Source organism: Bacteroides oleiciplenus YIT 12058, assembly GCF_000315485.1.
GTDB classification, from domain to species: domain Bacteria; phylum Bacteroidota; class Bacteroidia; order Bacteroidales; family Bacteroidaceae; genus Bacteroides; species Bacteroides oleiciplenus.
Genome location: NZ_JH992940.1, coordinates 1 through 115,343, shown reverse-complemented (window position 1 = coordinate 115,343; position 115,343 = coordinate 1). Strand labels below are relative to the sequence as shown.

At 45.1% G+C, this 115,343-nt stretch carries 97 protein-coding genes and 1 pseudogene (1 of these 98 running past the window's edge); 73 read left to right on the top strand and 25 right to left on the bottom strand.

Annotated elements, in window-relative coordinates; translation table 11 throughout:
• Nucleotides 1-464 carry the end of a S28 family serine protease gene (locus tag HMPREF9447_RS00485; protein ID WP_009127236.1) on the top strand. Its footprint begins 832 nt before the window's first position, so 464 of the gene's 1,296 nt are visible here — the last part of the coding sequence; its start codon lies beyond the left edge, outside the window; it ends in the stop codon at nucleotides 462-464.
• Between the two features lie 153 nt (nucleotides 465-617).
• Here the strand turns inward: HMPREF9447_RS00485 and HMPREF9447_RS00480 are convergent, their stop codons facing one another.
• Nucleotides 618-1,193, bottom strand: coding sequence for an HdeD family acid-resistance protein (locus HMPREF9447_RS00480; RefSeq protein WP_009127235.1), 576 nt, complete (start codon nucleotides 1,191-1,193; stop codon nucleotides 618-620).
• A gap of 516 nt (nucleotides 1,194-1,709) precedes the next feature.
• Between HMPREF9447_RS00480 and trpB the strand changes: the two genes are divergently transcribed.
• From trpB to HMPREF9447_RS00385, 19 genes are all read left to right on the top strand, one after another.
• Nucleotides 1,710-2,891 (top strand): tryptophan synthase subunit beta, encoded by a 1,182-nt coding sequence (trpB, locus tag HMPREF9447_RS00475; RefSeq protein WP_044137264.1) that lies wholly within the window; start codon nucleotides 1,710-1,712, stop codon nucleotides 2,889-2,891.
• Nucleotides 2,892-2,977: 86 nt separating this feature from the next.
• Nucleotides 2,978-4,378, top strand: coding sequence for an anthranilate synthase component I family protein (locus tag HMPREF9447_RS00470; RefSeq protein WP_009127232.1), 1,401 nt, complete (start codon nucleotides 2,978-2,980; stop codon nucleotides 4,376-4,378).
• A 15-nt stretch (nucleotides 4,379-4,393) separates the two neighbouring features.
• Nucleotides 4,394-5,014, top strand: a complete 621-nt coding sequence (locus HMPREF9447_RS00465) for an anthranilate synthase component II (protein ID WP_009127231.1) — start codon at nucleotides 4,394-4,396, stop codon at nucleotides 5,012-5,014.
• 14 nt (nucleotides 5,015-5,028) lie between these two features.
• Nucleotides 5,029-6,021, top strand: coding sequence for an anthranilate phosphoribosyltransferase (gene trpD, locus HMPREF9447_RS00460; protein ID WP_009127230.1), 993 nt, complete (start codon nucleotides 5,029-5,031; stop codon nucleotides 6,019-6,021).
• 105 nt (nucleotides 6,022-6,126) lie between these two features.
• Nucleotides 6,127-6,969, top strand: a complete 843-nt coding sequence (trpC, locus tag HMPREF9447_RS00455) for an indole-3-glycerol phosphate synthase TrpC (protein WP_009127229.1) — start codon at nucleotides 6,127-6,129, stop codon at nucleotides 6,967-6,969.
• A gap of 88 nt (nucleotides 6,970-7,057) precedes the next feature.
• On the top strand, nucleotides 7,058-7,678 hold the full coding sequence (locus tag HMPREF9447_RS00450; protein WP_044137262.1) for a phosphoribosylanthranilate isomerase: 621 nt from the start codon (nucleotides 7,058-7,060) through the stop codon (nucleotides 7,676-7,678).
• A gap of 14 nt (nucleotides 7,679-7,692) precedes the next feature.
• The gene (gene trpA / locus HMPREF9447_RS00445) at nucleotides 7,693-8,466 is read left to right on the top strand and encodes a tryptophan synthase subunit alpha (RefSeq protein ID WP_009127227.1); all 774 of its coding nucleotides are present in this window, start codon (nucleotides 7,693-7,695) and stop codon (nucleotides 8,464-8,466) included.
• A 135-nt stretch (nucleotides 8,467-8,601) separates the two neighbouring features.
• A complete protein-coding gene (locus tag HMPREF9447_RS00440; protein ID WP_044137607.1) occupies nucleotides 8,602-9,639 on the top strand; it encodes an asparaginase in 1,038 nt (345 codons plus the stop codon).
• A 171-nt stretch (nucleotides 9,640-9,810) separates the two neighbouring features.
• A complete protein-coding gene (locus HMPREF9447_RS00435) occupies nucleotides 9,811-12,567 on the top strand; it encodes an LruC domain-containing protein (RefSeq protein WP_009127225.1) in 2,757 nt (918 codons plus the stop codon).
• A 185-nt stretch (nucleotides 12,568-12,752) separates the two neighbouring features.
• Complete coding sequence (locus HMPREF9447_RS00430; protein ID WP_009127224.1) at nucleotides 12,753-15,338, top strand: LruC domain-containing protein; 2,586 nt, start codon at nucleotides 12,753-12,755, stop codon at nucleotides 15,336-15,338.
• 398 nt (nucleotides 15,339-15,736) lie between these two features.
• Entirely contained in the window at nucleotides 15,737-16,096 is a 360-nt protein-coding gene (locus HMPREF9447_RS00425; RefSeq protein WP_009127223.1) for a response regulator, read from the top strand.
• 25 nt (nucleotides 16,097-16,121) lie between these two features.
• Nucleotides 16,122-17,294: a sugar transferase gene (locus HMPREF9447_RS00420; protein ID WP_009127222.1), complete on the top strand. Its 1,173-nt coding sequence runs from the start codon at nucleotides 16,122-16,124 to the stop codon at nucleotides 17,292-17,294.
• Nucleotides 17,295-17,332: 38 nt separating this feature from the next.
• Nucleotides 17,333-18,172: a TolC family protein gene (locus HMPREF9447_RS00415; protein WP_009127221.1), complete on the top strand. Its 840-nt coding sequence runs from the start codon at nucleotides 17,333-17,335 to the stop codon at nucleotides 18,170-18,172.
• An 11-nt stretch (nucleotides 18,173-18,183) separates the two neighbouring features.
• Complete coding sequence (locus HMPREF9447_RS00410) at nucleotides 18,184-20,349, top strand: GumC family protein (protein ID WP_009127220.1); 2,166 nt, start codon at nucleotides 18,184-18,186, stop codon at nucleotides 20,347-20,349.
• A gap of 15 nt (nucleotides 20,350-20,364) precedes the next feature.
• Complete coding sequence (locus HMPREF9447_RS00405; RefSeq protein ID WP_009127219.1) at nucleotides 20,365-21,843, top strand: O-antigen ligase family protein; 1,479 nt, start codon at nucleotides 20,365-20,367, stop codon at nucleotides 21,841-21,843.
• Nucleotides 21,844-21,852: 9 nt separating this feature from the next.
• Nucleotides 21,853-23,073 (top strand): glycosyltransferase family 2 protein, encoded by a 1,221-nt coding sequence (locus HMPREF9447_RS00400; RefSeq protein WP_009127218.1) that lies wholly within the window; start codon nucleotides 21,853-21,855, stop codon nucleotides 23,071-23,073.
• Nucleotides 23,070-24,185 (top strand): glycosyltransferase family 4 protein, encoded by a 1,116-nt coding sequence (locus tag HMPREF9447_RS00395; protein WP_009127217.1) that lies wholly within the window; start codon nucleotides 23,070-23,072, stop codon nucleotides 24,183-24,185. The genes HMPREF9447_RS00400 and HMPREF9447_RS00395 overlap by 4 nt, the downstream gene beginning before the upstream one ends.
• Before the next feature lie 12 nt (nucleotides 24,186-24,197).
• Nucleotides 24,198-25,304 carry a glycosyltransferase family protein gene (locus tag HMPREF9447_RS00390; protein WP_009127216.1) on the top strand — a complete coding sequence of 369 codons (1,107 nt, stop codon included), beginning with the start codon at nucleotides 24,198-24,200 and terminating at the stop codon, nucleotides 25,302-25,304.
• 26 nt (nucleotides 25,305-25,330) lie between these two features.
• Nucleotides 25,331-26,779, top strand: a complete 1,449-nt coding sequence (locus HMPREF9447_RS00385; RefSeq protein WP_009127215.1) for a lipopolysaccharide biosynthesis protein — start codon at nucleotides 25,331-25,333, stop codon at nucleotides 26,777-26,779.
• A gap of 7 nt (nucleotides 26,780-26,786) precedes the next feature.
• On the opposite strand, the gene HMPREF9447_RS00380 is transcribed toward HMPREF9447_RS00385, so the two are convergent.
• Entirely contained in the window at nucleotides 26,787-27,671 is an 885-nt protein-coding gene (locus HMPREF9447_RS00380; RefSeq protein ID WP_009127214.1) for an alpha-1,2-fucosyltransferase, read from the bottom strand.
• A 166-nt stretch (nucleotides 27,672-27,837) separates the two neighbouring features.
• Here HMPREF9447_RS00380 and HMPREF9447_RS00375 point away from each other — a divergent pair, with 166 nt between their 5' ends.
• Nucleotides 27,838-28,785, top strand: a complete 948-nt coding sequence (locus tag HMPREF9447_RS00375) for a glycosyltransferase (protein WP_009127213.1) — start codon at nucleotides 27,838-27,840, stop codon at nucleotides 28,783-28,785.
• 5 nt (nucleotides 28,786-28,790) lie between these two features.
• Entirely contained in the window at nucleotides 28,791-29,930 is a 1,140-nt protein-coding gene (locus HMPREF9447_RS00370; protein ID WP_009127212.1) for a glycosyltransferase family 4 protein, read from the top strand.
• Between the two features lie 17 nt (nucleotides 29,931-29,947).
• Here HMPREF9447_RS00370 and HMPREF9447_RS00365 read toward each other — a convergent pair whose 3' ends face one another.
• The 3 genes from HMPREF9447_RS00365 to HMPREF9447_RS00355 all read right to left on the bottom strand — a co-directional run bounded on the left by HMPREF9447_RS00365 (nucleotide 29,948) and on the right by HMPREF9447_RS00355 (nucleotide 33,112).
• Nucleotides 29,948-31,006, bottom strand: coding sequence for an acyltransferase family protein (locus HMPREF9447_RS00365; RefSeq protein WP_009127211.1), 1,059 nt, complete (start codon nucleotides 31,004-31,006; stop codon nucleotides 29,948-29,950).
• A gap of 66 nt (nucleotides 31,007-31,072) precedes the next feature.
• Nucleotides 31,073-31,927 (bottom strand): glycosyltransferase family 2 protein, encoded by an 855-nt coding sequence (locus HMPREF9447_RS00360; protein ID WP_009127210.1) that lies wholly within the window; start codon nucleotides 31,925-31,927, stop codon nucleotides 31,073-31,075.
• Nucleotides 31,928-31,954: 27 nt separating this feature from the next.
• Complete coding sequence (locus HMPREF9447_RS00355) at nucleotides 31,955-33,112, bottom strand: glycosyltransferase family 4 protein (RefSeq protein WP_009127209.1); 1,158 nt, start codon at nucleotides 33,110-33,112, stop codon at nucleotides 31,955-31,957.
• Nucleotides 33,113-33,236: 124 nt separating this feature from the next.
• Between HMPREF9447_RS00355 and HMPREF9447_RS00350 the strand changes: the two genes are divergently transcribed.
• From HMPREF9447_RS00350 to HMPREF9447_RS00320, 7 genes are all read left to right on the top strand, one after another.
• Nucleotides 33,237-34,130, top strand: a complete 894-nt coding sequence (locus tag HMPREF9447_RS00350) for a glycosyltransferase family 2 protein (RefSeq protein ID WP_009127208.1) — start codon at nucleotides 33,237-33,239, stop codon at nucleotides 34,128-34,130.
• 616 nt (nucleotides 34,131-34,746) lie between these two features.
• Nucleotides 34,747-35,742 (top strand): DUF4373 domain-containing protein, encoded by a 996-nt coding sequence (locus HMPREF9447_RS00340; protein WP_244267569.1) that lies wholly within the window; start codon nucleotides 34,747-34,749, stop codon nucleotides 35,740-35,742.
• Nucleotides 35,743-35,917: 175 nt separating this feature from the next.
• A complete protein-coding gene (locus HMPREF9447_RS00335) occupies nucleotides 35,918-37,732 on the top strand; it encodes a bifunctional DNA primase/helicase (RefSeq protein WP_009127205.1) in 1,815 nt (604 codons plus the stop codon).
• Nucleotides 37,733-37,786: 54 nt separating this feature from the next.
• Nucleotides 37,787-38,032, top strand: a complete 246-nt coding sequence (locus HMPREF9447_RS00330) for a DUF4248 domain-containing protein (protein ID WP_009127204.1) — start codon at nucleotides 37,787-37,789, stop codon at nucleotides 38,030-38,032.
• A 140-nt stretch (nucleotides 38,033-38,172) separates the two neighbouring features.
• Complete coding sequence (locus HMPREF9447_RS00325; protein WP_009127203.1) at nucleotides 38,173-38,682, top strand: HU family DNA-binding protein; 510 nt, start codon at nucleotides 38,173-38,175, stop codon at nucleotides 38,680-38,682.
• A gap of 102 nt (nucleotides 38,683-38,784) precedes the next feature.
• Complete coding sequence (locus HMPREF9447_RS28275) at nucleotides 38,785-38,880, top strand: smalltalk protein (RefSeq protein ID WP_009127202.1); 96 nt, start codon at nucleotides 38,785-38,787, stop codon at nucleotides 38,878-38,880.
• A 2-nt stretch (nucleotides 38,881-38,882) separates the two neighbouring features.
• Entirely contained in the window at nucleotides 38,883-39,326 is a 444-nt protein-coding gene (locus HMPREF9447_RS00320) for an N-acetylmuramoyl-L-alanine amidase (RefSeq protein WP_009127201.1), read from the top strand.
• A gap of 686 nt (nucleotides 39,327-40,012) precedes the next feature.
• Here the strand turns inward: HMPREF9447_RS00320 and HMPREF9447_RS27330 are convergent.
• Nucleotides 40,013-40,507, bottom strand: coding sequence for a hypothetical protein (locus HMPREF9447_RS27330; protein WP_009127200.1), 495 nt, complete (start codon nucleotides 40,505-40,507; stop codon nucleotides 40,013-40,015).
• A 254-nt stretch (nucleotides 40,508-40,761) separates the two neighbouring features.
• Here HMPREF9447_RS27330 and HMPREF9447_RS00310 point away from each other — a divergent pair, with 254 nt between their 5' ends.
• Nucleotides 40,762-41,025, top strand: coding sequence for a hypothetical protein (locus tag HMPREF9447_RS00310; protein ID WP_009127199.1), 264 nt, complete (start codon nucleotides 40,762-40,764; stop codon nucleotides 41,023-41,025).
• Between the two features lies 1 nt (nucleotide 41,026).
• Entirely contained in the window at nucleotides 41,027-41,233 is a 207-nt protein-coding gene (locus HMPREF9447_RS00305) for a hypothetical protein (RefSeq protein WP_009127198.1), read from the top strand.
• 249 nt (nucleotides 41,234-41,482) lie between these two features.
• On the opposite strand, the gene HMPREF9447_RS28990 is transcribed toward HMPREF9447_RS00305, so the two are convergent.
• Complete coding sequence (locus HMPREF9447_RS28990) at nucleotides 41,483-42,463, bottom strand: hypothetical protein (RefSeq protein ID WP_244267568.1); 981 nt, start codon at nucleotides 42,461-42,463, stop codon at nucleotides 41,483-41,485.
• Between HMPREF9447_RS28990 and HMPREF9447_RS28985 the strand changes: the two genes are divergently transcribed.
• From HMPREF9447_RS28985 to HMPREF9447_RS00285, 4 genes are read left to right on the top strand one after another with little or no spacing between them, the layout of a single operon-like run.
• Nucleotides 42,455-43,366: a hypothetical protein gene (locus HMPREF9447_RS28985; protein WP_244267567.1), complete on the top strand. Its 912-nt coding sequence runs from the start codon at nucleotides 42,455-42,457 to the stop codon at nucleotides 43,364-43,366. The genes HMPREF9447_RS28990 and HMPREF9447_RS28985 overlap by 9 nt on opposite strands.
• 36 nt (nucleotides 43,367-43,402) lie before the next feature.
• On the top strand, nucleotides 43,403-44,296 hold the full coding sequence (locus HMPREF9447_RS00295; protein ID WP_009127196.1) for an AAA family ATPase: 894 nt from the start codon (nucleotides 43,403-43,405) through the stop codon (nucleotides 44,294-44,296).
• The gene (locus HMPREF9447_RS00290) at nucleotides 44,293-44,952 is read left to right on the top strand and encodes a P-loop NTPase family protein (RefSeq protein WP_009127195.1); all 660 of its coding nucleotides are present in this window, start codon (nucleotides 44,293-44,295) and stop codon (nucleotides 44,950-44,952) included. Before HMPREF9447_RS00295 ends, HMPREF9447_RS00290 begins: the two co-directional genes overlap by 4 nt.
• Before the next feature lie 24 nt (nucleotides 44,953-44,976).
• On the top strand, nucleotides 44,977-45,273 hold the full coding sequence (locus tag HMPREF9447_RS00285; RefSeq protein WP_009127194.1) for a hypothetical protein: 297 nt from the start codon (nucleotides 44,977-44,979) through the stop codon (nucleotides 45,271-45,273).
• Here HMPREF9447_RS00285 and HMPREF9447_RS00280 read toward each other — a convergent pair.
• Complete coding sequence (locus tag HMPREF9447_RS00280; protein ID WP_009127193.1) at nucleotides 45,270-45,518, bottom strand: DUF4248 domain-containing protein; 249 nt, start codon at nucleotides 45,516-45,518, stop codon at nucleotides 45,270-45,272. The genes HMPREF9447_RS00285 and HMPREF9447_RS00280 overlap by 4 nt on opposite strands.
• A gap of 490 nt (nucleotides 45,519-46,008) precedes the next feature.
• Complete coding sequence (locus HMPREF9447_RS00275) at nucleotides 46,009-46,488, bottom strand: HU family DNA-binding protein (protein ID WP_009127192.1); 480 nt, start codon at nucleotides 46,486-46,488, stop codon at nucleotides 46,009-46,011.
• Between the two features lie 407 nt (nucleotides 46,489-46,895).
• Here HMPREF9447_RS00275 and HMPREF9447_RS00270 point away from each other — a divergent pair, with 407 nt between their 5' ends.
• A complete protein-coding gene (locus HMPREF9447_RS00270) occupies nucleotides 46,896-47,132 on the top strand; it encodes a hypothetical protein (protein ID WP_044137257.1) in 237 nt (78 codons plus the stop codon).
• Here HMPREF9447_RS00270 and HMPREF9447_RS00265 read toward each other — a convergent pair.
• Nucleotides 47,119-47,577, bottom strand: coding sequence for a hypothetical protein (locus HMPREF9447_RS00265; RefSeq protein ID WP_009127190.1), 459 nt, complete (start codon nucleotides 47,575-47,577; stop codon nucleotides 47,119-47,121). The two genes, HMPREF9447_RS00270 and HMPREF9447_RS00265, sit on opposite strands and share 14 nt — an antisense overlap.
• Nucleotides 47,578-47,817: 240 nt before the next feature.
• Here HMPREF9447_RS00265 and HMPREF9447_RS00260 point away from each other — a divergent pair.
• From HMPREF9447_RS00260 to HMPREF9447_RS28270, 12 genes and pseudogenes are all read left to right on the top strand, one after another.
• Nucleotides 47,818-48,212: pseudogene (locus tag HMPREF9447_RS00260) on the top strand (structural protein P5).
• A 20-nt stretch (nucleotides 48,213-48,232) separates the two neighbouring features.
• Nucleotides 48,233-48,715, top strand: coding sequence for a hypothetical protein (locus tag HMPREF9447_RS00255; RefSeq protein ID WP_009127188.1), 483 nt, complete (start codon nucleotides 48,233-48,235; stop codon nucleotides 48,713-48,715).
• A gap of 293 nt (nucleotides 48,716-49,008) precedes the next feature.
• Nucleotides 49,009-49,509, top strand: a complete 501-nt coding sequence (locus HMPREF9447_RS00250) for a hypothetical protein (RefSeq protein ID WP_009127187.1) — start codon at nucleotides 49,009-49,011, stop codon at nucleotides 49,507-49,509.
• The gene (locus HMPREF9447_RS00245; RefSeq protein ID WP_009127186.1) at nucleotides 49,509-49,994 is read left to right on the top strand and encodes a hypothetical protein; all 486 of its coding nucleotides are present in this window, start codon (nucleotides 49,509-49,511) and stop codon (nucleotides 49,992-49,994) included. Before HMPREF9447_RS00250 ends, HMPREF9447_RS00245 begins: the two co-directional genes overlap by 1 nt.
• A 256-nt stretch (nucleotides 49,995-50,250) precedes the next feature.
• A complete protein-coding gene (locus HMPREF9447_RS27325; RefSeq protein ID WP_009127185.1) occupies nucleotides 50,251-53,418 on the top strand; it encodes a hypothetical protein in 3,168 nt (1,055 codons plus the stop codon).
• A gap of 2 nt (nucleotides 53,419-53,420) precedes the next feature.
• Complete coding sequence (locus HMPREF9447_RS00230) at nucleotides 53,421-53,888, top strand: hypothetical protein (protein ID WP_009127184.1); 468 nt, start codon at nucleotides 53,421-53,423, stop codon at nucleotides 53,886-53,888.
• Between the two features lie 17 nt (nucleotides 53,889-53,905).
• A complete protein-coding gene (locus tag HMPREF9447_RS00225) occupies nucleotides 53,906-56,140 on the top strand; it encodes a hypothetical protein (protein ID WP_009127183.1) in 2,235 nt (744 codons plus the stop codon).
• A gap of 5 nt (nucleotides 56,141-56,145) precedes the next feature.
• Complete coding sequence (locus tag HMPREF9447_RS00220) at nucleotides 56,146-58,785, top strand: hypothetical protein (protein WP_009127182.1); 2,640 nt, start codon at nucleotides 56,146-56,148, stop codon at nucleotides 58,783-58,785.
• A gap of 27 nt (nucleotides 58,786-58,812) precedes the next feature.
• Nucleotides 58,813-59,088 (top strand): hypothetical protein, encoded by a 276-nt coding sequence (locus HMPREF9447_RS00215; protein ID WP_009127181.1) that lies wholly within the window; start codon nucleotides 58,813-58,815, stop codon nucleotides 59,086-59,088.
• 1 nt (nucleotide 59,089) lies between these two features.
• A complete protein-coding gene (locus tag HMPREF9447_RS00210) occupies nucleotides 59,090-59,308 on the top strand; it encodes a hypothetical protein (protein WP_009127180.1) in 219 nt (72 codons plus the stop codon).
• Between the two features lie 5 nt (nucleotides 59,309-59,313).
• Nucleotides 59,314-64,599 carry a hypothetical protein gene (locus HMPREF9447_RS00205; protein WP_009127179.1) on the top strand — a complete coding sequence of 1,762 codons (5,286 nt, stop codon included), beginning with the start codon at nucleotides 59,314-59,316 and terminating at the stop codon, nucleotides 64,597-64,599.
• A 59-nt stretch (nucleotides 64,600-64,658) separates the two neighbouring features.
• Nucleotides 64,659-65,126: a hypothetical protein gene (locus HMPREF9447_RS28270; protein ID WP_148374776.1), complete on the top strand. Its 468-nt coding sequence runs from the start codon at nucleotides 64,659-64,661 to the stop codon at nucleotides 65,124-65,126.
• A gap of 56 nt (nucleotides 65,127-65,182) precedes the next feature.
• Here the strand turns inward: HMPREF9447_RS28270 and HMPREF9447_RS00200 are convergent, their stop codons facing one another.
• The 8 genes from HMPREF9447_RS00200 to HMPREF9447_RS00165 form a co-directional block, all read right to left on the bottom strand.
• The gene (locus HMPREF9447_RS00200; protein WP_148374775.1) at nucleotides 65,183-65,452 is read right to left on the bottom strand and encodes a hypothetical protein; all 270 of its coding nucleotides are present in this window, start codon (nucleotides 65,450-65,452) and stop codon (nucleotides 65,183-65,185) included.
• Nucleotides 65,453-65,550: 98 nt separating this feature from the next.
• Entirely contained in the window at nucleotides 65,551-66,294 is a 744-nt protein-coding gene (locus HMPREF9447_RS00195; RefSeq protein WP_148374774.1) for a leucine-rich repeat protein, read from the bottom strand.
• A gap of 481 nt (nucleotides 66,295-66,775) precedes the next feature.
• On the bottom strand, nucleotides 66,776-67,948 hold the full coding sequence (locus HMPREF9447_RS00190; RefSeq protein WP_009127175.1) for a glycosyltransferase: 1,173 nt from the start codon (nucleotides 67,946-67,948) through the stop codon (nucleotides 66,776-66,778).
• Nucleotides 67,949-68,454: 506 nt separating this feature from the next.
• Complete coding sequence (locus tag HMPREF9447_RS00185) at nucleotides 68,455-69,564, bottom strand: cytochrome-c peroxidase (RefSeq protein WP_009127174.1); 1,110 nt, start codon at nucleotides 69,562-69,564, stop codon at nucleotides 68,455-68,457.
• Nucleotides 69,565-69,675: 111 nt separating this feature from the next.
• Nucleotides 69,676-71,610: an LruC domain-containing protein gene (locus HMPREF9447_RS00180; RefSeq protein WP_009127173.1), complete on the bottom strand. Its 1,935-nt coding sequence runs from the start codon at nucleotides 71,608-71,610 to the stop codon at nucleotides 69,676-69,678.
• A 122-nt stretch (nucleotides 71,611-71,732) separates the two neighbouring features.
• A complete protein-coding gene (locus HMPREF9447_RS00175) occupies nucleotides 71,733-73,658 on the bottom strand; it encodes an LruC domain-containing protein (RefSeq protein ID WP_009127172.1) in 1,926 nt (641 codons plus the stop codon).
• 384 nt (nucleotides 73,659-74,042) lie between these two features.
• Entirely contained in the window at nucleotides 74,043-74,711 is a 669-nt protein-coding gene (locus HMPREF9447_RS00170) for a bifunctional 4-hydroxy-2-oxoglutarate aldolase/2-dehydro-3-deoxy-phosphogluconate aldolase (RefSeq protein WP_009127171.1), read from the bottom strand.
• A gap of 40 nt (nucleotides 74,712-74,751) precedes the next feature.
• The gene (locus HMPREF9447_RS00165) at nucleotides 74,752-75,777 is read right to left on the bottom strand and encodes a sugar kinase (protein ID WP_009127170.1); all 1,026 of its coding nucleotides are present in this window, start codon (nucleotides 75,775-75,777) and stop codon (nucleotides 74,752-74,754) included.
• Between the two features lie 246 nt (nucleotides 75,778-76,023).
• Between HMPREF9447_RS00165 and HMPREF9447_RS00160 the strand changes: the two genes are divergently transcribed.
• From HMPREF9447_RS00160 to HMPREF9447_RS00145, 4 genes are all read left to right on the top strand, one after another.
• Nucleotides 76,024-77,082: a LacI family DNA-binding transcriptional regulator gene (locus HMPREF9447_RS00160; RefSeq protein ID WP_009127169.1), complete on the top strand. Its 1,059-nt coding sequence runs from the start codon at nucleotides 76,024-76,026 to the stop codon at nucleotides 77,080-77,082.
• Nucleotides 77,083-77,124: 42 nt separating this feature from the next.
• Complete coding sequence (locus HMPREF9447_RS00155; RefSeq protein WP_009127168.1) at nucleotides 77,125-78,615, top strand: UxaA family hydrolase; 1,491 nt, start codon at nucleotides 77,125-77,127, stop codon at nucleotides 78,613-78,615.
• Nucleotides 78,616-78,808: 193 nt separating this feature from the next.
• Nucleotides 78,809-80,179, top strand: coding sequence for a Na+/H+ antiporter NhaC family protein (locus HMPREF9447_RS00150; RefSeq protein WP_009127167.1), 1,371 nt, complete (start codon nucleotides 78,809-78,811; stop codon nucleotides 80,177-80,179).
• 230 nt (nucleotides 80,180-80,409) lie between these two features.
• The gene (locus tag HMPREF9447_RS00145) at nucleotides 80,410-80,655 is read left to right on the top strand and encodes an RNA recognition motif domain-containing protein (RefSeq protein WP_007213447.1); all 246 of its coding nucleotides are present in this window, start codon (nucleotides 80,410-80,412) and stop codon (nucleotides 80,653-80,655) included.
• Between the two features lie 76 nt (nucleotides 80,656-80,731).
• Here HMPREF9447_RS00145 and HMPREF9447_RS00140 read toward each other — a convergent pair whose 3' ends face one another.
• From HMPREF9447_RS00140 to HMPREF9447_RS00130, 3 genes are all read right to left on the bottom strand, one after another.
• Nucleotides 80,732-81,613 (bottom strand): DUF6845 domain-containing protein, encoded by an 882-nt coding sequence (locus HMPREF9447_RS00140; RefSeq protein ID WP_009127166.1) that lies wholly within the window; start codon nucleotides 81,611-81,613, stop codon nucleotides 80,732-80,734.
• 36 nt (nucleotides 81,614-81,649) lie between these two features.
• The gene (locus tag HMPREF9447_RS00135; RefSeq protein WP_244267566.1) at nucleotides 81,650-82,756 is read right to left on the bottom strand and encodes a toxin-antitoxin system YwqK family antitoxin; all 1,107 of its coding nucleotides are present in this window, start codon (nucleotides 82,754-82,756) and stop codon (nucleotides 81,650-81,652) included.
• Between the two features lie 171 nt (nucleotides 82,757-82,927).
• A complete protein-coding gene (locus HMPREF9447_RS00130) occupies nucleotides 82,928-84,598 on the bottom strand; it encodes a hypothetical protein (protein WP_009127164.1) in 1,671 nt (556 codons plus the stop codon).
• Nucleotides 84,599-84,770: 172 nt separating this feature from the next.
• Here HMPREF9447_RS00130 and HMPREF9447_RS00125 point away from each other — a divergent pair, with 172 nt between their 5' ends.
• The 7 genes from HMPREF9447_RS00125 (at nucleotide 84,771) to HMPREF9447_RS00095 (ending at nucleotide 91,782) form a co-directional block, all read left to right on the top strand.
• On the top strand, nucleotides 84,771-85,325 hold the full coding sequence (locus tag HMPREF9447_RS00125; protein ID WP_009127162.1) for a 30S ribosomal protein S16: 555 nt from the start codon (nucleotides 84,771-84,773) through the stop codon (nucleotides 85,323-85,325).
• Nucleotides 85,326-85,445: 120 nt separating this feature from the next.
• The gene (locus tag HMPREF9447_RS00120; protein WP_009127161.1) at nucleotides 85,446-86,540 is read left to right on the top strand and encodes a TlpA disulfide reductase family protein; all 1,095 of its coding nucleotides are present in this window, start codon (nucleotides 85,446-85,448) and stop codon (nucleotides 86,538-86,540) included.
• Nucleotides 86,541-86,846: 306 nt separating this feature from the next.
• The gene (locus HMPREF9447_RS00115) at nucleotides 86,847-89,054 is read left to right on the top strand and encodes an anaerobic ribonucleoside triphosphate reductase (RefSeq protein WP_009127160.1); all 2,208 of its coding nucleotides are present in this window, start codon (nucleotides 86,847-86,849) and stop codon (nucleotides 89,052-89,054) included.
• A 103-nt stretch (nucleotides 89,055-89,157) separates the two neighbouring features.
• A complete protein-coding gene (gene nrdG, locus HMPREF9447_RS00110; protein WP_009127159.1) occupies nucleotides 89,158-89,667 on the top strand; it encodes an anaerobic ribonucleoside-triphosphate reductase activating protein in 510 nt (169 codons plus the stop codon).
• Nucleotides 89,668-89,769: 102 nt separating this feature from the next.
• The gene (locus HMPREF9447_RS00105) at nucleotides 89,770-90,537 is read left to right on the top strand and encodes a threonine/serine exporter family protein (RefSeq protein ID WP_009127158.1); all 768 of its coding nucleotides are present in this window, start codon (nucleotides 89,770-89,772) and stop codon (nucleotides 90,535-90,537) included.
• A complete protein-coding gene (locus HMPREF9447_RS00100; RefSeq protein ID WP_009127157.1) occupies nucleotides 90,534-91,028 on the top strand; it encodes a threonine/serine exporter family protein in 495 nt (164 codons plus the stop codon). Before HMPREF9447_RS00105 ends, HMPREF9447_RS00100 begins: the two co-directional genes overlap by 4 nt.
• 31 nt (nucleotides 91,029-91,059) lie before the next feature.
• A complete protein-coding gene (locus HMPREF9447_RS00095) occupies nucleotides 91,060-91,782 on the top strand; it encodes a DUF6064 family protein (protein WP_009127156.1) in 723 nt (240 codons plus the stop codon).
• Between the two features lie 88 nt (nucleotides 91,783-91,870).
• Here HMPREF9447_RS00095 and gpmA read toward each other — a convergent pair whose 3' ends face one another.
• Together gpmA and HMPREF9447_RS00085 are read right to left on the bottom strand one after the other, a co-directional pair.
• Nucleotides 91,871-92,620 carry a 2,3-diphosphoglycerate-dependent phosphoglycerate mutase gene (gene gpmA / locus HMPREF9447_RS00090; protein WP_009127155.1) on the bottom strand — a complete coding sequence of 250 codons (750 nt, stop codon included), beginning with the start codon at nucleotides 92,618-92,620 and terminating at the stop codon, nucleotides 91,871-91,873.
• A gap of 126 nt (nucleotides 92,621-92,746) precedes the next feature.
• The gene (locus tag HMPREF9447_RS00085; protein ID WP_052315151.1) at nucleotides 92,747-93,175 is read right to left on the bottom strand and encodes a hypothetical protein; all 429 of its coding nucleotides are present in this window, start codon (nucleotides 93,173-93,175) and stop codon (nucleotides 92,747-92,749) included.
• Between the two features lie 399 nt (nucleotides 93,176-93,574).
• Between HMPREF9447_RS00085 and HMPREF9447_RS00080 the strand changes: the two genes are divergently transcribed.
• Together HMPREF9447_RS00080 and HMPREF9447_RS00075 are read left to right on the top strand one after the other, a co-directional pair.
• Nucleotides 93,575-94,810 carry a site-specific integrase gene (locus HMPREF9447_RS00080; protein WP_004348478.1) on the top strand — a complete coding sequence of 412 codons (1,236 nt, stop codon included), beginning with the start codon at nucleotides 93,575-93,577 and terminating at the stop codon, nucleotides 94,808-94,810.
• A gap of 12 nt (nucleotides 94,811-94,822) precedes the next feature.
• Nucleotides 94,823-95,185 (top strand): hypothetical protein, encoded by a 363-nt coding sequence (locus HMPREF9447_RS00075; protein ID WP_004348477.1) that lies wholly within the window; start codon nucleotides 94,823-94,825, stop codon nucleotides 95,183-95,185.
• A gap of 80 nt (nucleotides 95,186-95,265) precedes the next feature.
• Here HMPREF9447_RS00075 and HMPREF9447_RS00070 read toward each other — a convergent pair whose 3' ends face one another.
• Together HMPREF9447_RS00070 and HMPREF9447_RS00065 are read right to left on the bottom strand one after the other, a co-directional pair.
• Nucleotides 95,266-95,571 carry a helix-turn-helix domain-containing protein gene (locus tag HMPREF9447_RS00070; protein WP_004348476.1) on the bottom strand — a complete coding sequence of 102 codons (306 nt, stop codon included), beginning with the start codon at nucleotides 95,569-95,571 and terminating at the stop codon, nucleotides 95,266-95,268.
• Between the two features lie 31 nt (nucleotides 95,572-95,602).
• On the bottom strand, nucleotides 95,603-95,902 hold the full coding sequence (locus tag HMPREF9447_RS00065; RefSeq protein WP_004348475.1) for a helix-turn-helix domain-containing protein: 300 nt from the start codon (nucleotides 95,900-95,902) through the stop codon (nucleotides 95,603-95,605).
• A 202-nt stretch (nucleotides 95,903-96,104) separates the two neighbouring features.
• Here HMPREF9447_RS00065 and HMPREF9447_RS00060 point away from each other — a divergent pair, with 202 nt between their 5' ends.
• The 12 genes from HMPREF9447_RS00060 to HMPREF9447_RS00005 all read left to right on the top strand — a co-directional run bounded on the left by HMPREF9447_RS00060 (nucleotide 96,105) and on the right by HMPREF9447_RS00005 (nucleotide 115,315).
• Nucleotides 96,105-96,461 (top strand): helix-turn-helix domain-containing protein, encoded by a 357-nt coding sequence (locus tag HMPREF9447_RS00060; protein ID WP_002561004.1) that lies wholly within the window; start codon nucleotides 96,105-96,107, stop codon nucleotides 96,459-96,461.
• A gap of 3 nt (nucleotides 96,462-96,464) precedes the next feature.
• Nucleotides 96,465-96,815 carry a helix-turn-helix domain-containing protein gene (locus HMPREF9447_RS00055; RefSeq protein WP_004291454.1) on the top strand — a complete coding sequence of 117 codons (351 nt, stop codon included), beginning with the start codon at nucleotides 96,465-96,467 and terminating at the stop codon, nucleotides 96,813-96,815.
• 20 nt (nucleotides 96,816-96,835) lie between these two features.
• Nucleotides 96,836-98,404, top strand: coding sequence for a DUF3945 domain-containing protein (locus tag HMPREF9447_RS00050; RefSeq protein WP_004348473.1), 1,569 nt, complete (start codon nucleotides 96,836-96,838; stop codon nucleotides 98,402-98,404).
• Nucleotides 98,405-98,465: 61 nt separating this feature from the next.
• Nucleotides 98,466-100,553 carry a type IA DNA topoisomerase gene (locus tag HMPREF9447_RS00045; RefSeq protein ID WP_005790822.1) on the top strand — a complete coding sequence of 696 codons (2,088 nt, stop codon included), beginning with the start codon at nucleotides 98,466-98,468 and terminating at the stop codon, nucleotides 100,551-100,553.
• Nucleotides 100,554-100,580: 27 nt separating this feature from the next.
• Nucleotides 100,581-101,168 (top strand): DUF1896 domain-containing protein, encoded by a 588-nt coding sequence (locus HMPREF9447_RS00040; RefSeq protein ID WP_004291461.1) that lies wholly within the window; start codon nucleotides 100,581-100,583, stop codon nucleotides 101,166-101,168.
• Nucleotides 101,158-106,971 (top strand): N-6 DNA methylase, encoded by a 5,814-nt coding sequence (locus HMPREF9447_RS00035; RefSeq protein WP_005790817.1) that lies wholly within the window; start codon nucleotides 101,158-101,160, stop codon nucleotides 106,969-106,971. Before HMPREF9447_RS00040 ends, HMPREF9447_RS00035 begins: the two co-directional genes overlap by 11 nt.
• A 656-nt stretch (nucleotides 106,972-107,627) precedes the next feature.
• Nucleotides 107,628-109,553: a tetracycline resistance ribosomal protection protein Tet(Q) gene (gene tet(Q) / locus HMPREF9447_RS00030; protein ID WP_009127153.1), complete on the top strand. Its 1,926-nt coding sequence runs from the start codon at nucleotides 107,628-107,630 to the stop codon at nucleotides 109,551-109,553.
• Nucleotides 109,553-111,871 (top strand): hybrid sensor histidine kinase/response regulator, encoded by a 2,319-nt coding sequence (locus HMPREF9447_RS00025; protein WP_004348456.1) that lies wholly within the window; start codon nucleotides 109,553-109,555, stop codon nucleotides 111,869-111,871. Before tet(Q) ends, HMPREF9447_RS00025 begins: the two co-directional genes overlap by 1 nt.
• Complete coding sequence (locus tag HMPREF9447_RS00020) at nucleotides 111,864-113,186, top strand: sigma-54-dependent transcriptional regulator (protein ID WP_004293870.1); 1,323 nt, start codon at nucleotides 111,864-111,866, stop codon at nucleotides 113,184-113,186. The genes HMPREF9447_RS00025 and HMPREF9447_RS00020 overlap by 8 nt, the downstream gene beginning before the upstream one ends.
• Before the next feature lie 279 nt (nucleotides 113,187-113,465).
• On the top strand, nucleotides 113,466-113,888 hold the full coding sequence (locus HMPREF9447_RS00015; RefSeq protein ID WP_004293871.1) for a dihydrofolate reductase family protein: 423 nt from the start codon (nucleotides 113,466-113,468) through the stop codon (nucleotides 113,886-113,888).
• A gap of 238 nt (nucleotides 113,889-114,126) precedes the next feature.
• The gene (locus HMPREF9447_RS00010; protein ID WP_004293872.1) at nucleotides 114,127-114,732 is read left to right on the top strand and encodes an RteC domain-containing protein; all 606 of its coding nucleotides are present in this window, start codon (nucleotides 114,127-114,129) and stop codon (nucleotides 114,730-114,732) included.
• A gap of 103 nt (nucleotides 114,733-114,835) precedes the next feature.
• Nucleotides 114,836-115,315 carry a Panacea domain-containing protein gene (locus HMPREF9447_RS00005; protein ID WP_004293873.1) on the top strand — a complete coding sequence of 160 codons (480 nt, stop codon included), beginning with the start codon at nucleotides 114,836-114,838 and terminating at the stop codon, nucleotides 115,313-115,315.
• Nucleotides 115,316-115,343: the final 28 nt, after the last annotated feature.

The window sequence follows — 115,343 nt, the reverse complement described above, 5'->3', positions numbered from 1 at the left end:
CCGCCACTACCGCTTCCGATGATGACATTTTCAAGCACCTGCTTGCCATCAGCGAACCCGGTTATTTCACTCCCAACAGTCCGAACGCTTCTTTCTTCGTGCAGGCAGCCCGCGAACTGGGTTACTATGGTTATGACATCGAGCCTTTCAAGGAATACCTCTCCATCAAATCGAGCAAGGGGTATCTGCACCGTCTGATGCTCCCCGAAGAACTGAAAGATATGGATTTCGACAAAACCCTCAGCAAGAAAATAACAAAGTTACTAAAGAAAAACGACCCAAAAATGATTTTCATCTATGGCCAGAACGACCCGTGGACAGCAGCAGGCGTCACCTGGCTGAAAAACAAGAAGAATATTCACGTATTTATCCAGCCGAATGGAAGCCATCTGGCACGCATCAATACATTGCCCGAAAAAGAAAAAAAAGAGGTGATGGAACTGATAAATAAATGGCTGGAATAAATGATAATTTATCGCGCGAAGCGCGATAAGTAGTTAGTAGTTAGTAGCAAGTAGTAAGTAGGAGATACTCCGAATTATAACAGCCTTTATTAATAGGACTATTCTACTAACTACTTATTACTTACTACTGCGAAGCTCCGCTTCGCTAAATTATCATTTATCTTCTATAATTTCCGCGTCTTCAATATCCCTATCCTTCGGTACAGTCGGTGTCTTCGGTCTTTTACGCGTAAACGTGAACCAGTTCACCAACTCCGAAACCGCATAAATTATACTGGTAACACCGATAATAATAAATGCTGTTGAGCGTACCCCTGTCGGATTGAACAAAGCAATCAGACCTGCAATCAAAATGAGTACCGGAATGATATAAAACCCTGCACGAACCGGCATCCAGCGACGAGCAACTGACAGCGATGCAATCTGTTGCACACCTCCCAGCACCAGGATAAATCCCAATACAAACGTCAGCAAATCAGCAAAGAAACCGGGCATAATCACTAACCAAAGGCCGAACAACAAGCTACCAATCCCCTCAATAGGAAGACGGCGCCTTTCCTCCGCATTCATGGCAAAATACCCGATAATACTTAAGAGCGACGGTATCAGGAACACGACACCAATCGTTATAACCAGATAATCGCCTGCCTCATTGGGAAACATCACCAATATCAGGCCTATTACCAACGCACATATCGTGCGCAAAAATGAGTTACTTATTCCTTTCATGAGCTTATGATTTTTTGCGAAGATACATTTTTATCCGCACAACTCCACTAGAAAGTCACGAAAAATCAATTAACGTTCAGCCAGGCGTTCATATCTTCGGCCACCAATAGCCAGTAAAGTAACAAGAGAATAGCAATCGATACGCCAATGGCGACTAAATGTTTCCGTTTCATAGTTCATCCTTTCTTTTTTATATGAGTAATGGTTGTTTTTAATACTATTATAGAACAAGTTTATAAGAAAATTGTTCTTAGAAAGAAAAAAAGCAAGAAATTCTTTGGTATTTAAAACAAAGTGATTACATTTGCCCCCAGTTAAAACAAAAAGACAATGAAAACAATGCTCGTAAATACATATTGGTGGCGCTCACTAAAACTCCTACAGTCGTAAGGGAGCAGTGCTCGTATGTATATATGTAAACATTATATAGAATAAGAAAAGAGCCCTGTCGCAACCTGCGACAGGGCTCTTTTCTTTTGTCCGGTTCCGAAACAAATAATAAATTAAAAATATAGGATTATGAGTTTTTTAGTAAATCAAGATGGCTATTACGGAGAATTCGGTGGAGCATACGTTCCCGAAATACTCCACAAATGTGTAGAAGAACTGCAGAACACTTATCTCAAAGTGCTGCAAAGTGAAGATTTCAAGCAAGAGTTCGACAGACTACTGCGTGACTACGTAGGCCGTCCCTCCCCACTCTATTACGCTCACCGCCTTTCTGAGAAGTATGGCTGCAAACTCTACCTCAAACGCGAAGACCTGAACCACACAGGTGCCCACAAAATCAACAACACCATCGGGCAAATCCTCCTGGCACGCCGCATGGGCAAACACCGCATCATCGCCGAAACCGGCGCCGGACAGCACGGAGTAGCCACCGCCACCGTCTGTGCACTGATGAACATGGAATGTATCGTCTACATGGGTAAAACGGATGTAGAACGCCAGCACATCAACGTAGAAAAGATGAAGATGCTCGGTGCAACTGTCGTTCCTGTCACCTCCGGCAATATGACATTGAAAGATGCCACGAACGAAGCCATCCGCGACTGGTGTTGTCATCCCGCTGATACTTATTACATTATAGGTTCAACAGTCGGCCCACACCCTTATCCCGATATGGTAGCCCGCCTGCAATCCGTCATCAGCGAGGAAATCAAAAAACAACTCATGGAGAAAGAAGGCCGCGATTGCCCCGACTATCTCATCGCCTGCGTAGGTGGCGGAAGCAACGCTGCCGGAACCATTTACCACTACATTGACGACGCACGCGTTCAAATCATCCTTGCCGAAGCCGGAGGAAAAGGAGTGGACACCGGAATGACCGCCGCCACCATCGCCCTCGGCAAAATGGGTATTATCCACGGCGCCCGCACCTACGTCATCCAGAACGAAGACGGCCAAATTGAAGAACCTTACTCCATCTCCGCCGGACTGGACTACCCGGGCATCGGTCCCATGCACGCCAACCTCGCCGCACAAAAACGCGCCATCGTGCTCGCCGTAAATGACGACGAAGCCATCCGTGCCGCCTACGAACTGACGAAACTGGAAGGCATCATCCCCGCCCTGGAAAGTGCCCATGCCCTCGGTGCCCTCGAAAAACTGACCTTCAAACCCGAAGATGTGGTTGTTCTGACCGTTTCCGGGCGTGGAGATAAGGATATAGAAACTTATTTAACGTTTAGTGAGTAGTGATTAGTGATTAGTGGGATGCTAATCAATAATCACTAATCATTAATCACTAAACGCTAATCACTAATAACTAATCACTAAAGAAAATGAATACATACAACTATCAAACGCATAGCCGTACGATTCTCGGGGATTTGCACACTCCCGTAAGTACCTATCTTAAAGTCCGTGACGTGTTCCCTCAAAGCGCCCTCATGGAGAGCTCGGACTATCACGGCAGCGAAAACAATCGTTCCTTCATCGGCCTTTGCCCGTTGGCAAGCGTCAGCATCGACCACGGAACGGCCATCTTCCGCCTGCCTGACGGCACCCGCGAAGAACGCCCTATCACACAGGAATATCGTGTAGAGAATGCTTTGGAAGATTTCCTCAGCCGCTTCCACGTCGAAGGTGAATACGCCAACTACTGCGGCCTCTATGGCTACACCTCCTTCAACGCCGTACGCTATTTCGAAGACATCCCCGTCAAGGACAGCCGCGAAACCACCAACGATGCGCCGGATATGCTCTATATCCTCTATCAATATCTCATTGTCTTCAATGACTTCAAGAATGAGATGATGCTTCTCGAAATGCTTGCCCCCGGTGAAGAAAGTGAACTGGACACCGTGCAAAAAGCTATCAACAACCGCAACTACACCGCCTACGACTTCCGTGCCGTTGGCGAAACCACCTCCTCGCTGACCGACGAACAACACAAGGCAAATATCCGCCAAGGCATTGTCCACTGTCTGCGTGGAGATGTTTTCCAAATTGTCCTCTCCCGCCGCTTCGAACAACGCTTCGTAGGCGACGACTTCAAGCTCTACCGTGCCCTGCGCAGCATCAACCCCTCCCCATATCTGTTCTACTTTGATTTTGGCGGTTTTCGCATTTTCGGTTCGTCTCCCGAAACTCACTGCCGCATCGAAGGCCGCCATGCCTACATCGACCCCATTGCCGGCACCACCAAGCGCACTGGAGATCCTGAACAGGATGCCAAGAATGCCCAATACCTGCACGATGATCCCAAAGAAAATGCTGAGCATGTCATGCTCGTCGACCTTGCCCGCAACGACCTTTCGCGCAACTGCCACGATGTAAAAGTGGATTTCTACAAGGAAATGCAGTATTACAGCCACGTCATCCACCTCGTCAGCCGTGTCAGTGGCACGTTGAATAAGGATGCCAAACCCATCAAGGCTTTTATCGACACCTTCCCCGCCGGCACTCTGAGCGGTGCACCGAAAGTACGCGCCATGCAGCTCATCAGCGAACTGGAACCGCACAACCGTGGTGCCTACGGTGGTTGCATCGGTTTCATCGGACTGAACGGTTCGCTGAACCAAGCCATCACTATCCGCACCTTCGTCAGCCGTAACGGAGTTCTTTGGTTCCAGGCAGGTGGCGGCATCGTAGCCAAAAGCAACGAAGAATACGAGTTGCAGGAAGTCAACAATAAACTGGGAGCACTGAAAAAAGCCATTATCATGGCAGAAAAAATGTAGAAATCAAATATAACAATGAAAACAGTAATCATAGATAACTACGACTCTTTCACCTACAACCTTGCCCATCTGGTGAAAGAACTCGGTGCAGAAGTAGATGTTCTGCGCAACGATTGCTTCGCCCTCGAAGAACTTGAAGCATACGACAAAATCATCCTTTCTCCAGGTCCGGGCATTCCCGAAGAAGCAGGATTGCTCCTCGACGTCATCCGCACCTATGCCGGACGCAAACCCATACTCGGCGTTTGTCTCGGTGAACAGGCCATCGGTCAGGTCTTCGGTGGCAAGCTGACTAATCTGAGCGAAGTCTTTCACGGCGTACAAACGAATATAGTGATTAGCGATGAGAGATTAGTGATGAGTAACTCTTCACTAATCACTAATCACTCACCACTAATCACTCCCGACCCCCTCTTCTCCGGTCTGCCTGCCGAAATTCCAGTCGGTCGTTATCATTCCTGGGTAGTTGACACCGAGAACTTTCCCGAAGAACTTGCCATCACCGCCCTCAGTCCCGAAGGACAAATCATGGCACTGAAACATCGGAAGTACGACATTCACGGCATCCAGTTCCATCCGGAATCTGTACTGACGCCCGACGGAAAAACGATTTTGAAAAACTGGCTTTTCAAATAATAATAAACGAACTTATGAAAGATATATTAACCCGTCTCTTCAACCACGAAGAGCTTACTTCAGAGGAAACCAAGCAAATCCTCCTAAACATCACCCGGGAGAAGTATCCCGAGGCTCAAATATCCGCGTTACTCACTGTTTTTCAGATGCGTAGCATCACAGTGGAAGAACTATCAGGTTTTCGCGAAGCCCTCATGGAGACATGCATACCTATAGACTTCGCTCCCTATCGCCCCATCGATATCGTCGGTACGGGCGGCGACGGAAAGAACACTTTCAACATCTCCACTTGTGCCTGTTTTGTCGTAGCCGGAGCCGGTTATAAAGTAGCCAAACATGGCAATTACGGTGCCACTTCCGTCAGCGGTGCAAGCAATGTTATTGAGCAACACGGCGTACGTTTCACCAACGACCCCGACAAACTGAAACGCAGCATGGACGAGTGCAACATCGCCTACCTTCATGCCCAACTTTTCAATCCGGCCATGAAGTTCGTCGGCCCTGTGCGCAAAGCATTGGGGGTACGCACTCTGTTCAATCTTCTCGGTCCACTCGTCAATCCCAGCAAGCCTGCCTACCAACTGCTTGGTGTTGCCGACCTTGCCCAGATGCGCCTCTACACCAATGTCTTTTACAAACTCGGCATCGACTTTGCCGTAGTCAACAGCCTTGACAGCTACGACGAAATCTCTCTTACGGACGAGTTCAAAGTCATGACGCGTAATTACGAACGTATTTACCGCCCGCAGGCCCTCGGTTTCCGTGCCGCCCGCCCCGAAGAACTTTTCGGAGGAGCCTGCAAGGAAGACGCTGCCCGCATCTTCGACAACATCCTCAACAACCGTGCCACCCCTGCCCAAACGCAATGTGTCATCGTCAATGCCGCCTTTGCCATCCAGGTGATGGAACCCGAAAAGGAAATCGAAGAATGCATCGCCATCGCCCGCGAATCGCTGGAAAGTGGACGAGCACTGGAGACATTGAAGAAATTTATAGAAATAAACTGAGTTAATTATTAATTATAAGGTATTAAATATTAAGCGTTTGTTCCCTGTATCAACAACCCCACCCCTTATAATTAATAATTTATATTTAATAATTCATATTTAATCATGACCGATATTTTATCCGAAATTATCGCCCACAAGCGAATTGAAATAGCACAGCAGAAGCAGGCAGTCTCCCTCAATCAATTGCAAGAGCAAGCTGCCACTGTGCTTCATGAAGACACCACCGCGCAGGCCGCAGGCACCCTTCAACGCCGCAGCATGAAGCAGTCTCTCGCCTCTTCCCCGTCCGGCATCATCGCCGAGTTCAAACGCCGTTCCCCCTCCAAAGGCTGGATTAAGGAAACCGCACAAGCCGAACTCATTCCCCCGGCTTATGAAGCCGCCGGAGCCTCCGCCCTCTCCATCCTCACAGACGAGAAATTCTTTGGTGGAGCCCTGCGCGACATCCGCACAGTGCGCCCGCTCGTCAACATCCCCATCTTGCGCAAAGATTTCATCATCGACGAGTATCAACTTCTGCAAGCCCGCATCGTGGGTGCCGACGCCATCCTGCTCATCGCCGCCTGCCTCACACCCGACGAGTGCCGCACGCTCACCCTTCAGGCTCATGAACTGGGGCTCGAAGTCCTGCTCGAAGTGCACAGCCCGTCCGAACTCTCCTATATATATAAGGAGACGGACATGGTTGGCGTCAACAACCGCCACCTCGGCAGCTTCGTCACCGATGTGGAAAACTCCTTCCGCATTGCCGAAGAGCTGAAACAAACCGTTGCCGGAATTGATTTCAAGACTCCTCCGCTACTCGTCTCCGAAAGTGGAATTTCCAGTCCCGAAACCATCCGCCAATTGCGTTCCGCCGGTTTCCGTGGTTTTCTCATGGGAGAGACGTTCATGCGTACCGAAAACCCCGGAAATATACTAAAAGAACTCATTCGCGAAATATAAGTTTGGAAATTTACACATAATTTCATATATTCGTAAATTCTAAGCGAAGTATTCTCAAGTACAAATTGTAAATCGTCTAATCGTAAATATGGATACAATGATCAAGGTATGCGGAATGACCGAAGCTGACAACATCCGCAATGTAGATGTATTAGGTGTAGACATGATCGGTTTCATCTTCTACCCCAAGTCCCCCAGATACCTGTACCAGATACCCAGGTACCTGCCTACCCTTGCCAAACGTGTCGGCGTATTTGTTAATGAGACTAAAGAGAACATTCATATGTATGCCGACCGCTTCGGGCTGGACTACATCCAGTTGCACGGTGACGAATCACCCGAATACTGCCGTACTCTCCACTCCAATGGTTTCCGGATTATCAAAGCGTTCTCCATCGCTCTTCCCAAAGACCTCCTCGCCGTTTCCGACTATGAAGGTTTTTGCGACTATTATCTGTTCGACACCCGCACCGCCCGCTACGGCGGTTCCGGTCAGCAGTTCGACTGGAACATTCTGCAACGCTATACCAACTCCACGCCTTTCCTGCTCAGCGGTGGCATCAACCCTTACAGTGTCAAAGCCCTGAAAGAGTTCCACCATCCCCGTCTCGCCGGCATCGACATCAACAGTCGTTTCGAGACCTCCCCGGGCATCAAAGATGTGGAACGAATAGAACGTTTTTTGGGAGAATTGAAAATTAAAAATTAAAAATTGAAAGCATCATGAATCGTATAAATAAACTTTTCCAGGACAGCCCCAAAAACCTGCTGTCCATCTATTTCTGTGCCGGTTGCCCTACTTTGGAAGGCACCGCCAATGTCATCCGCACCCTCGAACGCAATGGCGTCCACATGATTGAAATCGGCATCCCTTTCAGTGATCCTATGGCCGATGGTATCGTCATCCAGAACGCCGCTACCCAGGCCCTCCGCAATGGCATGTCCCTGCGCCTCCTTTTCGAGCAACTGCGTGACATCCGTAGCGACGTTCGCATCCCTCTCGTCTTCATGGGATACCTCAACCCCATCATGCAATTTGGTTTCGAAGCTTTCTGCCAAAAGTGTGTGGAATGTGGTATTGACGGCGTCATCATCCCTGACCTTCCTTTCAAGGACTATGAGGAAACCTACAAATCCATTGCCGACCGCTATGACATCCGCGTCATCATGCTCATCACTCCCGAAACCAGCGAAGTCCGCGTCCGCGAAATCGACCGGCATACCGACGGTTTCATCTACATGGTGTCCAGCGCCGCTACCACCGGTGCCCAAAAAGATTTTGATGCTCAGAAGCAAGCCTATTTCAGGAAAACACAAGATATGCACCTGCGCAATCCCCGCATGGTTGGCTTCGGCATCAGCAACAAGCAAACCTTCGACGCTGCCTGTGCCAACTCTTCCGGTGCCATCATCGGCAGCCGCTTCGTCACCCTGCTGAATGAATATGAGGGAGATGCGGAGAAGGCAATTACACAACTAAAAGAAGGGTTGAGATAAGTGATTAGCGGTTAGTGATAAGTGATTGGCAAGCTGCGCAATAATACCGCATAACACTAATCACTTATCACTAACCGCTAATCACTATATTTTTCCTATCTTTGCAGCGCAAATAATCCAACCCCGATTATGTTTATGAAAAATGACTATCCATCCGTATTGCTAATTTATACCGGTGGCACCATTGGTATGATAGAAAATCCTGAGAGCGGCGCGCTCGAAAACTTTAACTTCGACCAGCTCCTCAAACATGTCCCCGAACTGAAACGCTTCAACTATCGCATCTCCTCCTACCAATTCGATCCCCCTATCGATTCTTCCGACATGGAGCCCTCACTTTGGGCAAAAATCGTTAAGATAATCAACTATAACTACGACTACTTCGACGGCTTTGTCATTCTCCACGGTACTGACACCATGGCCTATACCGCCTCCGCCCTCAGTTTCATGCTCGAAAACCTTGCCAAACCCGTTATTCTCACGGGCTCCCAGCTCCCCATCGGCACCCTGCGGACTGATGGAAAAGAAAACCTCATCACCTCCATCGAGATAGCAGCCGCCAAGAATCCTGACGGCACTCCTGTTGTTCCCGAAGTGTGCATCTTTTTCGAAAACGAACTGATGCGCGGCAACCGTACCACCAAGATAAATGCCGAGAACTTCAATGCATTCCGTTCCTTCAATTACCCCTCACTGGCACATGCAGGTATCCACATCAAGTACGACGCCCACATCATCCGCCGTCCTGATCCCACGCGTCCCATGAAACCCCATTATCTGTTTGATACTAATGTCGTTATGCTCACCCTCTTCCCCGGCATTCAAGAGAGCATTATCAATTCCGTTCTCCACGTCCCCGGCCTGAAAGCCGTCGTACTCAAAACCTTTGGTTCCGGAAACGCCCCTCAGAAGGATTGGTTCATCCGCCAACTGAAAGAAGCCACCGAACGTGGCATCATTATTGTCAATATCACTCAGTGTCAACGCGGCGCAGTCGAAATGGGGCGCTACGAAACCGGTCTGAAACTTCTCCAGGCAGGCGTCGTCAGCGGCTATGACAGCACCCCCGAGTGTGCAGTGACCAAACTCATGTTCCTCCTTGGTCATGGTCTTAACCAAGCTGAAATTCGCTACCGTATGAACTCCGATCTTGCAGGAGAAATCACAAAATAGCGTTTTTTAACTTCTTAAAAAAAGATAAAAAATAGTTTAAAAATGTATTTTTAGCAAATAAAAGGTAAATCTAGCAACATAGAGGTATTATTTACAACTAAAAAGTTGAAGAATTTGTTATCTTTGTTGCAGATTAAATTAATCAAATATACATTTTTAAAGAGTAAAAACATGAAGACTCTAAACCGCTATTTTGTAATCACTGCTATTGCAGCGCCTTTACTGTTAACGGCTTGCGTAGACAATGACGTGTACGACCCTGATAAGGTTCGCCCTGTCGCCCCGGTCGAAAACCCTTTGGGTGACGATTTTATCGCTCCCGACGGCTTCGACTGGTCAATGATCACAACTGTCAAGTTAAACATCGAAGTTAAAGATGAACTGAACGGACAGTACAACTATTTGGCAGAAGTGTTCACTACGAATCCATTAATTGACAATACAGCGACTCCAATAGCCGCAGGTTATGCCAAAGGAGGAAAAAACTTTGTAGTAGAAATCAGCATTCCTAAGTCCACTGAACGGCTTTTTATCCGCCAAACCGACCCCAAGCAACGTAAGGAAACCTTTGAGTTTGCTGTTCCAACTGATGGAGGAGCCTTGAGCTGTAAACTGTATTATACAGGAGGAAGCACTACAAGAGCTACAGGCAGTACTTCGGCTTATGAAGCAGCAAAAGCTGCAGGCATTACGGAATTAGAGGATAAGAATTATACAGAAGAAACTCCGCAAATTCCAGCTGTTCCGAATGTATCGGACGAACCTACCCGCCCCAATGGTAACCAATACAATGACGGCGCAAGAATCCTCATAGCGGCCGGAGAAGAAAGCAGTAAGGTATATCAAGTGCCCAGTGGTAAAGGTACCATCTTTGTAAAAGGAACTTGGAAGGCAACAAGCATCTATTCTCAGTTTGATATTTATGTTTTGGACGGAGGTAAAATAGAATATTCGGGCTCAAGCGCTTTATCCACAGTTCAAAAATTCGTAGTAGAAAAAGGCGGTACCGTTGAATGCGCAACCAACTTTACAGCCAAAGCCGGTGAATGGTTCATTGGAGGAAATTTCATAGCAAATAAAAACCTAACATTTGAATCAGGAGTTTCGTCAATGGTTATTGCTTCCGGTGCGACTATGTCTGTCAACAGCGGCCTACTCAAACCATGTAGCCAAGTTTCCAAGAATTTCGGTACAATTACAGCAGCCAATATTACAGCAGCTATGGGTTCTTATCCTGAAATTTATAATGCTGGCACAATTGAGGTTGCCGAGATTATGGACCTCATTAAAATAAATTTCATTAATAAAGGTGATCTTACAGTTGGGCAATGGCTCAAGATAGATAATACTAAAGCCCTGAATAAAGGTCAAATTTCAACCTTTAATTTTGAATTTGTAACCAGCGGCTTTAGCAATTATGGAGTAGTTTTATTAGATGAACAAGCAGGTATCTTAAAAACGAATAACACCGCTGCCAATAGCAACTCTATAACAAACCATGACCAAGGTACTATTAAGGGGTATCACCTAAATGGAGGAGTCTCTGTCTACAATGACGGTTTTGCCGAATTCACACTTTTCGAAAATTCTTCTGTCGATATGCTTTACAACAGTTGTACACTGATAGTAAAAGAAAAATTCAATTGGGGAAATGTAACGCTCGACAATGGTTCCCTCACCGGAGAAAGACCAGATAATTTGAATCCATCCGAAAATAATGCCGACCAATGGAAGCCAGTTCCAGTAGTTATGAGCAATGATAGCCCAATAAAATACATATTGAAAAATGGATCGGTAATTAAAACCTCTTTGTTACAGATCAATAGGACTCCCAGCAATTTCCAGGGAGAAGGAAGCAATCCTTCTTTACTACAAATTGGAGCTGTTTATATATCTCAAGGTGGCGATACCAATCTCAAGGATCTGGTTATAGAAATACCTGAAAATGCGTTTAGTTATGCACCTGGTTATAATGGTATAAATAATGCTAAATGGATTACAAGCGGATGTTCGACTAGCGGATGGGGAGAATCTAAAAATACATTCTCTACCTGTGGTGGTTATTATAATCCTGGTAACACAGGCGATCCCGATCCCGAAGATCCCGAAAAACCGGACATTGGCGACAACACCGTTTATACTTATGCATTCGAAGACCAATGGCCTGCTTATGGTGACTTTGATATGAATGACATCGTTGTCACTATTGACAAGATGACTGCAACCGATGATAACAAGAAACTGTCTATCAAGGGACACGTTCGTGCAGTTGGTTCCAGCCGTAAAACCGGTGTAGGTATCCAGTTCCTGAATGTAAGTAGTAGCGGAATGACTCTTGCTGGAAATGTACAAAGCGGTACTCCTGTTTTTGAAAGCGGTCAAAGCAATCCAGTTGTAATTATTAGCACCAATGCACACAAGTATTGCAACCCTAATATTGCAGATGATGACTTTTCATTCTATAACACCATTCCAAGTGCTAACAGTCAATATAATGGAAACGGGGCTGAGTTTGAAATCATAATGACATTCTCAACTGCTGAAGAAACCACCAAAGCTATGAATGCCAAAAATCTGGATGTATTCATCATCAGTAAAGAAGCCCAAGGAAATGTAGGCCGTACAGAAGTACACATGGCTCATTATGCTCCTACTAAATTAGGCACTACAGCATTATTTGGCATGAGCAATGATGCCTCTGCAAACAACAGTATGCTCAATGTTTCAAGGAAAGGCTACTATGTTAGTACTGAAGGCCTGGCATGGGGTATTTGTATCCCAAACACCGAAGTATGGAAATGGCCAAAAGAATACATGATGATTACAGGTGTTTATCCTGGTTTTAAAAGTTGGGTAATAAATGGTGGACAAGCGGAAGATTTAGGCTGGATATCCAACCATACGAATGACATCTTTGTCCAACCCTAATAACTAATATTAAGTAACTCTCACATCAGAGCCGGAAGCAAGACTTTCGGCTCTTTTTTTTGAAAACGACTATAGCAAATTTATTTCATAAAATAATTCTAAAAAGCCATAAAAGTTGAATTTTCTATTTACCTTTGTTGCGTAAAAGGCCCAACTAATATTACACGATTTAAGAATATATAATTATGAGAATTCTAAAACACGATTACTTAATTATTGCCCTTGCCGCCCCTCTATTATTTATAGCCTGTGCAGACAATGATGTATATGACCCTGATAAGGTCCGTCCTGTGGCACCAGTAGAGAACCCTCTAGGAGATGATTTCGTAGCCCCTGATGGCTTCGACTGGTCAATGCTCGCGACTGTCAAGTTAAACATTGAAGTAAAAGATGGATTCAGTGGGCAATATAAATATTTAATAGAAGTATTCACAAGCAATCCATTGTCAGATGAAACTGTAACTCCGTTTGCAGCAGGGTATGCAAAAAGCGGTAGTAATTATACAGCAGAAATCAGTATACCTAAATCTATCGAACATTTATTTATTCGTCAGACCGATCCGAAACAACGCCAAACTGTATATCAATATACTACACCCAAAGACGGTAATACATTAAGTTGTCAATTATACTATCCAGTTGCTAGGACTCGTGCGCTCAATGTCCCCGGAAAAAGTGGTTGGGAGCGCATCTCTTCATTAGTGAAGGAGTACGGTGAAGAGCAAGAAACCTCAATAAACGAGTTAGTTGAAAATCCGGAATTTGAGCCCTATTCTAATGACCAATTAAAAAACGGAGCCGTATATGTTATTAAAAGCGGAGATGTATTCAGTGGACAACTGACAAACTATAGTGGTAAAGCTACCGTCATTGTAAGAGGAACATGGAACATGAATAGCACTCCTCAAGGCTTGGACATTTATGTTGCAAGCGGTGGTCAAATCACAGGTCAGCCTTATATGGGTGATAGATGTAGTTTGGAGATACAAAAAGACGGCTTCATAAATAGCCAGTCATTTCAAACCCAAACAAATATCCCGGTGAAAAATTTTGGGACTTTTAAAGTTAGTGGAAATATATCATTTAATACTGGTTCAAGTCTATATAATGGCAAAAATGCAACCTTTACCACAACTGCTGACATAAATTTTGGACAAGCACAAATTACCGTCAGAAATTTCGGTGCACTTACTGCACAAAATGCTAAGAGCATCAATTCAGGTGTTATATATAATGCAGAAAATGCCACATTCACCATAACTCAAGATGTAGATGTGACATCTACTCAGATTTTAAATCATGGTGAAATGCGGGTGGGAACATTCAAAACAAACAGCAACCTAAACTCAATCATCGCAAATTACGGAACCGGAACAATTATTGCAGACAAAGTTATTGGTGGTGCAATAGTCATCAATGACAATCTTTTTGAAGTAGACACTTTTGATTGCAGTAACCATACAGCCGCTACACTCTACAACAACTGTACACTTATTGTCAAGACATCCATAACTTTTGGAAATCTGATAATGGATAGTGGTTCTATCACCGGAAAAAGAATCAGTGATAAAGAATGGGAATCAGCCCCAACTGCAAGAATAATCAATGAAACTACGCAAGAACTCTACAATGGTTCTATCATAAAAGCAATAGATTTCTACACAGGAAACACTTGTACTATCATAGGTAGTAAAACAGAAGAGGCATCTATGATTCAAACTCAAAAATTCATATACACAGGTACTACCCACATGAAAGAGAATTTAATACTCGCCAGAGAAAAAGAGTATTATAATGAAGGACCAGTACCTAACGACAACCCATGGATGGTAGATAAAGCTAATACAGTGGTTACAACAGAATATGGCACAGTCTCCAATCCTATCAATAATTGTAGCGGGACTGTATATCCGGGCAACCCGGGTACCCCCGAGCCAGAGGATCCTCCCAAACCGGATACAGGAGACAACACAGTCTACACTTATGCATTCGAAGACCAATGGCCTGCTTACGGCGACTTTGACATGAACGATGTGGTAATCACTATCGACAAGATAAACACGACCAATAATGACAAGCAAGTCTCCATTCAAGGCCGTGTACGCGCTGTTGGTGCCAGCCGAAAAACCGGTATAGGAATCCAGTTCCTAAATGTAAAAAGCAGTGGAGTGACTATTAATGGAAAAGTGCAAAGTGGCAATCCTGTATTTGAAGCAGGCCAAAACAATCCGGTTGTAATCCTTTGTACGAATGCCCATAAATTCTGCAAACCCAATATCGCAGATGATGATTTTACATTTTATTGCACCGTCCCCGGCGGCAACAATAAATATAGCACCGGAGACGGAGCCGAGTTTGAAATAAACATGATGTTCCCAACAGTCGAAGAAGCAACCCAAGCTGCTAATATCAAAAATATAGATGTATTCATTATAACCCAAGACGGTCATGGAATTATAGGACGTACAGAAGTGCACATGGCACACTATGCCCCTACTAATTTAGGAGCTACGGAATTGTTCGGAATGAGTAATGATGCTTCTGAATACAACAACATGCTTAAGCTCCCCAAAAAAGGCTACTACCTCAGTACAGAAGGACTGGCATGGGGTATTTGTATCCCGAATACCGAAGTTTGGAAATGGCCGAAAGAGTACAATCCGATAACCAATGTCTACCCCAAATTCAAAAACTGGGTAGTAAATGGCGGAAAAGCAGAAGACCTAAATTGGATATCCGACCATAACGACAATATCTTCGTAAAACCATAACAATGGATAAAATAAATTTCCAAAAGCCGGAGTTTATTTCCGGCTTTTAGAATTTATCTGAATATCAACCCACTTACAAGGCATCTTTTCTTTTATTAAGAGGCCAAAGAATAAGAATCCATTATTTGATGATTTTAAAGATAAACTTGTTTCATCTGATCCCCAAAAAGCGTTAAATAGAGTTAACCCGCAAGTAATTCTTCCCCTATACAAATATTATTAGCGCAAATAAGCGTATTTTTGCTTAAGATCAAACTAAATCAATATATTTGTGAAAAAGAATAAGATTCAGTTGATTTCATTGCTTGTAAAACCCTGCTAAGAACGCAGTTCCCTGACAAGCAAATAGGTTTACAACCATATAACGAACAACAGGTAGAATAATATAACTTACAATAATGAAACAGATATTATTAGTGGATGATAAGGCCTCTATAGGCAAAGTGCTCTCGATGTATTTGGGAAAAGAGTATGATTTTGTATACTGCGAAGACCCTTTGAAAGCTATTGACTGGTTACAAGAAGGTAATGAACCGGACTTAATCATATCCGACATCCGTATGCCTAAAATGACAGGTTCTGAATTTCTTCATTTCCTCAAGAGTAATGAGTTATTTAAGCACATTCCGGTTATGATGCTTTCCAGTGAAGAGAGCACTACCGAACGTATCCGTTTACTTGAAGAAGGAGCAGTGGACTACATTTTGAAACCTTTCAATCCTATGGAATTGAAAGTACGTTTAAAGAAGTTTATCTGATTAACAACAATACACGTAAAAGGACATGTTATACTACATTTATATCGGAAACAACCGGATCATTATTGACCATTTGAGCAAAGTTACAGGTGGTATGTTCGTAGCCGTCTCTTCATCTCAGAAAGCGGCAAAAGTGATTGACGGTATTCGTGAACGGTATAACATATCTATTCTTTACGAACAAACAGATGTACGCGAAGCTGACTGTATTGAAATTACTTATTTGCGTAAGCGTTACCCTCGGGTTTACATTACCCTCATAACCGAAGCTCTAAAGTCTGAAAACCGGAAAGCTTATTTGCAAGCCGGAGTCAATAATACGCTTCCACCACATGCAGAAGAAGATAGTATTCAACGCATGAATGCATATCTCAAGGCACGCAAGGATAGTAAACTGAAAGAATTTAGCGAAACGCACCGCAAGATATTGAATACATACCACCTTCCTATGTGGAAGCGCACATTCGATGTACTCTTTGCGGGTACTGCTGTTATCATTCTTTCTCCTATTCTAATTGGTACTGCTATTGCTATCCGCTTGGAAAGCAAAGGAAAAATCATCTATAAATCGCAACGTGTTGGTTCCAACTATCAGATTTTTGACTTTCTGAAATTCCGTTCCATGTATACCAATGCAGATAAACGATTAAAAGAGCTAAATGCCCTCAATCAATATCAGATCGAAGAAGTTGAAAGTTCCGATGAAGGTCCTGAAATCCGTTTTGATGACCTTTCCGGAACACCGGATGAAGAAGAAAGCTTGTTGATTTCAGATGATTTCGTGATTTCTGAAGAAGACTTCATCAAAAAGAAAGAGAAAACGAAAGAAAATACGTTCATTAAACTTGAAAACGATCCACGTGTCACTCGTGTAGGTCGTATCATCCGTAAATACAGTATTGATGAATTGCCACAGTTATTCAATATACTGAAAGGCGATATGAGTATTGTAGGTAACCGTCCTCTCCCACTCTATGAAGCGGAGTTACTGACCAGCGACGCCTATATCGACCGTTTCATGGCTCCGGCTGGTTTAACAGGATTATGGCAAGTGGAGAAACGTGGTGGTGCTGGAAAAATGTCGGCAGAAGAGAGAAAACAATTGGATATTAAGTATGCCAGAGATTTCTCATTTTGGTTAGATATGAAAATTCTTTTCAGGACATTAACGGCATTTGTGCAAAAAGAAAATGTTTGATTATAGAGAAAAGTCGGTAAAATTGAATTTAAAATAAGATGATAAAGAAATATATTGTATTCATTGTTTATAGCGTAATTTTCGCAAGTTTATTTGTTCTTCCGGCTACAGTTATCGCCCAAGAACAGACGATGAGTCGCGAGGAACGTATTAAAACCTTGGAACTTCTAAAGATGGAAGATAGTAAATGGGAAAATGCAGCTACTGGACAAACAATGAAAGAACTTCAACTTGAAATTGAGAAAATGGAACTTCCTCCATTATCTGTCTTTTTGGATGCTGTATCAGAAAATGCAACAGTGAAGAAAGCGCAGTCACAAATTGCCCAAGTTAAAAACGAATATCGTCTCGAGAAACGGGAATGGTGGAATTATTTCCGTCTAAATGCGAACTATGCTTTTGGACGTTTTAACACCATTAACGAAAATAGCGAAACATTTGTAGATTGGTATCAGTCAACATCTGTTGGTACTCGACACACTTTCAACTTAGGTGCCAGTTTTAGTGTGGGGTTAGGCGACTTATTCAATCGACCGATAAAATTGAAAGACTATCGCTATAAAATAGAGCAATTGCAATATGCGCAAGACGAAGTTATGGAAGATCGTAAACTAAAAATTCTAGAGGCTTACAATGCTGTAACGGAACAACTTGCTACAATCAAGGCTAAGGCAGAAACTGCAGCATTATATAATGCACAAATAAAAATTTCAGAATACAATTTTGTTCAAGGGAAAATCACAATAACAGAGTTGGCAGTAGAGCGTGCACGACGTTCAGGGGCGGTCACCATCTATGAGCAGGCTCGTGTAGCTTTACATAATTCAATCATTTTACTCGAGATGCTTACAAATGTAAAAATCATCAGAGACAAATAATAAAAGAGCTTATGGATATCCTACTATTTATATCGCAATTCCTTTACCGTATTCGCTATTGGCTATTATGGGGAACCCTTTTTGTCACAGGTCTAGTCATCTATTTCACCCAGTTTCTGCCTTACAGCTATACTGTTAAAAGTAGTTTATACGCTGGTATTACAAGCTCAACCTCATTGGATGGAGCTGCTGTTAATTTTTCTGTAGTTGCTGCCACCTTTGATAACCTTGTCAATATAGCCAAATCCCGAGGTACATTAGAGAAAGTTTCTTTACGCCTTTTAGCCAGCTCCTATACTCATGGTGAAGAGTGGAAAGACAATCAATACATTCAAGCGAAACATTACCGCCAATTACTACAGATTACCCCCAAAGAGGTTATGGAATTGATTGACCGCAAAGACGAAAGTAAAACTTTAGCTAACTTAACAGCCTATAAAAAAAATGACCACAATAATTTTATCTATTCTGTTTTCAATCGTACTATAGCTTTTTATAGCATGGTTGCTTTAGACCGAGTAGAACTTAAACGTATAGGTAATAGTGATATTTTAGATATCTCCTATACCTCTGCAGATCCTGGGTTGACTCAACTGACAGTAGCTTTTCTTATTGAAGAACTTATTAATGCCTATGAAATCCTCCGATTCAAGTCAACAAACGACGTAATTGCCTATTTTGAAGAACAAGTACGATTAGCCAAAGTCAGACTCAGCGAAGAGGAAGATAACCTAATGCACTACAATGTTCAAGAGCGTATTATTAACTACGGTGAAGAGACGAAGGCCTTAGCCGCTACTCGCTATCAGGTAGATGACCGTCTGGAAGCAGCTAAACGAGTTTATGAAGGAGCTGTGGCTTTGCGGAAGATGTTAGATGAAAAGATGGATGTACGTGCTCAAATTATACGTAACAATACCAACTTGTTGCAAGAATTAGATAAAGTCAGCAACTTGAACCAAAGTATCATGGAAAAAGAAATCTTCATTTCGGACAACAGCAAGTCTAAAAGTGGAGAACTACAAAAAGAAAAGACAGAATTAAGACAGGCAGAAGACCGAATTAGCAGCATTTCAGACAATCTAAATGAATTTGCTTTCACAAAAGAGGGTGTAGGCATTGAGAATATGGTTAATGAATGGCTTATCGCATTGATCAATGAGGCCAGAGCACAAGCTGAGATGAAAGTATTGGAATCCCGTCAGCAAGATATATTTGACCAATATAGCCACATGTCTCCTGTTGGTACACAAGTCAATCGTAAAGAACGCGCAATTGACATTGCCGAAGATAATTATCGTACTCAGCTAAGCGGACTTGCCAGTGCCAACCTACGTTTGAAAAATATCGAAATGAGTACCAGTAATCTTCAAACCGTAGCACCTCCATCCTATCCTCTTACCGATAATGGTCGTAATCGTTTGATGTACATTCTTGCAGCTTTCTTTGGTAGCATGATATTCATCATTCTGTACTTCCTCTTAATTGAAGTATTGGATCATACTCTACGCGATCCTTATCGCAGCAAGCGCCTTAGTGGTCTGCCTGTTATAGCTGCTTTCAATGGTATTAGTAATTTGAAATATCGTGGTTTCTTGAAAGCATGCAACCGCTTAGCTGCAGCTTATTGTTGCAACCGCTTGAATAAATACATGAAGGTAGGTGAACCTACGGTTATCAACCTATTAAGTATCAATTCTCGTGAAGGAAAATCGTTCCTTGCTAAATATTTCATCCGCCATTGGGAGTCAGAAGGTCTTCGTGTGCGTCTGGTTACTCACGATTATGATTTTGAGAGTAATGGAAAGCAATATGTACAAGCACAACAACTAAGTGATTTTTGGATGCTCAACGAAGCCGAGAAAACACCGGATATTATATTAGTAGAGTATCCATCTATCAAAGACTCCAGCATTCCATTGCCTGTACTCCAAAAGGCTGATGTCAATTTATTGATAGCCAATGCCTGCCGTTTATGGCGTGACAGTGATAATACAACATTAGCTCCTTTCAAAGAAGCATTGACAGACACACCTTTCATGCTCTACCTAAATAATGCCGATCGTGATGTAGTAGAATCATTTACTGGTGAATTACCACCTAAAATGCCGATTCACTCTTTCATCAGCCGTTTGGCACAATTAGGTCTAACGTCTCAGAAAAATGAGGTTAAATAACATCTTTTGAATATTATGGCATCGAATACTCCATATTTAGTACGTGAACAACCTCCCAAAGCATTAATCTATCTTTTGCTTGTGGCTGGATTGGTAGCTATTACGTATGCCATTATTGCTCAGAAATTATTAATAGCAGTAGCCATTATCTGCTTACCTATAGTGATTTTAGCTGTAGCCTATGGTTTCCAGAATCCATATTTTGTTTATTTACTATATGCTACCTATGCCTTTTTTTTCACAACTATCTCTCGTTATACTCTGAAAGTTAAGTTAAGCGTTGGGTTGGATGTAATATTAGTATATTTATCAGTTTCTCTTTTGGTAGTCTTCTATCTAAAGAAAACTAATTTCAGATTAAAAGATGCTGTTAATATTTTCACTCTAAGTTATATTGCGTGGATTATATTCATTCTGTTACAATTGGCCAACCCACACATTAATGAAGAAGGCATTACACATGGTATCCGTATCATGATATTAGAAACATTTGTACTGTACATCATTGCATCTATCGTTTCTAATAGTCCTAAAGTGCTAAGAAACGGTTTGGTACTTGTTGGTATTTTTACTATCATTGCCTTCTTGAAATTAATGTATCAACGATATATCGGTTTTGACTCATCCGAGAGATATTGGCTATATGTGCAAGAAGCTGCAAAAACTCATATACTATCAACCGGAATACGCTATTTTTCATATTTTACTGATGCTGGTAACTTCGGTACAGTCATGGGGGCAATAGCAACCGTGTACACTATTATAGGATTCAACACACGCAATCGAAAATTTGCAATCTTTTATCTCAGTATAGCAGCAATGGGAATTATTGGGATGCTTTTTTCCGGCACTCGAGGTGCTCTCGTTGTACCTTTCGCAGGTCTTGCCTTATACTGTCTAATATGCAAAAGCATTAAAACATTTGCTATCACAATAATTACAGGTTTATGTATTTTTGCATTTCTTGCATTTACTGATATAGGAAATGGCAACTCATTCATTCGACGTGCCCGTACCGCCTTTCGCCCAACAGCAGATGCGTCATTCAATGTACGCGTCCAAAACAGAAAGGAGATGGCACAATATTTAAAAGACTATCCATTTGGAATAGGCATAGCCAATTCAATACCTAAATTATGGCTAAAACAAGATTTAACATATGAAGAAGGTACTTTACCACCTGATTCCTATTTTGTTTCCATTTGGATACAAACTGGAATAGTCGGCCTTGTGCTGAACATTGCCATCTATCTTATTACATTGTTAGGTTGTTGTTACATTGTAATGTTCAAAGTCAAAGACAGATATTTAAGGCATGAGTTAGCAGCCTTCACATGCACTGTATTTGGTATATTACTAAGTGGTTATACCGGATATGCTCCTGGAATGCCACCTACAAATTTCATAATTGTAGCTATGATAGCCTTTGTAATGAATGGTGCCTATATTGATAAGCAAATCACTCAACAGAAATTAACCATAAACAAGCAATAAATTCATATTATGAACGAAATTTTTTCCATATTCAATCCCGACTGGTGGATGGACGAAAACAATAACGCTTTGCAAATAACAGATGCTATTTTGTTTTTATTCTTGTGTTTACCGGTTTTATATCTTTTCATCTGTGCTCTTTTCTCATTAGGAAAATACAAAAATCCGTATCCTCCTGCCAAAGAGACCCACCGCTTTCTTATATTGTTTACGGTGTTACGCAACGGTAAAGAAGTTATTCAATCCATCAATCATTTTTTGGATACTCAACTCTATCCACGAGATAAGTATGACATAGCTGTTGCTGCTACCCAATTACCGGAAGAAGATCTTGTTACTTTACTTCAGATGCCGGTAAATATCGTTGTTCCTGATAAAGAACAATGTACCAAAGTCTATGCTATTCAGCAAGTAATGGAACGTTATTCCCCAGCAGAATACGATATGGTCATCATTTTCAATTCAGACAACCGGATTGTTCCCAATGCTTTAAACCTATTTAATAACGCATACTATTCGGGGTGCGACGCTATTCAGGCACATCGTATGACGGAGAATTTGACTACCAGCATTGCCGTATTGAATGCCACCAGTGAAGAAATAAATAATAATATTTTCCGAAAAGCACATACCCGCATGGGATTTTCTTCCGCATTAATAGGTTCGGCAATGGCATTCGATTTTGCAATGTTTCATGAAATAGCACCCAAACTTAAAGGTTCTGACATAAGTAAAGCTATGGAAACGGCACTATTGCAACAGAACATCTTTACCGAATATATGGAAGAGGTGGTGTGTTATAGTAAAAAAGAAGAAAGTGCTGACGGATATGAAGCACAACGAATCGGCTGGCTTCGCTCGCAATACAGTAGTACAATATTAGCTTTAAAAAGATTACCTATCACTTTATTGAGAGGTGAATGGGACTATGCCCTTAAACTATTTCAATGGCTAATGCCTTCACGTTTCTTACTTATAGCCCTTATTGCTCTATGTGCTGTTGGTGTTACTTTCCTCGATTGGACACTTAGCTTTAAATGGTATACTCTTTTGGCAGTTATCGCTATTACATTTTTAATGGCATTGCCCGATGGAGAAGTAAATAAACGTTTCAAGCATTCAATATGGGCATTGCCTATTCTAGTTTTTGCATCTATATTTAGCCATTTCTCTCGTTTTTTCCAGTTCAAAAAGAAAACAAAAAAGTTAGAACAAAAAAAAAAGGAATGACGATAGCGATTGAAGCTCAACGTATTTTTCGCCCCAACAAGCATGGAATGGACTTTGTAGCTTTAGAAACTATTCGTGAATTACAAAAAAGAAACGACGATAACAAATACTTTGTTATCGTCGCCCCAGGTGAAGATCGTTGTTTGGTAGAGTCAGCTAATCTTTCTATCATAGAATTAAAATGCCCTACCTATCTATTTTGGGAGCAAGTGGCTCTTCCACGTATTGTAAAAAAATTAAAGGTAGACTTATTACATTGCACTTCGAATACAGCTCCTATACGATGCTCTATTCCTCTTGTATTGACTCTGCATGACATTATATATCTGGAACCCAGACAACACCGTAGTCCATCCCTCTATCAAGAAATGGGTTGGCATTATCGCCGCTTGGTTGTTCCCCGTATCCTAAAGAAATGTAAAAAGATTATTACTGTATCACAATTTGAATGCAACCGTATCCGTCATGCTCTAAATATTCCCTCAGAGCGTATTACGGCGATTTATAATGGTTACAATACTTATTTTCGCCAACAATCGGATATAAATATGGATATTGTCCAAAAATATATTCCTCAAAATGACTTTCTATTTTTCTTAGGAAATACTGATCCCAAGAAAAATGCAGCGCGGACATTGAAGGCATATCATCTTTATTTAGAACAATCTTCTATAAAACGCCCGTTACTCATTGCTGATCTAAAAGAAGAATATATAGATAGTTTATTGCAGCAAGAAGGAATCTCTGCTATCAAACCGCATTTGTATTTCCCGGGATACATTGCCAATCGTGATTTGGCAACACTTTATAATGCAGCTTTCGCTTTCCTTTATCCTTCGCTTCGTGAAAGTTTCGGCATCCCAATATTGGAAGCAATGGCATGTGGTATCCCAATAATCACCGGAAACACTTCTGCCATGCCTGAAATTGCAGGACCTGGAGCACTAACTGTGGATCCTTACAAAGCAGAAGAAATTTCTGATGCCTTATTAAAATTGGAAACAGATTCCACGCTTTATCAAAAGCAGAAAGAATATGGTTTGCTACGTGCACAACAATTTTCATGGGAAAAGACTGCAAACGAATTGGTTCAATTATATCATACCTTATAACTTTCCAATTATATGCGAGCATTATTTCTTGTTTTTTATGGTTTCCAGGAATACAATGGTATCAGTAAGAAAATTAGATATCAAGTAAATGCACTTAAGCAATGTGGCTTAGACGTACATACCTGCTACTATGAAGTTTGTGAAAACGGAGAAAGACAGTGGATGGTTGATAATAATATCCTGGTAGATCTGGGAAAAGGCATCATTGCAAAGATAAAAAAAAGAATATCATTCGCCCCTATCATTCGTTACATCCGAGAAGAACAGATTTCATTAGTATATATCCGTTATTACCATAATGCCAATCCATTCACGATACACCTTGTAAAGGCTATTAAAAAATTAGGAGCCAAAGTCGTATTGGAAATCCCAACCTATCCTTATGATCAAGAGTTTATTGACCAGAAGTTAAACTTATGTATAGACAAGATATTCCGTCATGATTTATGTAAACAATTAAATGCCATAGTGACCTTTTCCAATGATGTCATGATTTTCGGGCAGCGTACCATCCGCATTTCCAATGGGATTGATTTCAGCTCCATCCCCTTACGTCAGCAGATACATACAATGGAGAATGAGCTACATTTAATAGGCGTTGCTGAAATTCACTTCTGGCATGGCTTCGACCGGATAATAAACGGATTAAAAGAGTATTATACACAAAATCCTACTTATAAAGTATATTTTCACATTGTAGGCAATCTTTCAGGTGAGAGAGAGAGACAAGAAATAGAAAAGCCAATTCACACATACGGGCTATCTCCCTACGTGGTTCTTCATGGTGCAAAACATGGAAACGAATTAGATGCACTTTTTGAAAAAGCTGATTTTGCGGTCGGTAGTCTGGCCCGTCACCGCAGTGGTATACAAAATATTAAAACATTGAAAAACCGGGAATATGCAGCACGAGGTTTCGGATTCATTTATTCAGAAACAGACGATGATTTTGAAAGAATGCCTTATATACTGAAAGCACCAGCCAATGAAACTCCAATCGAAATTTCAAAGGTAATAGCATTTTGCAAAAAGCAAACGCTTCCTCCACAAGAAATCAGAGATTCGATCCGAAATCTATCATGGAAGGAACAAATGAAAAAAGTGTATGATAGTATATAAGTTCATTCCTAAAAGAAAGACTAATTATGGCAAATATTAAACAGCAGATGCTCTCTGGAGTATTCTATACGGCAATAGCTAAATATTCAGGCTTGGTCATATCATTAGTTGTAATGGCTATCCTGGCACGCCTATTGTGTCCCGACGATTTTGGTACTGTGGCTATTGCTACTGTCTTTATCAACTTCTTCAGCATCTTCACCAATATAGGAATTTCTTCGGCCATTGTTCAGAACAAGGAATTGACATCGTCAGATATAAACAAAATCTATATGTTTACAGTATGGATAGGAATCATACTAAGCGCATTATTCTTTTTATCCACAAATTTTATCGCCGACTACTATCAAGACAACCGACTCCTCCCTATCTGCCAACTTCTGTCAGTGAACTTGTTCTTTGCATCAGCCGGAACCGTACCTAATACTTTATTTTTCAAAGATAAAGACTTCAAGTTTATCGCATGGCGAACTTTCATCATTCAAATATTGGTAGGTGTTCTTGCTATTGTAGCGGCTTTAATGGGAGTCGGTCTCTATACATTACTTATCCAGCCTATTTTGTCAAGTGCATTGATTTTCTTCATTTCTCTAAGAAAATATCCCCAAAAACTCCTGTGGACATGGGGCATAGATAGCCTCAAGAAAATATGGGCCTATTCCATGTATCAATTTTTTTTCAGTGTAATGAGTTACTTCATTCGCAATTTAGACAAGATGCTGATTGGAAAATATATCGGTATGGCACCACTCGGCTATTATGAAAAGTCCTATCGGTTGATGTCTCTGCCCATACAAAACATTACCTATGTCATCACTCCTGTATTACATCCTATTTTGAGTGATTATCAAAAGGAAAAAGAAAGATTGGCTACTATTAACGAGCGCATGGTGCGGCTACTGGCATTTATCGGTTTCCCTTTAGGCATCCTCCTCTTCTTCTGCGGACGCGAGCTAATGCTGTTTGTATTTGGCCCCCAATGGGAACCTTCCATACCCGCTTTTCAAATACTTTCACTGAGCGTTGGGCTGCAAATCGTAATGTCATCGTCCGGTTCATTCTTCCAAAGCAGTAACGATACACGCGGACTTTTCATCTGCGGCATCTTTACAGCCTTTGTCACCTGCACTGGATTCCTAATATGTATCCTATTTTTCCGCACTTTGGAGGCTTTTGCCTATAGCATGTTGATATCCTACATATTGAGTTTCATGCAGTGCTATTGGCAGCTCTATCACTATCAGTTCCATCGTAATATATTACATTTGTACAAACAGTTCACCTCCCCCTTATTTGTCACACTGCTCATAGGAGGGTTACTATATCTTATCTCCTTCTATTCGACCAATTGGAATATATTGATAAGCCTTTGCGTAAAAAGCTTTCTGACATTACTCTTATGGGGAAGTTATATACAATGGCGTAAAGAATACGACATCATAAATAAAATCCAAAAAAGAATTCGCGAACGTTAATCATCTATTACTTTCTTTCTAATCGATGCCGTATTTTCATCTCCAGTCGTATGCATATCGACTTCAATTGATACAGAAGCGGGGTTCGGTTGGGTAAAGGAATCCAAGAATCCGGACATAAATCGGATGTATCATAATGAGAATAGTGCGGCCCGAACCACGGAGTCGGATAAAACACTTTCTTATCCGGGTTGGCATTCAACCAAGCTCCCCACCAGCTAAAAGAACTGTTGCTGATTATATTATTTGTAGCCAGGCTTTGCAAATAGAAATCCTCCAACATAGAGTTACCTTTATCTGCAAACATATAATTCTGTTCTTTGAAGTGCTTCTTACACCACTTCAAATCATCACTGATTATTACGAAAAGTGTATTTTCTCCTATTTGTTCAATAGCTTTTCTAAAATAATCCAAAGAACAGATACTAAAACGATGAGGTAACTTGAGATAATCCCCCCGGCGTACATGAATGCAAGTAAAAGTTTGTTTCAAAATCTCTCCATATTTTTGCTCCAATTTATCCCCTATTTCTTCAGGCATAGCATACAATTGCCGCATTAAATCACTATCAATATATTTATAAGACTGAAAATACCCGTCAACCTGCAAATCTTTTCCTTCATAAGGAATTGGCTTGTATGGGAAATCTCGCCAACTATATAAAGGAATATCAACTGGAGCCTCACGTACAAATTCTATTTCACGAAAAATACTTTCTTTAAAAAAAGAAACATACTCCCACATCGATTCATCACTGATAGTAGTTATTGCTTCTGTATCAGGAGCTACTACCACCTTAAAATCCGTACCATACCTCTTTGCAAGGGAAGCACCAACTGCTATTTGAAACAAATAGTTACCAAAACGGCCACTTAATCGGATATAAATCATAGTTCAAAAAACAATTCAATAATAAAAATAAAGATTGATTCTCATCTTTCAGGTAAAGATAAGGCTTTTAGAGTAGAATAACGCCTAGGAGACAAGATATTTATCCGGAGAAATAGAAAAAAATCTAATTAGATTTATTACATTTGTCCGGCATCAAAACTATATAATGATGAATAATTGTTCTGCTATCAATTCGTCTGTCAAAGTTTCTGTTATTATACCTGTTTATAATACAGCCGCTTATTTGTATGACGCTTTAGATAGCATCTGTAACCAGACGCTGAAAGATTTGGAAATCATTCTTATTAATGATGGATCCACAGACAACAGTCAACATATTATTGAAGAATATGCTAGGAAAGACAATAGAATAAAATTTCTTATCCAGCCTAATCAGAGACAAGGCGTAGCGCGCAACAATGGTTTACAACTGGCTACCGGCCAATATATTTATTTCATGGATAGTGACGACATCCTAGATACAGATGCCTTAAGACAATGTTACGAAATGTGCGAAAAAAGAGGACTTGACTTTGTTACTTTCGATGCAAAAACCATATATGAAGTTCCCATTTCACCAAGTACTTTCAACTATTGTAGAAAAGGAAAAATTGACGAACAAAAAATTTGGAATGGAATAGAGCTAATGCATCACGAATTAGAACATGACACTTTCTATGTTGTTCCCTGGCTATGTTTTACCAAACATTCTTTCCTCAAGCAATATTTCGGAGGATTCCCTTCCGGAGTAATCCACGAAGATACTATTTTTGTGGTACAAATCATGTTGAATGCTCATCGGGTCGGCTACATACCGCGACCATTTTTTAAGCGCAGAATACGAAATAGTTCGACTATGGCGACAAGTTTTAGTATGCACAATATCGAGGGGTATACTTTAGTTTGTACACAAATACGCAGTTGGGTACAGCAACATGCTGAGTGGAACGCTATTATTGACTTATATTTAAGGAAGACACTAAATTCTGTCATTTGGTTAGGCCATAAGATGAAAACACTTGAGAAAATAGAAACTTACTGTCGCTTCCAACGTTTACATCTATCCCAATACGTCAACTTAAAAAATTGGATTGTTTTCTGGCTTAAAATTTAAAACTCATGAAAAAGAAACTGACACTTCTTTGGAGAAAACTTGACTCATTAGAGTTTGGGAAAGATGTAGTATTAGTACCCTATTATTTAGGAAAGGCTTTAGACTATCAAACAGAAATCTGTTGCGGCTACTCCGAGAAAATAGCCGAGCTCATTCCTACTCTATCCAAGAAAGGACTGAAATTTCCCAAGAAGCCATTAGGACATAATCCATACCTGAGAATCCCTGTTTATATAAAATACTTGTTTCAGAATGCTTCACGCATTGATTTATTGATGTGTTTTCACTGGAAACTGGAAACATTAATCAATATTTTACTCTATAAACTATTGAACAAACGTGGGCAAGTTTACATTAAGCTGGATACAAGTTCTGGTCAGGAATGGGATCTGACAAGACATACTTTTTTAGGAAAAGTTTTACGAAAGATATTGTACACAAGTTGCTTAAAAAATGTAGATGTATTGTCATGTGAGACCTCCCAAGCTTATAACTTCCTGCGTAACAATAGCGAATTCAGTAAACCGATGAGTCAAAAACTAGTCCTGATGCCTAATGCCTTTGATGAAGAGGAATTTGTCACATCCGGGATTTCAGAGAAGGAATTCCAACAAAAGGAAAATCTGATAATTACTGTAGGGCGCTTGGGTAGTCATCAAAAGAACACTGAAATGATTCTGGCTGCATTGGAGCACATAGAACTAAAGGCATGGAAATTTGTTTTAATAGGTCCCATAGAAGAAAAGTTTCATCAAGCCATAAAACATTTCTACCAAAAATATCCCGAGAAAAAGGAACAAATCGTCTTTATAGGAAAAATAAACAACAAAAAAGATTTATGGGAATGGTACAACCGGGCTAAAGTTTTTGTATGCACTTCACGCTGGGAAAGCTACGGTATTGTTCTGAATGAAGCCAAACGTTTCAGGAATTACATTATCAGCACAAATGTAGGAGGTGCAGCTGATTTAATTGAACAAGAAAAATACGGTTCCTTCGTAAAACAAGAAGATAGTACAGATTTGAATCGCCTTCTTTCACTAATTGTAAATGGTACTATTAATACAGACACATATCAGGACTATGATGTAAAACAGTTATCCTATCAAAGAGAAATCAATGTATTACTAAAATATCTTCAATAAGTAAAAACAACTACACTTCATCGCCCTCCCGTCGACCATCTTAAGAAACCGGGCGCATATTTTCGTAAGCACCAAAAAGCGAAATAAGCAACAACAACATCAATTGCTACCGCTGCAAAATATATAGCTATCACCTGAAATTCACTGGTGTGATCTACCCAGCGAAGAGTAAACTTACGAATAAAACGAATCATGGGGTCGTGAATGATGTAAAGAAAAAAACTGCCAGAAGTCAAAAATACAATATCATGTATTTTTGACTTCTCTATCAGTACTGTTACTAAAGCAATAATAAAAAATACCCCTACAAAAATCAGTGTGCGATGCACATAAAAACCAGTGGTGGTTCCACTCAATAAAAAGTCTGCCAGCAATAATAATGGAGTGAGAATAAAAAGAGACGGCGCTATCTTTCGCACCTCTTCTGTTAAACTTTTGCCATATATACTAAAACAAGCACCTATGAAGAAAAAAAGAAGACCACTCTCCCAGTTCGGAACTTCCCATTTTGCGAACCATATAAAACCAAAACAGAGTATAGCTACAAATTTGGCATAGCGTGCCAAAAGGTATATAATAGGCGCACATATAATGAGAATAAGGAGGTCACGGACAAACCACATCTGAGTAAGAATAGGATTTCCCCCTTTATGCGACCAAAAAGCAAACAGAAAATCATGCAAATCAAAATCATGTACTAACTTGCCACCCTCGTTAAACAAAGTTTGTATCGTCGGAATTGATTCAGCTACATAATAAGCAGCAATAATAAAAGCATTCCAAAATATATATGGTACGAATAATGAGTAAAAACGTTTCTGTATTTTACTCTTATAACACATCCACGTCTGCTGATATTTGCCAAAGAAAAGATAGCCTGATATTAGAAAAAACACGGGTACTCCCATCTCACCAATTTGCAATGAGAAGAAACGTGTAACACCTCTATACACAGGAAGATCTTTCCAATAATCATATATTTGTACCGATGTATAAGCGTGAAAAAACACGATAAAGATACTCATCACAAACCGGGTGATGTTAAGTGCTTGAGACTCCTGTTTATTTATTATCATTGTTTATCTAAATCAATAAATTCTCTTCATGCAAAGATATATTATTAAAAATAAATAGAGAAAAAATCACTTCTTTATCAAATTCGATTCTTCATCCTTATATTCCTTAGCTGATGTAAATACATGCTTTATCTTCGTAAACGCTTGCAACACCCGCTTCCAAAAGCTTCCCGACAAGGAGCCCCCACCTACTGTCCCATATCCTGTTATAGCACGCACTTTAGAATTTCTAAGAAAAACAAGACGACCATATTCACGAAGACCGAATGCCAAGGCCCCATCCTCACCACGGATGATATGAGTGCGAATGCCGACCTTTCTTGCCTCCTCTGTCCGATAAGCAAACACTAAGCCCCGAACGCTAAGTTCAGGACGCTTGAAAGACTGCAACCACAAGTAGCAGTCACGAGAAAGTGTATATAGATGAAGCCCGATACGCGAATGCTGTTTATCAGGATAATAGCCCCATGTTGCACTAACCCCCATCACATCAGGGTTCTTCTCCATAACCTCAATCATAGCATCTACATAAGTGGGGGGATAAAGTGTATCTGCATCAATATTTATATGATACTTTCCACGTGCATTCATCAGTCCACAAAGGCGGGCATGACCGCAGCTATGCTGTAACTCTGTATAAAATGGTAAGCCAACAGCACTGTAAATATCAGCAGTACGGTCCTGAGAATCATTATTTACCCCAATGATTTCAATGGGATAACGGGTTTTCATCTCGCTCAATGCCCACAAACAAGCCAGCAAATGCTTCTCTTCATTATATGCAATAATGGAGACTGTAACCAAAGGCGTAGCGCTTTGAAGCTGTTTCAAATTGGAACGTACTTCCGAAATGATTCCGGCAAAAGCCACCTCATCGAAACTTTTCTCATAAACCTGTAAATATCGACTGTACCAACTCATAATCAAATTATATTAATTATCTCTATCCTACATAGGATGAGAAAGTAATGACTCAAATAATTCAATCCACTGCGCGCCAATAACATCCATCTTGTATTCGGCTGCTTTCCGCCGTGCTTCTTGCCCCATCTCATGGCACAATTCTTCATTTTCAATCAGATGGTTGATGCCATCGGCAAGCCCTGCAATGTCCCCTTCAGGAATCAGAAGGCCGTCTTTCCCATTAGAAATAATATCACGCGGCCCACAATGGCAAGTGAAAGCTACAACCGGAAGCCCACAAGACATCGCTTCTACAATGACCAATCCGAAACCCTCGAAACGTGAACTCAACACAGACAAAGAACTTTCGCAAAACTTAGAAACGACATCTGAAACAGAATGCTCAAGGAAACAACTATTCGTCAATCTCAGTTCCTCCACTTGTTTCTGCAACTGGTCACGCAGGTGTCCGTCTCCATAAATTTTCAAAATCCAATCAGGATGTTTGTCTGCAACTATACGCCAAGCATTGATTAAACGATCAAAACCCTTTTGCGCAACATAACGCCCGACAGCAATGACTTGCTTATGAGTGCAATCAGAAATAGTGTCAGGAAAAAAGGACACAGGATTAGGAATAACGCAAACATTCTGCAATTCGGGCCAGAAAGCAGCATCTTCGTGCGTCAGCACTACAAACTTCGACAACTGACATAGTTCACGTATTAATGATTTCATCCAGCAACGTTCAATGTAGGTGTTAAGCCAGGAAGGCAACCAGGAAATATTGAAGTTACGATAATGGATACGGTCAAAATGAATTTCTCCCATCTTCACACTACCATCGGTCATACGGTTAATAACATTTATATCACGTCGCAACAGTGACACAGTAATATCAGGCTTCACTGCACAAAGGCATTCGTTTAGTTTTGTTCTCAGTATTCGCATACGCTTTTGATAAAGCCATACCCGGCGAGGAAGCGCATAACGATAAGGTTCTTCAAAGTCAATATTCAGTTGATGTAATTTAATGGAAGGATCCAAAGGAAAATAAGGAGGCTTATCCCCTCCATCTGTCAGGATGATATGAATCTCATATCCGTGTTGAACCAGATAGTTGACTTTTAACGTAAGAACACGCTCCATACCACTGGGATAATAAAGGGCGGGAATGCAATAAGCTATCCTTGTTTTCTTCATATAGTAACACCTTCAATTGGTTGCTTCTACAAAGAAACCATTTTTTTCGCATATATTCCAATAGCGAAGAAAAAAAATCAATAGAGAAAATGTATCTTTGCGACATAAGTAAAGATAAAGGGAAATGGAAAACTGCACGAAAGCTCTCGTCTCTGTCATCACTGTCAACTACAATGGGTTGCATGACACCTGTGAAATGATTGAATCGTTTTATCGACACGAAACCTACCCCTATGAAATGATAGTTGTAGATAATGGTTCAATGAAACCTGAAGCAGAAGAAATTGAAAAGCTTCATCCGGAAGTGAAAGTAGTGCGGAATGTAAATAACGGCTTCGCCGGAGGAAACAATGCAGGACTGGCTGTGGCAAAGGGAGTCTATCTATTTTTTATCAACAACGACACCATTATTAAAGGACCTATACTGGCCATTTTAGTACAACGACTACAATCTGATGCCAAGAATGGGGGGGTATCACCGATGTTAAAATTTGCCGAAGCTCCCGATACGCTGCAATATGCAGGATTCACTCCACTCACCCCTATCACGCTACGCAATTCTTCCATCGGATTTATGGAAAAAGAACAGCCTTGCTTTCAGATAGCCAATGAAACAGCTTCTCTTCATGGTGCTGCCATGATGGTGAGTCGTGAAGTTTTACAACAAGTCGGTCCTATGGCAGAAGTTTATTTCCTTTTCTATGAAGAATTCGACTGGTCAACACGTATACAACATGCCGGCTATAAACTATGGTATGAACCAGCAGCCATAGTTTATCATAAAGAAAGTATGACAGCCAAAAAGGGAACTCCCCTAAGAGAATTCTATCTCTCTCGCGCGCGCATTCTGTATGCTCGCCGCAATGCACCAAGAAATAAAAAAAATCTGTCATGCCTATACATTACCCTCATCGCTGCTCCTAAAAAAGCAATGGTATATCTGTTAAAAGGAAAATTCCAACTGGCAATAGCTGTTATCCGCGGTACTTTTAGCGGACTTATTTCTCCTAAACAATAAAAAGAAATTTTTCCTTCAAACATCCTTACTTACCTCAGATTATGTCTACCTTTGCCACGTTCAAAAAAAATGATTATTATGGAAAAAAATTCAAACTTACCGTCCAAGTTGAAGACAGTAAACCGTGGACATTCGATGGGACAACCACGCACACAGACAAAAGATTAGTTTTAACCCAAATCTTTAAAAAGGTTCTCAAAACGTTATACAAAAGAGACAATGATACTAGTTTTCGGGAATTCAAGGAGTTAGCCCCCATCAAGAATAAGATCAAAAGAATAGAAGAAGCTATGAAAAATAAGAAAAAATAAAAAAATAGCCCTCATTAACATCATTTAGCAAAAGTACGTTTTTTGACTATTCAGAGAACGTACTTTGTTATATATCAATACAAAAAGCAAAGAAATACCGTACCCAAATTGGCCCATTTGAGATTATTGATTGCTTATATTTGCACCGTCAAAAAAGGAAAACCCTACGAAAAAACGCCGTCGCCGCCACAAGCAACCCCGCTTTGCGCAAGAATTTTCCCACTACATTCAACTAATCATAAACATAAAAAATGAAAAGAAACTTTTATCTGCAGCATTCGCTTATGGCCATGAATGACCCCCGAATGAGGAACTTGACCGAAGAAGAGGGTTTGAAGGGCCTCGGAGCTTACTGGATTATTATTGAAAAACTGGCACTACTGCCCGAACCCAGAGCGCAACTGGAATATTTGCGCCCTTTCTGCAGCAGCAAAAAAATCTCCTTTGCCTACCTTACAAAAATCATTCTGGAATACCAGCTTTTCAAACTCGAAGAGGACGGATATTTCTCCGCCGAAGAACTGAATCCCGTGAAAAAGAGAGAGAAAAAAGCGGCGGAAAATGACGGAAAATCTACCGATTCCAAGCCAAAAAATGACGAAAAACAGCAAAAAACGTCTGGAAATGATGCAGAAAATCAACCCGAAAATGCCGCTAAATCACTGGAAAACAACAAATCTGCAAAACAAACGCCGGATTCATTTAAAGAGAATATAAAAGATATAATAACATCATCAGCAAAAGAAAAAGAAACTGCTGCTGACCATGATGTTAATTTTCCAATCGTCCGCCATGGTTCGCTGACCGTCTGCGATGGTTCCGGTCGTCCGCAACCGGCGTTGCAACCCGTATGTCCCTGGCAGGAGCTGGTGGACGAGCTGGCGGAAAGAACTCCCTGGCTGGAAGCGGTCTGTATGCAAAGTGACTACGGAACGCTGCTGATGCGCCACATCAAGGAGGCCGTAGAGTGCTTCAAACAGCATATCAAAATCTACGACAAATGGCACGACCTACTGACACAGAGCGATGCACGCCGCTATTTCGTCAACTACACAAAGACCGGGCAAACCTCTCAAGCCCTGCGTACAACCCTCCTTGCCCTCGACGCCAAGCAGCAATCTGCCGCCCCACCCGACCCTCATCGCTATGAACAGCTCGTCAACGGCCGACGCACCTACCTGGGCTGCCCCATCCCCGATGACGCCCCACCCCGACCGGACGCAACAGCCTTCTGGAACGAAACAACACACTCATGGTGTTCGCCAAATGCCACACCTAAGCGTCCCAAACGCCACACTTGAGCTGGGGGAACGCCACACCTGAACACATCCAATGCCACACCTCAGTAAAGCCAATGCCACACTTCGTGGACATCCAAGTGTGGCATCGGCACCCGCGAAATGTGGCATCGCGGATGTTGAAGTGCGGCATTAGCAAACGATTAAAAAAAATAAACTTAAAACAGTCAAACGAACAATGAGAAATTTTCACCAGTACGGAATCGATACCAAAGGCCGCAACAGCGGCAAGATCAAAACTATCTGCCCCAAGTGCAACGACACCCGCGGACACAAAGGAGACAAATCGCTCGCCGTCAACCTGAGCGAAGGAGTTTGCTACTGCCATCACTGCGGCTACAAGCTCTACGTGCCTGACGATGCCGAAGAACGCCAACGAAAACAGCGCCAAGAGCAACTCCGGAAAGTCAGCCAACTACCCTCGCACTTCCGCCGTCCCACATTCGACCCCGCAAAAGCAAAGTTGAGTGAGAAATTGGAGAAATACTGGACACAAGAGCGTTGTCTCGCCCAGAACCTACTCGCAGAACTGCGCATCACCGAAGAATGCACCAAGCTACCGGGCAACAATGAAATAGAGAACTGCCTATGTTTCAACTACTTCGAGAACGGCATACTCATCAATACCAAGTACCGCAGCGCACTGAAGCACTTCAAGATGGTGACCGGTGCCGAACTCATCCCCTACAACATCGACGCCATTGCCGACACCCCGGAGTGCATCATCACCGAAGGCGAATTTGATGCCTGCGCCTTCATGAGCGCCGGACGGAAAGACGTCATCTCCGTACCTGCCGGTGCACAGAGCAATCTCACGTGGATGGACCGCTTTGTGGAGACGCACTTCGAACAAAAAAAAGTGATTTACATCGCTGCCGACGAGGATGGAGCCGGACAAGCGCTACGCCATGAACTCGTTCGCCGCCTGGGAGCGGAACGTTGCCGCCTGGTACACTTCGGCCCCGGATGCAAGGACGCCAATGAGCATCTGATCCGCTATGGCGCAGAAAGCCTGCTCATCACCCTGGCGCAAGCTGAAGAAATCCCACTGGAAGGCGTATTCACCGCCGAGGACTACCGGGAAGACCTGCGTGCGCTCTTCGAAAACGGGCTGTGCCGCGGCGCCGATACCGGTTGGGACAACTTTGACGCGAACTGCACCTTCGAAACCGGGCGTTCCGTAGTGGCAACAGGGAGCCCGGGTCACGGAAAATCAGAATTCATCGACGAACTCGTCCTGCGCCTCTGCCTGCGCCACGGGTGGAAAATAGCCTACTTCAGCCCCGAAAACTCACCAGTCAATTACCATCATGCCAAGCTGATTGAAAAGTTGACCGGACTGCAATTCGGCCCCGTGCCAGGCATGACGGAAGAGCTATACAACCACTCTGTGAACTGGCTGACAGCCAATGTGACGCACATCTTGCCGGGCACCGATGCCTGCACCATTGACCATATTCTGGAAAAGGCCCGCCAATTGGTGTATCGTCGCGGAGTGCGCATCCTCGTCATCGACCCGCTGAATCGCCTGGACCAACAATTGGAGCCGGGGCAGACGGAACTGATGTACATCACTTCACTGCTAGGCAAATTGAACCGCTTCGCCGTGCAGCACAAATGCCTGGTCATCCTTGTGGCACACCCGCGCAAGATGAACCGCAACACCGCCACCGGCGAACTGCGCCGGGTGGAGATGAACGACATCAATGGTTCGGCCAACTTCGGTAATATGTCCGATTACTGCCTCTGTGTAAGTCGCGACGATGCCAAGCAGCTCGTCACCGTCTACATCGACAAAGTTCGTTTCAAGCATCTGGGCAGTGCTAATACGGATGCCAAGTTCGTCTACAATCGCTTGAACGGCCGCTACTGGCCTTGTGAGGAAGACATCGTACATGGTCCGGACGGGGATAAACCGGGACCGGTAAATACAAAATTCGACAATGAAAATTGGTTGAAAAATATAGCGGAACAGGGTTGCTTATTCAACTAAAAATCAGTACATTTGTACATCTTTAAAAGCAGTAAACAACTTAAACTTCAAGGTATGAAAACAGAAGATGACCCGAAACCTGATGCCCACTTCCCGATACGTACTTACGGGAAAGGAGAATTGGCACTGTGTTACATTCACGGAGTTTGCCAACAATCTGCAGTTAACCAGTTCAACAAATGGATATGCACAGCTCCCGGACTGGAGCAGAGCTTGCTGGACACGGGTATGAAATGCAGGAGTAAACATTATACGCCTGCACAAGTGAGACTTATTGTCAATGTTTTTGGGGAACCTTAGGGTTCCCTTTTTTTATTCTCCTTTATTCTTCACTTAACTCCGCTTACCTTCACTTAACTCCGTCCTCCCCGCTCCCACGCTGTATCTTTGTCCCATCAACGTTGAGAAATTAATTATTAACCATTAAAACATTATTCAACATGTCAAATGCTTTAGTAGTGCGCACAAAGCGCCACAAGAAAATCGGCGACGCAGCTTCCCCGATGGTTTTCACCCTGAGACGTAAGACGAAAGATGCTAAAATCTTCAGTCTTGCGCGCATTGCCCAGGACATCGAAGCACTGGGTGGAATGTCGGCCGAAGATGTGGAGCACGTAGGCAAAGCCATCGTCCGCCAAATGCGCCAAACTCTGACCGATGGTAACAGTGTCCGCCTGGACGGTTTCGGAATTTTCCATACCACTTTTAAATGTCGTGCCACCGAAGTGGCCAAGGACTGCACGGTGAAGAATATCGAACGTGTCAACATCCGCTTCAAGGTGGCAAATACCTTGCGGCTGACCAATGACAGCAACGCCACCACCAAAGGAATGCCAAACAATATTGTCTTCGAATTGGTGACGGAAGATGGCAGCTCGTCCACCGGTGGCGGCGGTTCTTCTTCCGGCGGTAGCGGAGAAGGGGGGCTGGAAGAAGACCCGCTGGGATAGGTTCTAACGCCTTCGGCGTTAGAAATTAAGAATGAAAAATGAAAGGCTGCGCAGCCCGTTAATCACTAATCACTAACCATTAATCACTAATCACTAATTTACATGAAAAAAACGACTTGGGACAAGATTTTAAAAGTAATTATTGCAGTGGCTTCGGCTATAATAGGCGCTTTTAGTGCGAATGCGATGAATCCATAAGTATGAGAAAGATTGATTTAATTGTCATTCATTGTAGTGCCACTTGCGAGGACCGTCCCTTTACCGAGCAGGACTTGGACACCGCTCACCGCCTTCGCGGCTTTGATGGCATTGGCTATCATTTCTACGTGCGTCGGAATGGTGATATCAGATCCACACGCCCGGTCGAGAGGGTTGGTGCCCACGCGAAGGGCTACAATGCTCACAGTATCGGAATATGCTATGAGGGTGGTCTGGATTGCTACGGAATGGCAAAGGATACCCGGACGGAGTGGCAAAAGCATTCCCTACAGGTGCTGGTGCGGGCGTTGAAGATGGATTATCCGGAGGCAAAGGTTGTGGGACACCGGGATTTGAGTCCGGACGTGAATGGGAATGGGGAGGTGGAGCCGATGGAGTGGACAAAGGAGTGTCCGTGCTTTGAAGTTGGAAAAGAGGGGTGGTAACCCCTCTTTTTTATTATCCGTCTTCTTCTTAAGAGAAACAAAACATCCTGTATATAAACCCAATAGAGAGTAAAGCACAGAATAGCCTCTAATATTCAACGAATTAAGTAGGATAACCACTTGTGAATGAAATGAAATCGAATGGTCGCACAAGACTTACATCATTATTACCAAATGCAGAAATAAACAAAAGGAGGATAAGGATGCGGGAATAGCACAACTGTTAAATGGGGAGTTGAGGATACTGTTGGGGATACTGGTTGGGAATACAATGATGTATCGATCAATTACTGAGGCTGGGGTTGGAGATACTTTTTATCGTTGAGAAACAGGGTATCCTTGAAGTGATGTTTCTTTCGATGTGGCATCTTTAAACGATTTAAAGGGATTTTCACAGGGGGATGATACAGTATCGCAGAGGAAGGAATAGGAGTGCGAAATTGATATAATTGGTTGAACTTTAATCACTATACGCGTTTTAGATGGTATTATTACGACGAAAATGTGCGCGCGACTGCATATTTGCCAATTACTGCACACTTAGCAATTATCGCATGAATCTGTAATCTGCTTAAAAGAAAGCTCACAGAGGGACACAAGGTATGCAGATTAATTATCACATGAATCCGTAATCTGCTTAAAAGGACAACGACAGAATCGGCAGGATCGGAGTCGGCTGCAAAGTGTTACTTTATAGTAGCAGGTCTCACAGTCTCCGACGAGGCTAAAACCGGATGATGCTCCTTATACTTTTCCGGTTGGGAGTCATATTGCGATAGCTCGGATTCAAGATGACGGATACGTTCTTTCAAACCGCCAAGCTCTTCGATGAGGGATTTGTTCTCATCGTCCTTCTCTTTATACATCTTATATAAGAAAGAATCGCTTTCAAGTGTAGCCAGAAGGGCGGTCTGAGGAGAACCCGATGCAGCTCCCGACTCTTCACTGTCACGAAGCATAGAACCACGACCGGTGAGAAGCCAATCTGAATCAATAGGAAACACCAATACAGTGTTTTGGATAGCCGTTAATCCAACATTACTCCTTCCTTTTGAAATTTCAGTAATCAAAGAGGCACTGACTGATATCTTAGACGCAAAGTCTTTGTTGTCAGATACATACTTTCCACTAATCAGGTATTCCAATACCTTCAGAAAGCGTACAGAGAGCTCGTTTAGCATATAAAAATACAGTTTACTGTAAAAATAAATATCATCTCCTTTTGTTTGGTACAGAATACTGTATACCTTTGCATCAGGTTAAACGTTTACAGCGCACAAAGAAACGAAAAAAGGCGCATAAAAACAATAATCAAAGAGCAGAATATGAAAAAGGGAAAGGGCGGTTGATGGAAGATATTTGCCATGGGAAAATAGAGAAATGACCCCATGACAAGAAAGAATAGTGACAGACGAACAATTAAACTATTTATAGTATGAAGAAAATAGAATGGGAAAATCCGAAGAAAAAGGGTGAAGCTTATACTCACCTTATGAAGGTATTTAAAGTGAGCAGACCTACCGTCAGTCTGGCGATGAGTTTCAAACGGAACAGTTTGGAAGCGGCACGCATGAGGCATGTGGCACTGACGCAGCTTGGAGCGAAGTTGCTGAGTGATGAGGAAAAGGGTCCGCAGACAGTGAGGATACTGAATGCGAAGGGAGAAACCGTAAAGGCAGTGGTAATGGAAGAAATGTGATATGGACAGGAAACTGACAGGTAAAGAGCGGGCATTTCTCGCGGAGCTGGCGGCATTGTTGCAGCAATATGACTGCCTGATGCAGGTAGAGGATAATGAAATCTGCCTCGATATGGAAGACGAGACGGGCGATGAGCGCAAGGCGATGCACTTGCCGGGAGTGTACGCCTGGTTCGATATTGAATATTTCATGAATAAGAACTCTTGAAAGATAAAATCTCTGACTATGGAAATGTTTGGAAAGACACCGTGTGTGACGTTTGACGAGCTCGTAGGGAGCGGAATAATGAGCCAGGCGAATTACAAAAAACATGTTCGCGACGGAAAGTTCCGCGTACTCAGAAGAGGAGGCAACGGGCGGAAAGCGCAAATTGCCTATGAAAGTCTGCCGGAGGCCATCCGCACAGCTTATGACGCAAGGAATCCCCGGGCCAAAGAGCAGCTCACCCAACCACAACTACCCATGAACGAACGTCTGAACAGTGACAGCAAAGCTGTGGAGTTCTTCAAAAGGCACACCCCGAAAATCACACTGGAACGGCAGGCGGAATACACACTGAATGCCAAAGTATTGAACGCCATGAGGGCCAAAGAGGCGGATATGACCTGCCGGCACAGCACTTGCGGGTTCAGGAACAAGAAGTTGGTGCGCAACACTCTCCTCACCCTTTGCGAGCACCTGCGGCGGCAATACGGGCACACACTGCCCCGGAGCATACCGCGCCTGTTGGAGAAATACGATGCATACAAACGCTATGGTTATCAGGTGCTTGTGAATGGCAATTCGGGCAACCAGTCCGCCCGCAAGGTCGGTGCGCGCGAAGGGCGGCTGTTGCTGAAGCTGAAGCGCAGCAGGTTTCCGGTATACACCGATATGCAGATATTTGAAGAGTACAACCGGCAGGCGGAAATAAGGGGACTGAACCGGATTGAGTCTCCGCAGACGGTGAACAATTACCTCTACAAGACCAGCATCAAGTTGTGGTGGTATGCCGCTGTTCATGGTGAAGTGGCTTTCAAGAATGAGTTCATGCCGCAGTTCGACACCAAGTTGCCGGAAATGCCGAACACGCTGTGGTATGGCGACGGCACAAAGCTCAATCTTTACTACAAGGTGTACGACAAAAAGCAGAAGCGCATGGTGGCGCGCACCATCGACGTGTATGAAGTGATGGATGCCTGCACGGAAGTCTTTCTGGGCTACGCTTTCGGTGCGGAGAACTTCCTCACCCAATACGACGCCTACCGCATGGCACTGGAAACCTGGAAGGTGAAGCCGCACGAGATAGTGACCGACAACCAGGGCGGCCACAAGAAGCCCGAAGCGCAGGCTTTCTTCGGCAAGATATGCCACCTGCACAAGACGACCATGCCCCACAACGGCCAGTCCAAGAGCATAGAGAGCGCCTTCGGGCGTTTCCAGCAACAGGTGCTCCACAAGCTGTATAACTTCACCGGGCAGAACATCACCGCCGTGAAGGCAAACAGCCACGTGAACCTCGACCTTGTGATGGCCAACATAGCCCAACTGCCCACGCTGGAGGAGATGAAAGAACAATATATCCATTGCCGCCGGGAGTGGAACGACATGGAGCACCCCACTTCGGAAACCGGAATGACGCGCATGGAAATGTACACCACCTTCAACAGTCCGAACGCCGAACTGCTGGATGCCTACGAGGTGCAGGAACTCTTCAAGCTCGTCAGCCGGGACAGCGTGAAGTACAGCAAGCAGGGGTTCATCTTCGAACAGAACCGCCGGCAATACCGCTATATGGTGTATGCCGAAGACGGACTGGTGGACATGAATTTCCACATTCAGAACGTGGGCAACAGTTTCCACTACCGCTACGACCCGCAGGACATGACGATTATAGAGCTTTGGCTGTCCACTCCCTCCGGACTGGTTTATGCCGCTACCGCCACGCCGAAAGTCGTCATCCACCGCGCCACGGCCGACCGCACGCCGGAGGAGAACACGCTCCTATTCGCCCAGATACGCGAAAACGAACGCGCCCGCGCCGCCCACCACATCGCTTGCGAAGAGCTGATGCTGGAAGAGTGCATCAGCGAGGCCTACGTCCGGCTGAGGATACCGCGTCCCGTAGGCATCTCGCAGAAAGGCATGGAGCACTACCGCGAAGAGTATGCGGACGAAAGATTAATCCCGCCTGTAGAATTTCCTGAGGGGATGGGTCCCGGAACGTATGAAGAGACGTATGGAGAGGAAGAAGAGGATGAGAAAGAAGAGGCTCAAGGTATCGCCTCCGTGGGCGAATATACCAAAGCAACGTCTCAACTGACGGAAGCGGACTTTTACCAAAGTTTTTTCAACAATTAGGTATCATTCAGTAATCATTTAAATATCATTCAAACCATGAAAGAACTTACCAAACAGGATAAGGACTCTATCCGTGACGCCCTGATGGAATATTGCAGTAACTACCCCTCGCAGAATCGTGCCGGCGAGAGCCTGAACGGAGTGAGTACCGCCACGGTATCACAAATCTGCCATTCGAAGTACGCCAACATCAGCGACGACATGTTCAGCCGGATAGCCACACAGATAGGCCTCAACCTTGAACGCTGGACGCTGACCGAGAGCAGCACCTTTTCGCGCATCACCTTTGCCATGACCGACGCGCAGGCCTACAAAAACACCACTTGGATAGTGGGCGACGCAGGTTGCGGCAAGACCACCGCCGCCATCGAGTACCGCCGCGCACACCGCAACGTCTTCTACCTCCTTTGCAGCGAGGACATGAAGAAGAGCGACTTCGTGCGCGAGATAGCCCGCCAGGTGGGCGCCCCCACCGACGGAACCAACCTGCGGGACACGCTGGACTATGCCATCTCCCTCATCACCTTCCTCAACAACCCGCTCATCATCTTCGACGAGGGCGACAAGCTGACTGACTCCGTGTTCAGTTACTTCATCAGCATCTACAACCGGCTGGAGAACAAGAGCGGCATCGTCTTCCTCTCCACCAACTACATCAAACGCCGCATAGAGAACGGCCTGCGCTACAACAAGAAGGGGTATAAGGAGATACACAGCCGCATCGGCCGCAAGTTCTTCGACATAAACGTGGCCACCGAGCAAGACGTCTACGCCATCTGCCGGGCAAACGGACTGACGGACATGGCGGAGATAAAGCGGGTGCAGCGCGAAGCTGCACAGGGCGAGTACGACCTTCGACGGGTGAAGCGCGTGGTGCATGCCTGCAAGCGCATCCTCGAAGCCAAACGGACGGAAGGAGGACGGGCATGAGCAAAGCAGGGAACAGCGCCAAGACCTTTGCACGCAACGCCAAAGGTGTGCGCGAGGTGTTGAGCATGAAGTTCAGCACACTTGCCTTTGAGGGTGCATGGCACGATGCTTTCGGCACTCCCGAACGCCGGGGCGTGTGGCTCGTGTGGGGAAACACCGGAAACGGGAAGACTTCTTTCGTGATGCAGCTCTGCAAGGAGCTGTGCCGCTTCGGCCGCGTGGCCTACGATAGTCTGGAGGAAGGCGCCTGCCTGACGATGCAGAACACGCTGAAACGCTATAACATGCAGGACGTGAACCGCCGCTTCCTGTTGCTGGATGCCGAGCCGCTGGACGAACTCAGTCTGCGCCTGAAACGCCAGAAAGCGCCCGACTTCGTAGTGATAGACAGCTTTCAATATACGCAGATGACGTATGCCCAGTACATCAAGTTCCGCGAGCAGCACCGCAACAAACTGCTCATCTTCATCAGCCATGCCAGCGGCCGGAGCCCTGAAGGGCGCAGTGCCAAGAAGGTGGCATTCGATGCTTCGCTGAAGATTTATGTGGAGGGATACCGTGCACACTCCAAGGGGCGTTTCATTGGTCCGAAGGGGCACTTTGACATCTGGCCCGAGGAGGCGGCCAAGTATTATGGGGAAGACTTGAACGATTAACTATTATAGAAAAGGAGGTTTATCATGGGATTTGTGAAACGCTACGGCAATGATGCCGATTATCGCCGCCGACTGGAGGTGAAGTTGCAAAAGAGCACCGACCACATCGAAGAGTTGGCCGACTGGCTGTATGCACACACGTCGGACATCGAGAGCACGGAGTACGAACGGCGGTATGCCGAGTACAACTCGGAACTCCGCCGTCACGACATCTTCTCCGACGAGCTGGAACACTACGACAACCCCGCCCAAGCCTGGCGGGACAACCCGGAACGATGGCAGGGGCTGAACTGGGATTGCAGGAACAAAATCAGGTATTAGCAGCCCGGCTCGCCCAGGAACTCTATCACTGCTTCATATTGCAGGGGCGTCAGCGCCCTTTGCCGGGGGCGGTAGTAGAGTTCTTGCAGCCGGCGGGTAAGTTGGGGGTTCAGCAAGAACCAACGGTGAAGTTGGTTCACTGCACTCCGTGATGTGCTGTTCGGAAAGTATTGCTGGGCAAGGTCGCTCAGGTAGATGCCGCCAGCGTGTTTTTTTTCTATCTTCAATTTATCTTCGTCTTTCATGTTGTTGTTCTACGCTTTAATAATACTCATACTTTTTCTTTCGTTTGCCCGAAAGAAAAAGTATCAAAAAGAAAGGGCACGGGCTCAGTCTACGGTGCTACTCCGACACTGCCATGCGCAGACGGGGCTCGGACTCGCTTCGCTCAGACAATCGCCCCTTACCTGCGCCTGACAGCGCCTACGCTCACGCACCTACGCCTATGCCCGAAGGCTGCGCGGTGCAGGCAGCTGCGCAATGATTATGATAGGTATGCATATCATATTCTATTTCTATATACTGCACTCTCACGCCGCAAGGTTTTCCGGCCTCACTGTAGGGGCGTCAGCGTAGGCACTGTCAGGCGCAGGTAAGGGGCGATTGTCTGAGCGAAGCGAGTTCGAGCCCCGTCTGCGCATGGCAGTGTCGGAGTAGCACCGGAAGTGCAGCCTTGATTTTTTCTTTGGTATCTTTCTTTTGCATCAAGGCAAAAGAAAGTACATCACCAATACATCACCCCAGAGGATCCTCCTCCAGTCCCCCCTCTCCGGAGCCTCCTCCCGACCCACCGGGATTCAGTGGTGCCTCCCCTTTCTTGGGCACCCTCTGAAAAGTCAGTCCACCTTCTCCGGCTCGGGTGGTGGCCTTTACGGACTTTCCCGGTCGGAACTGAATATGTCCGCGGGTAATATTTGCACTGGTGAACTTCTTCTCGGTCTCGGCGCCATTGCTGCATATCTGCATCTGGAAAGAACCCAGATTCTCCAGACGTACAATCTTGCCGTTAGCCAGATTCTTGTTCATTTGCTTGATGAGGGCGCGCAGAACGTTCAACGCGTCACCATCGGTCAGCGAGGTGGCGTAGGCGATGTCGTCCGCCATCTCATCCATGGTTACTTCGCCGTCGGCTTGCGCCTTGGCGTAATACTTCTTCGGGGCATTCTCAACGCCCGGTTTGGTGCTCATCAGAGCAAGGGAATACTTTACACTCATTGTTTCTTTTTGACTTTTACATTGTTTCTTTCCGACGATTCTCATTCTTACCGATTGAGCCGCCCGGTTACGTCGTCCCGGCGGCCACCGCTTCTTTGTCGTCTCGCGATTTCTGACGGGGCAAAGGTACTCCGGCGGTCGGGAAAGGAGTTGTATAAAGTGCGGAATGATGCCGAATACGGGCTAATACAGGCGAAACAGGTCAATAGCCCGCACCTTGCCCGCCCGGTAAAAAAACAACCCGGTAGTAGTGTCTCCATTACCCGATAGTAGTTGCCTCGCTACTACCGGGTAGTGCATCCACTACTACCGGGTAAATTCCTGCGCCTCCCTCTTGCAGGCGTACATCATTTTCGGTACCTTTGCAATAGAGAGCTAACTAACAGATTAACATCAACTTTCGGATTATGAAAAAGAGACGTAACATCATCGGGATGAGCTATGCGCATAGAGTGACGGAAGTGCTGCGTATATACGAAGAACACGCGCGCAGCGGATTGTCCAACCGCGAAATCCTGCGCCGCTACATCTGGCCAGTGTATCCCATCTGCGAAAAAACCTTCTACAACATCATCAACGCCAGCGCCGACCCGCGCATCATGGCACGGCAGAGCGAGCTGGATGCTCAGCTCACACTGTTCTGACCTCTCTCTCGATGAGCATGACGGCATATTGCTGCTCGTACACCTTGATGCCTCCCGGCGCCGCCGTCTGCACGCTCTTGGTGCGCACTGCCGCCGAACGGCAACCTTCGAAGCCCCATCCCTGCACTGCATCGTTCAGGCGCTTCACCAATTGGTAGCGCTGCGCCGCACGCTCCACAGCCGTGCTTCCGTCGGCAGGCGGCTGCACTCCGCAGTCGAAAGCCAGACGCACGCTCAGCGTAGGTTCACCGCGCTGCGTGTCGGCCTTCAGATTGCCCCAGACCGTTTCGGGGATGCCCACCAATACACACGGAAAAGCAACCGGATAGACCGGTTCACCATTCTTCAGGGCATCGAGCTGCCCATAATCTTCGTCCACCACCTCTACGAGGTTTCCCATCTTCCCGGCAATCTGCCGCAGTAAGTCATTCATTAATTGTTCCATATCAGGAGATTTTTAATTACATCTGCGAAGTACGGCAATGCTCGCCTGAAACGGAAAAAACAGTGTAACCCTTACCCACAACACCGCAACCGCTACGCAATGTTTGGAAAGCGTTACACACTATTTTGCACCCCTCCACCCTACATCGTATGTTTGCAGCAACAAAATCGCAACCGATATGATACAGACAAGGATTCATCATAACTCCCCCATCGGGGAAGCAGGGAAAGGAGGCCGGTCATGACCCGTGGACTAAGGAACAACAACCCCGGCAACATCCGCCTCTCCGCCACCCCGTGGCAAGGCGAGATACGCCCCTCGCAGGACAGCTCGTTCTGCCAGTTCACCAGTATGGCCCACGGCTACCGCGCCCTCCTCAAACTGCTGCGCAACTACAGCCGCCTGCACGGTTGCCGCACGGTGGCCGACTTCATCAGCCGCTGGGCCCCCTCGCACGAAAACAACACTTCGGCCTACATCCGCCGGGTGTGTTCCACCATGCACGTGCCCGCCTCCTACCAGCCCGACACCGACGACCACGACACCCTGTGCGCCCTGGCCGCCGCCATCTCGCTGGTGGAGAACGGCACCCCGCCCTCATGGAGGACGTAGAAGCCGGATGGGCATTATTATAAGAAAGAAAAGACGAAAAAGTATGAATGCACTGGAATATACGAAACTTGCCTGCGGGCTGCTCACCGCCATCATAGGCGTAGGAGGCTTCAAGGTGTACACCGACAAGCAACGCTACCTGCAGGAAGTGGAGAAACTCAAAGCCGACGTCCGTGCTGCCGACTCCAACGTGCGCAGCAACGAACTGGACAATGTGAAAAAAGCCATGCAGATAGTCATGGACGAAATAGTGGAACCATTAAAAGAAGAAATCAATGCCATCAGAGAAGAACTTGGCAAACTGCGGCGGGCAGTGGAGAAGGCAGGCGATTGCCGCCTGGCTACTGATTGCCCTGTGCGCAGCGAGTTGCAAGGCACCACTGAAAGTGGAGCAGAGCTACCTCGGCGACACGCTGCACCGGGTGGACGGGTACGCGCTAATACAGCAGCCCGTGCCGCCAAGCATCGCCACCACAACGTTTCCGGCCGGGACGTTGAAGGCGATACCGGTGGGAACCGGATTTAGCTTCCGAAGCGGGCAGGCCACGGTCAGCGTGAAGCGCCTCACGGGCGACTCCATACAGGCCACAGCCACCTGCGACAGCCTCGCACGCCAAGTCATCCTCCTGAGCCGGGAACTTGCCCGCGTCAGCCGGCAGACCGCAACCACGGTCAGCCAAGTGCCGCCACAGGTGATTCGCCAGCCCTCAGCATGGCAATGGTTTTGGATAAGGACAGGGCAGATAGCCGTTGCCGCCCTCCTCCTGATATTGATTAAACGGCGACTTTTTTAATTATCTTAAATTAATAAACAAAATTATGGCAGTAAAAGAAAACAACGGCCTCATCTACGGTGTAGGTAAAGTCATGTTCAATGGTAAAGAAATCGGCTGGGTCAGCCAAGATGGTTTGCAACCCAAAGGCGAAGCAAAACAGACAACTCCTGTTTACGCGGCACAAGTGCACGACGGCGCGGTGGACGAACTGGTGAGCACTCCGAGCACCATCGCTTTCGGCTTCAAGCTGATTCAGTTGATTCCCGAAATGTGTAAAGACTTGTTTGGTGGCACCATCAGCAGCGTAGACGGCGCTTACGAAGCACCCGAAGGATTCAAAGACTTGGAAGGAGCTTTCAAGGTAGAGTGCGTCAGTGGCCACACTATCGAAATTCCGCGTGCCCGCCTCAGCGGCGAACTGGCGGACTCCATCAACATGAGTGGCGTATTGAGCTACGACTGTACGGTGAAGTGTCTCAAGCCGACTGAAGCCGGAAAAGCCCGCTACCGCATCGTGCCTCCTCAAACCGAAGCAGAAGGATAATGATGGAAAGCCGACTGAAAGAACAACTGAAAGCGTCGGCGTTGATACTTGACATGGGTGTGGCAATTCCTGTCCGCCCATTCAAGTACCTCACCCGCAAGCGCAAACCCATGCACGTGGTGATGCGTACCCCCGGACTGGGCGGACTGATGCGCATAGCCAACCTCTATCTCTCGATGGGCGTCGCCTACGCAGAAATAAAAGACTACGACTGCGAGCAAAACATGCGCCTCATGCAGCAGCATGGCGTCACCATCAGTCGCATAGTGGCCTACGCACTCGTTCGTGGCAGACTTACGGGCCGATGTCTCAACCGCCTCGTGGCCTGGTGGCTTCGCTGGCGCGTGCATCCCCTGTTCTTGCAAGAGTCCATGTTCCAGTTGCTCACCATGCTCAACCCACAGTCTTTTCAGACTATTATCAACTCGGTGGAATTAATCAATCCGATGAAGCCGAGTTTGAGCCCATCAGAAAGCGGGAGTTAAAAGGCTACACAGAAGGCCCTCATAGCCCGTTCGGTTTAGTATGGCAGGTGGCCACGGCAACCGGTTGGAGCCTGCGCTACATCTTGTGGCAAGTGCCCTACCCCTTGCTGCTACTCATGGCTCAGGATGCCCCACGCTACATTTCGCCCGAGGAACAACAACGGCGCAATATGATGAAAATGATTAAAAACCAGAAGAAGGTCCCCGAAGCAACAGACCCGGTGGCGTTTTTCCAAACCCATATCTCAAAATACTAATGGCCCCTGTAAATTTAACTCAAATACAGCGCAATGATCTCACAGAGAAAATGATGCTTGATGAAGCCAGAAAATCAATGGAGAAGCTGGCAGACAGCAGCAGGCATATCAAAGCTACCGAGGAAGCCCTCGGAGGATTATCGGCAACCATCAAGGCTACCAATAGCGCTGCCTCCCTTCTGGGACTCAAATCGGACAATCTGACTCACGTGCAAGCCAAACTGAAAACGGCCGTCGAAATGACCTCGGCCGCCCAGCAAGTGGCCGACACCGTGACCAAGAACAGTTACTTCAACCTTGTCATCGTAGACAATGCCAAGAAAGCACTTGCAGCCACCAACACCTATCTGGCCCGGACGTTCAACATATCCACCGTGGCCGCCAAAGCGCTGACAGGAACCCTCACGCTGGGAATATCAGTTGCCGTCACAGCCGCCATTGCCGCCTGGGACCAGTACATCGACAACCAGGAAAAAGCAGCCGAGAAAGCCCGCGAACAGGCCGAAACCGAACGGCAGGCAAACGCCGTGAAGCTACAGACCCGCGTGGAACTGGACAGGCTGACCGACTCGCTGAAAGACTTCGACGGAACCAAAGAGCAGGAGAAAGCGAAGATTGAGGAACTGAACGATAAGTACGGCGAAACCTTCGGGCAATACGACACACTGGCACAGTGGTATCAGGTGCTCTCGCAGAAAGGCGAAGCCTACATTCAAATGCTGTATCTACAGGCAAAAGCGCAAAGCCTCGTAAGCAAGGCGGTGGATGCCGATGCCAAAGTGAACGAAATAAAACTCACACCCGAAGATAATTTCGATACCAAATGGATTGGCAACAACGGCAAAGAGAAGAAAGACGAAGCCCTGAAAGCTGCGGAAGCCGAGCGCGACGCCTATAAGAAGGAGGCGGAAGCTGCCTATAACGAGTCAATCAAACTCAGCAAAGCAAACGGAATAGGCGATTTCTCCCCCAAGAAAAGCAATGCCGGAACCGGCGGAAACAGCAACGCATCCGCCGAAGCGAAACAGAAGCAGGAAGAAGAACGCCAGAAGCGGCAAGCCGAATGGCGGCAAAAGATAGCGGACGACGACCTCAAAGTCCGGAAAGAGATTCAGGACAAGCTCCAGGCAGCCATGAAAGAAGGTGATGAAACCGAGGAAACATTAGCCCGGGAAGCTTTCGACAAAGAGATGGACCGCATAGAGCAGCAACGCCAGGAGCGGCAGGCCAAGCTGGAGGAAGCGCAGAAGGACGGCGTAAACATCACCCCCGAGCAAGTATCCAATGTGGACAACGAAGCGGTACAGCAAAGCAACATCGCCGCCGCAAACTACCAGAAGACGCTTACTGACATGGAGAAGCGCCGCCAGAAGGAAGAGCTACAGGCAAAGAACGACTACCTCAAAGAATACGGCTCGTACGAAGATAAACGCCTTGCCATCATAACCGATTATCAGCAACGCATAGCCGATGCCAAGACTCAGGGTGAGAAAGACACCTTACAGAAAAAAGAAAACGAAGCCGTAGACGCACTGGACAAAGGCATGCTCCAGAAGTCGGACCTCTGGACACGCCTCTTCGAAGAAGCCGGCACCCACACCAGCGGCTACATACAGCAAACCATCGACCAAGCCCGGCTACTGCTGGAATACCTTGAAGACGTAGATGGCAAGAAGAACATCCAGCTTCCCGACAACCTCCAAAATTACGCCAAGTCGCTGAAGCCCGAAGATGCAAAAGGCATCATAACCGCAATGACGAAGCAGAGCGCCGCCCTGAACAAACAGAACCCCTTCATGGGCCTCATCAACGGCTTCAAAGACCTGAAAGCTGCCGGCAGCGACTCCGAAAAGCAGTTTGCCGCTACCCAAAACATCCTCGAAAGCTTCAAGGGCGCATCCGCCATCGTCAGCGAAGTGGGCGGCGCCATCAGCAAGATGGGCGGTTCCGCCGGAGAAACCATGCAGAAAGTGAGCGGCGTTGCCAACTCCACCCTCTCCATGGCATCCACCGGAGCCTCCATAGGCGGCCCGTGGGGAGCAGCCATCGGCGGCGCACTGGGACTTGCCTCCGGACTGGTGGGCGCATTCGGTGCCGACTACTCCGGCTACAACGCCATGGTGCAGAAGTACGACGTCCTGATGGACGTGTGGGATCAGCTTCTCGACAAGAAGAAAGCCTACATCAAAGAGTCCTACGGCGCCGAAGCCACCCAAGCCGGTTCCGAAGCCCTGCAACTGCTCAACTCGGAGAAAGAAGTCACCAAGCAACTCGCCAAATCACGCCTGAGCTCGGGTAGCAGCGGCGGCAGCCGTTCCCTATGGTATCGTATGTGGAAAGGCTCCTACAAGTGGGAAGGTCAGAACTGGCGCGACGTGGCAGGAGACATTTCCAAGTCATTGGGCGGCGTGAAGTTCACCCAGATGGAAGACATGCTCAACATGAACGGCAAACAACTGGAATGGATCAAGACCAACTACAGCGGCCTCTGGTCGGCAATGGACGGCGACTTCCGTGGCTATCTGGACAACCTCATCCAATACGGCGACACGGAGAAAGAAATCGTCGCCTCGGTCAAGGAACAGTTGACAGGCGTATCGCTCGACAGTTTCCAGGACAGCTACCTCAGCCTGCTGGACAACATGGACAGCAGCAGCGAAGACTTTGCCAACAACTTCGAGAAGTATCTGCGCAAGTCCATCCTGCAATCCGTCCTTGCCACGAAATACAGTTCGCAGATACAATCCCTCTACGATAGCTGGGCGAAGTATGGCGAAGACGGCACCCTCACCGAAGAAGAAGTGAGAAGACTGCGCGAAGAGCAGCAGAAGATAAGCGACGCCATGCTGGCCGAACGCGACCGGCTGGCCGAAACCTTCGGTTGGGAGTCGGAGAACAGTGCCGGAGGCTCGTCGCAGTCGGGTCACACCGGCGCCGTGACCACCGTCACCGAAGAGACAGCCGGCAAACTGGAGGGCATCGGCCTCTCCATCCAGACCCACGTGATAAGCATGGACGAAAAGATGGCCGACCTCTCGCGCTACTCTTACGAAGCCATCGGCCTGCTGGGCAGCATTGCCGAAAACACCGGCTACTGCCGCTGCCTGAAAGACATAGCCGAGATAGTGAACAGATTGGAAAGAGACGGAATGAAAATAAAAGGATAATTATGGAAATACTTGAATCACTACTTACCATCAATGGTAAAGACATCTATAAGGAATATCGCGCCTTCCTGGCCGAAGACAAGTCCGGAGGACACGATAACTACAACGCCCTCTTGCAAGTGCCCGCTATGAAAGCCTACACCGCAGTGACATTCCGCGAGCAGAACGGCGAAAACCTGCCCGCCTCCCTACCCGCCCCTCACTACGAGGCGCGCGACGTAACCCTACAGTTCGGCATCCTGGCAGACACCCCGGCAGAGTGGTACACCCACTACATCGCCTTCATCGACTTCCTGAAAAGCGGATGGCTGGTGTTTGCCCTGCCCGAACTGGGCACCCAATACCGCATGTACTTCAAGAGCGCCGCCTCGCACGACATGTCCTCCCCGCTCACCGTAGAAGACAAAGTGTACGGCAAGATGAAACTGAAGTTCAGAGAACCGAACCCTTATCAGTCTATTGACCTTTAAACAGCAAATAAACGAGTATGGAACTGAAAATATACAACCAGAACGGAGAACTGAAACTGACCGTGAACACCGCCGCCTCATCAACCTGGAACACCGAGCTGATGGCAGAGAACGCCGTGTCCGCCACCTTCACCCATCCCTTCTTTGTAGCACTGGACGTGAACGACTATGTGATGCTGAACGACACAAAGTTCAGCATCAACAAGGAGTACAAACCCAAGCAGGTGTCTACACAAGAGTACAACTACACGGTCAAGTTCTACGGCCCCGAGCACGATGCGGAGCGGGTGATGTTCCTCAACCTGACGGACGGGCAATATGAACTGCAATTCTACCTCGACGACAGCCCCGCGATGCACCTCCAGAGGTGGATAGACAACATGAACCGTGTGTACGGCGAAAAGCGCTGGAGCATAGGAGACGTTCTCGACGCCCCGAAGAAAACCGTCGAATACAACAACGCAACCTGCTGGGATGCCCTCTCGCTGATATCGGACGCATTCGAGGCGGAATGGTGGACGGACGGTTTCAAGATTAACCTTACACGTTGCGAGCGTGGCGACCGGGTGGAACTGGGCTATATGCAGGGACTCACTTCGCTTACTCAATCAGAGAACAGCAGTGACGTGAAGTTCTTCACCCGCCTCTTCCCGCTGGGCAGCACCCGCAACATCGACCGCAACCGCTATGGCTTCTCCCGGCTGCAACTTCCGAACCGGGCCAAGTATGTGGACAGAAACACCCGTTATGGGCTTTACGAATATGTGGAAGAGTCCACCTTTGCAGATATCTATCCGCACTATCGCGGCACGGTCAACACAGTGCGCCAAGAGGAAAAGGTGGATGAAAACGATAAGAAGATCACAATCTACTATTTTGACGACATCGGCATGACGTTCGACCCGAACGACTTTGAAATAGGCGGGCTGGCCAAACATATAACCTTCCAGACAGGCGAGCTTGCCGGGCGGGAGTTCGAAGTGAAATACGATTCGAAGACCATGGAGTGGGAAATCCTCAACACTTATCCGTCGGAAACAGAGCAGATACCGGGCAAAAACCTGATTCCCGCTCTCGGAGATGAATATATCCCCTGGAACTTCAGTCTGCCCACGGGGCTCGAGAAAGAAGCGGAAGTAGCATATGAAACTGCCGTCAACAGCTATCTGGAAAAGTACAGCGAGGACATGTCTAAATATGGAGGCGAAACGGACTACACCTATATTGACAAGAACAACATCCCGTTGCAGTTAGGCCAAAACGTGCGTTTGCTAAGCGACAAGTTCTTCGACGAAGGGTTCAGTGACACACGAATCACCAAAGTTACGCGCAAGCTGGATAACCTGAGCATGGCCACCATAGAATGTACCAACATGGTGGGCAAAGGCTGGAAGCGGACGGTGGATGCCAGTTTGGCCCAGTTGCAATATGTGATGTCTTCAGGCAGCAACCCTTCTTCCGGAAGCAGTTCTTCCACATCAATCGACGTCTCGGACAAGTTGAAAAAGAACATCGTTATCAACTCCAACGATGTCGGCTATTTCAAGAAAAAGGACGTCCTGCTTGCCGGCCAAACCTGGGAAACCATTTTCCGCAAGATGCTGTACAAGCCCATGGGTGGAGAGTTGAGCAGCAGTATATCCACTTCCGACAAAGTGGAATATGGTACAAAGCAAGGACGCATCACCTACACCGCCACCCGCAACGGACAGGGCGAGATGACCAAAGCTTTCCATGATGAGGATGAAGGTAAGAAGCTGGTCTTCTCAGCAGAGAGTCAGGGCATTCAGACAGCCGTACTGACCCTGTCGGGCACCTATACCAAGCGAGAAACGCATAGAGCGACAGTGGTGTATGCCTCCAGCGATATACTTCCCGAAAAGATATTGAATGACACTATCACTGTAAATGTATATCGAAGATGGTTTGCAGGGGTGGTAGATTCGGAACCTAAGACATCGGCACAGGTGAGGGCACTGGGGAGCAGCGGACTGTATACAGGTAAAGGAGAATACAGCTTTACAGCTACGAACTGGAAAATGATAGCAATATGTCTTCCGGAGGGGGATATAACTTCATTGGAGATTAAGGGAATTCAAGGAAATATAATTTGGGATACAGGTCTGGTGAGCGGCCCGAAAGAGATTCCCGTGAAGGACCTTAATAGTTCGACAGAAACCAATTATAAAATGTGGATTATGAATACTCAACTTGTGAATGATACGACTAATCATATAACTTTAAATACTTAATAGTCATGGATGAATTGAAGTTAACAGGAACTCCTTTTTCAACGACCTATAAGAGAACGACATCTCGTCCTATGGATTCTTCTGAGATATTTGAGACGATAGATGCTGCCACTATGTATGCCCAAAATGCCAATAAAACACATGTGCCCTATCCCGGACAAATTATATCAGTAAAGGGAGGTGAGGTCTATAAACTCCTGATAGACCCTGAGATGCCGGACGACAGTGCTAAAGGGTTTTATCATTGTAAATTAGATATTATTGGTGGAAATATTAGTAATGACAACCGCTATCTGCGTAAAGATCAGGAAGACACCGCCCAAAAGATAATACACTTCCGCGAAGGTATTGATGCCAAGAAAGTATCTACTCTGGAACAGATAGTTTTATTGGAAGATATTGCATCTAAAAACTTCACTCCCGGTTCTACGGGGTTCGGCATTAAGGAGGACGAAGTCGGAAACTACCATCTCGATATCGACTTCGTAAACATTCGCCGAAAGCTGACAGCCGACGAGATACAGGTGCAACGCTCCTATTATGTGGGCGGCAAGCAGTGGGTAACTCCGGGTGCGGGAATCGTCTGCACCTCAGTGGAAGATACCGGGTCTGTATACCGATGCCATTTCAAGACGACAGACGCAGACGGACGTGAGGTGAAATGTTTATTCCAGTCGGACGACTGGGCAATCTGCGAGACTTTCAATCTTGAGAAGAAAGTAGGAGGAACATTAGGCAATCACTACTATTGGCGACTGGTTGTAGGCGTCGGAACGGACTACATAGATTTAAGCAAATCCAATGCCGGTCCTGGTAGCGATACGCCTATGCCTGGTGACGAGATTGTACAACTCGGAAACAAGTCCGATACAAGCAGGCAGGGAGCTATCTGTAGTGATGCCATAACCACCGGAGGTCCTTACATCCGTGTGTATAAAGGCATCATTGACTACCATCTGCCACAACCTAAGATTGATTTGAACCCGGACAAAAGTACGATCATAGCCAAGCTAATTTCTGAGGCAACAGGAAAAGATGTAGATACAATACTTGGTGAGATACAAGGTAGCCTCGATATCATTAAAGGACAAACGGACAAGGAATATACGATGTGGTTCTATGACTACGCCCCTACATTATCCAATATTCCGGCATCAGAATGGACCACTGATGACTTAAGGATAATGCACGAACAGGACATGTTCTACAACCGTAAATCCGGACTGGCTTATCGGTTTGAAAAGTCGGGAAACACGTGGGCATGGAATAACATCACCGACCTGCAGACAATCAAAGCCCTGGAGGATGCAGCCAGAGCACAGGATACAGCCGACGGGAAACGCCGGACATTCGTTGCACAGCCAACAGACTCACAGGCTTATGATGTTGGCGATCTGTGGGTGAATGTGATGTATTCGGATGCCAATGTTTCTTATAAGAATGATGTCCTCGTCTGCAAGACAGCTAAGGCTAAAGGGGTGGCATTCAGTATTTCTCATTGGGAACCTACGTCTACTGCTACAACCGCTTATATTGAAAACTTGGGCAATCAGATTGTAATAGCCGTAACCGACTCTGATGAGGGAATAGAAGCGGCAAAAAAGCTTGCGAATCAAGGTATAAAAGATGCTTCTGATGCAGCTAAATCAGCATCCGAAGCATTGGGTATTGCAAATAGTGCAAATAGTGCGGCGACTAAGAATACGACAGTCATTCAGGCGACGAAGGAATCTCTAACCTTATTGGCTCAAGGAATACATTTTGATGCATCTGGTGAAAAAATCACTAATATCAATACATCCGGATTAATAACCACAGCAGACTTCTCGGCATTGTACGGAAAGGAAATCGTGTATGATAAAGATGGGCATGTAGATATGACAAAGATGTCCGGCCTTATCACAGAGGCTGGCTTAACAGAGATGTTTTCAAGTTTGGCTGACGATAATGGCTATGTGAAGAAAGCCTATATAGATTTGTTCGTGACACAGCTTCCGGATAAGAGTTTTCAAAGTAATGTGGTCATAAATGCTGACCAGATTCGGTTCGATGGTAACATTGTGGCTAATGGCACTTTCTTTGTGGATACTGAGGGCAACCTAACGATGAATAATATCACTGCTAAAAATGGTATATTCAATGGAACAGTAAATGCTGATAATGGAGAGATAGGCGGTTTTAAAATAACAGAATCTTCAATAGGCTCTAAGATAGCTGGTGATAATCTTCTTCTTACAAAGAATGGTATTAGTTTTGACGGGGCTAAAAAAAGCGCAGGGATTGGAGATACTTTGCCACTCTCTACGGGTGCGACAGATCAGGTAGCCGCCATATTTACTGTTAATTTAGATGATTACGATCTTCAGAGTGAATCATTAGCAACAGTTAACATCTCATCACTTGGCGGTCGAGAATCTTGTGCACTAAGTATTAACACAGATAGCGAAAATGGTGTAGCTATCAGCTATAAAGGAAAAATAAATACTCATGGTAAAGACCGCTACGGTTCTGATTATGGCAATTATGGATTAACAATGGGCGTCGGTTTTCGAGATTGTTGGGATCCTAATAACAATGTATTTCGGTTTGGAGACCTATTTTTTGTAGATGGGATACTGACCAGAATACAATGGAGAAGTTCATAGAAATAAGCACTTTAAACAGGTATAGTTATGAAAATCAATTTTAGAAAAATCGAGGCGCATACCTCGTTTGAAGGTGGAAAACAGACCTTCGATGCTGCCGAAACAATCGGCAATGAAATGATGTACAACGGCAGTATTCTTCTGGATATTGGATTTGAAGAGCTTGCAAAGGAAATCTATTATTCTAAAGATGAAATAGAAATCCCGGAACGCTACTGTAAGGCCCTTGAACTTGTCGTGAAGAACTCGCGTCTTATCGCCGCCGTGAAGCGTGAAATAATAAATCAGCTAAACAGCAAGTAAGATGGGATACATCAAATTCATATTGAGCACCCGTAAAACGAACGTCGATGGCAACGCCACCTATGCCCAAATCAGCCGTATCGAATCGGATATGGCTGATACAAGCATGCTCGAGACGAATTTAATAATGCATGCGCTTGCGGCCCACGGGGGAAAAGTGATTGAAACGCTTGAGTTCATATTGGATTCAAGCAGATTGGACAACGATATATTAGGATAAACTGTATGGACAAATTAAATAAGAATTTCCTCAAAGGCAATGTGCTTAAAGCTGAGGAGTTGAACGAGATTGTTACTAAACTGAATGAGTTTGCCACGTGCATCAATGACAACGATGTTGAGACCAGCAAGGCGACAATTCAGAGTATAAAGAATAAGATGCTTGTCATCGGTGACACCGCAGGCACTGCCTATGATGGTGCCGCCGGCGCCGCATTGGAGCAAACCGTCAGAGAACTGGCAGGCGGAGCTGGAACCATGTATAGTGTATACGTTAGGAATAATCTGAACTCACTGGGCTTTGCCGCACAATACGGAGAAGAATGTGTCTTGGATTTCACCTTCGTCTCCCAGTACCGGGATAATATCAATGAACCATACAAGCCGACGGGAGAACTCGGACTGTGTACAATCATGGTAAAGAACTCGAAGTTCGCAGACTTCACCACAGTGAAGCAAATGGAAGTTTCTTCTAATACATCCATCAAACAGGACATTACCGAGTGGCTGACGAGTGGCAGCAACAATATCAAAATAAGTATCAAGGGAGAGAATACCGACCAGACCACAGCTCCCATCACCTATGTTGTACAACTCACTTCATTGGGAATCAGTGCCCCTAACTTCGCCTGGTGGACCGCCTTTGCCGGGGATATTTCAATTCCAATGATTATCAACGGCAATATCAACAAAGTGCTTCATGTCACCGTTACCGGTGATAATTACAATCAAGGCTATACCCAAAATCTGGGAACAGCCATCTATATGGATACGCCTTATAACTATGTACTTCCTCATCCCGAAGCAACCGGAGTATACAATGTGAATTTCTATCTGTCCAACTCAGATAATACCATTCAGACCAAACCTGTATCGGTAAATATTATGTGTATTGCCACATCCGGGGAAACAGTGAAACTGATGTGCGTGAATAACGTGACCTCACAACTCATCAACTGGCAGGATAATATAGTATTCGACTATGCGATTTATGACGGACAGGCTACTCTTACAGATGCCATCTTCACCATTACGAAAGACAGAACAGAGGTGTATAGTTCTGAGAATGACACCATAGTGGCAAACTCCAAAAACACACTTACTTATCCGATGGAAGTGGAGACGGATGACGACAGCAACTTTGAAGTCATTGTAAAGGCAACCAGTGGAGAAGCCGACCTGATAGACCCGATTACGGTAGCTGTCAATAACTCACTGGGGTATTCGGCTACGGCAGGTGCAGTGCTCTATATCAATCCGCGCACCCGTAGCAACTCGCAGACAAACTACAAGAGTATCGTTAATGAAGTGGATAAATCAGCCATCCCCGTGACCTGGAACAACCTCAACTGGGGTAACGACGGCTGGGTGACCGATGGTGACGGTGTGAAAGCACTAAAGATATTTGCACGGAGTTCAGCCGTGATAGATTACCAACCCTTTGCCACAGAACCGGCCCGCAGAGGTAAGACAATCGAAATCGATTTCAAGGTTGAGAATGCTTCGGATGCAGGAAAGAATATTATCAGCATCGCAGAAGATAAGCCGGACGGCAGTTACATCGGATTAAAGGTATCCGGTGAGAATATCTCCCTGTTCTCACAATCTGAACACGAAAGTAGTAAACAGGATGTTCCTACCGACAATGGGGTACGCCTACGCCTCACAGCAGTTATCATGCCCGACACTTATGGTAATGCCGGCTTCAACATTGTTGCCATATACATCAACGGAAAGAAGAATCGCCAGTATACCTACGAGAGCAACGATTACTTCCGCAACACCGGCAAGATAACGTTAGGGAACGATTATGCCAATCTCTATTTATATGGATTGCGCGTGTATGACAGTGCATTGACTTCCGAGGCTGTCCAGAAGAATTACATAAACCAGCTTGTGACGACCAGCGAGAAACTGATGGAAAAGAATATCAATTCGGTACTGGACGGCGAGGGTGTAAACATTGACTTCAATGCCACGAAACTGCTCTATAATGTATTTGTAGTGAACAAGCCCTTCCCTAACCTGAACAACCCTTCGGGTGTGGCAGGTGATCTGGAAGTACTCTTCAAAAACAAACCGGAGCGAAACTTCACGCTGACCAACCTGTTGATAGAAGGTCAGGGTACTTCATCAAAGAAATATCTGGAGTGGAACATCCGCTTCAAAATGAAGGGATTAAAAGATACAGAGGGTAACAAGATAAACTCCATTGCCACGTATGCCGACGGAACGACGGACAGGAACAAAGTCCTCATGTTTGAAGGTGTGCCCAAGTCCGGGCGCCTGACAGCCAAGAAGAACTGGGCGAGTTCCATGCAGGATCACAAGGCCGGATCTGTAGCTGCGTTCAATGATTTATACAAGGAAATAGGCATGAGAAACGAGGCTATGGCCACTGATAGTGAAATACGTGTCGCCGTGTATCAGGAGCCATTCATTGGTTTCTCAAAGTCCGTCAATGAGGAAGGTCAGGATGTTTATACCTGTATGGGAGAATTTACGTTCGGTCCGGATAAAGGAGATGATCTTTGTTTTGGCTATGACACGGAAGCTTTTCCGGCCTTGTTATCCGTAGAAGGTTCGGACAATGCTCCATTAGGTGCGCTTTTCCGCGTTCCCTGGAACACCAATAAACCTTACTGGGCATATAATCCAGATGAAGAAGCTTTTCAGTATAACAACACCAATTGTTGGGATTTCGATGCCGGTGAGCTGAACGCTGATGAGACAGAACCACTGTCTGCACAGAAATGGATAGACGCTTACAATGCCGTGTATGTATGCAACAACCGTATCCGTCCGTTCACCGGTACTCTGAACGAACTGAATGCAGCCGTAACTGAATACCGTAGTACAGGTTATGAGTACTGGATTGCCAAAAGCGGTGATGCTAATCAGTACAATCTCTATTATTATGAAGCTGCTGAAGGAAAGTTCATGCCCTCCGACATCGGTAATGGTGCGATAAATCTGAAAACACAGTTAGCTGCATATCTTCCGTCCGATCTAAGTGCATTCACTGCTGACCAATTGAATGAAAAGTTCGTCTCAGCCCGCACAAGCTTGTTCCATGCAACCATACCCGCTATATTCGACATTGACGATGCAGTATTCCATCATAACTTTGTAGAGTTCACGGCCGGAACCGACCAGCGCGCAAAGAATACTTATCCGTATAGCTTCTGTCAGGAAGGCAGTAAATGGAGATGGAGACTGGATGATGCCGACACTATATTCCCGATTGACAATCAGGGACAGGATCGGAAACCCTATCATTGCGAAATGCATGACTCTTATGACAACGACCAGCCAATTTGGAATGGTGAGACCTCTGTCTTCTGGAATCTGTTAGAGCAGGCTTTCAGCGCTGAAATTACAGCCGGAATGCGCAAAATGTTCACAGCAATGGAAGCACTGTGCGGCCAGTCTTCAGGTACTCCTTATGACCAAGTTTACGCTTTCTATAAAAAGTATTTCCTTGGCATAAAAGACTATTTCCCGGCTACGCTGGTGAATTCTGATGCCAAACGATATGAACTTGCAAAGATAGCATACAATAATGGCTCTTATACTAATGACACTGACCCTATCACCCAGAGTCACGGCAATTTCTACTCCGCAGAAACTGCATGGGTGAAGAAACGTATCATGTACATCATGTCGAAGTATAATTACGGCTTGTTCTCTGCCAACGGCACAGATACGATCATCGTACGTGCAGCCGGTGACCTGATAGACTACGATATAACCCCGGCCTTCGATATGTATCCGGCCATTGCAAATGGTACATCCATTGTGCAAGGAAAACGCACCAAAGCAGGAGATGTTTGTAAAATAACCATTGACCTTGGTGGTAGTGCTGACCAACAAAATGCCATACAAGCAGCAAGTTGGTTATTAAGCATCGGAGACTGGCACAAAAAGAATGTTTCCGGTACCATGGTAGTACGCGGAAGACGATTGAACGAGCTTATACTTGGCAGTAAGGACGACAACGTAATCATCTCTATTACAGGACTTACACTTGCAGATTGTAGTAGTATGCAGAAGCTACTTCTATCTAATATTACCACATTACAGGGTACACTCGATTTGAGCACAATTATTAACATTCGCGAGATATATGCCGACGGAACCAACTTAAGTCAGATAAAGCTTCCAAGTGGTGGCGGACTTGAAATCATCGAATATCCGGCTAACAACAGATACATAACTTTCCGGAACTTCCCGATGCTGACAACAGAGGGTTTAAGAATTGGCCAATGTGCTGAAAACATAACCGATTTTCTTATTGAGAACTGCCCCAAATTAGCACCTATGAAACTGTTGTCTAACATTATAGAGGCACAGCAATCACAAGGTACCGAACATGCACTAAAACATATCCGTGCAGTAGGTTTCGAGGAAGAATATTACACTGCCGACGCCCTTGACATGCTTGCCAAACTTGCCGATGGAACCTACGAAGGTTTATCTGCCGAAGGTATTTCCGGAGAGGATGAAATACCGGTATTGGAAGGTAAGATAACTGTACATTCAAAGTACTATCAGGACTCTGTGGATTTATTAAAGAAGATTTTCAACAGACTAAATCTGATTGTAGATGGAGTTGCGTGTGTACGATTCGCTGATCCGGAGGTTTTTCGGCTTTTTCTTTCTGGCTTTGTTGTGGCTTGTGTTGGTGTTCTTAGGGTTGATTCTGTTGTTGACGGTCTGCTTGCTGTTGCTTCTTTTTGGTTTTTCACTACTTTTTTAATTGGGACTTTTGATGTTTTTTCGATGTTTAATGTTCTTTTTTCAGTTGATAGTTTCGATGGTTTTCGTTTTTTTCGTGGCTTCGCTTTGTTGAGGAGTGTTTGTTTTCCTTGTTGTGTGTGTTTTCTTGCCGTTTTTTTTTTTCCAGGTTGTATCTTCGTAACTTATGTTTTCTTTCGGAGTGGAATAGCGGAAGTTGTGATTCCTGCATTTTGTCTATGTTTATGTTTGAATGTTTTGGTTGTAGCATATACTTTTCTCCTTTTTGGTTTTGCCGGTTTCATAGCTTCTGTTGTTGTGGTTTTAGTTTTACGTGTTAGTGTTGTATCTATTGTATTTTGCGTTTTTATTGCTTTGCCTTCTTTTGGTGGTTTTGTTTTTAGTGGCGTAGTGGTTGCTGTATATGTTCCTGGTGCCGGTGTTGTTTTCTATTGTTTGGCGGCTTGTTGGGGTTTTGAATCTTTCGTTATGTTTTCTGTGTCTCCCTTTGTATTTGGTTTCTGGATGGTTTCCGGGAGTACTTTTAAGATATAGGTGCTCGGGATTTCTTTTGATCTTTTTATTGCCGTGTCTGGTTTGAGTGTGTTAGTGTTTTGTTTACTACGCCTGTCCTCTTGTTGGGTGGTTTTTTTGTGTTTGCTTATTTGTGTGGCATGTATCTTTTCCTTGTGGTGCGGTTTAGTATTTATCAGGGCTCTCCCTTTGTTGTTTGCGGTTATATTTTTGCGGCTTGCAGTCTCGTTCCATTCTTTCATTTTTTGGCCTTTCTGCTTTCGTCTGTACCATCTGTCTTTACGGGTTTTCCTTTTTTGCTCATTGTTTTTAGAGTTGGTGGTGTATTAGCGCGTGAGGTTCTTGTTGTTGTGTTGTTTGCTGTTCGGTTTATTCTCTTTCTTCTAGAGTTTATGGTTGTTGGACCTTCTATTCTGCTGCCTTTATCTGGTCTTTTGCGCTTTTTTTCAGCTGCGGTTTTCTGGCCTTCTTTTGTGCTGATTTTCTTTATTCCCCTTTGTTTTATAATGTTGTTTCGTTTTGTTGTACTTTGTGGACTGGTTATTTGACTTAAAGTTGTCGTCTCTTGTAGCTGTCTGTTGTTTATTGATTTTCATTTGGTGAACTAATTGACTTCATTGTATTTTTTGTTTTTGGTCTTATCTTTCATTCTTTCGTATTCGTTGTCTTTTTTGCTTGCTGTTTTATTTTTCGTTGCTAGTTCTTTTTTCTTAATTTTTTTTTCACTATCGTCTTTCTCGTTTCTTGTTTTATTTTCATCCCCTTCTGTTGTATCTATTAGGATTCTTAGCACTTCCGGGTCTGCTATTCTTATAGCTGGTTTTCCATCTACAATCAGATTTAGTCTGTTGAAAATCTTCTTTAATAAATCCACAGAGTCCTGATAGAACCGTAAATACGCGCCTGAGCGGTGTATGTATGCTGTTTTTCTCTTTGGGTAGAAAAACAGACACCTATATTTTTCTTGGTAACTCAAAAGTCATATCCATAGATTCTTGATGCATATTGGTTCCAGTTGGTAGCAGCCTTGTATGCACTAATACTATCACGAGGTACATATATTTTGCAAGGATTGTTTGTAAATACCTCTGTGTCTAACTGAGGTGGTGTAATTGCTTTAATATAAAAAGACTCCATCGAAGTGCAGTCTCTGAATGTAGACCACCCTATTCTTTGTATACCCCGACCTATTGTAATAGTTTTAAGTGATGTACAGCCTCTAAATGCCTGCTGGTTATATTGATTATAGAGTAATGTACAGCTATCCGGTATCTCTGAAATTTCTTCAAGAGATACGCAGTTAGTAAATACGCTGCCATTTATCACCTCTAATACTTCATTCAACACCACCTTCTTTAACTTCGGATTATCCTTATACGCATTGGTCGGTATAATAGTAATCCATGCTCCTATATCAACTAATTCGAGATGCTCACAAGCACTGAACGGCACTGAATTACTATTTCCCGGATTCCTGCCGCAATAGACTTCTCGTACTTTGGGAGTATATGTACTACCTGAATAATAAGAACCACCGATTGTAAGCTGTCTGAAATCCACAATCTCAATATCAGCTGATGCCCTACTGAAATTAGGTAATTTAGACACCTGCGCTTCATCGGGAGATATATACCCATCTCCATCCGCATCCCAAAACAAGAGCGCAAATTGTCTAAATGCCGGGTCAGCCAAGTATATCACAGGGTCACCATCCATAACAAGAGTTAATCTGTCAAACACTTTCCTCAACGCATCCACAGAGTCCTGATAGAACCCGAAATATACCAATAAGATTAATTACCTGTTTTTTTTAGAATCATAAAAAAATTAATTTGAAAAATTATATTCTTAGAAGAAAACGTTAAGTCAGAAAGAAAAAAAGTAAAATTTCACAATTCATTTTATATCAACAATAATAACATCTTCACAATTCATTTTTCAGAAGAAATACAAATTATTTTCATGGTGATATCAAGTCCATATATCCAATAGAAAAAGGTCAATCTCCAGTAAATACAATGCAAATTCAATTGAAATTTGTATTGAAGACAGTTTTAAAATTCGCGGGAAGATAGCAATATTTGTGATGTGTATTAGGACATTAATAATAAGTTAGCTAGAGCATCGAAATTCTAACTCGCGCTAAGAAGAGTCTGTACTTTGAAATATAAAAAGAAAGACACCTCCCTTTTTTATACTATTCTTCTATACCATGTGCCGTATGAATAAACTTTTTATTCGCCTCTTTCAAACGGAACAAATTGATAAACATCAACAGAAATGAATAAGGTACAAAACAGATAGCCTTTACCAAACGCCACTTCCAGAAACGACGAGGAATAGCAATAGCCAACGCCAACAACAGCATCCCAAATATCACCCACCATTTATAAGCTAATGCTGGAAACCATATAGAGAGGCAGACTGAAAAGATAAAGGTGAATCCCAACAATAACACCCGCGAAAACGAGGCTTGTTGAAAGAGCTTATCACAGAAATCCCATTTTCGATCACGAATAGCCGGAAACAGGTGATTCACAAATTCACCAAAACTATAATATTGGGCAGACAACCAGCGTCGTCTTTGCTGATAGAAGTTCTTGGTTTTCTGTATTTTCTCATCCAACACATAGGTATCCGGCAAATAATGAAAAAAGATGCGATGATAAAGCAGTTTCATTTCCAAAACTCTATCAAACCCTCCAACTGAAGTGTTACTCATCATAGCTTTATAAAACAAAGAATACTCAAAAGCCATACCGGAACCTATTAATGCAGCCGACATCCCTAAATTGACATGTCCCAAACGGAATATAGAGTTATTTATTTCCTCACTAATAGCATCCAAATAAGCCATATTAGTATTCAGATTCTTAGCTACGCGATGTGTTTGGACAACCTTCACTTTCGGGTCTGCAAATGCATTGTTCACTTCAGAAAGATAAGAAGAATTAATTATATTATCCGCATCAATAATCAAAGCAACGTCATAAGAATCCTGCCCCAAGTACTCAAGAGCTGCCTTCAGAGACTTTGTATTCGTACTTTTTTCAAAATCAACCTGAAGTAACTTAATAGGTAATGCAGCCAGCTTTTGATTCGTCACAGATTGCATATGATCGGAGATTACAACTACATCGTATTTGTCACTTGGATAATTCTGTGCCAGGCAAGCTTGCACCGTATCCATAATAACCGCATCTTCTCTGTATGCTGCTATTAATAAAGCAAATCGTTTACACTCTTTTGCGGATACTGCCTTATCAGACTTATGCCGGAGAGATGCCAAACTATAAACTAATAAGTACAATACGTTTATTGCAAACAAAATGTATAAGATCCAATCAAATATAAGCAGTACCTGTTCCAAAATTAATTTATTATGTAGTTGATGCTACAAATATACAAAGAATGACTGATATAATCATCATTTCTTAAAAAAAGAAAATGTCCTGTTTTTAATTTTGGAACATAAAAAAACGAGCAAGCTCTCACGAACCTCTCGCCTCTGTAAGAAAAGCCATAGAGGCTTTTCTTTTAACTGCATCTCATTTGTTACCTAAAAATCAATCTTCTTTTTACCTGAAAAACTTCTATTACCTATAAAAACACAATCTTTTTCTTTACCTTTTATACCTAATTACCTAATTTTCTTAATCCAAATTTTAGCCTATGAAAAACTATTAACTAATCTTTTTACCTAACTAATTCCTTTATTGAAAACTACAAAACTAATTTATTTAAAAGTCAAAATCATGAGCAGTTTCCCAACTGCGATACAAAGGTAAGAAGATTTTCCGTGTGCGCAAACAGTTGTACAAAAAACAGCATGTTTTATAACATATTTTTCGATTTATCCAGCTTTGTTTACGGTTTCTACTGCTTCAGAACGAGTTTGAAGCCATCTGTCAACGTTTCCATGAACGCTACGAGATCAGCTTCTTCTTCCGGGGTCAGCTCCAAGTTTCCCAGTTCATCACGATTGATTGTAGCAGGATATTCAGCAGATGGAAATTCATCACTGACATCACGCACATTATAGAAGTGAACAATCTCCCTGAGGGTTTTGAAATAACCGTTATGTCCATAGGGAGCCGTCAAAGCTATATTGCGCAAAGTGGGTACACGAAACTTGCCATTCTCTTCTTCTTTACTTACAATAGCTCCCAAACCGAGGTCGATGCTATCCGAAGTCAAAAGGAAATAATCGGCAGGAACACGCAAATGGGGATTCTCCGGATTACGTGGTATGCCCAGATTATCATACGTATGATCGGTGAAGAGTACTCGTCCGGCACGCTCATCCTTATCCAGAACGTGGCATTCGGCACACATTCCTTTATCTTTAAAAAGATTCATACCCCGAAGTTCGGAATCAGTAAAAGCATATTCTCCCTTTTCCCAGGCATCATATTTAGAAGAAAAGGGATTCACTTCATCAGATTGCTGGTAAGCAGCAAGTGCGTCTGTGATGTGAGCATAAAGGGAATCCGCATTGGAGGTTTCTCCATAAATACGGACCAATTCGGAATAATAAGAAGCACGACGGATTTTCATGACGACGGCACAAGTATCAGGATTGCCCATTTCCACGGGATTAAGAAAAGGTTCGCCCGCCTGGTTCTGCAAGGAAGGAGAACGGCCGTCCCAAAAGAGCCCGCCCACATAGGTTTCTTCGCCTTCATCAAAGTAGAGAGAGGGAACATACATGGAGTAACAGATGGTCATAGCATTACGTTGGGAATAGAGCCCGAAGACTGCACCTTCGGAAACGATACGGGAGTCACAATCGGCAAAGCCGTTAGCAGCAGTATGGCAAGTGGCACAAGATTGTCCGGCAGGTTCAGAAAGTTGGGTATCCTGAAAAATGAGTTTACCTAAGGCCTCCTTACGGGCACGCAATGAGAGAGCATTGCCAGTGCAAGATAAGAATCCGTAAATAAGTCCGCTATAAAATAAAACGGAAAGTAGTGTTTGCAATTTCATATCAATAGTGTTTTTCGGTTGATTGACATTAACTAAACAAAAGTATAAAAAAAGAGTTTCATCTATGATAAAACATAGATAAAACTCTTTTTCTATCGAAAAAACGTTTAGTTATTTTTTCTTCTTATACCAATCCTTATTTGTAGTACCTTTTGATTTCACCCAATCAATAAAACCAGGATAAGTATCATATATCTTCACATACTCCGTAGGAACTTCAAAATCAAGAGTTGGAAGATTAATAGCAAACGGCATGATATTAATTTCTTCCTGATAACGTGCAATGTAATAAATCCCGGCATCTATATTAGACACATCGTCTTTAGTATTAAAGAGAGACATATCAGCCTTATTGGTAGGTGCATAATTAACCAAATGCACTTCCGTACTTCTACCATTGACAAATATAAAAGGATTATAGGGAGGTGTCACCTGACTTGATTCCACATCAGCAAGTTCAATTGTAACGGTAAATTTCTGATTTAAAACACTCCTAATATCATCAAACAAGATAACAGTAGGATGGGAATGTCCTTCTTCTACCCTCCAGCCTGCAGGACCTGATACATCAACACTTCTCACTCTGTTAGTTTCAATATTATGAAGCTGATATCCAAAGCCACAAGTATACGTACCTCCATTATGAATCGGAATAAATTCGTCTACTATTTTATAGATCTTACCACTTACAACATTTCGATAGAGAGTTGATTGATACGTCATCATAACATCATTCATATCATAATCTTTCTGTGCCGGCCACTGATCTTCATAAGCCAAAGTTCCTCTATAAGTAGTAGTAACATTGCTGGGAGGATTTACAGGAGGTAATTCCGGACCACCTGGTTCTACTGCGTTAGATTCTGCTATTTTCAAATAAAATGTGGCATCACAATAATCAAAATCAGTATTATCTTCAAAACCTATCGCGACAATCTGATCTGTACTTCCATCACGTAATGCCACAACGCGCTGCGAATTATCAGAGTTCATCGAACTATATGAATAGCGAATTCCCATACCATTCACAATATTACCAGAATTGAAGCCCATCGCTTGTAAGCACCATCCAACAGTAACCCCAGCAGGGAACTTATTTTCAAATTTCTGTTCTGCTTGATTCCAATATTTGAGTTTCACTTCATGTCCACACAATAATGCTCCTGTACGCGTTACGACTTGAGTTTCTTTATCTGTAGAAGTTTTGGAAATAGGAGAAGCGTTAGGAAATGCAAGAATCTTCTGAATGGTGGCCGGAGTAGGCACAGTTCCTGTAGGATAAGTAAAATACCCTACTGTATTATTGAAGTTAGCTCCACTTGAAATAAAAACAAGGCTCAATTCCGTATCTTTAATAATTTTTATTTCAGAAGTTGTATTGTTATTAAGCCATTCCGGATGCAAATCTTTAATCTTCTTTCCATTGATCTTACTATACGTATCTTGAATGCTATACAATATTTCAGCCGGTGGTACACTCAGGTTTTCTTCTATATTAGAAGGAAGTCCATATGCATCCCAATCAACTTTTTCAGATATCAGCATCCAATCATCCAAATAACTATGATTACCAGAAGTTATTCCTCTTGTTTTAGCCTGTAACGAAGCTATATAATCAACCTGATTATAGTTAAGTGCACCATTGGAAATGGTCAGCTTAACAGGAGAAACAGCACCCGGATAATCCGAATAGAGCCATACTTCAGTTATATCCGAAGGAATCTGAATTGTGCCTGAATACCTTCCTTTCTTATCAGTAGGAGCCGAGTAGACAGGAGACAGCGATTCGTCTTTTACCCACGAATCATCTTCCTTTTTCATAGGATTCTGGCTATAAAGGTCGAAAATGATATAATAATCATTCGTAAACCCATAGTCTACATTCACTTTCACTTGTTGCATCAAGTTGAAATCAAAAACCTCTGTTGGCTTCAAAGGCTCATTTTTACGCTCTCCTTGATATACGTCTTTGTCTGCGCAACTACTTAATACAAGTGCAGAAACGAGAGAAACAAGTGCAAGCTGTTTCATTTTTCGCTGTTTCATATCTTTTATTTTAATTTATTCGGCCTATTCACCTAACTAACGGATACAAAAGTATAAAAAAAGAGTTTCATCTACGACAAAACATAGATAAAACTCTTTCTTATAAAGAAAAAAACGTTTGCTTATTTTTTCTTCTTATACCAATCCTTATTTGAAGTACCACCTGATTTTACCCAATTGATAAATCCGGGATAAGTATCGTATATTTTCACTCGCTCTGTAGGCACATCAAAACTAAGAGTAGGAAGATTAATAGCAAACGGCATCATATCCACCTCTTCTTGATAACGTGCAATATAATAGATTCCGGCACCTGTATTCGACACATCATCCATTGTATTAAAGAGAGACATATCAGCTTTGTTTGTAGGTGCATAATTTACCAAATGCACTTCTCTATTTCTATTATTAACAAAAATAAAAGGATTATAAGGAGGTGTCACCTGATTTACATCTACATCCGCCAATTCAATAGTGACAGTAAACTTCTGGTTCAGGACATTTTTGATATTATCAAACAAAATAATAGTAGCATGCGATTGATCCGTTTCCAACCGCCAACCATCGGGACCTGAAACTTCGATACTTCTCACTCTATCGGGAGCAAGATTGTGAAGCTGGTATCCAAAACCACATGTATGTGTACCTCCACTATGAACCGGAGTAAATTCGTCTATAATCTGATATACTTTATTACTTAAAACATTCTTGTATAAAGTTGATTGATACGTTACCATAACATCATTCATGTCATAGTCTTCCTGTGCCGGCCACTGATCTTCATAAGCTAAAGTTCCACTATAAGTAGTGGTAACATTGCTGGGAGGATCTACCGGAGGCAAGCTGGGGCCACCCGGGTCAATGGCATTAGCTTCTGCAATCTTCAGGTAAAACGTAGCATCGCAATAATCAAAATCGACATTATCTTCAAAACCGATAGCCACAATCTGATCGGTGCTTCCGTCACGCAACGCCACTACACGCTGCGCATTATCAGAATTCAGTGAACTGTATGAATGGCGGATTCCCATACCTTTCACAATATTGCCATTGTTGAAGCCCATTCCCTGCAAACACCATCCTACACTTACACCGGCAGGGAATTTATCCTCAAATTGTTGTTCGGCTTCATTCCAGTATTTCAGTTTCACTTCATGACCACAAAGCAACTCTCCCACACGCACTCCAGGCTGGCTTGCTATCGCTTTACCAATAGGAGAAGCATTGGGAAATGCTAATATTTTTTGGATCGTGTTCACCGTAGGAATGGTACCCGTAGGATAAGTGAAGTATCCTACAGTATTGTTCCAACTGGCAGAGCTATTGATGAAGACCAGGCTTAACTCGGTCTCCTTAACAACCTTAATCTCAGAAGTCGTATTATTATTGAGCCATTCAGGATGCAAATCCGTTATCTTCTTCCCGCTTTTTCCGGTATACGTGTCTTTAATACTATACAGGACGTCAGCCGGTGGAACACTTAAGCCTGCTTCCAGGTTGGAAGGAAGCCCATATAGATTCCAATCCACACCGGGTAAAAGTTTCCAATCATCCAGATGGGTATAACCATTGGAAGTTGTACCCCTTGTTTTAGTCTGCAACAAGGCTATATATTCTGTCTGGTTATAGCTGATTTCACCATTAGCGGAAATATTTATCTTAACCGGAGATATAGCACCTAAATAATCAGAATAAAGCCACACTTCCGTAATATCCGAAGGTATTTGAATCGTACCTGAGAATTTGCCTTTTTTATCCGTAGAAGCCGAATAGATAGGTGATAGCAATTCGTCTTTCACCCACGAATCATTTTCCTCTTTCATCGGATTTTGACTATAAAGGTCGAAAACAATAAAATAATCATTCGTAAACCCATAGTCCACATTCACTTTCACCTGTTGCATCAGGTTGAAGTCAAAAACTTCAGACGGATTGAGAGGCGTGTTCTTTTGTTCCCCCTGATACACATCTTTATCTGTGCAACTGCTCAATACAAGGGCAGAAATGAGGAACATCACTACGTTTTGTTTCATTTTTTTTCTATTCATAAATATCATTTATTTGTTTTGTAAGTCTTTAAACAATTGAATTCGTTACAAACATAACGAATAAAAACATCATTTACAACTTTTAAAAGATATAAATATCGTTTTTTACAACTTTTCGAAAAGAATAAATGGCAAATACTACAAGTCAGGAAACAAAATAAGCAAATAAAGGACCAGGAAAAGAAAATTCAGTGATCTTAGGCCAGAATCACGTCTATAGAAAATTGTAAAATAATAAGATTATCTAAAAAAAACAAACCACTGGAGTGACATTGACCTGTCAACTCCAATGGTTGTCCCCTTTAAACACCTTTAAACAAAATGAAAATTATACGATTTAGCGAAAGAGTTACTTTAACCGTACGCTATCTAATCGTAATGCTCTTATTTTCTGGCTTCTGCAATATAAGCCAGTGCTTCTTTACATTTTTCAGTAACGTAAGCCCAATCTTCGGCAGCTACTTTATCGTTCGGGAAGAGTTTGGAACCCATACCCACACAAAATACGCCTGCTTTGATCCATGAAGTCAGGTTTTCCTGAGTAGGCTCTACCCCACCGGTCACCATCAGCTTAGACCAAGGCATCGGAGCCAACAAACCTTTTACGAGTTTTGCACCGAGAACGTCGCCCGGGAAAATCTTGCAAAGGTCACAACCTGCTTCCTGTGCAAAACCTACTTCTGAAACGCTTCCGCATCCCGGAGTGTAGGCAACCAGACGGCGGTTGCAAATCTTAGCGATTTCGGGGTTAAACAACGGACCTACTACGAAATTCGCGCCTAATTGCAGGTAAAGGGCAGCCGTTGCAGGATCAACAATGGAACCTACACCCATCGCCATCTCCGGGCACTCTTTTGCTGCGAATTTCACTACTTCAGCAAATACCTCATGCGCAAAGTCACCACGATTGGTAAATTCGAATGCACGAACACCACCTTCATAACAAGCTTTCACCACTTTCTTTGCAACTTCTGCGTCTTTATGATAGAATACAGGAACCATACCAGTTGAACCAATCTTGTTCAACACAGCTATCTTATCGAATTTTGCCATTGTCTTTAGTAATTAATATCCAATAATTAATATTTAATAATTAACGCTGAACACGTCCGCTTGCATCGCCACCTGCCAATGCTTCTACCTCTTCAACAGATACCAGGTTGAAGTCACCGTTGATAGTGTGCTTCAATGCAGAAGCAGCTACAGCGAATTCAAGAGCTGCACCCTGGTTAGGCTTCGTCAACAAACCGTGGATGATACCGCCGGAGAAAGAGTCGCCACCACCAACGCGATCGATAATCGGATTGATATCATAACGTTTTGATTCGTAGAATTCTTCACCATTGTAAATCATTGCTTTCCAGCCATTGTGGCTTGCAGAGAATGATTCGCGCAAAGTAGAGATAACATATTTGAAATTGAATTCCTCAGCCATTGCTTTGAAGATGCCTTTGTAACCTTCAGCATCAGTTTTTCCACCTTCTACATCCGAGTCGGGTTTGAAGCCCAGACAGAGTTCAGCATCTTCTTCGTTACCGATACAAACATCAACGTATTGCATCAGGGGTTTCATGATAGATTGCGCTTTCTCTTTCGTCCAGAGTTTCTTGCGGAAGTTAAGGTCAACAGAAACCGTAACACCATGACGTTTTGCAGCTTCACAAGCCAATTTAGTAAGTTCGGCAGCTTTGTCGGAGATGGCGGGAGTAATACCTGACCAATGGAACCAGTCAGCACCTTCCATGATTGCGTCGAAGTCGAAGTCTGCGGCATCAGCTTCAGCAATAGCAGAATGTGCACGGTCGTAAATCACCTTGCTGGGACGCATGGAAGCACCGGTTTCAAGATAGTAGATACCTACGCGGTCGCCACCACGGGCAATGAAATCTGTTTTTACGCCATATTTACGCAAGGCGTTCACAGCAGATTGACCAATTTCGTGTTTCGGCAATTTAGTCACAAAGTAAGCTTCATGTCCGTAGTTGGCACAGCTGACAGCAACGTTTGCTTCACCACCACCATATACTACATCAAAAGAATCAGACTGAACAAAACGAGTGTTTCCCGGAGTGGACAGTCTCAACATGATCTCGCCTAATGTAACGACTTTCTTTCCCATAATCTTATTTATTTTTTATATGTGATTAATTTATAACTTTCAATTTATCATTTTAGGGGTAAAAACCGCCATAACCACTTGATTCCATGAAGAGTACAACAAAACAAGATTCGTTCTTCATAGGCTTCGTGTGCGGGCACAAAGATACAACAATTTTCGTAATTACAAAAATTGTCATATATTTGTGTCGAAAATATTAAGATTATTATTGTGTACGGACACAAGTTCCGATTAATTATAAAATATATGGGGTCTGAAAGAATACGTATCAAAGATATTGCCAAAATGGCGGATGTATCAGTGGGGACAGTGGACCGTGTGATACACGGACGCAGCGGAGTATCGGAAGCCAGCCGGAAACGGGTGGAAGAAATCCTGAAGCAACTGGATTATCAACCGAACATGTATGCCAGTGCCCTGGCATCGAACAAGAAATATACCTTCTCCTGCTTGCTGCCACAACATGAGGAAGGCGAATATTGGACAGCCGTGGAAGCGGGTATCCATGATGCATTGGTGACGTATTCGGACTTTAACATCTCCGTGAACCTCTCCTATTATGATCCGTTCGATTATCATTCGTTCGGAGACGTGGCCCGGGGGATTCTGGAACAGGAACCGGACGGAATCATGTTTGCTCCCACTGTGCCGCAATATACGAAGCCGTTCACGGAAGAACTGAATAAGCGTTTTATACCTTATATATATATAGACTCTAATTTGAAGGACCAACCGGCACTCTCTTTCTTCGGACAAAATTCGCATCAAAGCGGATACTTTGCTGCAAAGATGATGATGTTGCTTGCCGGAGAAGAAAAAGAAATTGTGATTTTCCGCAAGATAAACGAGGGAATCGTGGGATCTAATCAACAGGAACGCCGGGAAATCGGCTTTCGGGAGTATATGCTGAAGCATCATCCCGATTGTCGCATCTGGGAATTGAATCTGCACGCCAAACGGGACAGCGATGATGCGCAGATGTTGGACGAGTTTTTCAGAAAACATCCGAATGTGAAGAATGGAATCACTTTCAATTCGAAAGTTTACATCGTTGGAGAGTATTTGCTAAAGCAACAGAAAAAAGATTTCAATCTAATGGGGTATGATTTACTGGAACGCAACGTGAATTGCCTGAAGCAGGGTGGCGTTTCATTCCTCATTGCCCAACAACCGGAATTACAGGGATTCGATGGTATCAAAGCATTGTGCGACCACTTGATTTTCAAGAAAGAGGTACCCAGGGAGAACTTTATGCCGATTGATCTGCTGACAAAGGAGAATATTGAGTTTTATTCAAATAAATAACAAGCTACGAGCTAATTTAAGAAACTAACTAAAAACAAGAATATGGAAACAAAGTACCTTAAAATCAACTCTGCAGACAATGTAGCAGTAGCTATCGTAACGTTGCCGGCAGGAGAAAAGCTCACTGTGGATGGGACGGAAATCACATTGAACGAGGAGATTCCCGCCGGACACAAATTTGCATTGAAAGATTTTGCAGAAGGCGAAAACGTCATTAAATATGGTTATCCTATTGGTCACGCACGCATGGCAAAGAAGCAGGGTGACTGGATGAACGAAAATAATATTCACACGAACTTGGCAGGATTACTGGACTATACGTATAATCCAACAAGCGTTTCGCTGGATATTCCACACAAGGATTTGACTTTCAAAGGGTATCGCCGTAAGAATGGCGATGTAGGTATCCGTAACGAAGTCTGGATTATCCCTACTGTAGGTTGCGTGAACGGTATCATCAACCAGCTTGCCGAAGGTCTTCGTCGGGAAACGAATGGTAAGGGAGTGGATGCAATTATGGCATATCCGCATAATTACGGTTGCTCACAACTGGGCGACGACCACGAAAACACAAAAAAGATTCTGCGTGACATGGTGTTGCATCCCAATGCAGGCGCAGTGCTGGTAGTGGGCTTAGGCTGTGAAAACAATCAGCCGGATGTGTTCCGCGAATTTCTGGGAGAATATGATGAGGATCGCGTGAAGTTTATGGTGACGCAAAAGGTGGGCGATGAATATGAAGAAGGAATGAATCTACTGCGCGAACTATACGAGAAAGCAAGCAAGGACGAACGTGTAGATGTACCTCTGAGTGAATTGCGTGTCGGTTTGAAGTGTGGTGGTTCGGATGGTTTCTCCGGCATCACAGCCAATCCGTTACTGGGCATGTTCTCTGACTTCCTGGTGGCACAAGGTGGTACGAGTGTACTGACGGAAGTTCCGGAAATGTTCGGAGCAGAAACGATATTAATGAACCGCTGTCGCAACAAGGAACTATTTGAAGAGACAGTGAAACTGATAAATGATTTCAAGGAATACTTCCTTTCGCATGGTGAACCGGTGGGGGAAAATCCATCTCCGGGAAACAAAGCTGGCGGCATCTCAACTTTGGAGGATAAAGCCTTGGGATGCACACAAAAGTGCGGTAAGAGTTATGTGGAAGGCGTATTGCCTTACGGTGAGCGCCTGAAAGTAAAGGGATTGAACTTATTATCAGCTCCGGGAAATGACCTGGTAGCAGCAACAGCACTGGCTTCTTGCGGCTGCCACATGGTATTGTTCACCACAGGACGCGGTACGCCATTCGGAACATATGTGCCTACAATGAAGATTTCAACGAACTCTATACTGGCAAAAAATAAACCGGGCTGGATTGACTTCAATGCAGGAGTCATTGTAGAAAATGAACCGATGGAAAAAACATGCGACCGGTTTATTGATTATATCATTCGGGTAGCAAGCGGTGAATTTGTAAATAATGAAAAGAAGGGTTACAAGGAAATCGCAATCTTCAAAACAGGAGTAACTTTATAAATTAAAAATTGAAAATTAAAAATTAAAAGTTAGGAAGGGCGGAACAATTCAGATGTTCCGTCCTTTTATTTATATTTTAAGATAAGCTACATCTCAGCATAACTTTTTCATGCAAGCATGAAAATTCTGCACTCGATTTGGATTATCTTTCAATAAGATAAGCTGCATCTCAGCATAACTTTTTCATGCAAGCATGAAAGTTCTGCACTCGATTTGCATTATCTTTGCAAAGTTTTTAAAATTTGAATTCTTGGAAACTATAAATACAGTAAATAAGAAAAGAGGTGGATGGTGGGCATTGAGTCCACTGGCAGTATTCTTATGCCTTTACCTGGTGACCTCACTGATTGTTAATGATTTCTACAAAGTACCTATTACAGTGGCATTCCTATTGTCATCCTGTTATGCTATTGCGCTGACACGCGGGCTGAGCCTGGAAAAACGGGTATATCAGTTCTCCGTAGGAGCCAGCAATAAGAACATCATACTAATGATATGGATATTCATTCTTGCCGGAGCTTTTGCGCAAAGCGCCAAACAGATGGGTGCAATTGATGCAACAGTGAATCTAACATTGAGCATCCTGCCAGATAACCTGCTGCTGGCAGGTATATTCATTGCAGCCTGCTTTATCTCACTTTCCATAGGCACCAGTGTGGGGACGATTGTAGCACTTACACCCGTAGCCATCGGACTGGCAGAAAAAACAGGCATTGATTTGCCATATATGGTCGCCATCGTCGTAGGCGGTTCGTTCTTCGGAGACAATCTCTCATTTATTTCAGATACAACAATCGCATCTACCAAAACACAGGATTGCGTGATGCGCGATAAGTTCCGGGTGAACTTCATGATTGCGGTACCGGCAGCATTGATTGTGCTATGCATCTATATATTCCAGGGGTTATCCATATCGGCCCCCGCACAGACGCAAGCGATTGAATGGATAAAGGTTATCCCCTACCTCATTGTGCTGGGCACGGCTGTGGCAGGTGTCAATGTAATGCTGGTTCTATTACTAGGTATCCTCAGTACAGGAATCATAGGTATTGCCACAAGCGGAACGGATATAAGCACGGCTTTCTTCGACTGGTTTGGAGCCATGGGAACAGGCATCACAGGGATGGGTGAACTCATCATCATTACCCTGCTTGCCGGAGGCATGCTCGAAACCATCCGCTACAACGGAGGTATCGATTTTATTATCTCCCGCCTGACACGCCATGTAAAAGGCAAACGGGGTGCGGAACTAAGCATCGCCGCCCTTGTCAGTATCGCCAACCTATGTACGGCAAACAATACCATCGCCATCATCACCACTGGTCCCATAGCCAAAGACATCGCCATCCGTTTCCACCTCGACCGACGGAAAACGGCCAGCATTCTGGACACCTTCTCATGTCTGATACAAGGCATCATCCCCTACGGTGCACAATTGCTGATTGCAGCCGGATTGGCAGGCATCTCCCCCATCAGCATCATCGGCAGTTTATATTATCCGTTTACGATGGGTATATGCGCACTTCTGGCCATATTGGTGAGGTATCCGAGAAAATATTCGTAAAGTTTCGTTCATATTTAATAAAAAAATGAATATATCGCAAAAAAAGATGGAAAAAGATGATGCATTATTGAAATAGAATGTGTTACTTTGCAACCGAACAATAAGAAAGTTTATTTGATTTGATTATTTCACGTATGTATTTCCTCTGTATTGAGTATTTCCATCTCTGACCTAACAACTTCCAAAAACTTTGTTTATTGAATTATTAATTTATTATTTTATTTAGATTTATGAATTTGTACGTAGGTAACCTGAATTACAAGGTTAGAGAATCAGATTTGAGAGAAGTTATGGAAGAGTACGGAACAGTAGACTCAGTAAGAATCATCACTGACCGTGAAACAAGAAGATCTAAAGGATTCGCATTCATCGAAATGCCGGATTCTGCAGAAGCATCTAACGCTATCAATGCATTGAACGGTGCTGAATACGGAGGCCGTCCGATGGTAGTTAAAGAAGCATTACCGAAGAATTAATTATTCTCAGATAATACGTTATTAAAAAGAGGGATGGATTTCTTATGAAATTCATCCCTTTTTTAATGATACTATCTTAATTTATAAAGCGATTATAATCATCAATTACATGATTATAGTTATAAAGTAATTCTTTATACCCGCTTTCAGTAAATTTTCCATCACGCAACTGCTTGCGAAACTCGCCCAGGAATTTATCAGTGTCATTAGCCATATCCTCATAACTCATCATTTCACTGGAATAGTCTTTCAGTTTCTCCACTTTCAATGCAGCTTCCTTCTGAGCGTTCACAGCATCATACAAAGATTGCATCTGCTCTTTGGTAGCATCCGAATCATAGCTTTCAAGTACTGCCTCCAAAGAAGAAATCAATGCTTTCCCGGCCATGATGTGATCCTTCAGAGGATTATCTTTCAATGTAGCCTCTTCCGCCTTGTCGGCATAAGGAGTCACCAAAGCATAGATCTGTGTACGGAGTTCCTGTATTTGGTTACCCAGTTTTTCCTGATCGGCAGCTATCTCACGTCCCTTGGCATACTGGTCATCTTTATAGTCTTCGGCCTTGATATATTGGCAATACTCTTCATAATTGGCATATACCTTGTTCGAAGCATCGGTATAAGACCGGCAAAGCATCTTCAAGCTATCACGTACCGCATCCGGGAAACAGTCACCGGGGTTCAATAATGCCATAGTGTCTTTAGCTTGGAAATAGGAACGGTTCACGATGGGAGATATGACAAAACCTTTACCGTCTTTCTTCATATACTCCAGCGTTTTGGAAATGTCGTCCGTCGTGACAAGTTTCTTCATCAGATCGACAGTGATGTTGTAGTAGGCGATAACTTGGTTCGCATCTTCCTGACTATAACTCATGGAAGCTGCATCTTTGCCTTTACCTCCACACGAAGCAAGCAACAAAAGACCTGCAACAGATAATAATACTAAAATTTTCATTTTACATTTAGTTTTAAACAGTTTATAATAAGCGTTTTATTCATCCCATTCTTTTTCAATCTTTCCGGTGATATCATAAGATATCCAATGCCCCGAGCGATTATCAGCCCGATACTGTCCTTTACTTTTCAGAGTACCCTCTTTGATGTTCTGCTGTTTGTCTGCCTGATAAACAGCTTCGTACGGGCCATGCCTGCGATCGTTGACATATGTATAAGTCTCGATGAAATTATTGCGGTTACTGGTTACCCAAACACGCTCCGCACCGTTTTTCCGTCCGTTCTTATAATTCGTCTCACGTTTCGGCTTACCGGTGGAATAATCCAGCACAACGAAAAGTCCGTCTTTCTTTCCACCTTTATAATGTTGTATTTCTTCGCGTACACCGCTATTGGAAAAAACAACCTTTTCACCATCCAGCAAGTTATTGACATAGTTCTCAAGGGAAATGGTATCGCCCAGATCATTAAACTCCAACCAGCAACCGGTTTTCATACCATTTTCGTATTGCCCCAGCACTTTCGGAGTATCTGTGTCAGCAAAGCGTTCCTCGTATTTTCCTACACGCTTGCCATGCTCACAGGTATAAGTTCTGGTGTAGTCATATTTAGCTTGCAGATAAGCCCACTGGCGACCATGCCCCAAACCATTTTCATAGTTATTATCCGACCGCACTTCACCGGTCTCATGATTATATTCTTTAAAATTGCCATGCTCCCTGCCGTTTTTAAAGAATGAAGAACGGGATACTTTTCCATTCTGGAAATAAGAAATAACCGCTCCGTCGAGAGTATCGTTGCGAAAAGTGTACTCTTGGGTGAGTGCACCGCCTACATATTCGCGAAACAAACCGTTTTTACGCCCTTCCTTATAAGCGCCTTCCCGACGAAGCTCATTGCGGGAATATTCCTGATATTTTCCGTCGAACATACCCTCTTTGAATTCTGCCTGTACATATTGCGAACGATAACCGTCGATTATACGAAATTCACCATTCAAAGGTTTCTCTTTTTTGGCATCACGATAGAGATAGCGCCCGTCTCCCAGATTGATTTCGGAGACTTCATTAATCTGATAGATTTTCTGAGCAAATGCGGGAAAGATGCACGCCAATAACAGGCATGTAACTAAAACTTTTTTCATTGTCATACTCATGTGTGTTCTTATATTTTGTTTATGTCGACAAAATTAAGGGGTAACAATGAAACTGGGAAATAAAACAGGGGGACAAATGAGAGGAAGCATTTGACAAGATATACCACTCACTTACAAGCCAATAAAAGCATTTTTCCCTTAAAAAGGCAGGGGGACAAATCAGAAATTCCGCAGTAAATCCTCCAAAGTTATGCCACTTCCCGTACCTATCTTATCAACACGGATACGCTTGAGGCGCTTCTTTACGGAGTCTTTTTCCAAGTGCATAATCTGAGCCATTTCAGACTGTGATAACTGCATTTTCACCATACAGCAATAGCGCAAGTCTTCCTTGTTCAGTCCGGGATAAGTCTCCCGCAATCGCAAGGTGAAATTATCGAATATAGCATCGGCATTTTCAGTTATCACATCCCAGTCTTTATCCGAAAAGATAATGTTACCGTTTTTTCCGGCCTCTCCCACTTGTTGCAAAATACTAAAGTTCAGTTGCCGGAAAAAGGCACCTTTCAGTTCTCCTTCTTTCTGCTGGAGCTCATTTATCTTCTGCAAGTTCTTCAGATGTTCCTCATTGCGGAGTTGCAGTTCTTCTTGTTGGGAAATAATCTGTTCCTGCTGCCCGATGAGCTGTTTTTGCTGGGCAATCAGATGACGGCGATTGCGGCGATAAAAAATTAAATAAATGCCTCCGGCCACCCACAAAACAATTACGGATACGGCAATAATCCAATATACCCGATGCTTATGCTCCGCTACCTGTGCACGCCAGCGCAAATTATCCGCCCGAAGCCGCTCATGCTGATAAAGGTTTTGCAAGGCTATCAATTCGGAACTTTTAGCAGCAGCTTTTATGGAATCATCTATCTGAGTATATCGCAAAAGACACTCATAAGCATCTTTATATCGTTTCATGGCATAGTAAGTATCCGCCATATTATAGTAACGGGCTTCCTGGGTAAAGGGATCGGGACAAGGTTCGGACTTGAGAAAATAATGATAAGCAGAATCATATTGTCCCAGCTTGCCGAACATAGCAGCCTTTTCGGCATAATGCCCGGTAATATTTGCAGAATCCGTAGGTGCACGATGGCGGAGAGCTTTCTCCACATACTTCAAAGCAAGGGCATACTCCCCTTTCTGAGTATAAATACCCTGAAAACGCGTATATATATAAGGTAGCTGGCTTATCAAAGAATCACGAAGAACAATTTCGTGCATGATTTCAGTATAGTGCAAAGCGCTGTCATACCGTCCGGAAAAGAGGTGACCATAAGCTATATCTCCCAGGGAAAGACATTCATAGGAAGCATTCTTCATGCGGCGGGCTATATTCAAAGCTTTTTGTGAATAGCATATTTTATCCTCGAACAGACGTTCTTTTGCAGCCACTACCCCCGCCCATGTATTCACTACATACCGCCAGTAATCGCTCACAAATTGCCCCTCCGTATAGGGCAAAGCTTCCAGAAAAAACTTCATAGCCTCTTCATTACACTGAAGTGAACGTGCCACCTGTCCCGCACAGAACAAGGTACGAACAATATGCACACTATCTGTAGAGGCACGGTAATAATCCAGAGCTACGGTAAGCAATGTATCAATTTCGTCCAGACGTTCCTCGTTACGAGCCACTTCGGCAGCCAGCAAAGCATATAGGGCACGGTTGGATTTAGAAAAAGATTCCGGATGCTTTATTCCGGTTAATATCTGGCTTGCACTGTCTTTCCTATTCTGTTCTATCATTTCATCCGCACAGCGCAAACGAACATCAGAACGACCACAAGCTCCAAATAATAATACAATAATAGTTCCAAGTAGTAGTTTTTGCTTCATGATAGTAGTTATCGTTTCATGGCAGCAAAGGTAATACAATTACCCGAAATTCAGAGGGCTTACAGAAAAAACGAGCGAACTCTTTGTCAATCAAAATAAAAGCCCTACCTTTGCAGCCGCTATTACGAGATAGTAGCATTATTCAAATCATTTATTTAAAACATTATTTAAAATGGCAACAAAAATCAGATTGCAAAGACATGGACGTAAAAGCTATGCTTTCTATTCTATCGTTATTGCAGACGTAAGAGCACCACGTGATGGTAAATTTATTGAGAAGATTGGTACGTACAATCCGAACACCAATCCTGCCACAGTAGATTTGAAGTTCGACCGCGCACTTGACTGGGTTATGAAAGGTGCACAACCGACTGACACAGTTCGTAACATCTTGTCACGCGAAGGCGTTTACATGAAGAAACACCTTATGGGTGGTGTAGCTAAAGGCGCATTTGGCGAAGCAGAAGCTGATGCTAAATTCGAAGCTTGGAAGAACAACAAACAAAGCGGTCTGGCTGCTTTGAAAGTGAAAGATGAAGAAGCTAAGAAAGCTGAAGCAAAAGCACGTCTGGAAGCCGAAAAGAAAGTAAACGCTGAAAAAGCTAAAGCACTGGCTGAAAAGAAAGCTGCTGAAGAAGCAGAAAAAGCTGCTGCCGAAGCTCCTGCTGAAGAAGCAACAGAGGCTCCTGCCGAAGAAGCTCCCGCAGCTGAAGCTGCTGCTGAATAATAGTAAGCACAGCACGATTACAAAAAATGGGATTAAAACTATAAAATCCTCTCCGGTTATGCCGGAGAGGATTTTTTATTGATTATCTTTGTAACCAACTATTATTTAAAAATAAAAGCAATGAAAAAATTTATCTATCTGCTCGCTGTGGCTGCCATAGTTGCTGCCTGTAGCGGAAACAAAGGTTACGTGGTAACTGGAACTGTAGAGGGTGGAGCTGACGGCGACACCGTATACTTACAAAGAGTAGAAGGCCGAAATCTTGTTAAAATGGATTCAGCTGTCATCACCAATGGAACATTTACTTTCAAAGGTACACAAGACACTGCCGCAAATCGTTATGTAACTTACAGACCTGCAGGCAAAGAAGGTGTATTGATGGATTTCTTCCTCGAAAATGGCAAAATCAACATCAAGTTGACACGTGATAATGACTCTGCTACAGGTACTCCAAGCAACGATGCATACCAGGAAATCAGAGCTCAGCTGAACGACTTGAACAAGCAAATGATGACTATATACGAGTCTATGTCGGATACTACTCTGACCGATGAGCAACGTGAAGCTAAAATGAAAGAAATGAATGACCTGCAAGAGAAGACCATGGAAATCACCAAGGCAGGTATCGCTAAGAACATCACCAATCTGGTAGGCGTTCATTTGTTGAAGAACAACTACTACTACCTCGAAGTAGACGAATTGGATCCGCTAATGCCGCAAATCCCAGCTGAATTTGCTAACGACGAAGTTATCATTAAGATTAAAGAAAACGTGGAAAAAATGAAAGCTACTGCCGTAGGTCAGAAATTTACAGATTTCGCAATGGAAACTCCTGATGGGCAACCGGTGAAACTATCTGACTATGTAGGTAAAGGCAAAGTTGTACTCATTGACTTCTGGGCTAGCTGGTGCGGTCCTTGCCGTCGTGAAATGCCGAACCTGGTAGAAGCTTATGCAAAATACAAAAATAAAGGATTTGAAATCGTAGGTGTATCTCTGGATCAGAGTGGTGAAGCGTGGAAAGAAGCTATTGAAAAGTTGAACATCACTTGGCCACAAATGTCTGACTTGAAATACTGGAACTGCGAAGGTGCTCAGTTATATGCAGTAAGCAGCATCCCTCACACTGTATTGATTGACGGTGAAGGAACAATCATCGCCCGTGGTTTACATGGCGAAGAATTGCAAGAAAAACTGGCTGAGGTAATCAAATAATCTTTGCCTGAAAGAAAATAATCCTCGTTGAGGAGTAAGTTTTTATAGTAAAGCTCCCCTGTCACAGATACTTGTAACAGGGGAGCTTTTTGTATATACCTACAGCTTAGAGTTTTCCATTTTGAGCAACTTATAGAATCCCATAGAAATAGAAAGTTTTCCATTTATCCACAAAATATCACTATAAATCAATTAATTAACATATTTTATAGACACAAAAGTTTTCCAAAAACAAAAACTTACTGATAAGTTTATACCTTTGCATTCCCAATTTTCAAAGGAATAACTAATAATATAAACGAGACCATGATACAGACTGTAATCAAAAGAGACGGACGTGTAGTTGGCTTTAATGAAGAGAAAATAGTCACCGCTATCCGTAAAGCAATGCTGCATACGGACAAGGGTGAAGACATGCAACTGATACGCCAAATCACAGATCATATATCTTTTAAAGGAAGTGCACAAATGACGGTGGAAGCTCTTCAGGACGCCGTGGAAATGGAACTAATGAAAAGTAGTCGCAAAGATGTGGCACAGAAGTACATCGCGTATCGCAACCAACGCAGTATTGCCCGTAAAGCAAAGACGCGTGATATGTTTCTGGAGATTATAGAAATCAAATCCAATGACGTGACGCGGGAAAATGCCAATATGAATGCCGATACTCCGGCAGGCATGATGATGAAATTTGCCAGTGAAACAACGAAACCTTTCGTAGATGACTATCTGCTGAGCGACGAAGTGCTGGATGCTGTAAACAATAACTATCTGCACATCCATGATAAAGATTACTACCCCACCAAGAGCCTGACATGCGTACAACACCCGTTAGACCGCATTCTGACCTACGGTTTCTCTGCCGGACATGGTGAATCCCGCCCGGCCAAACGCATCGAAACAGCAAGTATCCTGGGCTGCATCTCATTGGAAACCGCACAGAACGAAATGCACGGTGGCCAAGCCATCCCTGCATTCGACTTTTATCTGGCACCTTATGTGCGCAACAGCTACATCGAAGAAATCAAAAATCTCGAAGAACTGAACGGAAAAGATTATTCGCATCTCTACCAGAAAGAACTTACAGATTATCTGCAACAGCCGTTGGATGGACTTTCTGATGAGAAACGCATCGTGCAGCATGCTGTCAATAAAACTGTGGCACGTGTACATCAGTCCATGGAAGCATTCATCCACAACATGAACACCATCCACTCACGCGGCGGAAATCAGGTCGTGTTTAGCTCCATCAATTACGGTACAGATACTTCGGCGGAAGGGCGCTGCATCATCCGTGAACTACTGAAAAGTACATACCAGGGGGTGGGTAATGGCGAAACACCTATTTTCCCCATTCAGATATGGAAGAAGAAGCGTGGAGTAAGCTATCTGCCGGAAGACCGGAACTTCGACCTCTATCAGCTTGCCTGCAAGGTGACGGCACGTCGTTTCTTCCCTAATTTCCTGAACCTGGACGCTACCTTCAACCAGAGTGAAGAATGGAAAGAGGATGACCCGAAACGTTATCAGCACGAGGTAGCCACAATGGGATGCCGTACGCGTGTATTCGAAAACCGCTTCGGACCGAAAACATCTATTGGACGCGGAAATATTTCGTTTTCTACCATCAATATCGTGGGTCTTGCCATCGAGTGCATGACAATAGAAGACGAAGAACTGCGCATTGCTAAATTCTTTGCAAAACTGGATGAAATGCTCGAAGTAACCGCACGCCAGCTACACGAACGTATGGAATTCCAAAAAACAGCGTTTGCCAAGCAATTCCCGCTGCTGATGTCAGCCTTATGGGTAGGCTGTGAAAAGTTGAAGCCAAACGATACAATTGCATCTGTCATCAACCAAGGAACATTGGGAATCGGGTTCATTGGATTGGCAGAATGCCTCGTGGCTCTTACCGGAAAGCATCACGGAGAGTCGGAAAAATCGCAGGAATTGGGTGTGAGAATCGTGACCTATATGCGTGATCGCGCTGACCAGTTCTCCGAGCAGTATCATCATAACTACAGTGTGCTGGCCACTCCCGCCGAAGGATTATCGGGTAAATTCACCCGGGTAGACCGTAAGAAATACGGCGTACTTCCGGGAATTACAGATAGAGATTATTATACAAACTCCAACCACATACCGGTATATTACAAATGCAGTGCCCGCCACAAAGCGGAAGTGGAAGCTCCATATCATGACCTGACACGCGGCGGGCATATCTTCTATGTAGAGATGGACGGGGATGCTACACACAATCCCGAAGTCATTATGCGTGTAGTGGACATGATGGATCAATACAACATCGGATACGGTTCGGTAAACCATAACCGCAATCGTTGCCTCGAATGCGGCTATGAGAACTCTACTCCGAACCTGGAAGCTTGTCCGAAGTGCGGAAGCAAGCACATCGATAAGTTGCAACGCATCACCGGTTATCTGGTAGGTACTACCGATCGTTGGAACAATGCCAAACTCTCGGAACTGAATGACAGAGTCATTCATAATTAAAAATTGAAAATTAAGAATTAAAGGGCTGCGCAATAATAAAGTAGCCCTTCTCCTTAATTTTTAATTTTCCACACCACTTTATTTTTTAATTTTTAATTCAATCGTGCTTTCCATTCTTAATATCATAGAAGATACCACAGTGGACGGGCCGGGTTTCCGGACCTCCATCTATGCAGCAGGATGTCCGAACAGATGCCCCGGTTGCCATAATCCCGAATCCTGGGATATTGACCGTGGACATTGGATGTCGACAGACGAAATTCTAGAAAAAGTGCTTGCCGATGACTTTGCAGATGTGACGTTCAGTGGTGGAGACCCAATGTACCAACCGGAAGGATTTGCAGAATTGGCACGTGCCATTAAAGAGAAAAGTGGCAAAAACATCTGGTGCTACACGGGATATACATTTGAAACATTATTACGCAATCCTCGTCAGGCTAAGCTGTTGCAATATATCGACGTGCTGGTAGACGGTAAATTCAAACAAGAACTGCGAGACGAAAGCTTGTGTTTTCGTGGAAGCAGAAATCAGCGATTGATTGACGTGCCGGCTTCATTAAAAACAGAAGAGGTAGTAACGTATAGTTATAACCCGATACCCTGCATCGCTTAAAAAAACAAATTATACTCCGCCATCCATTTCTTTCTTTCCTCAAAAAAACGTACCTTTGCGGCGCTTTTCAAGAATAGGTAACTTAGGATAACATTTTAAAGTATGAATTCGCCAAACGAATTAAAAGAAATTACCCGGTTTTTGCTGGAGTATGCTAATCGGCTTATGGGTTCGGGTGTGCACACTTCACGTGTGATACGAAATACCCGCCGCATCGGAAAATCACTGGATGTTGACGTCAAAATGAGCCTTTTCCAAAAGACCATGGTAGTGAGCGTATGCGACATCGACAGCATGGAAGTTTACAATGAAGTGGGTATTATCCCAGCCTTCCCCATCAGTTTCGAATTGAACTCTGAACTGAGTGCACTCAGTTGGGAAGCATACGACAATCATCTTTCTCTGGAAACATTATGGGATAAATATGAGAAAATCATCGCACACCCGAAAATGGATCCACTGTGCACACTCTTTCTGGTAGGTTTTGCCAATGCATCATTCTGTGCCTTGTTCGGCGGGGACTGGACCGCACGCCTCATTGTGTTTTCCGCTACACTTATCGGTTTCTATATCAAGCAAGTGATGCAGAAAAAGAAAATCAACCATTACCTTGTATTCATTGTTTCCGCTCTTGCCGCTTCTCTGGTCGCTTCTTCGGCCCTGACTCTGGAAACGACAGCTGAAATAGCAATTGCTACAAGTGTACTTTATCTGGTGCCGGGCGTACCCCTGCTGAATGGAGTTATCGACATTGTGGAAGGTCATGTGCTGACTGGATGCACGCGACTCATCCAGGCATTGCTGCTAGTGCTATGTATTGCCGTGGGACTTTCTTGCACACTTATGTTAATTAGAAACAGTTTATTATGATACTCATTGATATACTTACCGACGGCATGTTTGCCGCCATTGCCGCTATCGGCTTCGGAGCTATTTCAGATCCCCCATTGCGTGCTTTCTCTTCCATTGCTCTACTTGCCGCCATTGGTCACGCCCTGCGGTTCTGCCTGATGACGTACTTGGGTGTGGACATTGCGACCGCATCTTTATTCGCTTCTTTCAGCATCGGTATGGGAAGTCTTGTTTTGGGAAAACGTATTTACTGCCCCATGACTGTACTTTACATTCCGGCACTGTTGCCTATGATTCCGGGTATGTATGCCTATAAAATTGTATTCTCACTCATCATGTTCATGCAGAATCTGAAAGTACCGGAACTACAGGAGAAGTATCTGATTGATTTATTTACGAATACAATTATCACTTGTAGCGTTATTTTCATGTTGGCAGTGGGAGCCACCATACCGCTCTTTCTCTTCATCAAGCGGGCTTTCTCTATGACAAGACACGAGAAGAATTAAAAATTAAAAGTTAAAAATTAAAAGATTGCGTATGGAAGTTTTTTGGAAAACAATCGCACAATATAATGAGGGGACTTGGATTGCCCAGGTTATTATCACTGTTGTAGGCATTCTGCTGACCGCACTTCTTTATCAGAAGCCTACCTTACTGGTGAAGCGGTTGATGAAAGGATACATGGTATTTCTGAACAGTTGGATTGCTATCGTTTATTATATGATTTATTGCGGTGAACGGAGCTACAACTATATACTTGCTATTTTTTGGGGAGTGATTGCTCTTATCTGGTTATGGGACCTTTTCACAAATTATACGCCGTTTGAGCGTTATCACAAATATGATAAGTTGACTTATGTATTGTATGCTATGCCATTCCTCTACCCTCTGCTTTCGTGCGCACGAGGTATGGAGTTTCCGATGATGACCACAAGCGTGATGCCTTGTTCTGTAGCTGTATTCACTATCGGATTACTACTGGCATTCTCACGGAAAGTTAATTTGCTTGTCATACTTTTCCTTTGTCACTGGGCATTGATCGCCTTCTCAAAGGTTTATGTTTATAAGATTCCTGAAGATTTGCTATTGGCAAGTGCTACCGTACCTGCCATCTATCTATTCTTCAAAAATTACTTCGACCAGAATCTGCATAAGGAAACAAAACCAAGCGCTAAATATACGAACTGGATACTAATTGCGTTGTGTGTGGCAATCGGAGTATTCCTGAGTGTGACGATATTCCACGAAGTGATCGCTTAATAAGTATAAGGTATGAAGTATCAAGTATAAACTATGCAGTGTCATAGCCAACCTTAATACTTCATACCTTATATTTTATACTCAATTTTCATTTAGCATTCTTCCCCTGATTCGCTACTGCCTCCATCAATTTCTTTATCTCTTCCGGATCTCCCAGGAAATAATCCTTCACCAAGTTCAAGTCATCATCAAATTCAAAGACATAAGGAACAGCAGTAGGCAAGTTCAACTTCACAATGTCTTCGTCAGAAATACCTTTCAAATGCTTGATGATACCGCGCAAACTATTGCCGTGCGCCACTACCAACAGTTCATCCACGGTTTTCAGATTTGGAAAAATCACACACTTCCAGTAAGGCATGATACGTTCAATGGTATCTTTCAATGATTCAGTGCGAGGCAATTCAGCATCGGGCACTTCATTATATCGGATTTCAAAACGCGGGTTGCGAGGATCTTCTTCGGCAAGCGCATGCGGAGCAACATCATAGCTGCGGCGCCAGATTAAAACCTGTTCTTCCCCATACTTGGCAGCAGTTTCCGCCTTATTTAAACCCTGGAGCTGACCGTAATGCTTTTCATTCAGACGCCAAGACTTCTCCACCGGTATCCAGTCCTGATCCATACGGTCCAACACTGTATTCAGAGTCTTCACTGCACGTTTCAGATAGGAAGTATAGGCTTTGTCAAACTGAAAGTCATTATCTATTAATAGTTGCCCAGCTCTCGTAGCTTCGGCAACGCCTTTTTCCGTGAGGTCCACATCAGTCCAACCTGTGAAACGGTTCTCTTTGTTCCATGCGCTCTCGCCATGACGGAGCAATACAATTTTCTTCATACGAATTTCTATTTAATTAATCGTATAAATAAAACACGCATCCGCCGGAACTTGTTCAACAGAAAAACAGACCGCCTGTTTTTCTGTTGAACAAACGGTCTGCTTAATTTTTCTTTAAGATTCTCCCTATTTCTTTAGTGAATCAGCATACATACACAGCCCTAACATCTGCTGCGCATCGTCAAATTTCACCTTATTCTCTTTAATATAGCGTTCCAAATCTTCCCGTTGAGGAGAATTCAATTTCAAGAATTGCTTCATATTACGGATTTCTTTCTTTTTTCCTTTTTTCTCCACCCAATATACATTGTAACGCTTGCCCAACTCCAATTGTCCGGGATCATAAGCAGCAGTCAGCCTACCACTATTGCTGCCTACCATAGAGTAGGTAGTGGAGCTGGATACAGAAGAAGTACCGCCATATCCCGCAGCTTTCGGTTTATCGCGCGCCGTTCCTTTATACTGTACGTAGAACAACGGTTCCGAAGATAATATTTCGATTCCGGCACTCTTTTCAGGATAAAACACCCGGTTGCCGAACTTTATAATATTCACCTCATCAGCATTCGCCAGAATTTTTACTTGTTGCCCATCCTGCTCATCAATAAAGTAGAACTTCTCAGTTACAAAGTTACTACAAAAAAGTGAAATGCGGAAAGTTATAGTGATAGAATTGAGTTACAAGGGTTTTAGTTGAAGTGGCGATAATTCGTGAAGCCATTACAATCCCTGCCGAAGCCAAATCCTGACGCCGCAACGTTACTTGTTCGTAACCATGCCCGAAAATGCGACAAACGGGTACGGATAGCGAAACAATACGTTAAGGAATAGTGAGTTACCGATAACTCACGCAAAAATTTCGGTTACGGAAAAAGATTGCTCCGTTCCTCCCCGTTTTGCGTACCGACACCGGACTCTTCACCAACTAATTTTGAAACCAAAAAATTAAGGACGATGAAGAGTACATTTTCAGTAATCTATTACCTCAAGCGTCAGGTAGTGAAAAAGGACGGGACAGTACCCGTCATGGGACGCATCACGGTGGACGGCAGCCAGACGCAGTTCAGCTGCAAGCTGACAGTCGATCCGAAACTGTGGGACACCAAAGGTGGACGTGTCACAGGCAGAAGCGCGGCGGCACTCGAAACGAACCGTATGCTTGACAAGATGCGGGTGCGCATCAATAGGCACTATCAGGAAATCATGGAACGTGACAACTTCGTCACGGCTGAGAAGGTGAAGAACGCTTTTCTCGGACTGGAACACCGCTACCACACGCTGATGCAGGTGTACCGTCGTCACAATGAGGACTATGAGAAACAGGTGGAAGCAGGCATGAAAGCAAAAGGTACACTGGAAAAGTACCGTATCGTTTACAAGCACCTGCAAGAGTTCCTCGACATCCGCTACCATGTGAAGGACATCGCACTGAAAGAGCTTACCCCCGCTTTCATCTCCGACTTCGAGATGTTCCTGCGCACGGACAAACACTGCTGCACCAATACCGTGTGGCTGTACGTCTGCCCGCTACGGACGATGGTGTTCATCGCCATCAACAACGAGTGGCTGACACGCGACCCGTTCCGCGAGTATGAAATCAAGAAGGAGGAAACAACACGCAGTTTTCTGACCAAAGAGGAAATACGCCTGCTGATGGACGGGAAACTGAAAAACGCCAAACAGGAACTGTACCGTGACCTCTACCTGTTCTGCGCTTTCACCGGGTTGTCGTTCTCGGATATGCGCAACCTCACGGAAGAGAATATCCGCACCTACTTCGACGAACACGAGTGGATAAACATCAACCGCCAGAAAACGGGCGTGGTGTCCAACATCCGCCTGCTTGACATCGCCAACCGCATAATCGGCAAATACCGTGGGCTGTGCGAGAACGGCAAGATATTCCCCGTCCCGCATTATAACACGTGCCTTGCCGGTATCCGTGCCGTCGCCAAGCGTTGCGGCATCACCAAGCATATCACGTGGCATCAGAGCCGCCACACGGCAGCCACGACGGTATTTCTCTCTAATGGCGTACCTATCGAAACCGTCAGCTCCATGCTCGGACACAAGAGCATAAAGACGACGCAGATTTACGCGAAGATAACCAAAGAAAAACTCAATCAGGACATGAAGAACCTTGCCGCAAGGTTGAACAGTGTTGAGGAATTTGCAGGTTGCACCATCTAAAAAAGAGAAGCCATGAAACGTGACATAATCATCATAGAGGACAAGGCGGTCAGCGTAACCGGTAACGACGTGTGGATGACCGCCACCGAAATCGCCGGACTGTTCCATACGACCGTCCCGGCAGTGAACGCCGCCATCAAAGCCATCCGCAAGTCGGACGTGCTTAACGACTACGAGGTGTGCCGCTACATGCAACTTGAAAACGGACTGTACGCAGATGTGTACGCGCTTGAAATCATCATCCCCGTCGCCTTCCGGCTGAACACCTACAACACCCACCTGTTCCGCACATGGCTGGTGGGAAAAGCTCTCGCCAAAGAGAAACGGCAGGCATACGTGATGTTCATACAGAACGGAAAAGCCGGGTACTGCTGATTGCGCATACCACATAAGACAAGGAAACGGGCAGCACCACAAAAAGTGTCGCCCGTTTCCTTTTTTCTTGCCAACCGCGCTCACTCCAGCGGCTTGCGGTAATTTGCTTCCAGCACTTCACGCAGCCCCGTTTCCGGGTAAAGCACCTTCCCTCCCAAAAGTATGAAGGGCAACACGCGGTTGTTGCGGTATTCCTGCAATGTGCGTCGGCTTACGCGGAGCAGTTCCGCCACCTCGCCGTCCGTCAGGTAACGTTCCCCGTCCAGCAGAGGACGGTAACTTTCCAGAAAGGCGGACAGCCATTTCGAGCCTTTGCGCATATCCTGCACCACAGAGGCTATCGGCTCGTCTTCCATCGTAAAAACATCGTTGTTCTCGTTCATCATAACTTCGGATTCAGTGGGTGAATAAATCAAATCATCTGCCGTGCGGATAGAGCGTGCCGATAAGCGGTATCAGCCGCTTCACCTCCTCCGGCTTGTAATAAAACCTGCGGTTTATCTGCGAGTAGCCGATAAGCCGCCTGTCGCGCAGCGTCTGCAACGTGCGCGAACTTATTCTCAACTGCCTACAGACTTCCTCGCCCGTGAGCCATCTTTCCATGCGCCTCGTGTCGCTTTTGCGCCTCAGGGCGGCGACCTTCTCCGAGAGTGCGCCGAATGCCGCCACCATCATCTCGAAAGTCTTTTTCTCGATAGATACTATTTCCATATTCATGCAATTATCGGTTTGCCCGCAAAGGTAACGGTACGGTCCTGAACACGTGCCGTTTTCCGCTGAAAGGCTGCCTGTTGCGCCGTTTGACCGGGTTACGGAGCCATCTTCCGTAAAAATCTTACGTGAGTCACGTAGTGAGTTGTTAAAGCCCCTTTTGTTTATTGCCGATTTTTGCTGCAGAAACAAAAAGAAAGGACTGAATATGAAAGTGATAACGATGGAAAGTTCCGCCTTCCGGTCATTGACGGAACAGATAGCGGAGATTGCGGCACACGTCCGTGCCGCCTCCGGCGACAAGAAAGCGGCATCGCCCGACAGGTTGCTCACCACACGCGAGGCGGCGCACCTGCTTAACGTGAGTACCCGCACCCTCCAGCGTATGCGCAGCGAGCAACGCATCGGTTATGTCGTGCTTCGCGGTAAATGCCGCTACCGGCAGTCGGAAATAGACCGCCTGCTTGAAGCGTGTGCCGTCAACGAGGACGCGGCGACACCGCAGGAATTGAAACGCAACCACACGCTGCGCACTGGCGGCAAACCAAAAGGAAGGAGGACATAGGTCATGGAACTGCTCACACGAAACAACTTCGAGGGCTGGATGCAGAAGCTGATGGAACGGCTCGACCGTCAGGACGAACTGCTGCTGGCGATGAAGGCTGAGGGGAAACAGCCTACTATCACGGAAAGCATCCGCCTTTTCGACAATCAGGATTTGTGCATGCTGCTCCAGATAAGCAAGCGCACACTGCAACGCTACCGCAGTGTCGGCGCATTGCCCTACAAGACACTGGGCAAGAAAACCTATTACAGCGAGGAGGATGTGCTGACATTCCTTTCCAACCATATCAAGGACTTCAAAAAAGAAGATATAGCCTTCTACAAGGCTCGTATCCATAATTTCTTTCATAAATAACCCATTAAAACATTTTTCAAATGGCAAAGAAAAAAGACGAAAAGGACGTGCTGGTAGTCCGTGATGAGAAGACGGGCGAGATCAGCGTGGTAGCCGGGCTGAATGCAGACGGCACACCCAAGCGTACCCCTGCGAAAGCTGAGAACGCGCAGAGTTTCCTGCAATTCGACCGACAAGGCGACGTGCTGGACAACTTCTTCAAGAACTTCTTCCGGCAGTGCAAGGAACCCAGCCGCTTCGGTTTCTACCGCATCGCGGCAGACCAAGTGGATTCCATGCTTGGCGTGATGAAAGACCTGCTTCAGCATCCGTACCAGAACAAACAAATCCTTGCACCGCACAAAATCGACACCTTCCCTTATCAACAGCAGGTGCAGGAAGAGATGGCGGCACAAAAGACAGAGAAACAAGAACCTCAAAAACAGGAAAACATGGAACAACAGAAAGAACAGCAGGAAAGCCCGCAACAGACGCAGGGCAGACAGGGCTACCAACCCATCAACGAGAGCAAAATCAACTGGCAGGAGCTGGAGGACAGATGGGGCGTGAAGCGTGACGACCTTGAAAAGTCCGGAGACCTTACGAAGATGCTCCACTACGGCAAGTCCGACTTGGTAAAGGTCAAGCCCACCTTCGGCGGCGAATCATTCGAGCTGGACGCCCGCCTCTCCTTCAAGAAGGACGGTGAGGGAAATGTCAGCCTCGTGCCGCACTTCATCCGCAAGGAGCAGAAGTTAGATGAGTACAAGGAACACAAATTCTCCGACGATGACCGGAAGAACCTGCGCGAAACGGGCAACCTCGGCAGGGTCGTGGACATTGAGGACAGGGAAACGGGCGAAATCATCCCCTCCTACATCAGCATCGACCGCAAGACGAATGAAATCACGGACATTCCGGCAAACAAGGTGCGCATCCCGGAGCGCATCGGCAAGACGGAAATCACCAAACAGGAGCAGGACATGCTCCGCGCCGGACTGCCCGTGCGCGACAAGCTCATCGAGCGCAACGACGGCAGGAAGTTCGTCACCACCCTTCAAGTGAACGTGGAGCAGCGCGGCGTGGAGTTCGTGCCGGGAACCGGAAGGTCGCCCCGTACCGCACAGACGCAGGAAGCCAAAGGTGACACCTCGAAAAGTCAGGCGCAAGGCGGGGAAAATGCCGCACAGACCAAGAAGGAGCAACGCCGCAACACGTGGATGAACGAGGACGGCAGCATCCGCCCCATCAGCAAATGGAGCGGCGTGAACTTCACCGACAAGCAGAAAGCCGACTACGTGGCGGGTAAAGCCGTGAAACTGGAGAACGTGACCGACAAGCAGGGCTTCCATGCCACGATGTATATCAAGTTCAACCCGGAGAAGGGCCGCCCGTACCGCTACGAAACGAACCCCGACAACGCCCAGCAGGTCGCCCCGTCCAACGAGAGCCGCACACAGGTGGCGGTGAACAACGAGGGCAAAACCAACGAGGCGACAAAGAACCTGAAAGAGCCTTTGCAGAAAGGTCAGACCGCCCCGAAGGACGACCGCCAGCAACAGCAGCAGGAGAAGCCGAAAAAGAAGAACAACAAAGGCATGAAAATGTAATCCCGTGTCCGCCACTGAATCCAAAATAAAATCCAAAGTATCAACAAAAAAGCAAGAAAACATGAAGACAATCATTGCAGAAAAGCCCTCCGTGGCACGTGAAATCGCCCGCATCGTGGGCGCGACAAAGAGAGAGGAAGGATATTTCGAGGGAGGCGGCTATGCCGTGACATGGGCATTCGGACACCTCGTTCAGCTTGCCATGCCCGACGGCTACGGCGTGCGCGGATTTGTCCGTGACAACCTCCCGATTATTCCCGACACATTCACGCTCGTCCCCCGTCAGGTCAGGACGGAGAAAGGTTACAAGCCCGACAGCGGCGTGGTGTCGCAGATAAAAGTCATCAAAAGACTGTTCGACACAAGCGAACATATCATCGTGGCGACCGATGCCGGACGCGAGGGAGAGCTTATCTTCCGCTACCTCTACCACTATACGGGTTGCACCACTCCTTTCGTGCGCCTGTGGATCAGCTCTCTCACCGACAAAGCTATCCGTGAGGGACTGCGGAAACTCGAAGACGGCAGCAAATACGACAACCTCTACCTCGCCGCCAAAGCGCGGAGCGAATCCGACTGGCTCGTGGGCATCAACGGCACACAGGCGTTATCCATCGCCGCCGGACACGGCACGTATTCCGTGGGGCGGGTGCAGACACCAACGTTGGCTATGGTATGTGAACGCTACTGGGAGAACCGCCGCTTTACGTCCGAAGCATTCTGGCTGCTCCATATCGCAACGGACGGTTGCGACGGCGAAGTCGTGAAATTCTCATCCTCCGAGAAATGGAAAGAGAAAGAACCGGCGATGGAACTATATAATAAGGTAAAGGCGGCAGGTTGCGCCACTGTCACGAAAGCCGAGCGCAAGGAGAAGACGGAGGAAACTCCCTTGCTCTACGACCTGACCACGCTCCAGAAAGAAGCCAACGCCAAGCACGGCTTCACGGCGGAACAGACGCTTGAAATCGCGCAGAAACTCTACGAAAAGAAGTTGATAACCTATCCGAGAACGGGAAGCCGCTACATCCCCGAAGACGTGTTTGCCGAAATTCCCAAACTGCTCGCTTTCATCGGCACACAGCCCGAATGGAAAGACAAGGTGCGGGCAAAAGCCGCCCCGACACGCCGCAGCGTGGACGACGGCAAGGTGACAGACCACCATGCCCTGCTCGTCACGGGTGAGAAACCGCTCTTCCTCTCCAAAGAGGACAATACCATCTATCAGATGATTGCCGGGCGCATGGTCGAGGCATTCTCTGAGAAATGCGTCAAGGATGTGACCACTGTCACGGCGGAATGTGCCGGAGTGGAGTTTACCGTAAAAGGCAGCGTCGTGAAGCAAACCGGATGGCGTGCCGTCTATGGCGAGGAAAAAGAGGAAATTACCATCCCCGGCTGGCAGGAAGGCGACACGCTGACACCGAAAGGCTCGTCCATTACCGAAGGAAAGACCAAACCCAAGCCGCTGCATACCGAAGCCACCCTGCTCTCGGCAATGGAAACGGCGGGCAAGGAAATTGAGGACGACGCACTGCGGCAGGCGATGAAGGACTGTGGCATCGGTACTCCCGCCACACGCGCCTCCATCATCGAAACGCTTTTCAAGCGCGGTTACATGGAACGCTGCAAGAAGTCGCTTGTTCCCACCGAAAAAGGACTTGCCCTCAATTCCGTCGTCAAGACGATGCGCATCGCCGATGTTGCCATGACGGGCGAATGGGAAAAGGAGCTGGCGCGTATCGAGCGCGGGGAACTGTCCGCCGACACCTTCCGCAAGGAGATAGAGGCGTACACACGTGAGATAACCTCCGAACTGCTCTCGTGCGACAAGCTCTTCGGCAGCCGTGACTCCGGCTGCGCGTGTCCCAAGTGTGGCACGGGCAGGATGCGGTTCTACGGCAAGGTGGTACGCTGCGACAACACGGAGTGCGGACTGCCCGTGTTCCGGCTGAAAGCGGGACGCACCCTGTCCGACGATGAAATCAAAGACCTGCTCACCGAAGGGCATACCAAGCTGCTCAAAGGGTTCAAGAGCAAACAGGGCAAGAGTTTCGATGCTGTTGTCGCCTTTGACGGGGAATATAACACGACTTTTGTGTTCCCGGAGGCTAAAAAGGGCAAGAAATTTTCAGGACGGAAGAAATAGTATTAACTTTGCCACTTGTTCAGAGTAATGAATTGTTCTTCGATACCGGATTACACTCATACTTTGGATTTAGTGGTGGCACTCGGAGGGATACCGAGTGCCTTTTTCTTCCTTTTTCCAACCGATTATCCCGTTAATTATCAATCCGCTAAATCCAAAGTAATGAACAACAAGAAGAAAAACGAGGGTCAGACCGACTTTTCCTATTACGGTCTGTACCTGCTGGACTATCTCCGCACGAACAAGTTTGAACAGGCTGACGACACCGCTTTCATACGGGAACGGGCCGACCGTGCCGCCGAAACGTATGAGAGGGCACGGCTTGAAGGCTATCCCGCCGATGGTGCGCAGGAACTGGCGATGGACACGCTGCTGCGCGGGCTGCATTATTCCCGTTACGCCATCCTCCGCGAAGTCGTGGAAAACGAGTTTGCCGATGAAGTGCCGGAAGAGAAGCGTGAAGCCTTTGTCCTGAAACTGCTGCCGCTTGTCGGCAACGTGTTCTCCGTCTATGACCTCTCGGATGACAATTTCGCCCTGTCTTCCGATTACGACCTGCTCTACACGGAGCTGACGGGAGCAACCGTCCTTTACTTAGACGAATATGGCGTTTAACCGCAAACAGAAACTGCGGGACAACATCGAGGCGATACGGACGGCATTCATCCTTGACAGGGAAAACAGGACAGCGACAACCGAAGAGCGTGCCATACTTCAAAGGTACTGCGGTTTCGGCGGTCTGAAATGTATCCTCAACCCTGCAAAGGAACTGACGGATGCCGTCCGGTGGGCGAAATCCGACCTCGAACTGTTCGCCCCGACGGTGGAGCTGCACAGGCTTATCCGTGAGAACAGCAAGGACGAAACAGAGTACAAGCGGTTTGTGGATTCGCTGAAAGCGTCCGTGCTGACCGCTTTCTACACCCCCAAAGAGATAACCGACACCATCGCGGACGTGCTGGCAGATTACAGCGTCCGCCCCGCCCGTATGCTCGAACCGTCGGCAGGTGTCGGCGTGTTCGTGGATTCCATGCTACGGCACAGCCCCAATGCGGATGTGATGGCTTTCGAGAAGGATCTGCTCACGGGTACAATCTTGAGGCATCTCTATCCCGACCAGAAAATGCGCACCTGCGGTTTTGAGAAAATCGAAAGACCGTTCAACAATTATTTCGACTTGGCGGTGTCCAACATTCCGTTCGGTGACATTGCCGTGTTCGACGCGGAGTTTCAGCGGAGCGACTCTTTCGGCAGACGCTCCGCCCAGAAAACCATCCACAACTATTTCTTTCTCAAAGGACTGGATGCCGTGCGTGACGGCGGTATCGTGGCGTTCATCACCTCGCAAGGGGTATTGAATAGCACCAAGACCTCCGTGCGTAACGAGCTGTTCAGTCAGGCCAATCTGGTATCCGCGATACGCCTGCCCAACAACCTGTTCACGGACAACGCGGGGACGGAGGTGGGCAGCGACCTGATTGTCCTGCAAAAGAACCTCAGCAAGAAGGAAATGTCGCAGGACGAGCGGCTGATGACCGTGATACAGACGGACACGAAAACCGACCTGACCGACAACGCCTATTTCATCCACCACCCGGAACGCATCGTGCATACGACGTCGAAACTTGACACTGACCCCTACGGGAAGCCCGCTATGGTTTATCTGCACGAGGGCAAGACCGCAGGTATCGCCGGGGACTTGCGCCGGATGCTCAACGAGGATTTCCATTACAGGCTCGCCATGCGTCTGTATTCGGGAACAATCTGGCAGTCGGGAACGGAAGAAAAGGTTACCGTTCAAAAGGAGGCGGAGCGTCCTGCTATAAAATTGGAAACGGTATCTTCGGCGCAGACGGTGGAAACTCCGACGGAAAAACCGCAACCCGTTGAGGAAAAACCGGAGATAGAGCCACGTCCGAAATATTCTGACGGGGTGCAGCTCTCCTTGCTCAACCTCTGGGGGATGACGGAAGAGGTCAGCCAACCGAAAACCTCCAAAAAGAAAAAGACGGTGAAAAAGGCAGTTACGGCAAAGTCCACTCCGCCCAAACCGAAAGTCACGGTTACACCGACAGCTCCAACTGCAAAACCCGCTATGGAGAATAAGGAGGTGAAAGCGGAGAACACCGCCAAGCCTGCCGACCCGGACGACATCTATGCAAAGCTGGACTGGGAAACCAATCCTCCCATCAACGGCTTCTACGAGATGATGATGGAACTCACGCCGGAGCGCAGGAAGGAACTTCGGGAGCTGGCAAGGCAGCATAATGAAAAACATGAAAACAGAACGGTTGCGACGATCACGCCGGAAGTACCACGTGAACAACCCCGGCAGGAGGAAACACAGCCGGAAGCAGTCGCCGCACCTGCTGTTACCGATGCTCCACCGGAAACGGTGGCTACTTCCCTTTTTCCCGACATCGAACCGGAAAAGCCGAAGGAGGAAGTCGCGGACCTTACGCCGCGTGCCTACCATCGCACGCCGGAGATGCACCTGCGCGAAGGCTCGCTGGTGGCTGACCGGGGGCGTCATAACATCGGCTATCTGAAGGACATCACGCCATACGGGGCTACATTCCAGCCGCTCGACCTGAAAGGATACCAGAAGGAAAAGGCGTTGTTGTATGTGTCGCTGCGTGACGCCTACGAGCGTCTGTACCGTTATGAATCGCTCCGGCGCGAGGCAAATGTTCCGTGGCGAGAGCATCTGAATACCTGTTACGATGAGTTTGTCATGCGCTACGGCAACCTCAACGCCAAGCAGAACGTGAAGTTAGTGATGATGGACGCGGGCGGGCGTGACATCCTTTCGCTGGAACGGGTGGAGAACGGAAAGTTCGTCAAGGCGGACATCTTCGAGCATCCCGTTTCCTTCTCCGTGGAGAGCCATGCCAACGTAGGCTCTCCCGAAGAAGCCCTGTCCGCGTCGCTCAACAAATATGGCACGGTCAATCTCGACTATATGCGGGAGATAACCGACAGCACGGCGGAGGAGTTGCTCACAGCCCTGCAAGGACGCATCTATTACAATCCGCTCGTGACCGGTTACGAAATCAAAGACCGCTTCATAGCCGGGAACGTGATAGAGAAGGCGGAACGCATAGAGGCTTGGATGGGCGAAAACCCCGAAAGTGAGCGTATGCCGGAAGTGAAACAGGCGTTGGAGGCTCTGAAAGATGCCGAACCGCCGCGTATCGCCTTCGAGGATCTGGACTTCAATTTCGGGGAACGCTGGATTCCGACGGGTGTCTATGCCGCCTACATGAGCCGGCTGTTCGACACGGAGGTGAAAATCGCCTATTCCGCAAGCATGGACGAGTTTTCGGTTGCGTGCGGCTACCGCACCATGAAAATCACGGACGAGTTTCTGGTAAAGGGGTATTACCGGAACTATGACGGTATGCACCTCTTGAAACACGCCCTGCACAACACCTGCCCCGACATGATGAAGTCCATCGGCAAGGACGAGCATGGCAACGACATCAAGGTGCGCGACAGCGAGGGCATACAGCTCGCCAACGCCAAGATTGATGAAATCCGCAACGGTTTCTCCGAATGGCTCGAAGAACAGTCGCCGCAGTTCAAGGAACGGCTGACGACAATGTATAACCGCAAGTTCAACTGTTTCGTGCGCCCGAAGTATGACGGCTCGCACCAGACCTTCCCCGACCTCAATCTGAAAGGCTTGGCAAGCCGGGGTATCAAGAGCGTCTATCCCTCGCAGATGGATTGCGTCTGGATGCTGAAACAGAACGGCGGCGGAATTTGCGACCACGAGGTGGGAACCGGCAAGACGCTGATAATGTGCATCGCCGCGCATGAGATGAAGCGTCTGAAATTGGCACATAAGCCGATGATTATCGGGCTGAAAGCCAACGTTGCGGAGATTGCCGCCACCTATCAGGCGGCATATCCCAACGCACGTATTCTGTACGCTTCGGAGAAGGACTTTTCGACCGCCAACCGTGTGCGCTTCTTCAATAATATAAAGAACAACGACTACGATTGTGTCATCATGTCGCACGACCAGTTCGGCAAGATACCGCAGTCGCCGGAGTTGCAGCAGCGCATCCTGCAAGCGGAGCTTGACACGGTGGAGGAAAACCTCGAAGTGCTGCGGCAGCAGGGAAAGAACGTGTCGCGGGCTATGCTGAAAGGTCTGGAGAAGCGCAAACACAACCTTGAAGCGAAGCTGGAGAAGGTGGAACATGCCATAAAGTCACGCACGGACGACGTGGTGGATTTCAAGCAGATGGGCATCGACCACATCTTCATAGATGAGAGCCACCAGTTCAAAAATCTGACGTTCAACACGCGCCATGACCGTGTGGCGGGACTGGGCAACAGCGAGGGAAGCCAGAAGGCACTGAACATGCTCTTTGCCATACGCACCATACAGGAGCGCACGGGCAGAGACTTGGGAGCGACCTTCCTTTCGGGTACTACCATCAGCAACTCGCTGACGGAGTTGTATCTGCTGTTCAAGTATTTGCGTCCGAAGGAGCTGGAACGGCAGGACATCCGATGTTTCGACGCTTGGGCGGCGATATTCGCCAAGAAGACGACGGATTTTGAATTTAACGTGACGAACAACGTGGTTCAAAAGGAGCGTTTCCGCTACTTCATCAAGGTGCCGGAACTTGCCGCCTTCTATAATGAAATCACGGACTACCGCACGGCAGAGGACGTGGGCGTAGATCGTCCCAACAAGAATGAGATACTGCACCACATACCGCCCACGCCGGAGCAGGAGGACTTCATACAGAAGCTGATGCAGTTCGCCAAGACTGGCGATGCCACACTTCTGGGCAGGCTGCCGCTTTCGGAAACGGAGGAAAAGGCGAAGATGCTTATCGCCACCGACTACGCCCGCAAGATGGCACTCGACATGCGCATGATAGACCCGCATTATGAAGACCACCCCGATAACAAGGCGAGCCACTGTGCCAAGATGATCGCGGAGTATTACCAAAAATACGACGCGCAGAAAGGCACGCAGTTCGTTTTCTCGGACTTGGGGACATATCAGCCGGGCGACGGGTGGAACGTCTATTCGGAAATCAAGCGCAAGCTGACGGAGGATTACGGCATACCGCCAAGCGAGGTGCGCTTCATTCAGGAGTGCAAGACCGACAAGGCTCGGAAGGCGGTGATAGACGCCATGAATGCCGGAACGGTGCGTGTTCTGTTCGGCTCCACCTCCATGCTCGGAACGGGTGTGAACGCACAGAAAAGGTGTGTGGCAATTCATCATCTCGATACGCCGTGGCGACCGTCCGACCTGCAACAGCGTGACGGACGCGGAGTTAGAGCCGGAAACGAAATTGCCAAGCATTTCGCCGGGAACAACGTGGACGTAATCATCTACGCGGTGGAGAAGTCACTGGACAGCTACAAGTTCAACCTCCTGCACTGCAAGCAGACTTTCATCAGCCAGCTCAAAAGCGGTGCTATGGGGGCGCGTACCATCGACGAGGGGGCAGTGGACGAGAAATCGGGCATGAACTTTTCGGAATATATGGCGTTGCTATCCGGCAACACCGACCTGCTGGACAAGGCGAAACTTGAAAAGCGCATCGCCTCGCTCGAAGGGGAACGCAAGTCGTTTAACAAGGGCAAGCGTGATTCGGAGTTCAAGTTAGAGTCGAAGACGGGCGAGTTGCGTAACAACACGGCTTTCATAGATGCCATGACGGAGGACTGGAACCGCTTCCTTTCGGTGGCGCAGACCGACAGGGAGGGCAACCGCCTTAATATAATAAAGGTGGACGGTGTGGATTCCGCCGATGAGAAGGTTATCGGAAAGCGTTTGCAGGAGATAGCGAAAAACGCCACTACGGGCGGGCTTTACACACAGGTCGGAGAACTGTACGGTTTTCCGATAAAGGTGGTGAGCGAGAGGATACTCAAAGAGGGATTGGAGTTTACCGACAACCGCTTCGTGGTAGAGGGGAACTACAAGTACACCTATAACAACGGACATCTGGCAATGGCTGATCCGATGGCTGCCGCCCGAAACTTCCTGAACGCGATGGAGAGGATACCCTCCATTATCGACCAGTACAAGGCGAAGAACGAGGTGCTGGAGAGGGAGATACCGCAGTTGCAGGAGATAGCGGGCAAGGTGTGGAAGAAGGAGGACGAGCTGAAGCAGCTGAAATCCGAACTTGCCGCCCTTGACCGAAAAATACAGCTGGAACTTGCGCCGCCCACGCCCGAAGTCGCCGAAAAGGAGAAAGAAGGGCAACAGGTCAAGCCGGAAGCGGAAGATGTGAGGAACAGGCAGGCGCAATATCCCGAAAATGCACCGCCGCAGATACGCAGTCCGGCGGATAGTATCGTTGCCAACCATGTCATAATCGGGCGTCCGGGACTGTATGCCAAGGAGGAAACCCGGTTCAAAGGATTGAAAATATAACCTTAGGAATTTTATCTGAAGTATTAATAAGGGCTATCCCAAAAGGTCTAAAAGTAAATTTTATCCTTTCTGCAAGTATCTGTAGGATGGCAACTGCATTTTTTTCTTTTTGGGCAGCCCTTATTAAAATTTATTCTTATTTTAGGTTATATACATTCATGTCCATTTATGTAAAAAATCCTGCTGACCTTGTTTATGTCTTGTCAGTCACCATTTGCAAAACCATATTTGACCCTCAAAGAGGCTGAATTTGATAAGCAACTTGCTACATACTCATAATAAGGAGCTAAATAGAACACGAATGGGAAATACTCAAATGCCAAACTAAAGAAGATATTGGCCAAAATAAACGCTATACCGAGAGAGAAACTTGATTTTTCAACTTCCTAAAACAGTGTTGTTCAAACATTTCTACTTATTTGTACTTACCAGTTGAACCTACGTTTCCCTAATAAAATGTCTATGGTAAAAAGTTAAAAAATCCTCCTACTTTTGTTAGATATATTTTTTTGTGTAATTTTGTAATCGTTATGCGGCAGTAATAATATACATATTAATACGAGTTAGGAATCCTGTAGTTCTCATATGCTACGAGGAGGTATTAAAAGGTGCGTTTCGACAATGCATCTATTGTAGTATATTATTGCTTAATCCAAATGAATATTATAAATTTAGGAATTCTTGCTCACATTGATGCAGGAAAAACTTCCGTAACCGAGAATCTGCTGTTTGCCAGTGGAGCAACGGAAAAGTGCGGCTGTGTGGATAATGGTGACACCATAACGGACTCTATGGATATAGAGAAACGTAGAGGAATTACTGTTCGGGCTTCTACGACATCTATTATCTGGAATGGTGTGAAATGCAATATCATTGACACTCCGGGACACATGGATTTTATTGCGGAAGTGGAGCGGACATTCAAAATGCTTGATGGAGCAGTCCTCATCTTATCCGCAAAGGAAGGCATACAAGCGCAGACAAAGTTGCTGTTCAATACTTTACAGAAGCTGCAAATCCCGACAATTATATTTATCAATAAGATTGACCGAGCCGGTGTGAATTTGGAGCGTTTGTATCTGGATATAAAAGCAAATCTGTCTCAAGATGTCCTGTTTATGCAAAATGTTGTCGATGGATCGGTTTATCCGGTTTGCTCCCAAACATATATAAAGGAAGAATACAAAGAATTTGTATGCAACCATGACGACAATATATTAGAACGATATTTGGCGGATAGCGAAATTTCACCGGCTGATTATTGGAATACGATAATCGCTCTTGTGGCAAAAGCCAAAGTCTATCCGGTGCTACATGGATCAGCAATGTTCAATATCGGTATCAATGAGTTGTTGGACGCCATCACTTCTTTTATACTTCCTCCGGCATCGGTCTCAAACAGACTTTCATCTTATCTTTATAAGATAGAGCATGACCCCAAAGGACATAAAAGAAGTTTTCTAAAAATAATTGACGGAAGTCTGAGACTTCGAGACGTTGTAAGAATCAACGATTCGGAAAAATTCATCAAGATTAAAAATCTAAAAACTATCAATCAGGGCAGAGAGATAAATGTTGATGAAGTGGGCGCCAATGATATCGCGATTGTAGAGGATATGGATGATTTTCGAATCGGAAATTATTTAGGTGCTGAACCTTGTTTGATTCAAGGATTATCGCATCAGCATCCCGCTCTCAAATCCTCCGTCCGGCCAGACAGGCTCGAAGAGAGAAGCAAGGTGATATCCGCTCTGAATACATTGTGGATTGAAGACCCGTCTTTGTCCTTTTCCATAAACTCATATAGTGATGAATTGGAAATCTCGTTATATGGTTTAACCCAAAAGGAAATCATACAGACATTGCTGGAAGAACGATTTTCCGTAAAGGTCCATTTTGATGAGATCAAGACTATATACAAAGAACGACCTGTAAAAAAGGTCAATAAGATTATTCAGATCGAAGTGCCGCCCAACCCTTATTGGGCCACAATAGGGCTGACTCTTGAACCCTTACCGTTAGGGACAGGGTTGCAAATCGAAAGTGACATCTCCTATGGTTATCTGAACCATTCTTTTCAAAATGCCGTTTTTGAAGGGATTCGTATGTCTTGCCAATCCGGGTTACATGGATGGGAAGTGACTGATCTGAAAGTAACTTTTACTCAAGCCGAGTATTATAGCCCGGTAAGTACACCTGCTGATTTCAGACAGCTGACCCCTTATGTCTTCAGGCTGGCCTTGCAACAGTCAGGTGTGGACATTCTCGAACCGATGCTCTATTTTGAGTTGCAGATACCCCAAGCGGCAAGTTCCAAAGCTATTACAGATTTGCAAAAAATGATGTCTGAGATTGAAGACATCAGTTGCAATAATGAGTGGTGTCATATTAAAGGGAAAGTTCCATTAAATACAAGTAAAGACTATGCATCAGAAGTAAGTTCATACACTAAGGGCTTAGGCATTTTTATGGTTAAGCCATGCGGGTATCAAATAACAAAAGGCGGTTATTCTGATAATATCCGCATGAACGAAAAAGATAAACTTTTATTCATGTTCCAAAAATCAATGTCATCAAAATAATGGAGCGGTCAGGAAATTTCTATAAGGCAATACAGTTGGGATATATACTTATCTCCATTCTTATCGGATGTATGGCATATAATAGCCTCTATGAATGGCAGGAGATAGAAGCATTAGAACTTGGCAATAAAAAAATAGACGAGCTCCGAAAAGAAATAAACAATATCAATATTCAAATGATAAAATTTTCTCTATTGGGTGAAACAATACTGGAATGGAACGATAAAGATATCGAGCATTACCATGCACGGCGTATGGCAATGGACAGTATGCTTTGCCGTTTCAAGGCCACCTATCCAGCAGAGCGCATCGATAGTGTGCGCAGTCTTTTAGAGGATAAGGAACGACAGATGTTCCAGATAGTCCGGTTAATGGATGAACAACAATCTATTAACAAGAAGATAGCCAATCAAATTCCGGTTATTGTGCAGAAAAGTGTGCAGGAACAGTCCAAAAAGCCAAAACGAAAAGGTTTCTTGAGCATCTTCGGCAAAAAAGAGGGAACGAAGCCAACGACAACAACGACTACGCTCCGTTCATCCAATAGAAACATGGTCAACGAACAGAATGCGCAGAGCCGTCGATTGTCAGAACAAGCCGATAGTCTTGCTGCCCGTAATGCAGAACTTAACAGACAACTGCAAGGATTGATTTGCCAAATCGAAAAGAAGGTGCAATCTGATTTACAAAATAGAGAAAGCGAGATAACAGCCATGCGTAAAAAATCATTTATGCAGATAGGCGGCTTGATGGGATTTGTTCTTTTGCTGTTGGTCATTTCCTATATCATCATACACCGTGATGCAAAGAACATTAAACGATACAAACGCAAGACAACGGATTTGATCGAGCAATTGGAACAGTCCGTGCAACAAAATGAGATACTCATAACCTCCCGAAAGAAAGCGGTATATACTATTACCCATGAGTTGCGTACACCACTGACGGCAATAACCGGCTATACCGAACTTTTGCGGAAAGAATGCAATAGCGGTAATAATGGGCAATATATCCAAAATATACTGCAATCCTCCGACCGTATGCGGGATATGCTCAACACTTTGCTTGACTTCTTCCGCCTGGACAACGGCAAGGAACAGCCCCGTCTGTCACCCTGCCGGATTTCTGCAATCACGCACACACTTGAAACGGAGTTCATGCCTGTTGCCGTGAACAAAGGGTTGTCCTTGTCCGTGAAGACTGGACACGATGCCATTGTATTGACCGACAAAGAGCGAATAATACAAATCGGGAATAACCTGCTGTCAAACGCTGTCAAGTTCACAGAAGAAGGCGGTGTTTCTTTGATTACTGAATATGATAATGGAGTTCTGACACTGGTCATTGAAGATACAGGTACAGGCATGACAGAAGAGGAACAGAAACAAGCGTTCGGTGCGTTTGAACGTCTATCAAATGCCGCTGCAAAGGAGGGTTTCGGGCTTGGGCTTGCCATAATGCGTAATATTGTGTCGATGCTTGGCGGAACAATCCGTTTGGACAGCAAGAAAGGGAAAGGCAGTCGTTTCACAGTTGAAATTTCTATGCAGGAAGCTGAAGAACAGCTTGGATATACAAGCAATACACCTGTTTATCATAACAATAAATTCCATGATGTTGTCGCCATTGACAATGATGAGGTATTACTTCTAATGCTGAAAGAGATGTATTCCCAAGAAGGAATACACTGCGACACTTGCACCGATGCTGCGGCACTGATGGAAATGATACGCCAGAAAGAATACAGCCTGTTGCTGACAGACTTGAATATGCCTGGTATAAACGGTTTCGAATTGCTGGAACTGTTGCGTTCGTCCAACGTGGGCAATTCACCAACAATCCCGGTGGTTGTGGCAACCGCTTCGGGCAGTTGTAACAAAGGGGAACTATTGGCAAAAGGCTTTGCCGGATGCCTGTTCAAGCCGTTCTCCATATCGGAACTGATGGAGGTTTCCGACAGGTGTGCCATAAAAGCGACACCGGACGGGAAACCGGACTTTTCCGCCTTATTGTCCTATGGCAATGAAGCCGTCATGCTGGAAAAGTTGATAACTGAAACAGAAAAGGAAATGCAGGCGGTACGGGATGCAGCAAAAGAAAAAGACCTGCAAAAGCTGGATTCCCTGATCCACCACCTGCGCAGTTCGTGGGAGGTGCTCCGTGCCGACCAACCGCTGAATGTACTTTACGGATTGCTTCGTGGCGATGCTCTCCCGGATGGTGAAGCGTTAAGCCATGCCGTGACTGCTGTGCTGGATAAGGGAGTGGAAATAATACGGTTGGCAGAAGAGGAAAGGAGAAAATACGAAGATGGATAAGACAAAAATAATTGTGGTGGAAGACAACATCGTGTATTGCGAATATGTCTGCAATATGCTGTCACGGGAGGGCTACCGCAATATGAAGGCTTACCACCTCTCAACCGCGAAGAAACATCTGCAACAGGCAACAGATAATGATATCGTGGTTGCCGACCTGCGTCTGCCTGACGGCAGTGGCATAGACCTTTTGTGCTGGATGCGAAAGGAGGGAAAGATGCAGCCCTTCATCATTATGACCGACTACGCCGAAGTTAATACCGCCGTGGAAAGCATGAAACTCGGCTCGATAGACTATATTCCCAAACAGCTTGTGGAGGATAAACTTGTCCCCCTGATCCGTTCCATACTGAAAGAACGTCAGGCAGGACAACGCCGTATGCCTGTATTCGCCCGTGAAGGTTCCGCTTTTCAGAAAATCATGCACCGGATAAGGCTGGTAGCCGCCACCGACATGAGCGTGATGATATTTGGTGAGAACGGCACGGGTAAGGAGCATATTGCCCATCTGTTGCATGACAAGAGCAAACGTGCAGGCAAGCCATTTGTGGCGGTGGACTGCGGTTCACTCTCCAAAGAGCTTGCACCGTCGGCTTTCTTCGGACACGTCAAGGGAGCGTTTACAGGTGCGGACAATGCCAAGAAAGGATATTTCCATGAGGCGGAAGGCGGCACGCTTTTTCTGGACGAGGTAGGAAACCTCGCGTTGGAAACCCAACAGATGTTGCTCCGCGCCATACAGGAGAGGCGGTATCGCCCGGTCGGAGACAAGGCAGACCGGAATTTCAATGTCCGCATCATCGCTGCTACCAATGAAGATTTGGAAGTAGCGGTGAATGAAAAGCGTTTTCGGCAGGATCTTCTGTACCGCCTGCACGACTTCGGGATAACCGTTCCTCCGTTGCGTGACTGTCAGGAAGACATCATGCCGCTGGCAGAGTTCTTCCGTGATATGGCAAACAGAGAGCTGGAGTGTAGCGTGAGCGGGTTCAGTTCCGAAGCACGTAAAGCGTTGCTGACACACGCATGGCCGGGCAACGTGCGGGAACTTCGGCAGAAAGTTATGGGTGCTGTATTGCAGGCGCAGGAAGGTGTTGTCATGAAAGAGCATCTGGAACTTGCCGTGACGAAACCGACCTCTACTGTCAGCTTCGCCTTGCGCAATGACGCGGAGGATAAGGAGCGGATATTGCGTGCGTTGAAACAGGCAAACGGCAACCGGAGTGTCGCCGCAGAACTGCTCGGCATAGGCAGGACAACACTATACAGCAAACTTGAAGAGTATGGACTTAAATATAAATTCAAGCAATCATAGCCCGTAATTCACTGAATTTGGCTATCTTTGCATAACATTTGAGAAAAACGGCGATTGGCAGGAGCTTTTCGCCGCCAACATATAGGATAAGACCGCAAGGCGTTTCAAGCGAAAATCTGGTAAATTGGAACTACGGAGACGATTGCGTGATGCTTATGCTATGCTTACGCATAGCGTGCATTCACGTACTCTCCGTAAAGGCTTTACCAGAGCCATCGCTTGAAGGTAGTGTGAATTGCACGCTACTTTTTTACCCTTGCCTAACGAAAGGAAACGATTATGGGTAAAGTTCAGATTCTCGCCGTACTGACGATGGACGGATGTCTTTCTTCAGAGTTATATGATAAAGCACATCAGGATTTGTGCCTTGACCGTTGCGGTCTTGATGAAATCAGGAAGAAAGCCCTTTACCGTGTGACACCGGACTATTCCATTTCAATGCTGCACGAATGGAGAAAAGACGGCACAAACATCCGTTACCTCGCGGAAGCCACACTGGATACGGCAGATTATATAAACGGACTACTGCGTATGCACGCTGTGGATGAAATCATACTATACACCGTTCCTTTCATATCCGGAAGCGGACGACATTTTTTTAAGTCGGCTCTGCCAGAGCAACACTGGACGCTTTCCTCCTTGAAAAGCTATTCCAACGGTGTATGTCGCATTATCTATATCCTTGATAAAAAAGCAAGATAGCCAAAATGTGCGGCAAGCATACATTTCTATTTTCAGGAATAGAATAAATGTTCTGATTACAAACAATTTAAGTCGGAGATAATTTGTCCTTGTGAAAAAATATTGAATTTTATACCTCTGAAATCCAGTACTTTGTAAAATTGAGTGTTGGATTTTTTATTTTCTGCCGCGTTTTTTGCCAATTATATTCATGTGCGCACGCAGAAAACAAAGTGTAATTTTCAAAATTGACAGAACCATGAATTATTTCTTGCTGGCGGAAACCGACTTTTTCCGCCTGATAAACGAAGCCGGTGACTGCAATATGGAAACGGCATACACGGCTTTTGCCACCCAAGTGATCGAACTGTGTAACGGTAGCATGGACGCGAACCTTACCGTCATCGCGCTTGCCTACATCGAAATCGAGTTGCAGCACCATCCCGTGCGCAACCTGTCAGAAGAAAAGAGAGAGATTGCCGCCTATGTCAGCAAGGCCCTGTCTTTCGTGAGGAAGATGCAGAAATTCCTTGCCACGCCCCAAGTGCCGCCACTGATATCCGCCAACAACACAACAGAAACCGCCACCAGCCTCCTGCAATGGACGGGCAATGCCATCGACCTCGTGGAACTTATCTACGGCATCGACGAGATGGGCTGCATCAACAACGGCAACATGCCGCTCAAACAGCTTGCCCCGCTCCTTTACAAGATATTCGGGGTTGAGTCGAAGGACTGCTACCGTTTCTACACCGATATCAAACGCCGGAAGAACGAAAGCCGCACCTACTTCCTTGACAGAATGCAGGAGAAATTGAACGAGAGGATGCTGCGCGATGATGAGTTGGATCGTATGAGGAGATAAAAAACAAATTCATTAGAATAAATCACATCAATTCAATTCATTATTTTGTTATATTAGAAAAAGATATTAACTTTGCATTGAAATTGATATAGTCATAATTCAGATGAACTCAATACACGATATAACAGACTACATTATCTTACGAGTAAAATCGGAAGATAGATTTGCGTCTTTAATAAATTTAAAGTTGCAGAAGTTATTGTATTATGTTCAAGCATGGTCTTATGGTATCAATAAAAAACCTATGTTTGACGGCGAGTTTGAAGCATGGATTCATGGTCCGGTAAATCGAGAAATCTACAATCGATTTAATTCTACAAAATATCTCTATTCAGAAATCAATATTGATGATTGCATGAATCACAATGTGAGTTTATCATCAGAAGACGCTGAATTCATTGACTTTATATTGGAGAATTATCTTAAATATAGCGGTGCTGAATTAGAACGATTGTCCCACAATGAGATGCCTTGGATTGAAACACGTGGAGATTTAAATGTAAATGAGCGTTGTGACAAGGTTATTACTCCAGAACTAATGATTGAGTATTATGGGAAAAAATGGGAAACTATTAAATCTTAATTCAGATTCTCCTAAATACGGAAACAAA

What these genes read in the sequence shown, in the direction of transcription:
- HMPREF9447_RS00480 (WP_009127235.1), bottom strand. Translation starts at nt 1,193, where the DNA reads ATGAAAGGAATAAGTAACTCATTTTTGCGCACGATATGTGCGTTGGTA.
- HMPREF9447_RS00470 (WP_009127232.1), top strand. Translation starts at nt 2,978, where the DNA reads ATGAATACATACAACTATCAAACGCATAGCCGTACGATTCTCGGGGAT.
- HMPREF9447_RS00465 (WP_009127231.1), top strand. Translation starts at nt 4,394, where the DNA reads ATGAAAACAGTAATCATAGATAACTACGACTCTTTCACCTACAACCTT.
- trpD (WP_009127230.1), top strand. Translation starts at nt 5,029, where the DNA reads ATGAAAGATATATTAACCCGTCTCTTCAACCACGAAGAGCTTACTTCA.
- trpC (WP_009127229.1), top strand. Translation starts at nt 6,127, where the DNA reads ATGACCGATATTTTATCCGAAATTATCGCCCACAAGCGAATTGAAATA.
- HMPREF9447_RS00450 (WP_044137262.1), top strand. Translation starts at nt 7,058, where the DNA reads ATGGATACAATGATCAAGGTATGCGGAATGACCGAAGCTGACAACATC.
- trpA (WP_009127227.1), top strand. Translation starts at nt 7,693, where the DNA reads ATGAATCGTATAAATAAACTTTTCCAGGACAGCCCCAAAAACCTGCTG.
- HMPREF9447_RS00440 (WP_044137607.1), top strand. Translation starts at nt 8,602, where the DNA reads ATGAAAAATGACTATCCATCCGTATTGCTAATTTATACCGGTGGCACC.
- HMPREF9447_RS00435 (WP_009127225.1), top strand. Translation starts at nt 9,811, where the DNA reads ATGAAGACTCTAAACCGCTATTTTGTAATCACTGCTATTGCAGCGCCT.
- HMPREF9447_RS00430 (WP_009127224.1), top strand. Translation starts at nt 12,753, where the DNA reads ATGAGAATTCTAAAACACGATTACTTAATTATTGCCCTTGCCGCCCCT.
- HMPREF9447_RS00425 (WP_009127223.1), top strand. Translation starts at nt 15,737, where the DNA reads ATGAAACAGATATTATTAGTGGATGATAAGGCCTCTATAGGCAAAGTG.
- HMPREF9447_RS00420 (WP_009127222.1), top strand. Translation starts at nt 16,122, where the DNA reads ATGTTATACTACATTTATATCGGAAACAACCGGATCATTATTGACCAT.
- HMPREF9447_RS00415 (WP_009127221.1), top strand. Translation starts at nt 17,333, where the DNA reads ATGATAAAGAAATATATTGTATTCATTGTTTATAGCGTAATTTTCGCA.
- HMPREF9447_RS00410 (WP_009127220.1), top strand. Translation starts at nt 18,184, where the DNA reads ATGGATATCCTACTATTTATATCGCAATTCCTTTACCGTATTCGCTAT.
- HMPREF9447_RS00405 (WP_009127219.1), top strand. Translation starts at nt 20,365, where the DNA reads ATGGCATCGAATACTCCATATTTAGTACGTGAACAACCTCCCAAAGCA.
- HMPREF9447_RS00400 (WP_009127218.1), top strand. Translation starts at nt 21,853, where the DNA reads ATGAACGAAATTTTTTCCATATTCAATCCCGACTGGTGGATGGACGAA.
- HMPREF9447_RS00395 (WP_009127217.1), top strand. Translation starts at nt 23,070, where the DNA reads ATGACGATAGCGATTGAAGCTCAACGTATTTTTCGCCCCAACAAGCAT.
- HMPREF9447_RS00390 (WP_009127216.1), top strand. Translation starts at nt 24,198, where the DNA reads ATGCGAGCATTATTTCTTGTTTTTTATGGTTTCCAGGAATACAATGGT.
- HMPREF9447_RS00385 (WP_009127215.1), top strand. Translation starts at nt 25,331, where the DNA reads ATGGCAAATATTAAACAGCAGATGCTCTCTGGAGTATTCTATACGGCA.
- HMPREF9447_RS00380 (WP_009127214.1), bottom strand. Translation starts at nt 27,671, where the DNA reads ATGATTTATATCCGATTAAGTGGCCGTTTTGGTAACTATTTGTTTCAA.
- HMPREF9447_RS00375 (WP_009127213.1), top strand. Translation starts at nt 27,838, where the DNA reads ATGATGAATAATTGTTCTGCTATCAATTCGTCTGTCAAAGTTTCTGTT.
- HMPREF9447_RS00370 (WP_009127212.1), top strand. Translation starts at nt 28,791, where the DNA reads ATGAAAAAGAAACTGACACTTCTTTGGAGAAAACTTGACTCATTAGAG.
- HMPREF9447_RS00365 (WP_009127211.1), bottom strand. Translation starts at nt 31,006, where the DNA reads ATGATAATAAATAAACAGGAGTCTCAAGCACTTAACATCACCCGGTTT.
- HMPREF9447_RS00360 (WP_009127210.1), bottom strand. Translation starts at nt 31,927, where the DNA reads ATGAGTTGGTACAGTCGATATTTACAGGTTTATGAGAAAAGTTTCGAT.
- HMPREF9447_RS00355 (WP_009127209.1), bottom strand. Translation starts at nt 33,112, where the DNA reads ATGAAGAAAACAAGGATAGCTTATTGCATTCCCGCCCTTTATTATCCC.
- HMPREF9447_RS00350 (WP_009127208.1), top strand. Translation starts at nt 33,237, where the DNA reads ATGGAAAACTGCACGAAAGCTCTCGTCTCTGTCATCACTGTCAACTAC.
- HMPREF9447_RS00340 (WP_244267569.1), top strand. Translation starts at nt 34,747, where the DNA reads ATGAGGAACTTGACCGAAGAAGAGGGTTTGAAGGGCCTCGGAGCTTAC.
- HMPREF9447_RS00335 (WP_009127205.1), top strand. Translation starts at nt 35,918, where the DNA reads ATGAGAAATTTTCACCAGTACGGAATCGATACCAAAGGCCGCAACAGC.
- HMPREF9447_RS00330 (WP_009127204.1), top strand. Translation starts at nt 37,787, where the DNA reads ATGAAAACAGAAGATGACCCGAAACCTGATGCCCACTTCCCGATACGT.
- HMPREF9447_RS00325 (WP_009127203.1), top strand. Translation starts at nt 38,173, where the DNA reads ATGTCAAATGCTTTAGTAGTGCGCACAAAGCGCCACAAGAAAATCGGC.
- HMPREF9447_RS28275 (WP_009127202.1), top strand. Translation starts at nt 38,785, where the DNA reads ATGAAAAAAACGACTTGGGACAAGATTTTAAAAGTAATTATTGCAGTG.
- HMPREF9447_RS00320 (WP_009127201.1), top strand. Translation starts at nt 38,883, where the DNA reads ATGAGAAAGATTGATTTAATTGTCATTCATTGTAGTGCCACTTGCGAG.
- HMPREF9447_RS27330 (WP_009127200.1), bottom strand. Translation starts at nt 40,507, where the DNA reads ATGCTAAACGAGCTCTCTGTACGCTTTCTGAAGGTATTGGAATACCTG.
- HMPREF9447_RS00310 (WP_009127199.1), top strand. Translation starts at nt 40,762, where the DNA reads ATGAAGAAAATAGAATGGGAAAATCCGAAGAAAAAGGGTGAAGCTTAT.
- HMPREF9447_RS00305 (WP_009127198.1), top strand. Translation starts at nt 41,027, where the DNA reads ATGGACAGGAAACTGACAGGTAAAGAGCGGGCATTTCTCGCGGAGCTG.
- HMPREF9447_RS00295 (WP_009127196.1), top strand. Translation starts at nt 43,403, where the DNA reads ATGAAAGAACTTACCAAACAGGATAAGGACTCTATCCGTGACGCCCTG.
- HMPREF9447_RS00290 (WP_009127195.1), top strand. Translation starts at nt 44,293, where the DNA reads ATGAGCAAAGCAGGGAACAGCGCCAAGACCTTTGCACGCAACGCCAAA.
- HMPREF9447_RS00285 (WP_009127194.1), top strand. Translation starts at nt 44,977, where the DNA reads ATGGGATTTGTGAAACGCTACGGCAATGATGCCGATTATCGCCGCCGA.
- HMPREF9447_RS00280 (WP_009127193.1), bottom strand. Translation starts at nt 45,518, where the DNA reads ATGAAAGACGAAGATAAATTGAAGATAGAAAAAAAACACGCTGGCGGC.
- HMPREF9447_RS00275 (WP_009127192.1), bottom strand. Translation starts at nt 46,488, where the DNA reads ATGAGTGTAAAGTATTCCCTTGCTCTGATGAGCACCAAACCGGGCGTT.
- HMPREF9447_RS00270 (WP_044137257.1), top strand. Translation starts at nt 46,896, where the DNA reads ATGAAAAAGAGACGTAACATCATCGGGATGAGCTATGCGCATAGAGTG.
- HMPREF9447_RS00265 (WP_009127190.1), bottom strand. Translation starts at nt 47,577, where the DNA reads ATGGAACAATTAATGAATGACTTACTGCGGCAGATTGCCGGGAAGATG.
- HMPREF9447_RS00255 (WP_009127188.1), top strand. Translation starts at nt 48,233, where the DNA reads ATGAATGCACTGGAATATACGAAACTTGCCTGCGGGCTGCTCACCGCC.
- HMPREF9447_RS00250 (WP_009127187.1), top strand. Translation starts at nt 49,009, where the DNA reads ATGGCAGTAAAAGAAAACAACGGCCTCATCTACGGTGTAGGTAAAGTC.
- HMPREF9447_RS00245 (WP_009127186.1), top strand. Translation starts at nt 49,509, where the DNA reads ATGATGGAAAGCCGACTGAAAGAACAACTGAAAGCGTCGGCGTTGATA.
- HMPREF9447_RS27325 (WP_009127185.1), top strand. Translation starts at nt 50,251, where the DNA reads ATGGCCCCTGTAAATTTAACTCAAATACAGCGCAATGATCTCACAGAG.
- HMPREF9447_RS00230 (WP_009127184.1), top strand. Translation starts at nt 53,421, where the DNA reads ATGGAAATACTTGAATCACTACTTACCATCAATGGTAAAGACATCTAT.
- HMPREF9447_RS00225 (WP_009127183.1), top strand. Translation starts at nt 53,906, where the DNA reads ATGGAACTGAAAATATACAACCAGAACGGAGAACTGAAACTGACCGTG.
- HMPREF9447_RS00220 (WP_009127182.1), top strand. Translation starts at nt 56,146, where the DNA reads ATGGATGAATTGAAGTTAACAGGAACTCCTTTTTCAACGACCTATAAG.
- HMPREF9447_RS00215 (WP_009127181.1), top strand. Translation starts at nt 58,813, where the DNA reads ATGAAAATCAATTTTAGAAAAATCGAGGCGCATACCTCGTTTGAAGGT.
- HMPREF9447_RS00210 (WP_009127180.1), top strand. Translation starts at nt 59,090, where the DNA reads ATGGGATACATCAAATTCATATTGAGCACCCGTAAAACGAACGTCGAT.
- HMPREF9447_RS00205 (WP_009127179.1), top strand. Translation starts at nt 59,314, where the DNA reads ATGGACAAATTAAATAAGAATTTCCTCAAAGGCAATGTGCTTAAAGCT.
- HMPREF9447_RS00195 (WP_148374774.1), bottom strand. Translation starts at nt 66,294, where the DNA reads ATGGATGGTGACCCTGTGATATACTTGGCTGACCCGGCATTTAGACAA.
- HMPREF9447_RS00185 (WP_009127174.1), bottom strand. Translation starts at nt 69,564, where the DNA reads ATGAAATTGCAAACACTACTTTCCGTTTTATTTTATAGCGGACTTATT.
- HMPREF9447_RS00180 (WP_009127173.1), bottom strand. Translation starts at nt 71,610, where the DNA reads ATGAAACAGCGAAAAATGAAACAGCTTGCACTTGTTTCTCTCGTTTCT.
- HMPREF9447_RS00175 (WP_009127172.1), bottom strand. Translation starts at nt 73,658, where the DNA reads ATGAATAGAAAAAAAATGAAACAAAACGTAGTGATGTTCCTCATTTCT.
- HMPREF9447_RS00170 (WP_009127171.1), bottom strand. Translation starts at nt 74,711, where the DNA reads ATGGCAAAATTCGATAAGATAGCTGTGTTGAACAAGATTGGTTCAACT.
- HMPREF9447_RS00165 (WP_009127170.1), bottom strand. Translation starts at nt 75,777, where the DNA reads ATGGGAAAGAAAGTCGTTACATTAGGCGAGATCATGTTGAGACTGTCC.
- HMPREF9447_RS00160 (WP_009127169.1), top strand. Translation starts at nt 76,024, where the DNA reads ATGGGGTCTGAAAGAATACGTATCAAAGATATTGCCAAAATGGCGGAT.
- HMPREF9447_RS00155 (WP_009127168.1), top strand. Translation starts at nt 77,125, where the DNA reads ATGGAAACAAAGTACCTTAAAATCAACTCTGCAGACAATGTAGCAGTA.
- HMPREF9447_RS00150 (WP_009127167.1), top strand. Translation starts at nt 78,809, where the DNA reads ATGAAAGTTCTGCACTCGATTTGCATTATCTTTGCAAAGTTTTTAAAA.
- HMPREF9447_RS00145 (WP_007213447.1), top strand. Translation starts at nt 80,410, where the DNA reads ATGAATTTGTACGTAGGTAACCTGAATTACAAGGTTAGAGAATCAGAT.
- HMPREF9447_RS00140 (WP_009127166.1), bottom strand. Translation starts at nt 81,613, where the DNA reads ATGAAAATTTTAGTATTATTATCTGTTGCAGGTCTTTTGTTGCTTGCT.
- HMPREF9447_RS00135 (WP_244267566.1), bottom strand. Translation starts at nt 82,756, where the DNA reads ATGAAAAAAGTTTTAGTTACATGCCTGTTATTGGCGTGCATCTTTCCC.
- HMPREF9447_RS00130 (WP_009127164.1), bottom strand. Translation starts at nt 84,598, where the DNA reads ATGAAGCAAAAACTACTACTTGGAACTATTATTGTATTATTATTTGGA.
- HMPREF9447_RS00125 (WP_009127162.1), top strand. Translation starts at nt 84,771, where the DNA reads ATGGCAACAAAAATCAGATTGCAAAGACATGGACGTAAAAGCTATGCT.
- HMPREF9447_RS00120 (WP_009127161.1), top strand. Translation starts at nt 85,446, where the DNA reads ATGAAAAAATTTATCTATCTGCTCGCTGTGGCTGCCATAGTTGCTGCC.
- HMPREF9447_RS00115 (WP_009127160.1), top strand. Translation starts at nt 86,847, where the DNA reads ATGATACAGACTGTAATCAAAAGAGACGGACGTGTAGTTGGCTTTAAT.
- HMPREF9447_RS00105 (WP_009127158.1), top strand. Translation starts at nt 89,770, where the DNA reads ATGAATTCGCCAAACGAATTAAAAGAAATTACCCGGTTTTTGCTGGAG.
- HMPREF9447_RS00100 (WP_009127157.1), top strand. Translation starts at nt 90,534, where the DNA reads ATGATACTCATTGATATACTTACCGACGGCATGTTTGCCGCCATTGCC.
- HMPREF9447_RS00095 (WP_009127156.1), top strand. Translation starts at nt 91,060, where the DNA reads ATGGAAGTTTTTTGGAAAACAATCGCACAATATAATGAGGGGACTTGG.
- gpmA (WP_009127155.1), bottom strand. Translation starts at nt 92,620, where the DNA reads ATGAAGAAAATTGTATTGCTCCGTCATGGCGAGAGCGCATGGAACAAA.
- HMPREF9447_RS00080 (WP_004348478.1), top strand. Translation starts at nt 93,575, where the DNA reads ATGAAGAGTACATTTTCAGTAATCTATTACCTCAAGCGTCAGGTAGTG.
- HMPREF9447_RS00075 (WP_004348477.1), top strand. Translation starts at nt 94,823, where the DNA reads ATGAAACGTGACATAATCATCATAGAGGACAAGGCGGTCAGCGTAACC.
- HMPREF9447_RS00070 (WP_004348476.1), bottom strand. Translation starts at nt 95,571, where the DNA reads ATGATGAACGAGAACAACGATGTTTTTACGATGGAAGACGAGCCGATA.
- HMPREF9447_RS00065 (WP_004348475.1), bottom strand. Translation starts at nt 95,902, where the DNA reads ATGAATATGGAAATAGTATCTATCGAGAAAAAGACTTTCGAGATGATG.
- HMPREF9447_RS00060 (WP_002561004.1), top strand. Translation starts at nt 96,105, where the DNA reads ATGAAAGTGATAACGATGGAAAGTTCCGCCTTCCGGTCATTGACGGAA.
- HMPREF9447_RS00055 (WP_004291454.1), top strand. Translation starts at nt 96,465, where the DNA reads ATGGAACTGCTCACACGAAACAACTTCGAGGGCTGGATGCAGAAGCTG.
- HMPREF9447_RS00050 (WP_004348473.1), top strand. Translation starts at nt 96,836, where the DNA reads ATGGCAAAGAAAAAAGACGAAAAGGACGTGCTGGTAGTCCGTGATGAG.
- HMPREF9447_RS00045 (WP_005790822.1), top strand. Translation starts at nt 98,466, where the DNA reads ATGAAGACAATCATTGCAGAAAAGCCCTCCGTGGCACGTGAAATCGCC.
- HMPREF9447_RS00040 (WP_004291461.1), top strand. Translation starts at nt 100,581, where the DNA reads ATGAATTGTTCTTCGATACCGGATTACACTCATACTTTGGATTTAGTG.
- HMPREF9447_RS00035 (WP_005790817.1), top strand. Translation starts at nt 101,158, where the DNA reads ATGGCGTTTAACCGCAAACAGAAACTGCGGGACAACATCGAGGCGATA.
- HMPREF9447_RS00025 (WP_004348456.1), top strand. Translation starts at nt 109,553, where the DNA reads ATGGAGCGGTCAGGAAATTTCTATAAGGCAATACAGTTGGGATATATA.
- HMPREF9447_RS00020 (WP_004293870.1), top strand. Translation starts at nt 111,864, where the DNA reads ATGGATAAGACAAAAATAATTGTGGTGGAAGACAACATCGTGTATTGC.
- HMPREF9447_RS00015 (WP_004293871.1), top strand. Translation starts at nt 113,466, where the DNA reads ATGGGTAAAGTTCAGATTCTCGCCGTACTGACGATGGACGGATGTCTT.
- HMPREF9447_RS00010 (WP_004293872.1), top strand. Translation starts at nt 114,127, where the DNA reads ATGAATTATTTCTTGCTGGCGGAAACCGACTTTTTCCGCCTGATAAAC.
- HMPREF9447_RS00005 (WP_004293873.1), top strand. Translation starts at nt 114,836, where the DNA reads ATGAACTCAATACACGATATAACAGACTACATTATCTTACGAGTAAAA.